Annotated in this window: 89 protein-coding genes, 2 tRNA genes and 1 pseudogene; 68 read left to right on the top strand and 24 right to left on the bottom strand. The window is 45.1% G+C overall.

Annotated features, from left to right (window positions below; translation table 11 throughout):
• Positions 1–603: 603 nt before the first annotated feature.
• Positions 604–1,042: pseudogene (locus QZ367_RS09690) on the bottom strand (EamA family transporter).
• Between the two features lie 267 nt (positions 1,043–1,309).
• On the opposite strand from QZ367_RS09690, the gene QZ367_RS09685 reads away from it, so the two are divergent.
• From QZ367_RS09685 to QZ367_RS09670, 4 genes are all read left to right on the top strand, one after another.
• On the top strand, positions 1,310–1,696 hold the full coding sequence (locus tag QZ367_RS09685; RefSeq protein ID WP_291940142.1) for a hypothetical protein: 387 nt from the start codon (positions 1,310–1,312) through the stop codon (positions 1,694–1,696).
• Positions 1,697–2,487: 791 nt separating this feature from the next.
• Positions 2,488–3,693 carry an OprD family outer membrane porin gene (locus QZ367_RS09680; protein WP_291940140.1) on the top strand — a complete coding sequence of 402 codons (1,206 nt, stop codon included), beginning with the start codon at positions 2,488–2,490 and terminating at the stop codon, positions 3,691–3,693.
• Positions 3,694–3,768: 75 nt separating this feature from the next.
• Entirely contained in the window at positions 3,769–4,350 is a 582-nt protein-coding gene (locus QZ367_RS09675; protein ID WP_291940138.1) for a cytochrome c, read from the top strand.
• 10 nt (positions 4,351–4,360) lie between these two features.
• Complete coding sequence (locus QZ367_RS09670; protein ID WP_291940136.1) at positions 4,361–4,903, top strand: DJ-1 family glyoxalase III; 543 nt, start codon at positions 4,361–4,363, stop codon at positions 4,901–4,903.
• 596 nt (positions 4,904–5,499) lie between these two features.
• Here the strand turns inward: QZ367_RS09670 and QZ367_RS09665 are convergent.
• Entirely contained in the window at positions 5,500–6,195 is a 696-nt protein-coding gene (locus QZ367_RS09665) for a hypothetical protein (protein ID WP_291940134.1), read from the bottom strand.
• A 243-nt stretch (positions 6,196–6,438) separates the two neighbouring features.
• On the opposite strand from QZ367_RS09665, the gene QZ367_RS09660 reads away from it, so the two are divergent.
• From QZ367_RS09660 to QZ367_RS09650, 3 genes are all read left to right on the top strand, one after another.
• Positions 6,439–7,185 carry an SDR family NAD(P)-dependent oxidoreductase gene (locus tag QZ367_RS09660; protein WP_291940132.1) on the top strand — a complete coding sequence of 249 codons (747 nt, stop codon included), beginning with the start codon at positions 6,439–6,441 and terminating at the stop codon, positions 7,183–7,185.
• A 16-nt stretch (positions 7,186–7,201) separates the two neighbouring features.
• Positions 7,202–8,896: a Na+/H+ antiporter NhaC family protein gene (locus QZ367_RS09655; protein ID WP_291940130.1), complete on the top strand. Its 1,695-nt coding sequence runs from the start codon at positions 7,202–7,204 to the stop codon at positions 8,894–8,896.
• Between the two features lie 309 nt (positions 8,897–9,205).
• Positions 9,206–9,568, top strand: a complete 363-nt coding sequence (locus tag QZ367_RS09650; RefSeq protein WP_291940128.1) for an EexN family lipoprotein — start codon at positions 9,206–9,208, stop codon at positions 9,566–9,568.
• 700 nt (positions 9,569–10,268) lie between these two features.
• Here QZ367_RS09650 and murI read toward each other — a convergent pair.
• A complete protein-coding gene (gene murI, locus QZ367_RS09645) occupies positions 10,269–11,471 on the bottom strand; it encodes a glutamate racemase (RefSeq protein WP_291940126.1) in 1,203 nt (400 codons plus the stop codon).
• A gap of 190 nt (positions 11,472–11,661) precedes the next feature.
• On the opposite strand from murI, the gene QZ367_RS09640 reads away from it, so the two are divergent.
• Positions 11,662–12,342, top strand: coding sequence for a tetratricopeptide repeat protein (locus QZ367_RS09640; RefSeq protein ID WP_291940124.1), 681 nt, complete (start codon positions 11,662–11,664; stop codon positions 12,340–12,342).
• Between the two features lie 773 nt (positions 12,343–13,115).
• On the opposite strand, the gene nfo is transcribed toward QZ367_RS09640, so the two are convergent.
• The gene (gene nfo, locus QZ367_RS09635) at positions 13,116–13,970 is read right to left on the bottom strand and encodes a deoxyribonuclease IV (RefSeq protein ID WP_291940122.1); all 855 of its coding nucleotides are present in this window, start codon (positions 13,968–13,970) and stop codon (positions 13,116–13,118) included.
• A gap of 363 nt (positions 13,971–14,333) precedes the next feature.
• Positions 14,334–14,828, bottom strand: a complete 495-nt coding sequence (locus QZ367_RS09630; RefSeq protein ID WP_291940120.1) for a hypothetical protein — start codon at positions 14,826–14,828, stop codon at positions 14,334–14,336.
• A 77-nt stretch (positions 14,829–14,905) separates the two neighbouring features.
• On the opposite strand from QZ367_RS09630, the gene QZ367_RS09625 reads away from it, so the two are divergent.
• The 21 genes from QZ367_RS09625 (at position 14,906) to QZ367_RS09525 (ending at position 37,305) form a co-directional block, all read left to right on the top strand.
• A tRNA-Glu gene (locus QZ367_RS09625) sits at positions 14,906–14,980 on the top strand.
• Between the two features lie 263 nt (positions 14,981–15,243).
• On the top strand, positions 15,244–15,981 hold the full coding sequence (locus tag QZ367_RS09620; RefSeq protein WP_291940118.1) for a spore coat protein: 738 nt from the start codon (positions 15,244–15,246) through the stop codon (positions 15,979–15,981).
• Positions 15,965–17,164, top strand: coding sequence for a multidrug effflux MFS transporter (locus QZ367_RS09615; RefSeq protein ID WP_291940116.1), 1,200 nt, complete (start codon positions 15,965–15,967; stop codon positions 17,162–17,164). Before QZ367_RS09620 ends, QZ367_RS09615 begins: the two co-directional genes overlap by 17 nt.
• 102 nt (positions 17,165–17,266) lie before the next feature.
• Complete coding sequence (thrS, locus tag QZ367_RS09610; RefSeq protein ID WP_291940114.1) at positions 17,267–19,090, top strand: threonine--tRNA ligase; 1,824 nt, start codon at positions 17,267–17,269, stop codon at positions 19,088–19,090.
• Positions 19,087–19,608, top strand: coding sequence for a translation initiation factor IF-3 (gene infC, locus QZ367_RS09605; protein ID WP_005871062.1), 522 nt, complete (start codon positions 19,087–19,089; stop codon positions 19,606–19,608). The genes thrS and infC overlap by 4 nt, the downstream gene beginning before the upstream one ends.
• 233 nt (positions 19,609–19,841) lie before the next feature.
• Positions 19,842–20,615 (top strand): glucose-1-phosphate cytidylyltransferase, encoded by a 774-nt coding sequence (gene rfbF, locus QZ367_RS09600; RefSeq protein WP_291940111.1) that lies wholly within the window; start codon positions 19,842–19,844, stop codon positions 20,613–20,615.
• A gap of 3 nt (positions 20,616–20,618) precedes the next feature.
• Positions 20,619–21,719: a CDP-glucose 4,6-dehydratase gene (gene rfbG / locus QZ367_RS09595; protein WP_291940108.1), complete on the top strand. Its 1,101-nt coding sequence runs from the start codon at positions 20,619–20,621 to the stop codon at positions 21,717–21,719.
• A complete protein-coding gene (locus QZ367_RS09590; RefSeq protein WP_291940107.1) occupies positions 21,716–23,506 on the top strand; it encodes a thiamine pyrophosphate-binding protein in 1,791 nt (596 codons plus the stop codon). Before rfbG ends, QZ367_RS09590 begins: the two co-directional genes overlap by 4 nt.
• 2 nt (positions 23,507–23,508) lie before the next feature.
• Complete coding sequence (locus tag QZ367_RS09585; protein ID WP_291940105.1) at positions 23,509–24,177, top strand: SDR family oxidoreductase; 669 nt, start codon at positions 23,509–23,511, stop codon at positions 24,175–24,177.
• Complete coding sequence (locus QZ367_RS09580) at positions 24,174–25,247, top strand: AroB-related putative sugar phosphate phospholyase (cyclizing) (protein ID WP_291940103.1); 1,074 nt, start codon at positions 24,174–24,176, stop codon at positions 25,245–25,247. The genes QZ367_RS09585 and QZ367_RS09580 overlap by 4 nt, the downstream gene beginning before the upstream one ends.
• Before the next feature lie 2 nt (positions 25,248–25,249).
• Positions 25,250–26,035 carry an aldolase/citrate lyase family protein gene (locus QZ367_RS09575; protein ID WP_291940100.1) on the top strand — a complete coding sequence of 262 codons (786 nt, stop codon included), beginning with the start codon at positions 25,250–25,252 and terminating at the stop codon, positions 26,033–26,035.
• Positions 26,032–26,961, top strand: a complete 930-nt coding sequence (locus QZ367_RS09570) for an NAD(P)-dependent oxidoreductase (protein WP_291940099.1) — start codon at positions 26,032–26,034, stop codon at positions 26,959–26,961. Before QZ367_RS09575 ends, QZ367_RS09570 begins: the two co-directional genes overlap by 4 nt.
• The gene (rfbH, locus tag QZ367_RS09565) at positions 26,958–28,289 is read left to right on the top strand and encodes a lipopolysaccharide biosynthesis protein RfbH (protein WP_291940097.1); all 1,332 of its coding nucleotides are present in this window, start codon (positions 26,958–26,960) and stop codon (positions 28,287–28,289) included. Before QZ367_RS09570 ends, rfbH begins: the two co-directional genes overlap by 4 nt.
• Before the next feature lie 296 nt (positions 28,290–28,585).
• Positions 28,586–30,640 carry a hypothetical protein gene (locus tag QZ367_RS09560; protein WP_291940095.1) on the top strand — a complete coding sequence of 685 codons (2,055 nt, stop codon included), beginning with the start codon at positions 28,586–28,588 and terminating at the stop codon, positions 30,638–30,640.
• Between the two features lie 144 nt (positions 30,641–30,784).
• The gene (locus tag QZ367_RS09555) at positions 30,785–31,153 is read left to right on the top strand and encodes a GtrA family protein (RefSeq protein ID WP_291940093.1); all 369 of its coding nucleotides are present in this window, start codon (positions 30,785–30,787) and stop codon (positions 31,151–31,153) included.
• A gap of 1 nt (position 31,154) precedes the next feature.
• On the top strand, positions 31,155–32,087 hold the full coding sequence (locus QZ367_RS09550) for a glycosyltransferase family 2 protein (RefSeq protein WP_291940091.1): 933 nt from the start codon (positions 31,155–31,157) through the stop codon (positions 32,085–32,087).
• Positions 32,080–33,042 carry a glycosyltransferase family 2 protein gene (locus QZ367_RS09545; protein WP_291940089.1) on the top strand — a complete coding sequence of 321 codons (963 nt, stop codon included), beginning with the start codon at positions 32,080–32,082 and terminating at the stop codon, positions 33,040–33,042. Before QZ367_RS09550 ends, QZ367_RS09545 begins: the two co-directional genes overlap by 8 nt.
• A gap of 8 nt (positions 33,043–33,050) precedes the next feature.
• Positions 33,051–34,430: a hypothetical protein gene (locus tag QZ367_RS09540; protein WP_291940087.1), complete on the top strand. Its 1,380-nt coding sequence runs from the start codon at positions 33,051–33,053 to the stop codon at positions 34,428–34,430.
• A gap of 138 nt (positions 34,431–34,568) precedes the next feature.
• Positions 34,569–34,760, top strand: coding sequence for a 50S ribosomal protein L35 (gene rpmI, locus QZ367_RS09535; protein ID WP_291940085.1), 192 nt, complete (start codon positions 34,569–34,571; stop codon positions 34,758–34,760).
• Between the two features lie 98 nt (positions 34,761–34,858).
• A complete protein-coding gene (gene rplT, locus QZ367_RS09530) occupies positions 34,859–35,215 on the top strand; it encodes a 50S ribosomal protein L20 (RefSeq protein ID WP_291940083.1) in 357 nt (118 codons plus the stop codon).
• 128 nt (positions 35,216–35,343) lie between these two features.
• Positions 35,344–37,305: an autotransporter domain-containing protein gene (locus QZ367_RS09525; protein ID WP_291940081.1), complete on the top strand. Its 1,962-nt coding sequence runs from the start codon at positions 35,344–35,346 to the stop codon at positions 37,303–37,305.
• A gap of 334 nt (positions 37,306–37,639) precedes the next feature.
• Here QZ367_RS09525 and QZ367_RS09520 read toward each other — a convergent pair whose 3' ends face one another.
• From QZ367_RS09520 to selA, 3 genes are read right to left on the bottom strand one after another with little or no spacing between them, the layout of a single operon-like run.
• The gene (locus QZ367_RS09520) at positions 37,640–38,353 is read right to left on the bottom strand and encodes a histidine kinase (protein ID WP_291940079.1); all 714 of its coding nucleotides are present in this window, start codon (positions 38,351–38,353) and stop codon (positions 37,640–37,642) included.
• A gap of 51 nt (positions 38,354–38,404) precedes the next feature.
• Positions 38,405–40,225: a selenocysteine-specific translation elongation factor gene (gene selB, locus QZ367_RS09515; RefSeq protein ID WP_291940077.1), complete on the bottom strand. Its 1,821-nt coding sequence runs from the start codon at positions 40,223–40,225 to the stop codon at positions 38,405–38,407.
• Positions 40,218–41,828, bottom strand: coding sequence for an L-seryl-tRNA(Sec) selenium transferase (gene selA, locus QZ367_RS09510; RefSeq protein WP_291940075.1), 1,611 nt, complete (start codon positions 41,826–41,828; stop codon positions 40,218–40,220). Before selA ends, selB begins: the two co-directional genes overlap by 8 nt.
• A gap of 166 nt (positions 41,829–41,994) precedes the next feature.
• Between selA and QZ367_RS09505 the strand changes: the two genes are divergently transcribed.
• The 21 genes from QZ367_RS09505 to QZ367_RS09405 all read left to right on the top strand — a co-directional run bounded on the left by QZ367_RS09505 (position 41,995) and on the right by QZ367_RS09405 (position 68,332).
• Positions 41,995–43,677, top strand: a complete 1,683-nt coding sequence (locus tag QZ367_RS09505) for a 4Fe-4S dicluster domain-containing protein (protein WP_291940073.1) — start codon at positions 41,995–41,997, stop codon at positions 43,675–43,677.
• Positions 43,677–44,546, top strand: coding sequence for a molecular chaperone TorD family protein (locus QZ367_RS09500; RefSeq protein ID WP_291940072.1), 870 nt, complete (start codon positions 43,677–43,679; stop codon positions 44,544–44,546). The genes QZ367_RS09505 and QZ367_RS09500 overlap by 1 nt, the downstream gene beginning before the upstream one ends.
• Positions 44,547–44,798: 252 nt before the next feature.
• Positions 44,799–44,996: a twin-arginine translocation signal domain-containing protein gene (locus QZ367_RS09495; RefSeq protein WP_005871103.1), complete on the top strand. Its 198-nt coding sequence runs from the start codon at positions 44,799–44,801 to the stop codon at positions 44,994–44,996.
• A 10-nt stretch (positions 44,997–45,006) separates the two neighbouring features.
• Positions 45,007–47,928: a formate dehydrogenase subunit alpha gene (locus QZ367_RS09490; RefSeq protein WP_291940069.1), complete on the top strand. Its 2,922-nt coding sequence runs from the start codon at positions 45,007–45,009 to the stop codon at positions 47,926–47,928.
• Between the two features lie 9 nt (positions 47,929–47,937).
• A complete protein-coding gene (gene fdh3B / locus QZ367_RS09485) occupies positions 47,938–48,495 on the top strand; it encodes a formate dehydrogenase FDH3 subunit beta (protein WP_005871109.1) in 558 nt (185 codons plus the stop codon).
• Positions 48,496–48,734: 239 nt separating this feature from the next.
• Positions 48,735–49,352, top strand: a complete 618-nt coding sequence (locus tag QZ367_RS09480) for a hypothetical protein (protein WP_291940066.1) — start codon at positions 48,735–48,737, stop codon at positions 49,350–49,352.
• The gene (locus tag QZ367_RS09475) at positions 49,349–50,287 is read left to right on the top strand and encodes a hypothetical protein (protein WP_291940064.1); all 939 of its coding nucleotides are present in this window, start codon (positions 49,349–49,351) and stop codon (positions 50,285–50,287) included. Before QZ367_RS09480 ends, QZ367_RS09475 begins: the two co-directional genes overlap by 4 nt.
• A 10-nt stretch (positions 50,288–50,297) precedes the next feature.
• On the top strand, positions 50,298–50,927 hold the full coding sequence (locus tag QZ367_RS09470; protein ID WP_291940062.1) for a LysE/ArgO family amino acid transporter: 630 nt from the start codon (positions 50,298–50,300) through the stop codon (positions 50,925–50,927).
• Positions 50,928–50,969: 42 nt separating this feature from the next.
• Positions 50,970–51,455 carry a hypothetical protein gene (locus tag QZ367_RS09465; RefSeq protein ID WP_291940060.1) on the top strand — a complete coding sequence of 162 codons (486 nt, stop codon included), beginning with the start codon at positions 50,970–50,972 and terminating at the stop codon, positions 51,453–51,455.
• A gap of 471 nt (positions 51,456–51,926) precedes the next feature.
• Positions 51,927–52,100, top strand: coding sequence for a DUF2892 domain-containing protein (locus QZ367_RS09460; protein ID WP_291940058.1), 174 nt, complete (start codon positions 51,927–51,929; stop codon positions 52,098–52,100).
• A gap of 370 nt (positions 52,101–52,470) precedes the next feature.
• Entirely contained in the window at positions 52,471–53,685 is a 1,215-nt protein-coding gene (locus QZ367_RS09455; protein WP_291940056.1) for a saccharopine dehydrogenase family protein, read from the top strand.
• Positions 53,686–54,214: 529 nt separating this feature from the next.
• Positions 54,215–54,862: a hypothetical protein gene (locus tag QZ367_RS09450; protein ID WP_291940054.1), complete on the top strand. Its 648-nt coding sequence runs from the start codon at positions 54,215–54,217 to the stop codon at positions 54,860–54,862.
• A 306-nt stretch (positions 54,863–55,168) separates the two neighbouring features.
• Entirely contained in the window at positions 55,169–55,543 is a 375-nt protein-coding gene (locus QZ367_RS09445) for a hypothetical protein (protein ID WP_291940053.1), read from the top strand.
• Between the two features lie 251 nt (positions 55,544–55,794).
• A complete protein-coding gene (locus tag QZ367_RS09440) occupies positions 55,795–57,975 on the top strand; it encodes an STT3 domain-containing protein (RefSeq protein WP_291940051.1) in 2,181 nt (726 codons plus the stop codon).
• Positions 57,976–58,230: 255 nt separating this feature from the next.
• Positions 58,231–58,815 (top strand): hypothetical protein, encoded by a 585-nt coding sequence (locus tag QZ367_RS09435; protein ID WP_291940050.1) that lies wholly within the window; start codon positions 58,231–58,233, stop codon positions 58,813–58,815.
• Between the two features lie 355 nt (positions 58,816–59,170).
• Entirely contained in the window at positions 59,171–61,453 is a 2,283-nt protein-coding gene (metE, locus tag QZ367_RS09430; RefSeq protein ID WP_291940048.1) for a 5-methyltetrahydropteroyltriglutamate--homocysteine S-methyltransferase, read from the top strand.
• 1,492 nt (positions 61,454–62,945) lie between these two features.
• Positions 62,946–64,478 carry an MBOAT family O-acyltransferase gene (locus QZ367_RS09425; RefSeq protein ID WP_291940046.1) on the top strand — a complete coding sequence of 511 codons (1,533 nt, stop codon included), beginning with the start codon at positions 62,946–62,948 and terminating at the stop codon, positions 64,476–64,478.
• Complete coding sequence (locus QZ367_RS09420; RefSeq protein ID WP_291940044.1) at positions 64,479–65,789, top strand: DUF459 domain-containing protein; 1,311 nt, start codon at positions 64,479–64,481, stop codon at positions 65,787–65,789.
• A complete protein-coding gene (locus tag QZ367_RS09415) occupies positions 65,782–66,804 on the top strand; it encodes a GDSL-type esterase/lipase family protein (RefSeq protein WP_291940042.1) in 1,023 nt (340 codons plus the stop codon). The genes QZ367_RS09420 and QZ367_RS09415 overlap by 8 nt, the downstream gene beginning before the upstream one ends.
• A gap of 432 nt (positions 66,805–67,236) precedes the next feature.
• A complete protein-coding gene (locus QZ367_RS09410; protein WP_291940040.1) occupies positions 67,237–67,947 on the top strand; it encodes a metallophosphoesterase in 711 nt (236 codons plus the stop codon).
• Positions 67,948–68,098: 151 nt separating this feature from the next.
• Positions 68,099–68,332 carry a SelT/SelW/SelH family (seleno)protein gene (locus tag QZ367_RS09405; RefSeq protein WP_291940039.1) on the top strand — a complete coding sequence of 78 codons (234 nt, stop codon included), beginning with the start codon at positions 68,099–68,101 and terminating at the stop codon, positions 68,330–68,332.
• Between the two features lie 283 nt (positions 68,333–68,615).
• Here the strand turns inward: QZ367_RS09405 and efp are convergent, their stop codons facing one another.
• Positions 68,616–69,182 carry an elongation factor P gene (gene efp, locus QZ367_RS09400; RefSeq protein ID WP_005871146.1) on the bottom strand — a complete coding sequence of 189 codons (567 nt, stop codon included), beginning with the start codon at positions 69,180–69,182 and terminating at the stop codon, positions 68,616–68,618.
• 88 nt (positions 69,183–69,270) lie between these two features.
• Here efp and QZ367_RS09395 point away from each other — a divergent pair, with 88 nt between their 5' ends.
• Positions 69,271–70,011, top strand: coding sequence for a hypothetical protein (locus tag QZ367_RS09395; protein ID WP_291940035.1), 741 nt, complete (start codon positions 69,271–69,273; stop codon positions 70,009–70,011).
• Positions 70,012–70,188: 177 nt separating this feature from the next.
• Here QZ367_RS09395 and QZ367_RS09390 read toward each other — a convergent pair whose 3' ends face one another.
• Complete coding sequence (locus QZ367_RS09390; RefSeq protein WP_291940033.1) at positions 70,189–71,019, bottom strand: hypothetical protein; 831 nt, start codon at positions 71,017–71,019, stop codon at positions 70,189–70,191.
• 37 nt (positions 71,020–71,056) lie between these two features.
• Positions 71,057–71,866, bottom strand: coding sequence for a DUF234 domain-containing protein (locus QZ367_RS09385; RefSeq protein WP_291940031.1), 810 nt, complete (start codon positions 71,864–71,866; stop codon positions 71,057–71,059).
• A 101-nt stretch (positions 71,867–71,967) separates the two neighbouring features.
• Here QZ367_RS09385 and QZ367_RS09380 point away from each other — a divergent pair, with 101 nt between their 5' ends.
• Positions 71,968–73,308 carry an aminotransferase class V-fold PLP-dependent enzyme gene (locus QZ367_RS09380; protein ID WP_291940029.1) on the top strand — a complete coding sequence of 447 codons (1,341 nt, stop codon included), beginning with the start codon at positions 71,968–71,970 and terminating at the stop codon, positions 73,306–73,308.
• Between the two features lie 582 nt (positions 73,309–73,890).
• On the opposite strand, the gene QZ367_RS09375 is transcribed toward QZ367_RS09380, so the two are convergent.
• Genes QZ367_RS09375 through QZ367_RS09345 form a run of 7 tightly spaced genes read right to left on the bottom strand, consistent with a single transcriptional unit; the run spans position 73,891 to position 79,838 of the window.
• A complete protein-coding gene (locus tag QZ367_RS09375) occupies positions 73,891–75,714 on the bottom strand; it encodes a phosphoethanolamine transferase (protein ID WP_291940027.1) in 1,824 nt (607 codons plus the stop codon).
• A gap of 22 nt (positions 75,715–75,736) precedes the next feature.
• Positions 75,737–76,513, bottom strand: a complete 777-nt coding sequence (locus QZ367_RS09370) for an undecaprenyl-diphosphate phosphatase (RefSeq protein ID WP_291940025.1) — start codon at positions 76,511–76,513, stop codon at positions 75,737–75,739.
• Positions 76,500–77,114, bottom strand: a complete 615-nt coding sequence (thiE, locus tag QZ367_RS09365; RefSeq protein ID WP_291940024.1) for a thiamine phosphate synthase — start codon at positions 77,112–77,114, stop codon at positions 76,500–76,502. The genes QZ367_RS09370 and thiE overlap by 14 nt, the downstream gene beginning before the upstream one ends.
• On the bottom strand, positions 77,107–77,643 hold the full coding sequence (locus QZ367_RS09360; RefSeq protein ID WP_291940022.1) for a hypothetical protein: 537 nt from the start codon (positions 77,641–77,643) through the stop codon (positions 77,107–77,109). The genes thiE and QZ367_RS09360 overlap by 8 nt, the downstream gene beginning before the upstream one ends.
• Positions 77,644–77,702: 59 nt before the next feature.
• Positions 77,703–78,443 carry a basic amino acid ABC transporter substrate-binding protein gene (locus tag QZ367_RS09355; RefSeq protein WP_291940020.1) on the bottom strand — a complete coding sequence of 247 codons (741 nt, stop codon included), beginning with the start codon at positions 78,441–78,443 and terminating at the stop codon, positions 77,703–77,705.
• Between the two features lie 11 nt (positions 78,444–78,454).
• Positions 78,455–79,183, bottom strand: coding sequence for an amino acid ABC transporter ATP-binding protein (locus tag QZ367_RS09350; RefSeq protein ID WP_291940018.1), 729 nt, complete (start codon positions 79,181–79,183; stop codon positions 78,455–78,457).
• Positions 79,176–79,838, bottom strand: coding sequence for an amino acid ABC transporter permease (locus QZ367_RS09345; protein WP_291940149.1), 663 nt, complete (start codon positions 79,836–79,838; stop codon positions 79,176–79,178). The genes QZ367_RS09350 and QZ367_RS09345 overlap by 8 nt, the downstream gene beginning before the upstream one ends.
• 169 nt (positions 79,839–80,007) lie before the next feature.
• Between QZ367_RS09345 and putP the strand changes: the two genes are divergently transcribed.
• The 8 genes from putP to dnaE all read left to right on the top strand — a co-directional run bounded on the left by putP (position 80,008) and on the right by dnaE (position 91,087).
• Positions 80,008–81,516 (top strand): sodium/proline symporter PutP, encoded by a 1,509-nt coding sequence (gene putP, locus QZ367_RS09340; RefSeq protein WP_291940016.1) that lies wholly within the window; start codon positions 80,008–80,010, stop codon positions 81,514–81,516.
• On the top strand, positions 81,509–82,852 hold the full coding sequence (locus QZ367_RS09335) for a DUF2130 domain-containing protein (protein ID WP_291940014.1): 1,344 nt from the start codon (positions 81,509–81,511) through the stop codon (positions 82,850–82,852). Before putP ends, QZ367_RS09335 begins: the two co-directional genes overlap by 8 nt.
• An 842-nt stretch (positions 82,853–83,694) precedes the next feature.
• Positions 83,695–84,141, top strand: coding sequence for a YccF domain-containing protein (locus tag QZ367_RS09330; protein ID WP_291940013.1), 447 nt, complete (start codon positions 83,695–83,697; stop codon positions 84,139–84,141).
• Positions 84,142–84,272: 131 nt separating this feature from the next.
• A tRNA-Ile gene (locus QZ367_RS09325) sits at positions 84,273–84,349 on the top strand.
• Positions 84,350–84,598: 249 nt separating this feature from the next.
• Positions 84,599–85,909, top strand: a complete 1,311-nt coding sequence (locus QZ367_RS09320; protein ID WP_291940011.1) for a dicarboxylate/amino acid:cation symporter — start codon at positions 84,599–84,601, stop codon at positions 85,907–85,909.
• A 28-nt stretch (positions 85,910–85,937) separates the two neighbouring features.
• Complete coding sequence (locus tag QZ367_RS09315; protein WP_291940009.1) at positions 85,938–86,618, top strand: amino acid racemase; 681 nt, start codon at positions 85,938–85,940, stop codon at positions 86,616–86,618.
• An 80-nt stretch (positions 86,619–86,698) separates the two neighbouring features.
• A complete protein-coding gene (locus QZ367_RS09310) occupies positions 86,699–86,845 on the top strand; it encodes a hypothetical protein (RefSeq protein WP_291940007.1) in 147 nt (48 codons plus the stop codon).
• A 96-nt stretch (positions 86,846–86,941) separates the two neighbouring features.
• On the top strand, positions 86,942–91,087 hold the full coding sequence (gene dnaE / locus QZ367_RS09305) for a DNA polymerase III subunit alpha (RefSeq protein ID WP_291940005.1): 4,146 nt from the start codon (positions 86,942–86,944) through the stop codon (positions 91,085–91,087).
• 1,031 nt (positions 91,088–92,118) lie between these two features.
• On the opposite strand, the gene QZ367_RS09300 is transcribed toward dnaE, so the two are convergent.
• From QZ367_RS09300 to QZ367_RS09275, 6 genes are all read right to left on the bottom strand, one after another.
• Complete coding sequence (locus QZ367_RS09300; RefSeq protein ID WP_291940003.1) at positions 92,119–92,277, bottom strand: hypothetical protein; 159 nt, start codon at positions 92,275–92,277, stop codon at positions 92,119–92,121.
• A 173-nt stretch (positions 92,278–92,450) separates the two neighbouring features.
• Positions 92,451–93,062: an ATP phosphoribosyltransferase gene (gene hisG, locus QZ367_RS09295; RefSeq protein WP_291940001.1), complete on the bottom strand. Its 612-nt coding sequence runs from the start codon at positions 93,060–93,062 to the stop codon at positions 92,451–92,453.
• Complete coding sequence (locus tag QZ367_RS09290) at positions 93,059–93,679, bottom strand: type III pantothenate kinase (RefSeq protein ID WP_291939999.1); 621 nt, start codon at positions 93,677–93,679, stop codon at positions 93,059–93,061. The genes hisG and QZ367_RS09290 overlap by 4 nt, the downstream gene beginning before the upstream one ends.
• Complete coding sequence (locus QZ367_RS09285) at positions 93,666–94,001, bottom strand: hypothetical protein (protein WP_291939997.1); 336 nt, start codon at positions 93,999–94,001, stop codon at positions 93,666–93,668. Before QZ367_RS09285 ends, QZ367_RS09290 begins: the two co-directional genes overlap by 14 nt.
• Positions 93,988–95,001, bottom strand: a complete 1,014-nt coding sequence (locus QZ367_RS09280; RefSeq protein ID WP_291939995.1) for an L-seryl-tRNA selenium transferase — start codon at positions 94,999–95,001, stop codon at positions 93,988–93,990. Before QZ367_RS09280 ends, QZ367_RS09285 begins: the two co-directional genes overlap by 14 nt.
• Entirely contained in the window at positions 95,001–95,552 is a 552-nt protein-coding gene (locus QZ367_RS09275; protein WP_291939993.1) for a hypothetical protein, read from the bottom strand. The genes QZ367_RS09280 and QZ367_RS09275 overlap by 1 nt, the downstream gene beginning before the upstream one ends.
• 116 nt (positions 95,553–95,668) lie before the next feature.
• On the opposite strand from QZ367_RS09275, the gene gatC reads away from it, so the two are divergent.
• The 8 genes from gatC (at position 95,669) to QZ367_RS09235 (ending at position 102,846) form a co-directional block, all read left to right on the top strand.
• Complete coding sequence (gene gatC, locus QZ367_RS09270; protein ID WP_291939991.1) at positions 95,669–95,956, top strand: Asp-tRNA(Asn)/Glu-tRNA(Gln) amidotransferase subunit GatC; 288 nt, start codon at positions 95,669–95,671, stop codon at positions 95,954–95,956.
• A gap of 10 nt (positions 95,957–95,966) precedes the next feature.
• The gene (locus QZ367_RS09265; RefSeq protein WP_005871218.1) at positions 95,967–97,049 is read left to right on the top strand and encodes a type IV pilus twitching motility protein PilT; all 1,083 of its coding nucleotides are present in this window, start codon (positions 95,967–95,969) and stop codon (positions 97,047–97,049) included.
• Positions 97,049–97,726, top strand: a complete 678-nt coding sequence (locus QZ367_RS09260) for a CvpA family protein (RefSeq protein ID WP_291939988.1) — start codon at positions 97,049–97,051, stop codon at positions 97,724–97,726. The genes QZ367_RS09265 and QZ367_RS09260 overlap by 1 nt, the downstream gene beginning before the upstream one ends.
• The gene (locus QZ367_RS09255) at positions 97,723–98,190 is read left to right on the top strand and encodes a Fur family transcriptional regulator (RefSeq protein WP_291939986.1); all 468 of its coding nucleotides are present in this window, start codon (positions 97,723–97,725) and stop codon (positions 98,188–98,190) included. The genes QZ367_RS09260 and QZ367_RS09255 overlap by 4 nt, the downstream gene beginning before the upstream one ends.
• 1 nt (position 98,191) lies before the next feature.
• Positions 98,192–99,685 carry a lysine--tRNA ligase gene (lysS, locus tag QZ367_RS09250; RefSeq protein ID WP_291939984.1) on the top strand — a complete coding sequence of 498 codons (1,494 nt, stop codon included), beginning with the start codon at positions 98,192–98,194 and terminating at the stop codon, positions 99,683–99,685.
• A 2-nt stretch (positions 99,686–99,687) separates the two neighbouring features.
• Complete coding sequence (locus QZ367_RS09245) at positions 99,688–100,935, top strand: serine hydroxymethyltransferase (protein ID WP_291939982.1); 1,248 nt, start codon at positions 99,688–99,690, stop codon at positions 100,933–100,935.
• Positions 100,936–101,029: 94 nt separating this feature from the next.
• Positions 101,030–102,061: a hypothetical protein gene (locus QZ367_RS09240; protein WP_291939980.1), complete on the top strand. Its 1,032-nt coding sequence runs from the start codon at positions 101,030–101,032 to the stop codon at positions 102,059–102,061.
• A complete protein-coding gene (locus QZ367_RS09235; protein WP_291939978.1) occupies positions 102,061–102,846 on the top strand; it encodes a shikimate dehydrogenase in 786 nt (261 codons plus the stop codon). Before QZ367_RS09240 ends, QZ367_RS09235 begins: the two co-directional genes overlap by 1 nt.
• Positions 102,847–102,859 lie beyond the last annotated feature (13 nt).

Here is a 102,859-nt window from a genome sequence, read left to right as displayed (position 1 = left end):
TGAAAGACGAAGCTAAAGAAGAGGGACCATCTAAGGCTAAAGGTAAGAGGGGTAAGAAGGGTAAGGGAGAGTAATTTCTCCCGATCTTAGCTTATTATTCTATAAGCCTAGCGCTTGCGGCGATTGCAAGGGTTAGGCAGCAAGTATATAGATTTAGGCGGAGCTATGGAAGTGTGCAAGATTTCAATTCGCATCTTGCGTAATTAGCTTGTGATCAACCATACTGTAGATTTAGAAGTTTACAGTTCGATTTAAACTTGCGGATGCGATTTTATTTTATGGTACGGCGAGTCGATATTTTTTGGAATTTTAAGGTGTAAATTCTTGATTTCTCATAAATTTTAATCTCACTGCTTTTAAGCAGAACTAAAATTACCTTAAAGACCGCCTAACTACAGCAAGGTATCGGCAAATCGATTACCGGCGCGTTTCAGATAATGCCTAGAAATCGTGTAGGCTAAAGTCAAGCCATAAGAAATCATAGCGGTTTAGGGCGGCAATTTTGCAGAAGCGGCAGTGGGTTTATCTGATCAAAGTGTATAGCGTAGTGCGAGAGTGGCGCTTAAAAAGACCACAAGAGATAGGTTTAGGGCAAATTTTACCCTATTTAAATGCTAGTATTATCACGCCTGTGCCGATGAGTGCTAGCGCAAGCCATTCGCGAAGACTCGGGCGCTCGCCTAAAAAGATCACGGCGATGATCACAACGAGTACTACGCTTAGTTTATCGATCGGTGCTACTTGATAGGCTTTGCCGATTTGTAGGGCTTTGAAATACGCTAGCCACGATGCACCCGTAGCCAGCCCGCTTAGTATCAAAAATACCCAGTTGCGAGGGGTTAGGCTCGATAACGGCTGCCAGGCTTTAGCGTAGCGCAAGAATATGGCGAGACATAGGGCGATGATGATCGTGCGGATAAAAGTTGCGAAGTGAGAGTTGATGCCTTCAAGCCCGATTTTTGCAAATATCGCAGTCAGCGCCGCAAAGAGTGCTGATGCAAGCTAGCCAGGTAAAAGAAGCTAAAGTTCTACCGTGTTTGATTTAGACGCGACTACCAAGTCTCGCTCGCGATTACTGCTAAATTCTGCCTCACTTATATAGAAAAATCGCCAAAAGCGCATTCTCGCTTCGCCTAACGCTAAGAGAGATCTGTTTAAATTCCACTTCAATGCTCCTCAAAAACAAATGCCAGCGACGCAAGCGCATCCATAGTCGTTTAAATTCCACTCCGATGCCTCTCAAAAAAGCAAACTTTAAGCCCAAACCTACTACTCTAAAAGTTCAAATTTTACGAATTAAGGAGACTGAATGAAAAATTTCATATTTTCCGCACTTTTGGCTCTTGGCATCGCAGGCTGCGCCGTAAGCACCGCTCCGACGCCTGCAGGCAACTTACGCTCGCTCAAATCCGAGATCGTAAACTACACTCGCCAAAGCTCCACAGCTTACGTATATACGTTTAAAGACCTATCCAGCGGCGAGCTATACACCGCTCGCGCAAGCAAATATTATGCGGCTGCGGGAGATACTGCCTACATAAGTACCACCTCAGGCGCTATCACCGATATGCGAATCATCTCGCGCAAGGCAGGTTCCGTTGCTCCGCGCGCTTATGATATCGGTAAAATCGAGACCAAACAAATGCATAAAAACGACGCTATTGCTGTACCGGAGAGCGAAAATATCAGCTTTTAATCCTACGCGATTTTTAGATGCTCCACCCTTTAAGGTAAGCGAGCCTGCTTTTACTTTGTGAAACGTTTTTGTGTTTGCTCTATACTCTTATGAAGGCAATAGTTTCTGTTCTTAATCATGGCGGACTTGCGCGATTTGCTTATGCTTTAAAGTCCGCTGATTCTTTACGCGATTGCCTGCATAAATTTTATATTTTATAAGTTGTGGAATTTTATATTTCACAGAATTCTGCGCTGCGCGTCTTGCTTCTATGGCTCGGTTAGCGTTTTATATCCACTTGCTTTCGCGCTTAAATTCCTTGCTGCATAGTGCCATTTTGTCCGCAAAATTCTATATTATAGAAATACAGCTAGCGCTAGAATTTTGATTGCGAAATTCTTATAAATTTTCTTTCTCGCAGTTTTTCGCGTACTGCTCGTTTTCAGTGCCGTATTCTCCGCTGATAAGATGCCGCGTAGATTTCTAAAACCCACGCTTTGCGAATTTCGTATCTTGAAATTTCATTCATAAAATTTCACATCGTAAAATTTTATGAAATTTCTCCCGCATGAAAGAGGTGTTGCCGTCTGTTTACCGCAGCCTGATATAATCCACACATCGAAATTAGAACTCCTTTCAATAATCGGCGAGGCCTGTGTGGGTCTCGCTTTTTTTATACCCGTTAAATTTGGGTTTTCGGTAAATACTCGGTAACAATTTGGTAAAATTTTAGTATTTTTCAGCCTATTTTAAGCATATAATTTGTCATTTTGTGCTACTATTGCGCTTACAAACTTTTAAAGGAGTTCAAAATGAAACTAGTTAAACTTAGTTTAGCGGCAGCAGTCGCTGCAGGTGCTCTTGCTATGAGTGCAAGTGCTGTTCCGTTAGAGGAAGCTATCAAAGATGTGGATCTAAACGGATACGCTCGTATGAGATATACCCACGATCACAGAAAGAATCAAAGAGATAGCAATAGGGGTGTTTGGCAGTTTAAATCGGAAGTAGATTTTAAAGCTAAAATCGACGATAACTTCTTTGGTGTAGTAGGGGTTAGATTTATGGATGAAGATCATGGCGAATCCGCTTCTTCTTCGAATAGCCAATATCATGGTTTATATGGCTCAAGAAGAGAAGATCTAGATTCCGATTTCGATATCGCTAAAGCTTACTTAGGATACACTGTGGGCGGTACTACAATCGCAGTCGGTCGCCAAGGCATAGGCTCGTTCTTTACTGATGATATGTATGGAGACGGTGTTAAGATTACTAGTACCGATATCGAGGGCTTGACAATTAGCGGCTTTTGGATGGATTCTTTAGAGAATGATGGAGATATTTCAAGCCTTGATTGGGGGGCAGCGGTAGATAATAAACTAACTACTGATCATAATCTATACGGTATAGGATTTATGGGCTCATACGATCCGGTATCTTTCCAGCTATGGTATAATGCTCTAGAGGACGTAACACAGCTTTTCGCTGCAGAACTAGCTCTAAACTTTGATATCTCTGATGATTTTAATCTTGGCGTAAAAGGTCAGTATGCATTCTCTGATTTTGACGGTGATTATAAAGATGCGGGTGCTAGTGATGCAGATTTCTGGGCTGCAGAAGCTAATGCTGGTTTCTTTGGCGTTGATTTAGCTGCAGGTTATTTAAAATTTGAACCTGATGATAAAGATAAAGTTTCTTTTGTATCTTTTGAAGATCAAGGCTCTTTCATCAGCCCAGGTGAAGAGTTACTAGATTATAGAAGCTTTACTGGCGAGAACCACTATTGGTATGTAGTAGCAGGCTATACTATCCCCGATACTGGTATCAGAATCGGTGCCGATTACCTAGATGGTAAAGCAGATGGTGATAATGCATACGAAGTAGTAGGTAGAATTTCTTATAAATATAATGAAAAGCTAAGCTTCAAAACTTGGTATTCTCACTATAAGATTGACGATGCTGCTGGCGGTCTTGATGAGAAAAAAGATCGCATAAGATTTGAGGCTAAATACAGCTTCTAATTATTTACCTTATACGGGTAAAATTAGGGCGAAGCTTTTGCTTCGCCCTTTTTAAATTCTAAATCAAGGTTTTCTATGAAAATTTTTAAAATTTCTTTTTTAGCATGTTTTTTTGCCTTTAATTTAAATGCTGCAGATAAAGCAGGCGATGATACGTATGTATTCGAAGCCAAAGGTGAGTTTGCCAAAGAGCTAAAATCCCTGATCGAAAAGCATTCTAAAGATGAAAATGTAACCGTAAATATCTACAAAAATACCCCTAATGCCAAAGGCAACATTATCAGCGGAGGCACAAAAATAAATCGTAACATCAACTATATCAAAGAAAAAGGTAAGGTAATCTACGATGCCAACTGTGCTTCTTGCCACGGCTCAGAAGGACAGAAGCGCGCCTATGGCAGCTCTCGTAAGCTAAAAGATCTAAGCGCGAAGGAGATTGCAATCGCGATCTCAAGCTACACCTCCGACGGGCAATATGGCAAAAAGATGAAGTATATTATGCAGCCTATCGCTGCCAAAACCACCGCTGAAGAAGTTGGCTATATCATCGGCTATCTAAAAGGCGACGATGAATTCTTATATGATAGCCCATCTCGCGCTAGTGGTAATACCGATATCTCCACTGCCCCTAGTGAGCAGGGCTCGTATCTAAAATAGGGGGTATGCTATGAAAGTGGCAGTAGTTTTAGCTAACGGATTTGAGGAGCTCGAGGCGATAAGTATCATTGATATTTTAAGACGCGCGGATATTGATGCTCTAGCCGTGGGCTTAGAGAAAAAATGCGTCCGCGGTACGCACGGCATCGAGCTTGTGGCGGATGAAATTTTGGATGATATTAAGGTGTCTGAATTTTCTATGATAGTTTTACCGGGAGGCTTGCCCGGTGCGGAGAATTTAGCCAAAAGCGCGACGCTCGGTAAGATTCTACGTGACTTTGATGCAAATAATACAAAAATTGGCGCAATATGTGCTGCTCCGTGGGCGCTAGCTACCGCGGGTGTGCTAAAAAGCTCTTACACTTGTTATCCAGGCTTTGAAAATCAGATCGCCCACCTAGGCTATACGAATTCGGCGAATGTCGTAAAAGATCAAAATATAATGACTTCGAAAGGTCCCGCTACTGCGATGGAATTCGCACTGCAAATCGTCCGCGAGCTAAAAGGCGAGCAGGTTTATTCCAAGCTAAAATCCGATTTGCTTTTTAAATAAAATTTCAAGTAGGAACCGATTCCAGCGCGCTTTATTTTGTCACTTATAAAACGAGGTATGCTGATTTTGGCGCACCTGAGAACTACAAATTTTATCTTATTCTGCACGTATAAAATAGCCACAATATTTATTCTGAGTATCTGCAAACGACAAATGAAATTCTCACAACCCAAATTCTAAATCGAAAAACGCAAAAGGTTTTATGGGCAACAGATGAAATTTTATTGGGGTAGTTGCTATCTAAACCAAGCTTTACCGTCATAGCGGTGTGGAGCGCGAGCATGAAATATTTTAGGCGTATCCTCAAGAGGGCATCGCTGAGCTGAATAAATTTTAGTGCGGCATCTTCGCGATGCACTCGCTAGCTGAAGCTGAACAGATCGCGCAAAACGTGCTAAACAAGGGTATCGGCGTGATCAAAAACGATAAGATCGCGCTGGATATAAATTTGATCAAATAGCGACGTCAATGTGTCAAGAGGCAAAACGGCGCAGTTTTTGAAGGTTTTGTCGGTAAAGCTCAGATTTATCGGGAAGAATATAAGCTTGTAGTGCGAGACAAAAGCGTTATGTAGAATTCTTAAAAAAGGATAAAATTTAGCGCTTCTTTAAAATATCGTCGTTTAAAAATGTCGCGCTGCTTTGTATTGTTTTGATAACGCGGTCTTTAGAATTTTGCGTTTTGTCGGGTACGGGTCTGTGTGCGATCAAATTTACGCGCCCGATTTTCGCCGTGAAATAAAAAATCCCCAGTATCGTCGCGTTTAGAAACACTCCAAAATATATCCGTTCTAATCCCCATATCCCTATGCTGGCGGCATGAATGGGCACAAAAATTATCGCGATTAAGACCGGATAATAATCCGAAATTTTATTTTTGGCAAGGATTACGGTCGTAACGATGGCGTATGCGATGAGCGTAAAAGGAGAGATAAGCAAGAGTGCAAAAAGCGCGTTTATGCGCTGATAATCTTCGTGCCCGATTAAGACGCAAAAGCTACAAAACGCGAGCGTTATGAGAAAAAATAAAGGTAAAATCCACCGCGTTTTCACGTCGCGCCCTTTAAGCAGCGATAAAAAGAGCAGATGAGAGCCTAGCGCAATACAATAATAATCAAATATAACCGACGAGCTTAAAAACGTGAGCGGTATGCCGAGCAGTGCACCCGGCCCGTCAAAATATATCCCACTAAACATGAGCCACGTGATAAAGAGTATAAAAGCATATTTAAGACCCGCATAAGTGGCGCAAACACAGATACCAACAAGGATAAATCGTATAAATTTGCTCATTTGCCTTTTTCCTCAATTTAGGTAATTATAGCAAACCGCGACAAACGAACGGCGCAAAATTTTAAATTTAGCCGTGTGCTCGCCGAATCCACTGCCGATCGCGAGCTCGTGCGCGCTCGAAGTACGCCCAATGTTTTCGCATTATTTCATCCTCGCCCGCGCCGCAAGATAAAATTCATAAATTCTAAATTCGTTTTGCGTTATCATTGCGCTAAATTTAAAATTTTACGCAAAGGGGATCATATGAAAAATACGGCATTCATCACGGGCGCTACGAGCGGCTTTGGCGAGGCGATCGCTAGGGCGCTTAGCGCGCAGGGCTATAAGATCATAGCACTCGGGCGGCGCAAAGAGCGGCTGCAAAAGCTAGCCGGCGAGCTAGGCAACACGCACATTATCGCCGCGGATATTCGCGATAAAGCTGCGGTGTTTGATGCCGTAAGCGCGCTGCCTGAAAATTTCAAAGATGTCGAGGTGCTCGTAAATAACGCGGGTCTTGCGCTCGGGCTTGAGGGGATCGCGCAGACGCCCGTAGAGGATTTGGAGACGATGGTCGATACGAATATCAAAGGCGTGCTGTATTCGACCAAGGCGGTGCTGCCGCTGATGATCGCGCGCGGTAGCGGCTATATCTTCAATCTCGGCTCGACTGCGGGCGCGTGGCCCTATCCGGGTAGCCACGTTTACGGCGCGAGCAAGGCGTTTATCAAGCAGTTTAGCCGCAATATCCGCAACGACCTGCGCGGCACGGGCATCCGCGTGACGGAGATCGCTCCTGGAATCTGCAAGAGCGAGTTTAGCGAGGTGCGCTTTAAAGGCGATGTAGCGCGCGCCGCGGCCGTGTATGAGGGAGTCGATGCGATCCTACCAGAGGATATCGCGCAGATCGTGCTAAACTGCCTAGCGATGCCGCACCGAGTAAATATCAACGTCGTAGAGGCGATGGCGACGCAGCAGAGCTGGGCTGGGCTTTTTATCGAAAAGCATTAAATTTTAAGGCGAGAAAATGAAAAAAATTCTATTACTAATGTTTTTATCGGTTGCCGCATTTGCGGTGGATGATGCGACCAGGCAGCATAACGCCGAGCTTTTCGGCATCTGGACGCTGGTACCGCCCGTCGTGGCGATCGCGCTTGCCTTTATCACCAAAGAGGTGATTTTATCGCTTTTCATCGGCGTTTTTAGCGGCACTTATATGCTCGCCGTCGTGGGTGATAATCCAATCTCCGCGCTTGTGGGCAGCTTTACTGATCTGGTCGCGCGCGTGGTGGGCTCGATGGCTAGCAAAGGCAACGCGGGCGTGCTTTTGCAGGTGCTTTGTATCGGCGGCGTGGTCGCGCTGATTAGCAGGACGGGCGGCACGAAAGCCGTGGCGCTTTGGATTAGCAAGCGCGCTAAAACGGGTATCTCGGCGCAAATTTCGACGTGGGTTATGGGTCTTTTCGTATTTTTCGACGACTACGCAAATGCCCTGATCGTAGGCCCCGTCATGCGGCCGATCACCGATAAATTTAGAGTTAGCCGCGAAAAGCTCGCCTTCATCATCGACGCTACCGCCGCACCGATTGCGGGTATCGCGCTAATTTCTACCTGGGTAGGTCTCGAAGTCTCTCTGATAAGAGCGGGATATGATCAGATCGGCGTGCAAAACGTAAACGCCTTCTCGATCTTCGTGCAAACCATGCCGTATCGCTTCTACAATCTTTTCATGCTCGCTTTCGTAGTTTACGTGGCGTTCATGCGCAGGGATTTCGGGCCGATGCTCTCTGCCGAAAGGCGCGCAGCGAGCGGCGAAATCCACTCTAAAAATTCTAACATCGCCGAGCTAGAAGATAAAACGCTAGAGCCCAAAGAGGGGATCAAGCCGCAGGCTTCAAACGCCGTTATCCCGCTTATAGTGCTAATCTGCGGCGCATTTGCGAGCTTTTATTTTAGCGGGCTAAGCAAGCTGCAAGGCGATGCTCTCGCAGCCGCAAAAGCCGCTCCGCTAAGCTTTGCAACGCTTCAGGCGACCTTCGGCAACGCAAACTCGTCGGTCGCGCTTTTTCAAGCGGCGCTTCTTGCTACGGTCGTGTCTATATTTATGAGCGTTTACCGCAAAATTTTTGACGTCAGAGAGGCGATCTCTACGTGGATCAAGGGGTGGAAGACGATGATCGTTACGATCGTGATCTTGCTGCTTGCCTGGTCGCTCAGCTCTGTCATCAAAGAGCTCGGCACCTCGCGCTATCTGGTCGATATGCTAAGTCAAAACACGCCGAAATTCTTGCTTCCGGTAGCGATTTTTGTGCTGGGTTCGTTCATTAGCTTTTCGACGGGCACGAGTTACGGCACGATGGGAATTTTAATGCCGCTTGCCATACCTTTGGCAAACGCCGTGGGGCTACACTACGGGCTTTCGGGCGACGCGCTTCACGCCTATATGATCGTAAATATCTCGGGCGTGCTAACCGGCGCGATTTTCGGCGATCACTGCTCGCCGATTTCGGATACCACGATCCTTTCGTCGATGGGCGCAGGCTGCGATCATATCGAGCACGTAAAGACGCAGATGCCTTACGCTCTATCCGTCGGCGCGGTCGCCGTGGTGGCGGGCTATCTGCCCGTAGCGCTAGGACTTAGCGTCTGGATCGCGCTACCGATGGGATTTGCCGTTACGTGGGCTCTCGTGCGATTTGCAGGCAAAAAGATAGAGGAGTAGCTCTGTAAATTTTTAAATTTCGCTTTTGCCTTCCGCTTCCGAATTCCGCAGCGATGCGGAATTCTGCTGGGCGAAATTCTAATCTGGCTCGCGGAATTTCACTCTGTAAAATTCCGTCGCGCAAGTAAAATTTTAAAACGAAATTTCAAAAAGCGCGGGCAAATTTTAAAAGCTAAATTTAACTAGCCGCGTTAAAACGGCGCGGCCGCACGCAATTTAAAATTTTTAAAGTAAACGGATAGTAAAATACCGATAAATTTCAAATAAGGAGAATGAAATGAAAAATCCCAAAATGTTCCTCTGGGGGGGGTGTTAGCTGCTTTATTAGTTGGTTGCGGTGACGATACCGAGGTAAAGACCAAGGAATATTACGATATTCATCTAAATGAGGCTAAAGAGGTTTACGCAAAGTGTGATTTCAATACTTTAAAAGACGGAAGCAACTCATATAAAAATTGCTTGAACGCCAAAACTGTCGTAGAGGAAAAGGGTATGGCGTATTCGGTCAAGTATTATATGGAACACTTGGACGAAGCTAAGGCTATCATAGAAAAATATAAAGAGAAAGAGCCGGCAGATAAAAATAGCGTTGAGTATAGTAATTTGATGAATGCAAAAGAGGCTAATGGCAATATGAAATTAAGGGGCTTTTTGGAAAATCAAGCACGATAAATTATTTTGGTATCAGCCTAAGATCAAAACCGCTCCTCTCTTACGGTATTAATACATTTTAATTCACTCTGCGCGGCGCTGAATTTTGCAGTATAAATCTCGCCTCCGAAATGATACGGCGCAAAATCTTGCTTTACGGATTTTGGAATTTCAAATTTAAAGCCTGCGGGCTTGGCTATCACAGAAAAGATTTATGGGCTGCGCGGCGCCTTAGAATTTAATCATTTTAAAATTTACGCCGTGCGCCTAGTCTAAATTTCTCTCGGCGGCGGTTTGCGCGGTGCACTAAATTTTAACCTCTCTCGCGCACTTTATCCGCGCTCTAGTCTAAATTTAAAATTTCAAATCTACGGCGATAATTCGTGCGGCGAGGTATCTCCTCACATACGGCAATCTCGGTTTACGCTATATAATTTAAAGGAGTAGCAATGACGGTGTCTTGCCCCGTCAAATTTTAATTTTCGCGCGCCGGGTGGTAGCGAGACACCATTGCTCGCACGCCGTTGCGAAGCCGCTTCTAAATCGCCGAGCCGAGTTAAATTTTCGCACGGCGAAATTTTAAGTCTGCGCTGCGATTTATAGCGCATCAAAATTTTAACTTTCACGGCACAATCTGCGATGCGCTAGAATTTTAATTTGCGTGGTGCGATCCGCGATGTGATAAAATTTCAATCCGCGCTGCGGCGCATAGGCGCGCTGCCTAGCTAATCCCTCGCATCGCATCAAGCCGTTTTAAAAATAGTTCCACCTTGCGCAGCTGCGCCGCATCTAGCGCCCTACCCGAGCAAAAATATTCCACGCTGTTGCCGTTTGGATAATTCACTCGCGAAATGCCCGTTCCTTCGCCTCTCGGCTTAAATTCCAAGGACAAATCCGCGCCGCCTCGAGAATAAAGCTTGAGCTGCGAATTCGCATCTACGGCGCGCGGCGACATGCGGCGTTTGTCTTCGCCGCACTGCTCTACGTCGTGCGCATCGCCTGCCGACCCTCCGCCGCTCTTGCCGCACTCTTCTGCATTATTTTTGCCGACATAGCTTTCGTTGCCCCCTCCTGCGTCCTGCTCGCTGCGAGCGCTTTTATCGACCCCCTCGTCTTGCTTGCTCTTACCCTTTATGCTCTGTCCGCCGCCCGCGCCTCGCCCTTGTGCCTCAAATTTACCGACTTGCGCCAATGAATTCGTATCGAATTCTAAGCCACCGCCTGCGTTAAATTTAGTCGCCTGCGCCGAATAATCCTCGCCGCGCGCAAGCTTTAGCCCTCCGCCCAGCTCGCTTGCAAGGCGATTTAGCGTGCCGTCGATGCCGTCGATGATGCGCACGTGCGGCGGCAAAATTTCGCGCAAAACGTCCTTGAAATAGTTAAAATGCGTGCAACCAAGCACGAGCGAACCGAGGCGCTTAAGTTCAAATTTAGCCAGTTCCTCCCGCAGATAGGTCCGAACCGTGGGCGAGTCAAACTCTAAATCCTGCGCAAACTCCACGAGGCTAGGCAGCGGTAGGTTCCACGTCTCGCACTCCAGTCGCCCCACGAGGCGAGCGAGCTTCTCACCCGCGATCGTTAGCGGCGTGGCGATGAGCAGCGTCGGGCGCGCGCCGAAGCTGTCCGCAGCGAGCTTGACGGCGGGCTCCATACCGATGACGGGCACGCTAAATGCGCCGCGAAGCTCCGAGATAGCCGCACTCGTGGCGGTATTGCAAGCAACGACGACCCCGTTCGCGCCGTGCGCGACCAAAAACCCGACCGCATCGAGGCTCAGCCGCACGATCTCGGCCCTACTTTTTGTGCCGTAGGGGACGTGATCCTCGTCGGCAAAATACAAAAACTCCGCCCCGCTAAACCGCTGCAGAGCCTCGGCGAGCACGCTCAGCCCGCCGATACCCGAGTCAAAAAACGCTATTTTCAAATCTTTGTCCAAGGTTAAATTTCGAAAAAGGGATTATAGCCCAATTCGGGTAAAATTTAAATTTTGAGCGGCTTTAGCGGCTCTGTAGCCGTTAAATTCTCGCCGCCTTTTTAAAATTCGCGATAAATTTAATTAATTTTTTAGGGGGGGGGGGTAGAATTAGCCAAATTTTACCCGGAAAGGATACTAAATGAAAAAATCGCTATTTGCGTTGGCGCTCGCCGCTTGCTTTGCGTTAGGAGCGTCCGAGCTTGAGATGCTAGAAAAAGAGTGCAATGACGGCAATATGAAATCTTGCGCCGAGGCAGGATTGCAATGTAAGGATAACGCAAAAAAGCTAAAACTATTTGAAAAAGCTTGTAACGGCGGAAATAAGCTCGGTTGTCTCGGAGCCTCGGGCGTAATGATGCAAGAAGATCCAAAAAAAGCCGTCGAGTATTTTGAAAAAAAATGCGACTCTGGAGACGCTCTTGATTGCGCATTATTAGGGGCCATGTATAAGGACGGAGACGGAGTCGAAAAAGATATATCAAAAGCGGTAATTTATTATGACAAAGCTTGCGACAGAGGAAATGGACTAGCATGCGCTATGTTGGCAGAGATGTACGGCAATGGAGATGGCGTTAAAATGGATGCGGTAAGACAGCAGGTTTATTATAAAAAAGGTTGCGACATAGCAGGCGAATTACTGAATTGCTACAATTTTGCGGTTTTTAACCATTACGTCGAAAAAGATAAAAGTAAAGCTGCGCAGTATTACAAGAAAGCTTGTGATTCAGGCAAAAATAGCTCTTATCTTGACCTTCCTAATATGACGGAATTGAAGGATACTTGGCAAAAATCCTGCGATATGTATGAGCTACTAAAATAGCGCGCCGAGTTACAACCGGTACAATATATGTCGGCCGCGCCTTAAAATTCGGCTGCATATAAAGGCGTTTAAATTTAAAATGTAAGCAAATTTAAAGCGACGATAAAATTTTAAATAGTCGGGTGATATGCGGCAGAATTTAACGTAAATTTACACGGATCCTGCACAGATTTTGGCGCGAGCAAAGCGTTAAAATAAAGAGGCAGATTTGTCATAAGCAAATGCGTGCCAAAAGCGTGGATTGGTACGCAGCAAAATTTTAAGTTAGAATTTATGAAATCTTATGCGCTTCGCCTCTGCACGGATCGGACGAAATGTAGAATTGCAAGGTTGGAATTTACGCAGTCGCGCGTATAAAGCTTCACGCCAATTTTTTGATGTGGAATTTAGAATTTTAAAATTCCTAGAGCTTCGAATCTGGCGCTGAGCCTTGAAATATCGTAGCGATAGAATTTTAAAATTTGCCGCCGCATCGCTTTAAAAATCTTGCTTGAAAATTTTAATTATGCAGCGTAAAATTTTTCATTTCTGCCGCGACACTGCGTTTTTCTATAAAAATTTTGCTCTTTTGCTCTGGTGCTGTGTTTTCGTCGTAGAATTTCGCGACTTTTTACGGCGCAGAATTTTTAGCGCGAAGTTCCTCATTATTTTTGCTTGTTAAAATTTAAGCGATAAATCCCACGATGTTAAATTTGCACGGCATAAGGCTCTTATCGCTGGCGCCACTTTAAAGCGAAATGAGATAAATTCTACATGGCGCAAAAGGCGCCCGATTAGGCTTTGCGGCGTCCTTGCATACTGCGCAAAAGTGCGATCTCCTCCGCCCAGAGGCTATCGTCGATCGTTTCTAAAATCAGCGGGATCTCGTCGATGTTCGGGTCGTTCATGATGTTTTCAAACGCCGCGAGCCCCAAAAATCCGCGCCCGAGGCTCTCGTGCCGATCTTTGCGCACGCCAAGCTCGTTTTTCGTGTCGTTTAGGTGCATGCCGCTTAAAAATTTATAGCCGATCGCGCGGTCAAACTCGCTCATCGTGCGCTCATAGGCCTGTGGGCTGCGGAGGTCGTATCCTGCGGCGAACGCGTGACAGGTATCGATACAGACGCCGATGCGATCTTTGTTTGAAATTTTGCCGATCACGTAAGCGAGCTGAGCGAAATCATAGCCGAGATTGGAGCCCTGGCCCGCGGTATTTTCGAGCACGAGCTTGACGCCACTGGTGTTTGCGATGGCGAAATTTAGCGCCCCTGCGATATTATCCAGGCACACTTGAGCTGAAATTTCATTTAGATGCGAGCCCGGATGAAAGTTCAAAAGCTTAAGCCCGAGCGCCTCGCAGCGGCGGATCTCGTCCATGAAGGCGTTTAGGGACTTCTCGCGCTCCGCCTCGCGCGGATGGCCCAAATTTATGAGGTAGCTGTCGTGCACCAAGACATGCTCCGCGCGGATGCCGCTTTGCCTCAGCGCGTCCTTAAATGCGGCGATCTCCTCTGCACTAAGCGGCGGCGCATCCCATCTGCGTTGATTTTTGACGAACATCGCAAACGCGTCCGCCCCGATCTTTGCGGCGTTTAACGGCGCGTTAGAAGCCCCGCCGCTAGCGCTCACGTGCGCTCCGATCCGCTTCATTTTACCTCCTAAATTTTATTTTACGCCGCGTACGGCAAAATTTCATAAACCCGAGCCGTGCGCGGATTTTTTAAATTTAAATGCGCGCTTTTTCTTTCGCACATACGCGCTGCTTAGTAAATTTCGCCGCGAAGAGCCTGTGCAGAACATCAATAAAACCGCGCCGTTTGCACAAGCTGAAAACTACCCCACCGAGTAATGGAATTTTGACCGCTCGCGCCGTGTTTTGAAGCGGCGACCGAAGCGCATTATTTCCGCGCACTTACAGACATCTCACCGCGCGTTTTATTCGTTCGCGATTTGCTCGCGCCGCCCTGCGGAGTAATATATCTTGCGTGCTGTAAATGCCTGCCGCGTGAAATTTTACTGCAGCTCGCGGATTTTGATCTTTACGCCGCGTTTTGCGTCGGCGAAGCTTATTGATCTTCCGCCGCCGTCCTTGCCGCGGCAAACTTTATAATCGATAGAGCCATCTTGCAGGCTTTGCGCGAGGCAATGGCGCTCGCCCGTGTCGCTACCGCCAAAGATCGGTTTGCCGTCTAGGATTTCGCCCAGAAGTCCGCGGTAGTGCTCGGCACCGAAGAATTTTTTATTGAAAACGAGCTCGTCGTCGCACGCGCCGTTCATGCAAATTTTATCGCCTTTTAAAACCAGGCTCAGCACGCTGATGCCGCTTGCGTAAATTTGAACCTCGGTTTGGTTCTTAAATTTACGCATAAAGCCCGCGTCGCTGGTGCGAGTAAGCGGCGAAATGACGGTGAAATTTACAGCTTGCGTGGAAGCGGGCTTGAGTGCGGTGGTAGCGCAGCCTGCGAGCAGAAGCGAAAGTGCAAGCGGCGCCAGAAAAGAGCATTTCATAAATAATCCTTAATTTAAGTTGGGTTTAAGTGCGTCTTGAGTAGAATACCGCCTTTAATCTTAATATCAGATTAAGTGGCCCCTTCGTCTAACGGTTAGGACATCGCCCTTTCACGGCGGTAAAACGAGTTCGAATCTCGTAGGGGTCACCACTTCTAGTTTTAAAATTTTTTGACACAAATCTTAGTTTTTGTAAAATTCTAAAATTTTATCTAACTGCTAAATTTCAAAATTATGCGCTTTTGCTGCCTCCTGCGCTACAAAATTCCAAGACTGCAATAAAAATTCTACCTGATAATTTTAAAATTTATCCCCGCCGAATTTACGTAATAAATTTTATGCGGACATATGGAACTTAATGAAATAAAACTCGCAAATTTAGCTCTTTCTAAAAAAAATTCGCTAAATTTATTGAATGCAAAATTTTAAAGAATATGTAAATGAAATTCTAAAAAATCATCCTGGCGAGCGCGTCACGAGCTTTAGTTTCGAGGGTGAGAAATACTGGCTAAAGCAGCCGGAGTTGCGCATCCGCGGTGGATTGCTTACGAAAATATTCAAAGCAAATCCGAAAGCCGCTTTCGATTACGAAGCGCTAAAATGCGAGAGCCTGTACGCAGCCGGCGCGCCTGTGCCGCAGCCGGTGCTGCGAAACGAGAACTTTTTCGTACTCAAAGACGGCGGCACGCCGGTGGACGAGGTGCTAAAAAGCTCGGATGAGGCGGCTTGCGTGGCGCTCATTCAGGGCTACGCTGCGGCGTTAGCACAGCTGCATTCGCGCGGCTTCATACACGGTAGGCCCGCGCTGCGCGACGTTTTAGTAAAAAACGGCGAGATGAAATTTATAGATTTTGAAAATCGCGGCGAGCGCGGTGATCTGCAAAAAGCCAAAATGCGAGATTTTTTGCTGTTTGTCTATGATCTTTGTCGCGAAGGTCTGAGCGAAGGTTTGGTGCGCGTAGGCATCCACGCCTACGCCTCAAGCGGCGAGCAGGACGTAGTGCGAAGTGCGTGGGCTACGGTACTTGCACTGCGTCCGATATATTTTATCGCCAGGCTCTTGCCGCAAAAATTTAAAGATCTAAACGCGCTCGTGCGCACGTTTGAGCTCTGCCTAAAAATAATTGAGGAAAACGATGGTCAAACAAAGTAAATTCGCCAAATTTAAGCTGGTGATTATACTCGCCTATATGTCCGCTCTGGCGCCACTTTCGACCGATATGTATCTGCCCGCGCTGGAAAAGGTAAAGGCAAGCTTTGCTACGAGCGAGTTTTACACTCAGCTATCGGTTGCGAGTTTTTTCATCGCTTTTGCGCTAGGACAGCTCGTTTATGGGCCGCTAAGCGATAAATTTGGTCGTAAAAAGCCGTTATATGCGGGCATTTTGCTTTTTATATGTGCGTCGCTTGCTTGCGTGAGCTTTGATAGCGTTTACGCGTTTATATTTTTTAGATTTTTGCAAGCTTTGGGTGGGTGCGCTGGAGTGGTACTTGCGCGAGCCGTAATTAATGATAAATTCGAACTGCACGAGGCTGCGGCGATGTTTGCGCTGATGATGGTCGTAGGCTCGCTAGCGCCGATGCTAGCACCAACTCTAGGTGGATTTGTGCTAGATTTTTTCTCATGGCAAGCGATTTTTGCGATTTTGTTTGCGCTTGGAATTTTGCTTTTTGCATTTATATTTTTCGGACTCGACGAGAGCGCTCAGATAGACAGGACTGCTACACTTAGCGTAAAAGGCGTGCTTGGCGAATACGGCATAATCTTGCGAAATAAAGAATTTATGCGCTATACGCTAGGATTTGCGGTTGCGATGAGCGCACTTTTTGCTTATATCACGGGCTCTAGCTTCATATTTTTGGGCTATTATGGGCTGGGCGAGCATGCCTTTGGCGTAATATTTGGCATAAACGCTCTTGGAATGACTCTTGTTTCGGCACTAAATGCCAAACTCGTGCAAAATCGCGAACCCGCCGCTTTATTAAATTTCGGTCTAATAGCGATGCTCGTGATGAGCCTGATTCTGCTCGCATGCTCTATGCTTGGCCTTCCCTTCATCTGCTTTGAGGCTTCGCTTTTCGTATTGCTTTCATCGCTCGGCTTTGTCGCGCCTAACGCCACGACGCTTGCGATGGCGCTGTATAAGGACGGCAACTCTGGCGCAGCTTCGGCGGTACTGGGGACTGCGCAGTTTGCTATTGCCGGGGCTATTTCGTTTATCGTGGGTGCAGTGGGAGCGAATAAGCCGTTTTTGCTCGCAAGTGTGATGGCGATTTGTGCTCTTTGTGCGAACGCCGTGTATTTTTTATTGCGAGAAAAGAATCAAAAATTTTAATTTTAATATTTTTTAAATTTATCGTTAAGGATTGATTAGCTAAAATTAGCTCTCGTTCTTTCAGTGTAAGAAAGACAATTCGGTAAAAAAGGAAACAAGCCAATGAGCGATATTATCGCATATAAACTTAACGGTGAAATTTACGATACTCAAAGTATCGGCGAGCGCGCAAGTGAGGCGCAGCCGATATATTTCGATAACTCCGAGGACGCGCTAAAGGTGATCCGCCACTCCTGTGCGCACCTTTTGGCGCAGGCGGTGCGCGAGCTCTATCCGAGCGCTAAATTTTTCGTAGGACCGGCGATTGAGGATGGGTTTTACTATGATATGCGCGTTAGCAAAAATGGCGGCGAGAAGCTCGGCGAAGAGGATTTAAAGGTGATCGAAAAAAAGATGCGCGCGCTTGCCGAGGCAAATTTAGAGATTAAAAAGATAGCTTCCACTAAAGAGGCGGTCGCAAAAAAATATGCAAACGACGATCTTAAGCAGGAAGTTTTAAAGCGCATCCCCGACGGCCCGGTTAGCCTGTACGCACAGGGCGAGTTTGAGGACATCTGCCGCGGCCCGCACGTGCAAAATACGAAATTTTTGAAAAATTTTGCCCTTACGCGCATTGCGGGAGCGTATCTCGGCGGCGATGAAAAGCGCGAGATGTTAACTCGCATCTACGGCGTCGTATTTGCCGACAAAGATAGCCTTAAAAAGCACCTTACGATGTTAGAAGAAGCCAAGAAGCGCGATCACCGAAAGCTCGGAGCCGAGATGAAATTTTTCACCTTTGACGAGCAGATCGGCGCGGGACTTCCGATCTGGCTTCCTGCGGGCACGAGGATGCGCATAAAGCTCGAGGAGCGCCTTTATAGGCAGCTTCGCAAGCGCGGCTACGAGCCGGTGCGCGGTCCTGAAATTTTAAAATCCGACGCGTGGAAGATCAGCGGGCATTACAGCAACTACAAAGAAAATATGTATTTTACGACGATCGAGGAGCAAGAATACGGCATCAAGCCGATGAACTGCGTCGGTCACATCAAGGTTTATCAAAGCGAGATCCGCTCATATCGCGATCTGCCGCTTAAATTTTGCGAGTACGGCGTCGTGCACCGCCATGAAAAAAGCGGCGTATTGCACGGACTTTTCCGCGTGCGCGAGTTTACGCAGGACGACGCGCATCTGTTTGTGATGCCGAGCCAGATCAAAGAAAACGTCTATGAAATTTTAGATTTCGTCGAGCTTTTAATGAAAGCTTTCGGCTTTGAATACGAGCTTGAAATTTCGACCAAACCGCAAAAGGCGGTCGGCGACGACGAGGTTTGGGATATCGCGACGAAAGCCTTAAAAGACGCGCTTGACGAAAAAGGCTTAAAATACGGCTTAGACGAGGGCGGCGGCGCTTTTTACGGACCTAAGATCGATATCAAAATCACCGACGCGCTCGGTCGAAAATGGCAGTGCGGCACGGTGCAGGTCGATTTTAACCTGCCTGCGCGCTTCGAGCTTGGCTACATCGACGAAAATAATGAAAAAAAGCAGCCCGTGATGCTGCATCGCGCGATTTTGGGAAGTTTCGAGCGCTTCGTGGGGATTTTGCTCGAGCACACCGCGGGCGAACTTCCGTTTTGGATCTGTCCTACGCAGGTATCGATCGTGCCGATCGGCGAGGCGCACGCAGACTACGCGAAAGAAATTTTAAATTTGCTGCGCGAAGCAGACATTGACGGCGAAATTTTAGATAAAAACGAGACGTTAAATAAACGAATCAGAACGGCTGAAAAGCAGAAGGTGCCGCTCATCATCGTCCTAGGCGATAATGAAGTTTCGGCTCGCAGCGTGGCCTTGCGCGATCGCAGGGCGCGCGAACAGCGAAATTTAAGACTGGATGAGTTTTTAAATTTCGTAAAAGCTAAATTAAACGAGGTGAATTTTTGAGCAGAGAAAAAGAGGTTTTTCTAAACGAGGACATTCCGGCTAGCGAAGTCAGGTGCATAGGCGACAACGGCGAGGTTTACGGCATAATTTCAAAGGCGCAGGCGCTGCAAATCGCCGAGCGAGAGGGTGTGGATCTGGTTTTGATAGCGCCCGATGCAAAGCCGCCCGTTTGCAAGGTCATGAACTACAGCAAATTTCGCTATCAGCAGGAAAAAAAGCTCAAAGAGGCGAAAAAAAAGCAAAAAATCATCGAGGTCAAAGAGATCAAGCTGTCCGCCAAAATCGCTCAAAACGACATTAATTACAAAGTAAAACACGCGAAAGAATTCCTTAGTAGCGGCAAGCACGTCAAGCTTCGCGTATTTTTAAAAGGGCGCGAGATGTCGAGCCCGGAAATCGGCGTAAATTTGCTCAATAAAATTTGGGACGAATTTTTTGCAGAAGTTGCCGACCGCGATAAGGCGCCTGCGCTGGAGGGCCGCTACGTAAATATGCTGATCACGCCGAAAAAGGCGTAGCGTAAATTCAGCTATGCTATAAAAATCGCAGCGATAAAATAGTGGAATTTAAAATTCCACTATTTTAAGTTTGCTCCTGGTTAAAGAATATTACATTAGAAATAAAAGGTGAGGGAGTTTAAAATTTATCTAATCGTTATTCTTATCTAAGTTTTATTTTGATAAAATTAAAGACAAATAAATTCTCTCTACGACGACTTGCTATAAAGGAAGTAAACAAAGGAAATGAATATATGAAGGTTTTAATTTTAGCTGGCGGCTTTGGCACTAGGCTTGCCGAAGAAACTAGCATCAGACCTAAGCCAATGGTTGAGATTGGTGGCAGACCGATATTATGGCATATTATGAAAATTTATAGCCACTATGGCTTTAATGAATTTGTGGTGCTTCTTGGGTATAAAGGCTATTATATAAAAGAATATTTTGCAAACTATTTCCTGCATAGAAGCGACGTAACGATTGATATCAAAAATAATAATATGAAGATTCATAAAACTTTAAGCGAAGATTGGAAAGTTACTTTGATTGACACCGGGCTAGATACTATGACTGGCGGTAGAATCAAGCGCGCGCAGGAGTATGTGGGGGATGAGAGTTTTATGCTTACTTACGGTGACGGCGTTAGCGATGTGAACATAGATGAATTGGTAAAATTTCATAAGTCTCATGGTAAATCTGCCACCATGACGGCGGTTCAGCCGGAAGGTAGATTCGGTGCTTTAGATATTAATAATTCAAGCTTAATTACATCTTTTTTTGAAAAACCTAAAGGTGACGGAAATTGGATAAATGCCGGTTTTTTTGTGTGTGAGCCTAAAGTTTTTGATTATATTGCTGATGGTGATGCGATGGTGTTTGAACAGGCTCCACTTTCAAATTTAGCTAAAGACGGCGAGCTTTGCGCCTTCAAACACTGTGGCTTTTGGAAGCCGATGGACGCTTTGCGCGATAAGCAAGTGCTAGAAAAGCTATGGGATAGTGGCAATGCCCCTTGGAAAAAGTGGTAGTTTATGAACAGTGTGGTAGCAACACAAGAAGTACAAAATTTATATTCCGGGATTTATAAGGGCAAAACCATTTTGCTTACCGGACATACCGGCTTTAAGGGCTCGTGGCTTAGTCTGTGGCTGGAGCGCATGGGTGCGAAAGTGATAGGCTATTCGCTTCCGGCGCCTACAGAGCCAAATCATATAGGACTTTTAAATTTAAATATCGTCCAGATAATGGGCGACATACGGGATCTTGCTAAATTAAACGAAGTCTTTGCAGCTTATAAACCAGACATTGTATTTCACTTTGCCGCTCAGGCGCTCGTACGCCCATCTTATGCCGATCCTATCACAACCTACGAAACCAATGTCATCGGCACATTAAAAGTCCTTGAAGCTTGTAGAAAAGCAGGCGTTCGCGCGATCGTAAATATCACAAGTGATAAGGCTTATGAAAATAAAGAATGGGTTTGGGGATATCGCGAGAGCGATCCTATGGGCGGATATGATCCATATAGTTCGTCGAAAGGCTGCGCGGATCTTCTGGCTAGTTCATATCGAAACTCCTTTTTTAATGAAAAAGATTACGGCGCAAAGCATCAAACGCTGCTTGCTACGTGTCGCGCAGGTAACGTTATAGGCGGTGGAGACTGGGCGCAAGACAGATTGATTTGCGATGTTATGCGCGCAGCAGCTAAAAATGAAGCGGTAACGATCCGCAATCCGCATGCGACACGCCCTTGGCAGCACGTGCTCGAGCCGCTTGGCGGATATTTGCTCGTGGGGCAAAAGTTGCTTGAAGGGCGAAAGGAGTTCGGCAGCGCATGGAATTTCGGACCTAGTGACGATGGTGCGATTAGAGTGCTTGATGTATTGAAAAGCGCCAAGCGATATTGGGATAAGATAGAATTTGAAATCAGCTCCGACGCGGATCAGCCGCATGAGGCAAATTTATTGAAGCTTGATTGCTCTAAAGCGCGTGCGCTGCTTGGCTGGAAGCCCGTTTGGGACAGCGAAACGGCATTTGAAAAAACTGTAAAATGGTATAAAAATTTCTACGAAAACGGCACAATCGATACCGAGCAAAATTTAAACGACTACGTAAAAGAGATGATGCGATGATAAAAGTTAGCGATTTTATAGCAAAATTTATAGCCGAACACGAAGATACCGCAAAGACCGTATTTATGGTCTCGGGTGGCGGCAATATGCACCTGATAGATTCGCTTGGCAAAAATGAAAATTTAGAGTATGTCTGCAATCATCATGAACAGGCTTGCGCGATAGCTGCAGAGGGCTATGCACGCGTCTCAAATAAGATCGGTATCGCGTATGTTACCACAGGCCCTGGCGGGACGAACGCGATTACTGGCGTTTACGGTGCCTGGGTGGATTCGATCCCTACTATGATCATATCGGGGCAGGTGAAATTTCAAACGACCATTGCTTCGCAACCCAAGCTAAATTTGCGTCAGCTCGGCGATCAAGAGGTTAATATCATTGATATTGTAAGACCTATCACAAAATACGCCGTAATGATAACGGATAAAAATAGCATAAAATTTCATCTGCAAAAAGCTATTTATGAGGCTAAGCACGGCAGACCCGGACCCGTATGGCTGGATGTGCCGCTAGACATACAAGGCGCGATGGTGGACGAAGCAGATCTGATAGAATTTGAAATCCCCGAAGCGCCGAAGTTTGACACAAAAATCCCGCAGGTTTTAGATGCGTTAAAAGCTGCTAAACGCCCCGTTATCATTGTAGGTAACGGCGTAACGCTTGCCGACGCTAACGAAGAATTTCTAAAACTAATCGAAATTTTAAAAATCCCCGTTATCGGTACTTTCGCTAGATACGATATCGTTAGAAATGACCACGAGCTGTTTTTTGGCAGATATGGCACTATCGGCAATAGGGCGGCAAATTTTGTCGTGCAAAATTCCGATCTCATCATCGCCGTAGGCGCTAGATTAAATATCCGTGCAGTTAGCTATAACTGGGAATTCTTCGGCAGAGAAGCAAAAAAAATTTTGGTCGATATCGACGAAAACGAACTAAACAAAAAAACAATTGCTGCAGATATTAAGATTAAATCCGATGCGAAGGCCTTTGTATCGGATTTACGATCTGCACTGAAAAACAAACCGGATTTTGAATCTTGGCTTGAAATTTGCAAAAATTATAGAAAAAATTATCCTACGATCGAGCCTTTTAGGCAGGTGGTGCAGGGTTGTGTAGATTCGTATAATTTTTTTGATATTCTATCAAGCGATAAGCCCGATTTAGTTTATGTTTTTGGCAACGGCACGGCGTGTGTTTCGTCATATCAGAGCTTGAAACTATATAAAAATCAAAAAGTCGTAGTCAATTCCGGCTGCGCTTCGATGGGATATGATCTACCTGCCGCAATCGGTGCGTGTTTTGCAAACGGCAAGGGCAATACTATATGCGTCACTGGAGAGGGCAGCTTGCAGATGAATATTCAAGAGCTTCAGACCATAATTCATCATAGGCTTCCAATCAAAATTTTTGTGCTGAATAATGCAGGTTATATTTCTATTAGAAATACTCAAAATAACTTTTTCAAAGGACACAAGGTAGGCTCGGATAAAGACAGCGGCGTGAGCTTTCCCGATATCGTAAAATTAGCAGAGGTCTATGGCTTTGAAGCTTGCAGGATAGAAAATCAACTAAATTTAAAAAGGGAGTTGGAGAAAATTCTATCCAAACCCGGTGCGGTAGTTTGCGAAATAATGCTCTCGCCTACTGAAAAAATGGAGCCAAAATTATCATCTGAGATAAAGCCTGATGGCAAAATGATCTCAAAGCCGCTTGAAGATATGTTTCCGTTTTTGCCGCGAGAGGAATTTTATAAAAATATGATAGTAAGGCCGGTGGAGGAATAATTTTGGAAAAACAAAATATTTTAATAACGGGCGCTAGTAGAGGGATTGGCAAGGCTATAGCCGACGAATTAACTAGCGTTGGATTTAATTGTATAACCCCAAGCTCAAAGGAACTAAATTTAAATGATAAAAATAGCGTAGTGCGTTATATAGCTAAAAATTCCGATTTAGACATATACGGTTTGGTTAATTGCGCAGGGATAAACATACTGGCATCTTTAGATGAGATTGATGATGAAAAATTTGATGATATGATAAACGTTAACTTAAGGTCTGTTATATCGTTGGCAAAATTTGCCTCTGTGTCTATGAGGCGCAATGAAGGCGGAAAGATCGTAAATATCAGCTCCATTTGGGGGGTGAGATCAAAGGCCCGCAGGACTCTTTATTCAATCACCAAATTCGGTATAAATGGAATTACGAAAGCGCTTGCTAGAGAACTTGGAGAATTTAATATCTTAGTAAATTCCGTAGCCCCGGGGTATGTCGATACGGATCTAACGAGGCAAAATGTTCCACTTGCCGAACAAGTCAAAATCAAACAAGAAATTCCGCTCGGTAGATTTGCGCAGACTTCCGAGATAGCAAAACTGGTAGCATTCTTGATCGGCAAGGAAAACTCCTATATAAGCGGACAAGTGATAGTAATAGACGGAGGATTTTTGGCATGAGCTTAAAGATCGAATCAAATATCAGAGACTATGATGTCTATTTTGAAGGGGTATGGGAATTTTTAGATGAATTAGCTAGAGGGCAAAATTTTACTTTAGTAATAGATAAGAATGTTTTTAAAATTTATGAGGCTAAATTTAAATCTTTTGATTCAAAGGATATTTTTATTTTTGACGCGATCGAAGAAAACAAAACCTATAAATCTGTTTGTGAAATTTATGATTTTTTAATTGGCAAGGCCGCCAAGAGGAATTTGACATTTGTATCCATAGGCGGCGGTATAACGCAGGACGTAAGTGGATTTGTCGCGTCTACGTTGTATAGGGGGTTGAAGTGGATTTTTATACCGACTACTTTTTTAGCGATAACAGATAGTTGTATCGGTAGTAAAACCTCATTAAATTATGGTAGTTACAAAAATTTGATAGGCACATTCTATCCGCCACAAAAAATTTATATTAATACCGATTTTTTAGATACTTTGACTGAGCTGGATTTTTATAGTGGACTTGGTGAGTGTATAAAATTTCAATTAATGCAGGAAGTTTATCCAAAAAATTTTGATCTTATCTCAGAGACAATAAGAAATTTAGCTACTAAAAAAGAATGTCGTGTCTCTGTTATAAAGGAAAATATGAAAATAAAACTTGGTTATATGTTGGGGGACGAATTCGATCTTGGCAGAAGAAATATGCTGAATTATGGCCATTGTTTTGGCCATGCGCTTGAGACTTCATCGAAATATTTCGTTCCGCACGGTATTGCTGTAACGATAGGTGTTATTTTTGCTAACGCTATAGCTTTAATGCGAAAGTTGATTAATAGCAATCTATTTGATTACATAAATAAAAATATCTTATTGCCGTACATTCCTTTAAAATTGTGCGAGGCACATATGGATGCGAAAATTTTACTACAAGCTATGAAAAACGATAAAAAACGGATAGGTGATTTTCTAACCGTGATAATTCCAGATAGCGAGTTTAAGATGACGAAAGTTGCAGACGTAACGGATGAAGAATTTTTTACGGCGCTTAATATGACAAAGTCTATTTTGATAAAGGAGTAGTTATGAATACTTTAGAGTACGAGATGATCGAAATTTTAAAAAGGCTCAAGAATGATTATGGCGTTTTTGAAATTAAGGCGGAATATGAAAATGAAGGTAGTAGGCAGGAGGAACTTTGTAGACTAAAAGATATTACTTCTAAAGTTGGGCTTCCTATTATTATGAAAATCGGAGGCGTCGAAGCGGTAACCGATATATATAACGCTATTACTCTAGGTGTAAATGGTATCATAGCGCCGATGGCAGAAACAAAATTTGCCGTTAGTAAATTTTTGGGAGCTATAAACACTTTTGTTGCTGAGGATAATCGCAATGACATAGAATTTGCGATTAATGTAGAAACTATAACCTGCTATGATAATTTTGATGATATTCTATCCTTGCCTAATATAAATACTCTTTCTGGCGTAACAATCGGAAGAGTCGATTTTACAAGTTCGATGGGTAAAGATAGAAGCTTTGCAGATAGCGATGAAATGCTAAAACATTGTGAAAATATTTTTACTAAAGCGAGAGCTAAGGGATTAAAATGCGGTTTAGGTGGAGCCATATCCGCGAAGTCATGCGATTTTATTAAATATCTCATTTCCAAAGGACTACTTGATAAATACGAAACGCGAAAGATCGTATATTGCAAAGATGCTGTAAACAATATGGAAGCCGGAATTTTAGCTGGCGTTGAATTTGAATTAGCTTGGCTTAAGAGCAAGCGTAGGTATTATCACAGAATCAAGTCCGAGGATGAGAAAAGAATCGAAATGCTTGAAAAAAGGCTAAGCGCTAGATGAATCTTTTCATCACGGGCGGTGGCGGTTTTATTGGATCGCATCTAAAAAAGCGTCTTGCACTAAATGGTAATTTTAATGTTTTCGCTCCAAAAAGTAGCGAGTTAAATTTGACTGACGAAATCGCAGTTGACGATTTTGTCCGTGCGCATAAAATCGATACTATCGTTCATCTAGCTAATCGCGGCGGCGGTCGCGATACGCTGGATATGATAAATGTGACCGAATATAATTTGCGGATTTTTTTCAATATTGCTAAGCAAAAAAATAAGGTTGCAAAGATTATATCGTTTGGAAGCGGTGCAGAGTACGGCAAGCACAAGCCGATAATAAATGCTCGCGAGGATGATTATAAAGAGGCGCTTCCGCTTGATGAATACGGTTTTTACAAAGCTATCACGTCGCATTACATTGAGGATTGCGCGGATAATATTATCCAGCTTCGTTTATTTGGAATTTACGGCGAGATGGAGAATTACCGCTATAAATTTATCACAAATGCCGTAGTAAAAAACCTACTGCACCTACCCATCACGATAAATCAAAACGTATTTTTTGATTATATGTATGTTGAGGATCTACTAAACGTAGTGGAATTTTATATAGAAAATGATGCACGACATAAAATTTACAATGCAAGCAGCGGTACGAAAATCGATCTGCTTAGCCTGGCTGCGCTGGTAAATGAGGCGAGCGATTTTAAATCCGAGATAAGCGTGCTAAATGAAGGGCTAAATAACGAATACACTTCCGACAATAGCCTATTAAAATCCGAAATGAAAGATAAATTCAAGCTTACGCCGCATTCGGAAGCGATCGGTAAAATTCACAGATATTTTAAACAAAATTTTGCTAGCTTAGACTTAGATACCATAAAAAAAGATCCATATTTGGGAAAAATCAATGAAATTTGGAAAGGCAAAAAATGACCCCGCAAGAATTAAAAGCTGAAATTTTAGAAAAGACGAAAGAGTATTATAGGCTGGTTCATGAGCCGGTGCAGAGAGCTAAATTTGAGCCTGGCAAAAGTCGCGTAAATTACGCAGGCAGAGTCTTTGATGAGCACGAAATAGTAAATTTAGTAGATAGTTCACTTGATTTTTGGCTCACATATGGCGCATATTCTAAAAAATTTGAAAAAGAATTTGCCAAAATGCTTGGCGTAAAATGGGCATTTTTGGTAAATAGCGGAAGCAGCGCAAATCTACTTGCATTTTTTGCACTTACCTCGCCACTTCTAAAAGAGCGCCGCATAAAAAAGGGCGACGAAGTCATAACAGTAGCGGCAGGCTTTCCTACGACGGTTGCGCCTATCGTGCAATATGGTGCCGTTCCCGTTTTTGTCGATATGGAGCTTGAATATTTTAATATAGACCATACGAAACTTGAACTTGCGCTTAGTCAAAAAACAAAAGCCGTCATGGTAGCTCATACCCTGGGAAATCCTTTTAATATAAAAGCCGTGAAGGAATTTTGTGATAAGCATGATTTGTGGCTTATCGAGGATAACTGCGACGCGCTGGGTTCTCTGTATGACGGTAAGCCTACCGGCACATGGGGGGATATAGGCACAAGCAGCTTCTACCCGCCTCATCATATGACGATGGGTGAGGGCGGCGCCACATACACAAACAATCCGCTGCTTAAAAAAATTATGCTAAGTATGCGTGATTGGGGACGCGATTGCTGGTGTGAGAGCGGCGTAGATAATACCTGTGGCAGGCGCTTTTCGCAAAAATTTGGTGAGCTACCGCTCGGGTACGATCATAAATACGTTTATTCGCACTTCGGATTTAATTTAAAAGCCTCCGATATGCAAGCTGCCGTAGGTTGTGCGCAGATAGAGAAATTCCCTAGCTTCGTGCAGCGCCGTAGGCAAAATTTTAAAAAGCTTTATGACGGGCTGAAAGCTATAAGGGAGCTTATTTTAGTTAAAGCTCAGCCGCATTCCGAGCCTAGTTGGTTCGGCTTTATGATGACGGTTGCGGACGGGGCAAAATTTAGTAGAAATGAGCTTAGCGAGCATCTAGAGAAGGCGGGTGTGCAAACAAGAAATTTATTTGCGGGCAATATGATCAAGCATCCGCTATTTGCAGAGCTAAAACTCGGAGTAGATTATAAAATTTCAGGCGAGTTAAAAAATACCGATAAGATAATGAATGATAGCTTCTGGGTCGGTGTATATCCCGGAATGAGCGACGAGAAGATAGAATACATCATAAAAGTAATTAAAGAATTTATATCAGCAAAAAGCTAAAATATAATTCAATTCAGTAGTAGAATTTAGAAAGAGAAAATATATGTCAAATAAAGCCGTCTTAAAACTATCTTTGTTATTTTGCATTGCTATATGTTTGATTTACAAAATAGGAAAAAAGATTTTTATTGCTTACGTTGATCCTACTGAAGATAAATACAATTATTTTAAATGGGTTTACTATTTTATGAATCACGAAAAGATATTTATATTTAATTTTTATCTATTTTATATCTTTATTATCTCTGCTTTTTTTTCCTTAGTTCTATGGTATAAAATTTATAAAGATAACGTCGATGAATAGCGTCTTGCTTAAAATAAAAGATTTTAATTTTTATCCTTATGCTAAATTAGCCATAGCGGTTTTAATCATTATACAAATTTCATTTTACTTTTATGGTATTTTTTCGGATTTTAAGCTTGCAAACGAATTTAGATATATAGATGAGCAGACGATATTGGATGGTAATAAAATAGTTTCAAATGATCAATATATTACAGAAAACCTGTGCTTTGACCCCAATAATATAAATTATAAATTCAATTCATACGACAATGTCTTTTTATCTGGTAAAAATGGATTTAGTTTTCATAATAACCCAAGGTTTTTGATTTTTGATCCTTATTATAGGCATATTAGCGCAGATACTTTTAAAAAATTTAAAACCCATATAAAAAATATAGGCTATAATAAAGACTTTAATCTTACTTATTATGTAGCTAGAGAGACAAATAGCACAAATAGATACGGTTTAGATGTATTTTCGAATTCTTATCCTATGTTCGGCGCAGATACTCTAAGTAAGCTTAAAGAAAAAACCGACTTTATAGCATATAATATTTTTGAACAAAATATACAGATTCTTAGTAGGTATTATTGGGAAGAAACCCCATTTATGTTAAATCCTATAAATGAGCTAGATCTAGATAGAGATAAATCGGAAATTTTTTCTCAATATGGATTTTTAAGTCTATATCCTATTAAATTTATAATGGAACAGCTTGGAGGCATAAGCGTTAATAATTTTGAAAAGACGAAAAATATAGTATGTATGATCTATTATGTCATAGCGGTTGGTTTTGTATTTCTATTTTTTAAAAATGACTTGATAAGGCTTATTTTTATTTTATTGTTAGGCATTAAATTTTTTTCGGTTACATACTATTCCTATCATTACGCACCTACGTTTTTCGATACAAGACATTTTTTTGACTTAATTATAGTTCTATTTTTATTTTATGCTACGAAATTTCAGAATTTAAGTGCTATATTTAAAACAATATGTATATTTCTAGCGTTGCTTTCAATTTTTATGGCTAATGATTTTGGGCTCTATATTTTTATAGCACTTTTAGGTGCACTTATTGTAGAATATGGAATAATTGCTGTAAAAAATAGAAAACTCGTAAATGCCGAAAAAATATTTTTTATACTCATTTATACCATTTTAGGGGCAATAATATATATAAAATATCCATTTATGAAAAATCCATCAATAAAATACTTTTTAGATGGTTTTTATTCTTTTAATATTCCTGCTGCTTTATTGCTCGCGGTATTGTCGGTAATATTTATTCAATGGTTGTTATTTATATTTTTTTATAAGAAATTGCAAGATAGTAAATATTTATTAAGCTATTCATTTTTGCTATTTTATACAGGATTTTTTTATACTTATACAGTTTGGAGAGTGGACTTGTCTACTGTTAATTTTTTCATTGCTGCCCTTCCTTTTATTATAATTTTGAATTTATTTCCGGATAGGGCTAGAAAGGTGATCTCTATATTATGCATATTTATATGCATAATAATATATGCTAAATTTTCAATGTCTTATATTAAGGAAATTTTCAATTATGAAAAGATATTTGAAACGCATAAAATCTATAAATGGAACCATGAAAGAGCCGGAGGGATAATTACTACATATCCTTTTGATAAATTTCAAAGCTCTATTAATCTTATAAATAAGTATTCGCCCGATACCAAAGAGATATATATGATATCAAAATATGATAATATATTGCAGTTTTTTAGCAAAAAGTATAGTGGACTAAAGTATTTCGAGTTGCGTTCCTTTTTAGTATCAGATATAGAGTATAATGAAGTCTTAAATTTGATAAAAAATAAAGCCGATATTTTATATGTAGATGCCGATATAGACAGAGACTACAAGGCAGAAATGCGAGAAAGGCGATTTTTTGACCTATATGATGAATATTGGTATAATGAAAATGTTAAACAGAGAATACCGAAACTAGAGACCTTGAGTAAATTATTTAATGAAGTTAAAGAAAATTATGAACTTATTGATAGCGGAGGACTTCTTAATGTATATAAGAAAAAATAATTTATTTATAGTACTATTATTTTGTCTAGTAACAGCTCGATATAGGTTTAAATTTATTTATAGGGTTATGCTTTTGTCTATTTTTTGGGCTTTGGTCATATGTATTTATAGAAAAGCCAGTATCTTTATATAAGAAAGATATCAATGACAATTAAACGCCAGCTATTCTCTTTTCTTTTAGTAGGCATCCTAAATACCGTCTTTGGATATGGGCTTTTTGCCCTTTTTATCTATCTGGGTCTATATTATCCCCTTGCCGTGTTGCTTTCTACGATACTTGGCGTATTGTTTAACTTTAAAACCATAGGCGGACTGGTATTCGGCAGCAACGATAATAAACTTATTTTTAAATTTATTTTAGTGTATGTTATAATATATCTTTTAAACATATTCTTTTTATGGCTTTTTAAGCGGCTTGGATTTGAAAATATGTATCTAAACGGCTTTGTGCTTTTGATCCCGCTGGCTGCGGTATCATTTTTGTTAAATAAATTTTTCGTCTTTAGGAGATGATATGAAAAAGATCAGTATAGTTACCGCCTGCTTTAACGAGGAGGAGAATGTAGAGGAGGTATATTCGCGCGTAAAAAAGGTTATGAGCGGATTTCCCAAATATGCCTACGAGCACATATTTATCGATAACGCCTCGACTGATAAGACGGTTGAAATTTTAAAACGCCTTGCAAAGGATGATAAAAATTTAAAAATCATCGTAAATTCTAGAAATTTCGGTCATATAAAATCTCCTACCTATGCGCTTTTGGGCGCAGACGGAGATGCGGTGATCTCTATCGTAGCCGATCTGCAAGATCCGCCCGAGATGATCGCACAGTTCATAGAAAAATGGCAAGAGGGCAACGACTTGGTTTTGGCGATTAAGCGCGACAGCGAGGAGCGCGGCGTGATGTTTAAAATCAGAGAGTGCTATTATGAGCTCTTATCAAAGCTATCTGAGATCGAAATTTTTAAGAATTTTACCGGCTTTGGACTTTTTGATAAAAAAGTCATCATTGCGCTTAGGCAGATGCATGATCCATATCCGTTTTTTCGCGGAATGCTAGCGGAGGCAGGTTATAGAGTAGCTAAAATTCCTTACGATCAACCAGTGAGAATTAAAGGAGTTACCAAAAATAACTTCTACACGCTTTATGATATGGGGATACTTGGCATAATCTGCAATTCCAAAGTACCGCTTAGGCTTGCAACCTTTATAGGCATTATAACCGGTATTTTAAGCATAATAGTGGGGCTTGTGTATTTCATCCTAAAGCTAATTTATTGGAATGAGATGAATGTGGGTATCGCGCCTCTCATAATACTTTTTTCATTTGTCTCATCGGGAATTTTATTTTTTATCGGTATAATAGGCGAATACATAGGTGCGATATATACTCAAGTATTAAATCGTCCGTTGGTATTTGAAAAGGAAAGAATAAATTTTGGCTGAGGATATTTTTTTAAGCATTGCAGTACCGACTTATAATAGAGCAAAATTCTTAGATAAAAGTCTAAATAGTCTATGCAAAAGCGTGTATAAAAGCGAGCGAAAAGATATTGAAATTTTAATTTTAGATAATGCTTCCAGTGATAAAACTTCGGATATTGCAAAAAAATATATTGATTTCGGACTTGTAAAATATATAAAAAATAGTGAAAATACTGGTCCAGATAATAATTTCAAAAAAGCGATTTCTTTGTCGCGCGGAAAATATATATGGATATTCGGCGATGATGATTTAGTGTTTGATGATACGATTAAATATTTAATGCGGGTACTAGATTCTTCTTCGAAATTCGGTATCATTCATTTAAAGGCACAAAATTTCATAGACAAAATTAAGCCGGTAGAATTTAAAGAATTTAATAATTTTAAAATTTATGATGATAGTAAAGCGGAGTTTATAAAAGAAGCCCATACTAATTTAACTTTTATAACTTCTAATATAGTAAATAAAAGTTTATTTAATAGAATCGATTTAGACGCGATAGCAAATAACAATCTCGTGCAGCTTTATTGGAATATCGCCTGCGCGATTTTGTCTGATAAGCAAGTCGTGGTATTTGATAAAATTTATGCAGCAAGGCAGTTTAATAGTGGAAGATATAATTTTTCAGAAGTATTTGGTGCAAATCTAAATGATACCTTAATCACTATTGAAAAGAATTTTGACGTAGATTTCGTGCTTGAAATTTTTAGAAAAAGGCTTTTAATATATTATTATCCCGCCAATATAATTAGGATACGAAACGGTCTTTCTGCAGTTAGGAACGAAAACTGCTTTCGCAATTTATATAAAATTTATAAGAAATTCCCTTCTTTTTGGATATTTACGGTTAGCGCGATGTGGATACCAAAAAAGCTAGGTCTTTTAATAGTTAAATTTATGCAAAAGACGATTTAGGATGGAATTTGCTATCTAAAATTTCATATATGGCGCTAGCGCAGATATTTTTTGCGTTTGTATCCGCAGTATCGATCTTAGTTCTACCGAAGCTTTTATCTTTAGAAGGCTTTGGATACTATCAATTATTTATATTTTTTGCCAATTATGTAGAATTTTTACATTTTGGACTATCTGATGGTATATATCTAAGATACGGCGGTAGGCGATATGAATTTATTTCTAAAAGAACTCTAAAATCTCAAATTTGTACGATGGAGATTTTATATATTATAGAATGCCTAATTATATTTTTTACGGTTTGTGCGCTTTCGTTCGATAAAAGGTTATTTTTATATATTGCTATTTCGGGCGCTATCACAGTACCAAGATCATTTCTATATAATCTTTTGCAAAGTGTAAATGAGATAAAAAAGTCAATACTCGTTTTGTTTATAGAAAGAATTTTTGTCTTATCATCTATAGCAGCAGTTTATTTCGTGGATTTCGATAAAGCTAAATTTTTAATATTTTCATTTATTTTTGCCAGATTTATATCGCTTGTTTATATTTATTTTTTATGCAGGGATCTTTTTAAAGTAAAAATGGCTTCTTTTACAGATAGCTTATTTTATATATATAAAAATATGCGAATAGGTATAAAATTAACAATCTCTGCGCTTTGCAATATATTTTTGATATTTATTGCAAGATCTATGATTGCATGGAAATTTAGCATCGTCTTATTTGGTAAAATTTCACTTATATTGTCGTTACTAAATTTTGCTCTATTTTTTATCAATGCATTCTCGGCGATCTTATTCCCGATATTACGAACTAAAAAAACTTGCGAACAAAACGAAATTTTTAAAATTTTAGATGATGGACTATCAATCATATTTGTATTTTTATTTCTATTTGCATATCCTGTAGAAATTCTACTGAGCGCTTGGTTACCTAAATATGCGGACGTTTTAAATTATATGCCAATAATTTTTGCGATATTGCTATGCGAAGGTAAGACGCTCCTTCTTACTAATTCATATTTTAAGGCATTACGCAAAGAAGGACAAATGCTTCGTATAAATTTAATTTCTTTGATTATATTTTCAGTATTTATTGGATTTATTGTATATTTTTGCAATGATATATTTATCATAATGTTTTGCCTGTTTTTATCTCTTTTTGCCAAATATATCGCATTGAGTTATGGTCTGAAAAAATTTATAAAAAGTGTAAATTTTTGCAATATTGGTGTAGATTTTTTTTGTGGTGTTTGCTTTATTGCTATATCTCATATATTGCCCGGCGTCTACGCGTTTTGCTTAATAATAGTAAGTTTTATAGTTTTAATTGTATTAAAAAGGAAAACTTTTATCCAATTGCTTAAATTTATAAAAACGATATAAATCTGAAAATATTGCTATGAGTAATAATTATATCAATTTCGATGTAGTATTTTGTATTTTCATAAATTTCGCTAAAATTCAAATTTTTCAAAGAAACTTTATTATATACTTCCCGTTCACTTTAAAAAAAGGACGACCATGCCAAAGATGAAAAGCGTGCGCGGTGCCGTCAAGCGTTTTAAAGCGGGCAAAAACAAGATCAAAAGAGGCTCGGCGTTTCGCAGCCATATTTTGACGAAGATGTCTCAAAAACGCAAGAGGAATTTGCGCGAGGCCCAATACGTCGATTCGACGAACGTATCTGCGGTTAAAAGAATGCTTTGCAAATAGTGCGAAGTTAGTTTTTGACGAAAGTCATTCAAACTCCCCTAAATTTATGGATTTTAGGGCAAGATCCCCAAAGGGACGCCGATTAAGAAAGGATTAATATGGCAAGAGTAAAAACGGGCATCGTTAGACGCTGCCGTCACAACAAGGTGCTAAAGCTTGCGCGCGGATTTTATAGTGCAAGACGCAAACATTTCAGAAAGGCTAAAGAGCAGCTAGAAAGAAGCCTCGTTTACGCCTTCCGTGACAGACGCGCGAAAAAACGCGATTTCCGCAGACTTTGGATAGTGCGCATCAATGCAGCTTGCAGGCTAAACGACATCAGCTATTCTAAATTTATAAACGGACTTAGAAAAGCGGGCATCGAGCTTGATAGAAAAATTTTAGCAAATATGGCTATGAACGATGCCGAAGCTTTTGCAACCGTCGCAAAGAAGGCAAAAGCAGCATTAAAATAAGCTTTAAAATTTGGCCGTCTTAAGGCGGTCAAATTTTTAAATTTCGACAAAGCTTTTAATTTTAAAAGCGCGTCTACAAATTTGTCGAAATTTAAGAATTTGGATAATTTTATTTGAGGCGGTGCAGAATGCTAAAGTCTTTGAAAAAAATCGTATCTCTTGCGCTTATCGGTGCAGCAGGGTTTGGCTATGCGAGCGAGCAGAATTCCTGGGGCTATGCAAACGCGCAAAAATCTCCTTCTAACAACACTTCCCGTTCTGATGTAATGAGCGCTGCGGATAGCTTGGGCGCGAAATTAAGCAGGCGCGACGCGGCTAGCGATAGCTCCGCGAGCGACGAGTATGAAAACTCATTTCGTATCAAGCTTGAGTACGCAAGGGGCTTTGCCAAAAAGGGCTCATATTCGGGCAGGCTTAATAATCAGCGCGTTATGATGCCTGCATTTCGCTGGACGGGCAATAGCGGCGTAAATGCCGAGTTTTGGAACGGCATTACCAATATAGGCGGCGCGCTGGTTCCTTATGTAGCTTTCGGCTCTTACGAGGCGGCGACGCCGGGCAATCAAGCTACGCAATATCTGGTCAGAAGGGACGAAGATGCCGTTCAGATGAAGCGAAATATCGCGGCGGGCATAGCAAATTTAGGCTATACCTATACCAAAAATTCTACTAGAAATCTAAATTTAGTCTATGCCGATATCGATAATTTCGTAAATTTCTACGGCAGAGAAAATATCGCAGGATACTTCATCGACGAAGTTAATACCGAAAACAATCCCGCAACTATCTCTTATATGCAGAGTATCTACAATTATATCAAGACTAAATATCCGGGAATGCTAGTTTTAGCAAATAACGGCTGGGGCGTGCGCGACGCCATAGCCCCTTATGCGGACGTTTGGATGCTGCAAGAGGTGAGCGCGGATGAGTATATAAACCACTATCGTCCTAGAACCTCGGAATTTGAAAAAGATCCCGCAAACTCCTCTAAAATTTTGCACGTGATATACAACGCAAGACCCGATCAATACGACGAGATCATAAGATTATCTCGCGAGCGCAATGCGGCGAATTTATTCATCACTTCCGATACGAACCGCTATCCTGGCGGATACGACGATCTGCCGAGCTATTTTGAGGCGCTGATGCTAGCGATCAATAACTTCACGCCTAAAAACGGCAGCCTGTTTTCGCAGGTCGCAAGAGGCGGTAACCGGGTAGGCATCGAGATGCCGCGCTCGAAGGTCGATCTGGATCTTACCAAGCTTGCAAGAAATTCCGCTTATAAAAATTTAACCGACACCGACGGGCAGGAGTTTAACGTAAATGTAAGCGCGATTGGAAACTACGGCGGGGATTACAAAGACCGCTCGGGCGGCGTCAAATACGATCACAAGAGCGACGGAATTTTACTCGGAGCCTCCAAGAGAGTGGATGATCTTACGCTGGGCGTGATCTTTGGGTACCAAAAATCGGACGCTTGGTATGAGGGTAAATTCGACGGCGTGAAAGAAAACATCAAATCCTACGAGCTCGGTCTGGCGGGCAGATACGATTTTAGCGAGAACGTGGATCTGGCGGTAGGCTTAACCTATTCGACGAACGATCATAAATTTGAAACCAACAATGGATTCGGCGCTATCCACGGCGCGAAATACAAGTCGCAAATTTGGGATTTCAGCACGAGAGCCGGGTATAAATTCTTATTTGAAAACGGCTATATTAAGCCATATTTGGGACTTGGAGCGATTAGAGTGGGCGAGGATGCGATCTCCAGGCTTAGATTTAGCTCCGCTTCAAAAACCGCGCCAAACGGCACCGCGGGAATTTACGCGATCAAAGCTTTCGGCGATCTGCAGATATTCGCAAATGCGGAGTACGAGCATCGATTTAGCGGCGATTCGTATCACGCGAGCAGAAAGTATTCGGACAGATACGACGTGGAGGGGCTTGATTATTCTAACGGCGTGTTTAACGGCGCGATCGGACTGAAATATAAGATCCTTCAAAGCGTCGGGCTTAGCGCATCGTACGAGCTAAGCGAGAGCAAAAATAGCCTGGCAAGAGCCGCTTTCGACGTGGAATTTTGATTTTAATCGGACGTAGCCCAAGATAGGTAGCCTGAAGCACGACTGTAAATTCCTCTTTGCCGCAAAGCGAGAATTTTATAAAATTTGCGGCTAAATTTTACCCGGGCTTTGCCGCGAAATTTTAAAATTTCGGCCGTGGATTTGCTTGCATATTTTCTCGCTTTTAAATTTCATACACTATCGCTTTTATGCTACTTTCAATATAAGGAACAATGCAGAATTTTGCTGGAATTTTGCACGTGTAAAATTTCATAAAATCCGGATTAATTAAAATCGCTAAGACTAAGACGATGGGGTAGAATTTTGCGGATCGCTCCGCAAAATTTAAGAGAGATTATTTTAGCTTGTCTAGTTCGATGATGTAGGGCACCGAGTTTACTCCCGCACCGAAGTATTTGGCAGCTAGGGCTTTTGCAGCGTTTAGCTCAGCAGCGCTTACGTCTTTGGCGCCTGCTTTGTTATCTTCAGCGTAGTATTTTCTAAAAACCGCTATCTTTTGCTCGTCGGTTTTAGCATTTTTGATCTCTTTGTAGATGAGCGCGGATTTTGCGTGGCCGTCGTCGCCGTGAACGGAGGTCATGATTATATCGACATTGTTATTTTTTAACGTTTCCTCGATCCTTGCCATCTCTTTGCGGCAGAATGGACACAAGGCGTCCGTCAGCATCAAAATCGTAGGCTTTTTAGGATCGTTTCCTAGCTTGATGATATTGTCTTTGCTCTCTGCTTTGAAGACCTTACTTAGCTGTCCTGCGATGCGGTCTTGTTTGATCTGCTCCTTATAGACTACGCGTTTTTTAGGATCGATGATATCGGTAAAGATCAGATCGCCTTGGGTGAAGATGATCTCCTCTTGCGACATATTGCCTTGAGAAATCTTTAAAACGACCGCCTCGACGCCTTTTGGCTCGCTAAGTGGGATGCGCTCGGCGACCTTTATTTCGATGCCTTGAGGCGTGCCGCCGTAGATGGATAGAATTTCGCTGTCGCTTAAAGCCGCGTTTAGGCTCGCTGCGAGCGCAACTGAAGTTAAAATAGCTTTTTTCATTTTTTTCCTTTGCAAAAAATTCCGCGCATTGTAGTGCAAAATTTTAAATTTTTACTTTTTCAAATAGCGTTTATTGTCGATCGTCACGATATTTCCCATTTTATCTAGGTATTCGAGGTAGCAGATGACGAATTTTCTGCTAAGCCCAAGCTCCTCTTTGGCGTTCGTGACGTTTACGAAGCCCTCTTTTTCGATGATCGCGTAAAGGCGCTTGATCGCTAGGGCTAAATTTTCGGCTTCGACGAAGAGATTGTGCGCGAGACGGACGACCTTTTTGGCGTAGGTCAGCTTCTTTAGCGCGTCATCGCCGCTACTGCGGTCGATCTCCAGCTCGTCGTAAATGTTATACGGCGCGAGAGGCGCGATGCCGCCCTTTTTGATGAGATCAAAAATTTTACTCTCCAGGCTCTGTTTGAGCGCGTCAAAATCCACTCCCGATTTTACGTAAACTCCGCCCTTTTTAGAGACGATGCCGCCCCGTTCAAGCTCGCTAAGCGCGCGCGCGGCGAGCTCTTCGCTAGCCCACGAGAGCTTTAGAGCGATCGAGGCGGGCGAAAAGATCGCGTAGTCGTTTTTTGAGACGATAAATTTTATAAGGCTTTTTACGTCCTCGATCGCGCTTAGATCGTAAACGCATAAATTTGCTTCGTCAAAATACGTCCCCTCTAAGCCGCGCGCGATCTTTACCGCTTCGTCGTATTCCATCCCGAAGCGCTGATATGCCGAAAATAGCCCGAATCCATGCTTGTGAAAGAGGCTTAAAATTTTAAACGCTTCGGTGAAATTTCGCTTCAAAAGTGCGGTGAGAAGCACGGCTTTGCTCTGCTTTTTTAGCGGCTCGACTACGGCGTTTAGCACGCGCCCGCCGCCGATTACGCGCGAGTTTGCTAGGCAGACGAAGGGCTCGTCAAATTTCAAAAACATCGTTTTGTCAAATTTAAAGCTCACGAGCTTCTCGCCGCTAGGAAGTTCTTTTAAAATGAGCGCTTTTGCCGCGCTTTGCTTACTTCCGACGCAAAACAGCACGTCTTGATTATGCGAAATTTCGCCGCTAAAGGTGCAGTCCGCTTCATTAAAGCCGCGGAAAAACCCCTTTTTGCTTAGGATTTGCCCCTTTTCAAGCTCGCTCGTCTTGGCGTCCAAGCTCAGCGCGACGCGGTTTGGAGCCTGCGCCAGCGGCGTGTCCTCGTCGTGGATCTGCACGCTTTTGACATTAAAAATTTTACCCAGATCGCAGTTATAAAGCTTCTCGCCCTTTGAAATCGCGCCGTTAATGAGGCTGCCCGTTACGATGGTGCCAAGCCCCTTAAGCGAAAAAACTCGGTCGATGTAGTAGTGCACCACGCCGCCTCCTTGACGCTGCGCAGGCTTGATATTAAAGAGATAGTTTTTCAGCTCGGCGATGCTTGCGGGATCTTTGATACTGATAAAAAAGGTGTTTAAAATTTGCAAATTTTTAAATTTGCAGATGTATTCCCTGCACTGTGCCGCGACCTCGGATCTGCGCGCGTCGTCAGCAAGATCGCACTTGCTGATACACAAGATCACGCTTTTTACCCCAAGCAGCGATAAAATTTGAATATGCTCTTTGCTTTGCGGCATCAGCCCGTCGTCCGCGGCGACTACTAGCATCGCAGCGTCGAAGGCATACGCGCCGCTAATCATCGTCTTTACTAGGTTTTCGTGCCCCGGCACGTCGATAAATGCGACGTTAGTGCTCCCAGAGCGCAGATGCGAAAAGCTAAGATCGATCGTGATACCACGCTGCTTTTCGCTCGGCATTCGGTCCCCCTCAAAGCCGTTTAGCGCCTTGATTAACGCGGTCTTTCCGTGATCGATATGGCCTGCGGTGCCGATGATTACGCTATTCATAAATTTCTCCGATCTTTTTTATTAAATCTTGCAAGTCGCTTTTTAAAATCGATCTGAAATCGAGCAAAAATTTATCATCCTCGATCCGCCCGATTATACCCGCAGCGCGAAATTTTGCCTGCGTGCTCTGCGGGTCGGCGCCGTCAAGTATCGCAAGCGCGACGCTAGGATAGGAGGCGCTCGGCATCGTGCCGCCGCCTACGAAGGTGGTTGTCGGCACGATCTGCGATTTTACGCCGATGCGCGATCGCACTAGCTCCGCTCGCTCACGCAGTTTGTCCAGGCTTAGATGGATCTGATCTATCGTCGTGATGAGGTGAAATTCTTTATTTATATACGCCTTGATCGTCTCGGCAAGCAGGCTCAGCGTAATCTTGTCCACGCGCAGCATTCGCAGTAGCTGGTTTTTACGCAGGCGCGCGATGAGCTCGCGATCTCCTAGGATGATGCCGCACTGCACGGAGCCGAAGAGCTTGTCGCCGCTAAAGCTAAGCAGCCGCACGCCGCTTTTTAAAAGCTCAAAAATAGAGGGCTCGCTTTTGCCTAGCCCAAATCCCAGCTCGCTCGCGTAGCCGCTTCCAAGATCGTAGTAATCGATGATCTCGTTAAAGCTTTCCGCTTTTTTCATGCTAAATTTTGTAGGAGCAATTTTAGAAGCTTTAGCGGGAATTTCGCTCTCTCCCTCTTCATGAAAGCACTCGCTCCTTTTGGACGGCTCGCCGCTATTTAAATTTAGAGCATTCGCAGAACTATCCGCTAAGTTTAAACTATTCGGCGCGGAATTTAAAATTTCGCCCGTCGTATCCGACGAGCCGCCGCAAAGATCCGCTAAATTTTTAAAGCTTGCCGCTCTAAGCGCTAAAAATTCCTTCTTTGCCTGCGAGGCACGGCGTGCCAAAGCTGCAACTTCCGCAGCGCTTACGCTAGAGCTGAAGCCTGAAATTTTAAAATTTGAGCGGTGCACCTTCATCAAGATCGCCGTATTTTCATTGATCGCTTCTTCGTAATCGTCCAGCTTGGTTTTGTTCGTAGTGCCGATCTCTACGAGCTTTGCGCCCGAGTTTGACATCACTTCGCTTACTCGAAAGCTTCCGCCGATCTCGACTAGCTCGCCGCGGCTTACCACGACTTCGCGTCCGCGCGCGAAGGTATTTAGCACCAAAAATACCGCCGCAGCGTTGTTGTTGACCACGAGTGCGTCCTGCGCGCCGAAGAGCTCGCTGCACAAAAGCGCTATGTAGTCGTATCTGTTGCCGCGCGCGCCCTCGGATAAGTCGTATTCTAAATTTGAATACGAGGTGATGATCTTTTGCGCGCGGGCTAAAATTTCGGCGCTGATGACGCTGCGGCCGAGGTTTGTGTGCAGCACGACGCCGGTTGCGTTGATGAGCGGCTTAAGGCTTAGATTTTGAAATTTTTCGTAGCGCGATTTGATGCGCGCGATGATCTCGCTTTCGTTTGCGACCGCGCCTCCTTGCAGCGCCTTCCTACGTGCTTCTTCGATGAGCTCTTGCGCGATTTTGATGATTTGCGGGCGGAGGCAGTTTTGAAACTCCTGCGCGTTTGCGATTTTATCGATTTTTGGTAGTTTGATTTGTTGCATTGCGACCCCGATGCCTTAAAATTTAGACGATTTTATCATTTAAAGCTTTGATTTTGCTTTATCTATAGAATTATTAATTTAAATTCGATTTACTTTAAGTGCAGAATTTAAAAGCTGTTTAGAAAATAAGAGTAAAACCCGCCTAATTATCAATTTAGGATAGATTATGAAAGAACATGGATTTTACGCCGCGGGGCTAAAGGATGTAGTCTTAAGCGACGATATCGAAATTTGCGGCGATGAAGAGGAGGCGAAAAATGAGGAATTTATCGTCGCTAATTCGCCGAAATTAAAAGCGCAAATTTATGCGCCCGAGATAAATTTTTATATAGAAAATTCCGCAGATGAGCCGCTGCAAATTGCTAAAAACGTAGATATTTTGTATCGCGCCAAAGATATCGCCTTTGACGGTGCCCTAGATAGCGACTATCAAAAGCCCGTCGGCAAAAACGTAATTCTCGCCTGTGATGAGCCGCGAGAGGGGCTTGTGGGGCTACTTAGGCAGCACGGATTTAAGGTGATTGCGTTAAGCAGGGCCGAGATTAAGTTCGTCTATGGCGAGATTGGCGATCTTGCGGTTACGATTTTAAGCGAGCAGGATGAGGTTGAGACCGAGGCGGATTTTTTCTTGATTAGCGGCGCGGCGCCCTATCAATTGCGACAAAGCGGCTGCTACGAGATCTCGGGGCTAAAAGACGATGAAATTTTAGAAATTTTAAATTCCAAAAGCCCGGTTTATCATTATAAGAATTCCACGATCTTCGATCCTGCGATCTGCCAGTATCAGGGCAGGCGAAATGAGCTGCGCGCGCCATGCGTGGAGGTTTGCCCCACAGTGGCGATTTTGAAAAACGACGAAAAACGCGAGCTCGTATTTTCGCACATCGACTGTATAGGCTGTGGCGCGTGCGTGAGCGTCTGTCCTAGCGGCGCGCTGAAATTTGCCAAGTTGCCCCAAAGCGTATTTGGGGAGATCGCAAAGCTCTATGCAGGCAAAATTCCGCTTCTCATCGCAGAGAGCGAAATCGTGTCCGCACCCGCAGTGCAGCTTCCGTGCGGCGTGCTACCGTTTGGAATTTTCGGAAGCAAGCAAATAGATGAGGTAAATTTGCTAAGCGCTATGCAGGAAAGCGGCTCGAGTGTGATCATTTACGGCACGGACGTGGGCGAGGGCACGCGTGAAGCGGCGGAGCTTGTCAATGGAATTTCGCGCGCGATCTACGGCAAGGACGCGGTATTTTTAGCGCGAAATTTAACCGAGCTGCAAGAGGCGCTAAAGTGGGCGCAAAGCTCTCAGCCCTGGGCGTTTAGCTTAAACGAGCAGGGCCTTAGCAAGAAAGAAATTTTTTCCAAACGCGTAAGCGCAATGGTCGGCGAGGGCAGCTTTGGCGCCGTAAAAAGCGGAGAGTTGCTAAAATTTGGCAAAGTAAGCATAAACGAAGCAAGCTGCACGCTCTGCCTTAGCTGCGTGGGCGCCTGTAATACCGGCGCGCTGTATGCCGATAACAGCGACAATTCGATTAAGCTCAACGCTTCGCTTTGCACATCGTGCAACTACTGCGTGCTAAGCTGCGCCGAAAAGGATACGATCGAGCTTGAGCCTTGCGGCGTGGAGCTTGAGCCGGGATTTTTTAATTACAAAATGCTAGCTAAAGATGAGCTTTTTAAGTGCATTGAATGCGGTAAGGAATTTGCGACGAGCAAAGCCGTGATGAAGATCGCGGATATGATGGGTGCGCATTTTGCAAACGAGCCTGAAAAGATGAAGACTCTTTTTTGCTGCGGCGATTGCAAGGCGAAAATAATGATAAAAAAGCAGATAGAAGATGCTAGAAAAGGGGCAATGTAATGGATGCGAATCTACTTCAAGCAAGAAGCTACTACTACGAATTTTTTGCAATTCCGTTTTTTTTCTATGAAACGGATGCGAAATTTAAGCGTTGGAAGGAGCAGCTGGAGTTTTTACGCAGCTCGCCCATTGTGCCTAGCGATGAGGCGGAATTTCAAAATTTGGAGAAATTCGACTTTTCTGCGTTTAAAAGCGAGCAAAATTCCGTACTTTTTGATTTTTCATACGCCAATGTGCCGATGAGTGCGAGCTTCTACGACGAAGGACGTGACGACGGGCGTATGCGTGTCGCGGTAATCGACGTGCTAAAAAAGAGTAAATTTCGCCGCAATATGGAGCTTTGCAAGGAGTGCGAGGACTATGTGGGATTTATTTTTTACCTGCATTCGACTCTGCTGCGCGACGCGGCTGCAAAACACAGCGCAGTTTTAAACGGACAAAATTCCGTGGCAAACGAGCAAAATTTTACGAATAGCGCGAGCTTGACGGCGCAAGACAGAAAAAATTCTGTAGATTCGCATGACAGTAAAAATTTTACAGGCCCGCAGGATGGTAAAAATACTGCGAATTCGCAATACGCTAAAAATTTCGTCGGCGCGCAAGACGGCGAAACGCTGGCGTTAGAGCTTTTTACGAATGTCACCAACAGCTTTGTGGATGAGTTTAGCGAGCTTTTGTGCGGGCATGTGCGGGCGGATTTTTTCAAATCATTAGGCGCACTAATGAGAAGCTTTTTTGCGCTTGAACGCTCGCTTTTAGCGCTTGCCGCTCCGCAAAAGAAAGATCGCAGCGTCGTTAAAGAAGCGATCAAAAAAGGTGGCTATCAAAATAAATTTACCAATCCGGAAGATATTTTTGATCTGGATTGATAAATAAAATTTTTAACCAAAATCTTAACGTAAAAGCAGAATTTCGGTTAAATTTTAGACTCGCAAACTCTAGTTTTGCGAGTAGTTTTTTAGTTAGAACTTTATATTTTGAATTTTAAATAAAATTTAAAAAGTAACTTAAAATTTAATTTCCATCTCACTGCCTTTTCGTTATAATTCATTAGACTTAAATCCTGTAACAGGCGTTACTACAATAAAAGATTTAAAGCGATTTCTTCACAAAGGAAAACCATGGAGAACAAACGCAGAGATTTTCTTAAAAAATCTCTAAAAATCGGCGCGGTAGGCGCTGTGGGCGTTGCCGCGTCTCAGGCGCTAGCAAAAAGCGAGCAGGACTATGGCGATACCGTTCGTGGCAAATCACCGAAAAAAGAGGTGCTTTACTGGGAGAGTGAAGCGTGGAAAAAATACTATAAAGTAGCTTACTAGGAGAATTTTCATGAGTGAGAATGCGATCGGAAGGAGATCGTTTTTGAAACTCGCCGCTTTAGGAGCGAGTAGCGTAGCTGCGTTTGGCGAAAATAATACGCTAAGAGCCGCTACTGAGCAAGAGATCAAAAACCCATTTCCAGGTTCCGTTATGAAGCGAACGATATGTTCGATCTGTTCCGTAGGCTGCGGTATCGAGGCTCAAGTGGATGAGAGCACCAATACCTGGATTCGCCAAGATATGGCAGTAGATCACCCGATCTCGCAGGGCAGTCACTGCTGTAAGGGAATCGATCAGATCGATCTAACCAAATCTAAAATGCGTCTTAAATATCCGCTCAAAAAGGTTGGCGGCAAGTGGGAGCGCATCAGTTGGGAGCAAGCCGTAAACGAAATCGGCGATAAAATGCTTCAAGTCCGTAAAGAGGACGGTCCAGATAGTGTGGTATTTCTGGGTTCGGCTAAATTTTGCAACGAGCAGGCATATTATTTTAGAAAATTTGCAGCCTTTTGGGGTACGAACAGCAACGACCACGTAGCCAGAATTTGACATAGCGCAACAGTCGCCGGTGTGGCGAATACTTGGGGTTATGGAGCTATGACAAATCACGTAGGCGATATGGCGAAAAATTCTAAAATGATCCTTTTTATAGGTGCGAATTCCGCGGTTGCAAATCCCGTGGGGGCTATGAAGCATGCTCTTCAAGCTCGCGATAGAAACGGCGCGAAAATCGTCGTCGTCGATCCAAATTTTACTAGAACTGCGGCTAAGGCCGATATGTATATTAGAATTCGTCCGGGAACTGATATAGCGTTTGTGTACGGAATGCTGCATCTAATCTTCAAAAACGGCTGGGAGGACAAAGAGCTAATAAAAACCAGAACCTACGCTGTAGATGAGATCAAGGCGGAAGCTGAGAAGTGGGATCCTAAAGAGGTAGCCAATGTCACCGGCTGCAAGGAAGAGGAACTGATAGAATTTACGAGGATGTTCGCTACCACAAAGCCCGCTACTTTATGCTGGGCGCTAGGTATCACGCAGCACTCGATCGGAAGTTCAAATACTAGAATTTTGGCTCTTTTGCAGCTCATACTAGGCAATATGGGCAAGCCAGGCGGCGGCTGCAACATCCTTCGAGGTCACGATAATGTTCAGGGTGCTACCGATATGTGCAATCTCTCCGATAGCTTACCTGCGTATTACGGGCTAGCCGATAACGCTTGGAAGCACTTCTGCAAGGGCTGGGGCGTAGATTACGAGCAGTTTATTAAAAGATTTGCCGTCTCTACTAAGCAGCCGCACGAAAAGCAGGGTGAAAAAGTGCCTGGCACGAATTTTACCGAGTATTTTCACTACGATCCGAGCATAGAGCAAGATGTGATAAACTGGCGCAACGAAAAGGGCTTTTCGCTATCTAAATGGTGGCAGGGTGTTTTGAAAAACGAGCCCGTTTTAAGTAGTGGCAATGTCCGCGTTCTTTGGGTGCAAGGCACAGGAATTACTTCTATGGCTCACGTTCGCGAGACTCAAGAAGCATTAGGTAAGATTGATATGCTGGTAGTCGCCGAGCCGTTCTTAAACGAAGTAGCGATTCTAAACGATAGACCGGATGGAATTTATGTTTTGCCGGTAGCTACGCAGTTTGAGAGCGAAGGTCATCTAAGCGCTACAAACCGCAGCGGTCAGTGGAGAACCCAGATCGTTAAGCCTCTATTTGAGAGCAAAGAGGATCAAGAGGTAATGTTTTTATTCGCGAAAAAATTCGGCTTTTACGACGAATACGTTCGCGGTATGAAGATGGGCATCGTTGATGGCGAGCTTAAGCAGGTTAAAGACGATTTTGTTTGGCCGGACGATGCTACCGATGAGATCGCACGCAATACTCAAAGCATTGGCAATAATGGTCGTACCGCAGCTAGATTTCGTAGACAGCAGAAAAACTGGCATCTATTTGATCCAGATACCCTGCGCGGCATAGGTGGCGAGGTAGAGGGCGAATACTATGGGCTTCCATGGCCTTGCTGGGATACGCAACACCCGGGCACGCCGATTCTTTACGACGTAACTAAGCCTTATGCTGACGGCGGTATGGGATTTAGAAACCGCTTCGGCTTAGAACACGACGGCGTTTCGCAGCTAGCCGACGAGAGCATTACACTTCCGGGATCAAAAATTCAAGGCGGTCATGCAGAAATTACTAAGGCAAATATCGAACAGGTTTTAGGCATTACGCTAAGTGAGGAAGAGAAAGCCAAGATGGGGCCTACATGGAGTACCGATTATAGCGGTATCATTGCTAAAAAATGCCGAGAGTTCGGAATTTGTCCTTGCGGAAACGCAAGAGCCAGAGCCAAGGTTTGGCAGTTTGCGGATCAAATTCCAAAGCATCGCGAACCGATCCACTCGCCTAGATGGGATTTGGTAGAGAAATATCCGACCTTTGCGGATCAAAAACGAAATTTCCGCGTCTTTACGAGATTTATCTCCGAGCAGAAAAAGCAGGATTGGAGCAAGGACTTCCCTACTATCGTAAGCTCGTTAAGGCTTGTAAATTTAAGCGGTGCGGGCATGATTGAGCGCACGAGCAAGTATCTTTCAGCGATTACTCCGGAGATGTTTGCGCACGTAAATCCTAAGCTTGCCGCTGATAAAGGTATCAAAGATGGTGAGATGATGTGGATTCATTCGCCGCAAGGCACGAAGATCAAAGTCAAGTGCATCTATTCGCACGCCGTAACGCCTGATCGTATTGTTATGCCGTATAACTTCGCGGGAATTTTCCAGGGCGAGGATCTAAGCGAGCGCTATCCTGAGGGCACTAAGCCATATATCAGAGGCGAGAGCTCAAATACGATTACCAACTACGGCTTTGATATAAATACGCAAATTTCGGAATTCAACGCCGGTCTTTGCAGACTAGAAAGAGCATAAGGAGATAAAATGCCGGCAAGATTAAAATTTTACGTCGACGTCGAGCGTTGCATCGCTTGCTATGGTTGCCAGGTAGCCTGCAGCTCGGCGCACGAGGTTCCCGTGCAGATAAATAGGCGCAAGGTTATCACTTTAAACGAGGGCATAGAGGGGCAGGAGGTTTCAAGCTCTATCGCTTGCCAGCACTGCACCGATGCGCCTTGTGCGCAGGTTTGCCCGGTTCAATGCTTCTATATCAGAACCGACGGCGTCGTTTTGCACGACAAAGATAAATGTATCGGCTGCGGATATTGCCTCTACGCGTGTCCGTTCGGCGCTCCGCAATTCCCTAGAGACGGAGCTTTCGGTATTAAAGGCGCGATGGATAAATGCACTATGTGCGCGGGTGGACCGGAGCCTACGTTTTCGCACGAAGAGCTACATAAATATGGTCAAAACCGCATCGCAGAGGGTAAGGTTCCGATGTGTGCGGCGATCTGCTGCACGAACGCTCTAATCGTGGGCGACGCGAGCAGAGTTTCGGAGGTTTATCGCAAGCGCGTACTTACGCGCGGCGTGAGCCTATAAGATTGTGGAATTTTAAACGCCTCCGGTTTAAAATCCCGATTCTTTTCGTAGAAATTTCAACCGAGCGACGGCTTTAAATTTAGCGGTCGCTCGGCGCAAAATTTTATTTAATAATTCCACTCTTGCCCTTTCGCCACTAGATTATTTCAAAAAATCGCTTCTTGCTGACATTAAAATTTTAAATTTATGCTACAATCACTCAAATTTAAGATTTGAAATCTTAAGCGAAAGGATCCGTCTTGAAAAATAAAATTTCACTTTTTTTGGTCATTTCGGCGTTTTTGATTTTTACGGGCTGCTCTAAAAATGTGCCCGTAAATAGCGGTATCGTGCGCACTTCCGAGCCGCTTCACATTATGGAATTTCCGCAGGATAAGCTCATAAGCGTAAATTTTACCAACACCTCGACGACGGATTCAAATTTAACCCAAGTAATGATCCAACATCTGCGTGCGGATGGATTTAAGGTCGTAAATAAAAGTGCGGCGAACGTCCAAATCGGTGGCAATCTCAACTACTTCCGCAAGGCGGATTTTTCGCGCAGATCGTGGGATAATCCGAGATTTAGCTTCGGTATGGGATTTGGCAGATATTACAGATATACTGGCTGGGGCGTAGGCTGGGGGATGCCGTTCGGATACGATCCTTGGGACGACGACGATTATTACAGAGACTACTTCTACGACTCGCAGATTAGCCTCTACATAAGCGTTAAAAACAAGGGCGCGTGGAAGGATTACGTAACGAACCTCAACTACCAAAGCATCAAAAATCCGGGTTCCAAAGATGCGGTAATGGATGCGCTAAATTTTAAAATTTACGAGTATATAAGACAGATGATTAAGCAGGGAAGATGATAGTAAAAGAGAATAAAAAGCCCGTAGCGATGACGCTGGCGGGATCGACGATTTTGGCGCTCGCTAGCGGATATTGCTACCACGCGGGCTTTGGCGGTGCGGCGCTTTTTGCTTCCGTAGTGGCGGCATTTTGCGCGTTTTTTTGCGCGCTTAGACTCGGCGCGAAAAATTATTTGCAGATCGGTGAGGATGCTTTTACGATCGTGCGCGGGGCAAATTCCGAGAGCTTCGAATACAAAGATATAGCAAATTTAGGCACAAAAACCTTCGTCGCGGGCAGAAACAAAACGGAGCTTTTAAATTTTGTATTCAAAAAAACGCCGCAGGCACAGGACCGCTTTAACTTTTTGCGATTTTACAGCGACACGGAGGCCACGCTACCGGGCTCTTTTGAAATTTCGATCTACGAGCTGAGCAAAATTTTGCGCGAAAAAGCGGGTCTTTCGCAAAGCTCTGAGGAAGAACAAGCCGCTCCAAAGATTCGCAAAGGCGCTAAGGGCTGTAAAAAAAACGCGAGTGGCGCTAAAAATTTTAAAGCTAAAAATTTTCGCGATGAGAATTCCGCTTCGCAAAATTTCGATGCGCAAAGTTCCTGCGGCGCACAAAATTTAGGTGAAAATTTAGGCACCGAGAATTTCGGCGTGGCGCAGGACTTTGCCGCGCAAAATTCTAATGGCGCCGCTGATTCAAACGGCGCGCAGAATTTAAAGGGCGCTTCAAATTTAAACGAACAAAGCTCCGCCGCGCCGAATAATACAGTTTCTTCAAATAATGCCGCTGCGGGTGAAAATTTCACAGGCGCCGAGGATTTCGCGTCTAAAATTTCCGCGGGCGATAATGAGCCTGACGCTGCGCCCGAAAGTGCGGCGGTAGACGGCTCCGATACCGCCGATGCCGCGATGCAAAGCTCCGCCTGCGAAAGTAAAAATAAGTAGAGGCGCGGTCTTGAACTCCTTGCCGATCGGAATTTTCTTGCAAGGAGCCGCGCTGATGCTCTCGCTCATCGTCGCGATCGGCGCGCAGAATATCTTCGTCATCTCCCAAGGCCTTGCGAAAAACCATGTCGCGGCTGTTTGCATGGTTTGCGCGCTAAGCGATGCCGTATTTACGGCCGTAGGGATATTTTTAATCGGCGGCGCCCTTAAGCAAGGCTCGCTTCTTACCCAAATTTTAGGCATAGGCGGGATCATATTTCTGCTCTGCTACGCGCTAAGCTCGTTTTTTAGCGCCTATAAGGGCTCGCATTTTGCCAAAATCCAAAACTCGGCAAATAGCCCGCTGGCGCCCGTCGTAGCCAAAGCCCTTGCGGTGACGCTTCTAAATCCGCACGTGTATTTAGACACCGTCGTGGTCGTGGGCTCGCTCGGCGCTACGATTGCGGATGCCCAAAAGCCGTGGTTTTACGCGGGAGTTATGTTCGTATCGTTTGCGTGGTTTTTCGGCTTAGGATATGGCTCGGGGACGCTTTCGAAGCTTTTTGCAAGCAGTAGGGCATGGCGTATAATCGACGTGCTCGTGGGAGTTTTGATGCTTTATATGGCGTATCTGATCGCGAAGTTTGTCTTTAAAATTTAAAATTTCACGCTAAAATTCCGCATTCTTGATAAAGGATCTATGATGAAAATTGAAATTGAAAGCGGGCTCGAGCTAAAAGAGGCCTTGTGGCGCGTAGAGAAAGCTCTGCGACTAGTGACCGACAAGGACGGCAAAATCACATCGAGCGCGACGCTTTACGTGGGCAAACATTCACTTTTAAATTTACTCGATACCGATCAGATCGAAAATATCCAAAACGCCTATGCGCGCGCCAGGACGGAATTTCGCGCCGAGATGCTGGGCGTGCTGGAGGGCTTTTTATCCCAAGAGGATGCCGAGAAAGATCCGGAATATGCGCTATTTAATCAGCTCTACCAAATGGCGATGACTGCGGGTAGAAAGAGCGATATTTTTATCCACGTCCAAGGCATCAGCGAAAACGAGGTCGTGCTGCGCGTGTATCAGCGCTTCGAGCTGGAGAGTGGCGAGACAATCTATTACGCAGGCGGTGAGTTTAGCTACACTCTGGATGAAAATTTCGGCAAAATTTATCGCTACGAAATTTGATTTTAGCGGTACGGCGCGAGATCGATGCCGCTTTGATCGTAAATATTGCACTACGCTTCTTTACCGCAGCGTCTGAATTTAAACCCTAAAACACGCAGCGAGCTAAATTTAGACAAACTTTCTGTGACGATAGAATTTCGCTCGATTAAGATTTATCGTAATTCCAAATTTAAAGCCGCATGTAAATTTCGCCGCATTAGCGTCAGCCTTCGAGTTCTCCTTGCTTTACATTCGTCAAAATTTTAAATTGAGCTTGCATAAATTTTTGCTCCTTAGGCACATAAATTTTGTCGGATCGCACTTTTACGCACAAGAAAAGATAATTAAACGAAGCCGAATTTAACCAAGGCGCGTATATAGGAGGGCGGGCTCAAAGATGATACGCTAGGTGGCGGTTTGCTGCCATTGCTTACTTTAAAAATTTTAAGCATTAATACGTGTAAAATGTAAAAACAAAGAAGTGAAAACGCAATGCTAAGCAGAAAAACTAGGATAATAAGAGCGCTGATCGGGCTAGCGATAATGATCGCGGGAGTCGCGTTTGGCAGCTGGTGGGGGCTAGTGGGACTCGTGCCCTTTATCGTGGGCGTCACAGGATTTTGCCCCGCTTGCTACTTTTTAAACCGCTGTTCGCTAAAGCGTTAAATTTAGCCGCGGTATGCGGTTTGCTGCGCGCCGAGGCAAGAAGCGCGATAAATTTTATGGCGAAGCGAATGAACTTTAAATTTTAATTATCCGCGCTTCGCTGCGGGATGTTAAATTTAAACTAGCCTTTTAAAGCTTAAAATTTTATCGCACGATGCAAGGCAGTAAATTTAATCTCGTGCCGCCGTCAATCGGCATGCCGCTATCCGCGTAAATTTTAGCGCTAGCCGCTTTCGGCGCTCTTGTTATAGCGAGCTTGCGCTCCGCGCCCGGCTACAACCAAACTCTATGATTAATTACACCTAGCCTCTTAAAATTCATCTTAAATTTGCTAAAATTGCAGCAAAATTTAAAATTTAAAGGAGCCCAAATGTCAAATATCTTAATCATAGGCGCGGGTGGCGTGAGCCAAGTCGCGACCGTAAAATGCGCGATGAACGCGGACGTTTTTACAAAAATCACCCTTGCAAGCCGCACCAAAAGCAAGTGCGACGCGATCGCTAAGTTTATAAAAGACCGCCTAGGCGTGCAGATCGATACCGCCCAGATCGACGCGGACGACGCCGATGCGGTCGTAAATTTAATCAAAAAAACGGGTGCCGAGCTGTTACTAAACGTCGCGCTACCGTACCAGGACCTAACACTGATGGACGCGTGCTCTCGCGCCGGCATCCCATACATCGACACCGCAAACTACGAGCACCCCGATACCGCCAAATTTGAATACAAACTACAATGGGCGAAGGACGGCGAGTTTAAAGCCGCAAACACGATGGCGCTGCTGGGAAGCGGCTTTGACCCGGGCGTGACCAACGTATTTTGCGCCTACGCACAGCAAAATCTCTTTGACGAGATCCACGAGATCGACATTCTAGACTGCAACGCGGGCGATCACGGATATCCGTTTGCGACGAATTTCAACCCTGAAATCAACCTGCGCGAAGTAAGTGCAAAGGGCCGTTACTGGGAGCGCGGCGAGTGGAAAGAGACCGAGCCGATGCAGATAATGTTCAAATGGGACTACCCCAAAGTGGGCGTCAAAGACAGCTACCTGCTCTACCACGAGGAGCTAGAAAGCCTTGTAAAAAACATCAAGGGGCTGAAGCGAATCCGCTTTTTTATGACATTCGGACAGAGCTACCTCACGCATATGAAGTGCTTAGAAAACGTCGGTATGCTACGCATCGACGAGGTTGAGCACAACGGCGTAAAAATAATTCCGATCCAATTTTTAAAGACCTTGTTGCCTGATCCTGCGAGCCTCGGTCCTCGCACGAAGGGCAAAACAAACATCGGCTGCGTGATACGTGGCTTAAAAGATGGCAAAGAGCGCCAGGTCTATATCTATAACGTCTGCGACCACGAGGCTTGCTACGCCGAGACGGGCGCGCAGGCGGTGAGCTACACGACGGGCGTGCCTGCGATGATCGGCTCGATGATGGTCGCAAAGGGCATTTGGAGCGGAAAAGGCGTCTTTAACATGGAGAATTTCGACGCCAAGCCTTTCATGGACGAGCTAAATAAGCAGGGCTTGCCGTGGGAGATGATAGAGATGAAACCGGGCGAGAGGTATGAAGTAAAATAGTAAGGCTTGTCTTTTTGCCTTACTCTGCGTTGTATTTAAATTTTACTCGGTCACGTATTTCATATACGCTCCCGTCGTAAAATTTAAATCCGCCTTGATTAAGGCAAAAATACTTCACCTTGTCTGGTGGGTATATTTAAATAGATTTGAAATTTTCGCTCTACGACAGATTGCATGTCTAGTTTTGGGACGAAATTTACTTCTTCTATTCAGCTACGAGCATAGCGACGTAGAAAACATTTAAAATCATCTCACGATACTTCGCCCTATCTTTAATCGCATTCAAATTTAATTCAGCTAAGCAGTTTACCTGCCTAGCTTACTTTTAAAAATCAAATTTCATCTCAGCTAGGCAAAAAATACTGCGCCTTATTCTGCTACGTTTAAATTCTAATTAAATTCACTCAGTCATGTATTTCATATACGCTCTCGTCCTCAAATTTTAATTCGTCTCAATCGGGGACAATACCGTGCGTCGAATGCTGCTTTAAATTTAGCTATAATCGCATAAAATTTTATCGGAGTAGATATGAAACGAATTTTAAAAGCGCTGATTTTTAGCATGGCATTTTTATTTCTCATTGTGGGTTGTGCTAGTAAAACCGCGCCCGTAGAGCTTGAAGGCAAGGAGCAAATTCGCGCGATCCAAATAGAGGCAAATCGTACGGTAATGATCGGTGACGCTTACGACTACGAATTTAGCAGTGATTATCGCGCGGCGAAAGCGGAATTTGAGCACCTAAAATCGCTCTATCCACACGCAGTGGAGGTAAATAGAATTTCGATCGCTACGGATGCATTTAATGAACCTCACGCAAGCGCGCTACTTTTTGAGTTATGGCTTGATCGCGAGAGCCTGCCGCTAGCAGATCAGCTTGTGCTTTACAAGCATCCAAATTTTACGGGCTTTAAAGATCGCGAAATTTTACAATTTAGCTTCAAAATTTTAGGCGTTCCTACGCGCGTAAAAGATCGCGATCGGATCCTAAAAAAATATGCGCTTGCTAAGCCGTTAAGTTTAAACGCGGTAGTATTTATTGATAGCGGCAGGCTGAGCGAGGAAAGTGTGCGTAAAAACGGTGAGACGCAAGACGCAGTTTTAACTATGTTTAGCCCCGTCTGGATGCCCGTCGCTGCCGTAATGCAAAGTCTCGGCGCGCTATTTGATAACGAGTAAATTCTGTCAGTAAAAATTTTGATGCTCGCTTGCTCTTACGTTGCAATATGAGGGCTGCGTTTTGGGCGGGTACGCCGCGAGTGATGTCTTGGATCATAGCGCTGTTTGTTTGGCTAAGCGTGCTCGCGGCGTATTTTAATAAGTAAATTTTAAATTACGGCGAAATTTTATAATTTGCCATCGAGTTCAGCTCTGTTTTAAACAGACGGGCGGTTTCTTAAATTTAAACTCTAGCTAAATTTAGACCGAAATTTTTAAGTAAACTTTGCTATAATCGCCGCAATTTTGAAAAACCGAGGAGAAAATATGAAACTAATTTACGCCGTTTGCGTGCTGGTCGCGTTTGCTTCGGCTCAGACCGAGACTTTGCAGATGCCGGACTTTGCCAAAAGCTCGATGAAGACGCATGAGCAGGCCGAAGAAAAACTAATCGCAAATGCCCTAAAAGGCGATCTAAACCAGATCGCAAGCGACCTGAAGATCGATAAAACTCTAAAAGGTGGCGAGTCGCTTGTCATTAACGGCGCGCATTACAGGACGATCGAGGGCGACAGCACGCAGTGGAAAGAGGGCGATGCCGTGCGCCTGCTAAGCGGCAACAAGGACGGCAGATGCCTAAGCTCGATCATGCTCAATCTGCGCACGAAAACCGTCTGTAAATTTATGTGCGACGCGTATTAAATCGCGTAAATTTTGATACTTTATAGCGCGAGCGAAATAGATTAAATTTCGGTTTGCTCGCGCCATCCGCAGTAATTTGTCGTATAAATTTCTACATCTCGCATCGCAAATCAGGTAAATTTTGCTATAATAAACGGAAATTAAACAATGCCGTTAAAAACATAGTGCGGGCGCGATAAAGCGAGTAAAATTTGTAGAGGCAAATTTTAACCCTACCGCTCGGTACTTCAAACGGCAAATCAAGGAAAAAGATGCAAAAATTTAGAATTACAAACGGCGAATGCTCACGCATGGATATCCTTTTGATCATGACGCTGGTTTATATATTCGGCATGGCGTGCAGGTTTTTTTGGATATATTGGGCTAGCGGGATTGAGCAGTTTTCTTTCGATGACGAGCTCATCATGACTACAAACGACGCCTTTGCGAACGCCGAGGGTGCGCGCGATATGATAGCGGGCTTTCACCAGCAGGGCGATCTTAGCCCGTACGGCGCGTCGATCCCTACTTTGGCATTTTTACTTAGTAAAATTTTACCCGTCAGCCTAAATAGCATTACGATCTATATGAGCGTGTTTTTAGCGCCGCTGGTGGCCGTGCCGATTATTTTGATAGCAAAAGAGTATAAGATCCTGGGCGCAGGCATCATCGCGGCACTACTTGCTTGCGTGCTGCCGGGGTATTATGTCAGGACCTTGGGCGGGTATTTTGATAGCGATATGTTAAATGCTACTCTGCCGCTGCTAACGCTATGGGCTTTGATTAGGCTCATAGGGCGAAGCGAGCAGAGCGGCTTTGCTTTACCTGCCATTTTTACGGTGATTTATGATTGGTGGTATCCTAGCTCGTATTCTCTAAATATGGCGATTATAGTGATATTTTTAATCTATACTTTGATTTTTAATAGACGCAATGAGGAAAATTACAAAGCGATTATTCTTATGGTTGCAGCGATCATAAAATTTGACGCGTATTACGAAGGTGAGACAATAATCGTAAACTATATTTTATTGCTTAAGATTGCACTAATTGCGTTTTTATATTTTTTAATGATTAAAATTCCAAGCCATAAAAGCAAAAAAGCTCTTTGGATTTTGGGTACGATCGCCGTAATTACGTTCGTCATATTCGGCGGACTTGTGCCTATAGCAATGCAGCTTAAAGCATACATCTTAAAGGATGTAAGCAAAGAGGAAATTTTCTACTTCTACGGCGTTAGAAATACGGTTAATGAGGTAGAAAACGCTAATTTCATAAAATTTGTGCTTGAATCTAGTGGGCATCTATTTATATTTATATGCGCTGTAGGAGGGCTGGCTCTATTGCTGATAAAATTCCGTTCGTTTATCTTAACCTTGCCGATGATAGCGCTTGGAGTTTTAGCACTTTTCGGTGGAACTCGCTTTACAATGTACGCTACACCGATGATAGCGCTTGGATTTGCTTATTTTATATATTTCACGCTGAATTACTTTGAAATACGCACCTGGCTTAGAAGTACTTTGTTGGCTATTTTAACCTGTTTAGCGCTAATGCCTAGCATAGATTTTATTTATAAATTCCGAGTTGCGCCTACGCTTACGAAAGACTCCATAATGCCTCTTGCGGAGCTAAAAAATAAGGCTAGCAGGGAGGATTATGTGCTATCGTGGTGGGATTACGGATATTTAATCAGATATTACTCCGATGTAAAAGTAGTAGCTGATCCCGGAGGTAGACAGGCAGGAGAATATACTTTTATGAGTGCGTTTTCCTTTAATAAAGATGAGGTAGGCTCTGCTAATATGGCAAGGCTTAACGTAGAATATATACAAAAGTTGCAAGGTAAAAAATTTGATCCTAAACTGGAAGATAAATTTAAACTAAATCTATATCAAATTCAAAAAGATTATGGCGAAGCCGATATCAATAAATTCTTAAGTTCTTTGAGTGATAAGAATTTCAATCTTCCACAGAAAACTAGGGATATATATTATTATTTTGTACCGCACATGATAGATATATTGCCTAATATCTTAAAATTTTCTACTGTAGATATAGAAACAGGTAAAGAGTCTTGGACACCATTTATTCATGTGGGTTATGATATTAGAATGGGTAAAGATGGAGAGAGCATCATAATAAATGATGAATGCACGCTGCCTAGCGTCGATCCTGAATACCTAATCTATGACGGTAAAAGAATGCCTATTAATTCATATTATCAAGTGGGCGAAGTAAACGGCAAGCTCGTCAAATTATCTAAGCAGATAGATAAAAATTCTAATCTTTACGTGATATTTTTACCGGATTACCAAAGAATTTTAATCTTAGATAAAAAGGTATTTGAGTCAGCCTTCATCCAACTTTTTGTGCTGGAAAACTATGATAAAGATCTGTTTGAGCCCGTTTATTTAAGTAATTATGCGCGGATTTACAAGTTATTAAGATAAATTTATATTCAGAGGAATATTGCGTAAATTCTTATTGCATTATGCTTTTACAAAGCGTATGTTACTAAGCGATAAAATTTATAATGCAAGCTATATGCTGAGATTTAGAATTTATACTAGTTATAAATAAATTACGAAAATACTTCAAAATTTTATCAATAAAAATCGTAAATGTTATGTATTTACTTTAAATTTAGCCTAGGTTTCGAAGCGTGTCGCTATCATTAAGATGAAATTTCACCGAAAGGAGTAAAAATGAGAAATTTTGTTGCAAAAGCATTGTTGCTTAGTTCTTTAGCTGCAGTAAGCGCGATGGCGGAGGGACTTTTCATAGGCGGCGAGGGCGGATACAATTTCAAAAACCAAGCTGCAGGTTTTGATGACGGACAACCGCAAATCGGCGTTAAAGCCGGATATGACTTCGGCACGTTTAGAGCTTACGGCGGGTATTTTTACGGATTTAAGGGCGAGGATTCCAGCTCGAATGCCAATTCGAAAAGAAAGGTTAAATGGAGCACGCACGATTTCGTAGCCGGTGCGGATTTTACGCCGGAGCTTTTCGGTAGATTTAAGCTTGTCCTAGGCGCTTACGCTGGGCTTTCGGTGTTAGATACTGAAGTTAAAATAGACTATAGCAATGGCGGCTGGGTTAGAGCGGACGATACGCTGGGTGGCTTTATTTTGGGCGGCAAGATAGGTACCGCGTATGAGTTTGGCTCCAATAGCGAGATTGAAATGGGCTTTAAAGCAAGCAAGGCGTGGTATAAAGACGGCGATTATATCGAAGATAACGACGGTAAAAAATACGGCGTTTACGCAGGATATAATTATAAATTTTAAGAATTTTCATATTTTGAGGCATTGCACTGCTTTCATAGAGCCTTGATGCTCAGTGGCTTTGCAGAGTGTCAGGTAAGGCTAGCTTCGTCGCAAGGCTTTACTAAGTTTTAGTAGAATCTTGCGACGAGGTTTAAATTATGATGAATTTAACGTCTTTAAATTCCATCATCAAATTTTAACTCATAGAATTTCGTCAATAAAATTCCATCTCGAGCTTTGTCGGCGAAATTCCACTCCTGTGCTTTTGGATAAAATTTCGTTCATTTTAGAGATTAGGTTAAAATTTTAATGACGTCAAAAGAAATTTTAGATAAAATCAACACTTTCATACCAAAATTTTACTCAAAGGATAGAGATGAAGAGTTACGTTACGGGCTTTCCGCGTATCGGAGAGCAGCGCGAGTTAAAGAAGGCTTTGGAGAGCTATTGGGCGGGCAAGTGCGATTATGACGCGCTAGAGCGGGTTGCCTCAGAGCTAAAAGATCGTAACATCAAATATCAGCTGGATGCTTGGAGCGGCTTAATTAGCGTAAACGACTTTTCATACTACGATCTGATGCTCGATACCAGTGTTCTTTTCGGCGTGATTCCGCAGCGCTTTGCGGCTCTTTCGGCGCATGAGCAGTATTTTGCGATGGCGCGCGGCAGTAAAGACGCAGTCGCGATGGAGATGACGAAGTGGTTTAACACAAACTACCACTATATCGTGCCCGAGATCTCGGCGTATACGGAATTTAGCCTAAATCCTAGTAAAATTTTAAGCGAGTACAAGGCCGCGAAAAATAATGATTTTAAGGATTCCTGCGCGCTAAAGATAAATTTAATCGGACCTATTACTTACTTGGCGCTTAGCAAATCAAGCGACAAAAGTGATCCGCTCGCGCATTTAGATGCCCTTGCCGCGAAATACGAGGAATTGCTAAAGCTTCTTAGCGAGCTTGATAACGAGGTCGTAATTCAGATCGATGAGCCGATCTTCGTAACGGATCGCGCAGCGGAGCTAGCGCCAAAGATCGAGCCTGTTTATCAGCGCCTAAGCAAGGCTGCAAGCAACGTAAAAATCATCTTTATGACTTATTTTGAGCATGCGACCGAGGCCGTGCGCGAGATAGTAAAGACCGATGTTTGGGCGATCGGACTCGATTTTGTCTACGCAAGCGAGGAGAATATCAAAAAAGAGCTTCAAGCTTTAAAAGACGCTAAGACCGTGCTCTTTGCGGGCGTGATCGACGGGCGCAATATCTGGAAGAGCGACATCGACAAAAAGCTAGCCCAACTCAAAGCTATCGAGGCCTACGTGCCTAAGGAGCGTATCTATGTGGGCACCTCCTGCTCGCTTTTGCACGTGCCTTTCACGCTAAAATACGAGGACAAGCTAAGCGCCGAGATCATATCCTGGCTAAGTTTCGCGGTTGAAAAATTAAGCGAAATTTCGATTTTGACCCATCTCTTCTTTGAAATTCCGATGTGCGAACACGGCATGAAAGCTTACAAAGAAAATCAAAAATCCGCTAAAACTCGCGCTAGCTCGCCTCTAATTCACGACGAGCGAGTGCAAAGCCGCGCCGCAAATTTAAATAAATTCGAGCGCGCCGATCGCTACGAGGATCGCATCAAGGTGCAGAAAAAAGAGCTAGGATATGGAATTTTACCTACCACTACGATCGGTTCCTTCCCGCAGACTGCTGAGCTTCGCCAGGTTCGCAACGCCTATAAAAAGGGCTTAATTGGCCGCGAAGCCTACGAGCGCGACATCAAAGCCTATATCGACGACTGCGTCAAATTTCAAGATGAGATTGGCCTAGACGTACTGGTTCACGGCGAGCCGGAGCGTAACGATATGGTCGAGTATTTCGGCGAACAGATGAGCGGATACGCGTTTAGCGCCAACGGCTGGGTGCAGAGCTACGGCAGCCGCTGCGTGAAACCGCCGCTACTTTTCGGTGATGTGAGCCGTCCAAAACCGATGACCGTGGAGTGGATCAAATACGCTCAAAGCCGCACTAAAAAGATTATGAAGGGCATGCTAACGGGACCTGTTACGATGATGAACTGGAGCTTCGTACGCGACGATAAGCCTCGCGATCAGATCGTAAAACAGCTTGCGCTCGCGATTTTCGATGAAATTTCGGATCTGCAAGACGCAGGTATCAAGATCGTTCAGGTGGATGAAGCGGCGTTTAAAGAGGGCTATCCGCTTAGATCTGAAAACGTCCCTGCATACGAAAAATTTGCCGTTAGTGCCTTTAAGCTCGCCGTCAGCGCCGCAAGCGCTCACACGCAGATCCATACACATATGTGCTATTCGGAGTTTAACGACATAATCAAAACGATAGAGGCGATGGATGCCGACGTCATAAGCATCGAGACTGCTCGCAGTGGCAACGAGCTGCTTCGAGTTTTCAAATCGGTCGGTTATAAGCAAGAGGTCGGTCCGGGCGTTTACGACATCCATAGCCCGCGAATTCCTAGTGTGCAGGAGCTCGTAAGCCAGATCCGCGCGCTGCTTGAGGTGCTTCCTAAAGAGCAGCTGTGGATCAACCCGGACTGCGGTCTAAAAACCCGCAAATGGGAAGAAGTTCGCCCTAGCTTAAAAAATATGGTCGAAGCGGTAAGGATCATCCGCGCAGGGGAGTAAATCTAGCGCAAAAGAGACTTTGCTGCCGAGCAGAATCCCGTCCGGCAGCCGTTTTGCGATAGAATTATGTGAAACGTTTATTTCGAATATGGACCGTTAAAACATCTGCGCGAAATTTTACTTCGAACGAGCATTAAAGGGCAGTGCGAAATTTCACTGCGTCCGCTTGGCAAGCATATTTGATAGCCGCTAAGTAATGCAGCAATATGAAATTTCGCGCAAGATTTACTGATTTCGCAGTTAGGCAAGTTCGGGATTTTTTTAAAATTCGGCGTAAAATTTCATCTCGACTGATAGCTTAGAATTTCATTGCAACTGCTTGCTTGCTTGAGACGAGGAGCGTAAATTTTATCGCGATTGCCTTGAAGGCGGGCTGGGGCAAGAGATAAAATTTTAAATTCTTGCAAATTGATCCCTTGTGCACACAAACCTAGCCAGCCGAATAAAAAATGCTGAAATTTGCAATTTTACGCGGCGTTTTATGAACTGTTTGTGCCGCTAGATTAGAATTGCAAAACGCGAGCCAAAGCCGGTATCGTTGCGCTAGAAATTTTAAATTGCAAATTAAAATTTACATTATCTCGTTAGAATGGCTGGATTGCGAAGCGAGATTTGGCTCTGCTAGGTTAAATTTCAGCCAAGTCAAAATCTATGTAGCCGCATTAAATTTACGACTAATTTTGCCTAGCTAGCCTGAAGTTGCGTTGTCGCGCTAAATCCGAGTCTAGAGCCAAAATTTTACGATGCGAAGCTCATTGATTTTAACTTGCGTTTTGTTCGAAAGAGCGAGGCTGACGCAAGGCGCGTTTGCGTTACCATAAAATTAAAAGAGCCTTTATGGAGGCGCAGATCTGCAATTTGCAGTAAAAATTAAAAGCCATGACTTTGGCTTATAAGGCGCAGCTTTTAGATGATTTCTATTGCGCCTTAAAGTGAGATTTTGCTTAATAATTTTGCGCGACAGATTTTAACGGGCGGAATTCTATTATCGCTGCAAAATTTTTGGCTTTTAAAATTTTGCTTTGTAGAATTTCAGCCCTCATAGTTGTGATGAAGTGTGGCTCATCTCATTTCGTAGGATTTTAGCGGCATCGCGCGTCTAATTTATATAACATGATTTCAAAAGGCGCTTATTTTTAAATCCTGCGGGTAGAACCTGCGAGACTGCGTTTGCGAGGTTTTGTAAGAATTTGATGCAAACCGCTCGGCGCGTTTAAAAATTTTATTTGTGCGTCGAGCCCTCATTTGCGTTTAAAATTTTGCCATTGTGGTGGAATTTTGCTCACGTGGCAAGGGCTCGCATGCAAGCTGTCCATGAATCTAAAGATTTGGATGCTAAATTTATTCGCGCATTTAACGGCGTAATGCCGCACCTGTGCATAAAATCTCGCGTTGCAAGCGATTTAAAAAAGCTTTTTCGCTTCGTATAAATCTTGCGCCGCGAGCGTTTAAAAGCCGCAAGAGCTTTAAAAATTTAAATTGGAAAGATTGAATGACATTTTTTTCGCCCGAGTTTGTCCTCGCTTTTTTAGCGTTTTTAATCGTTTATTGGACGCTCAAAAATCATATTTTCGCGCAAAAAATCCTGATCCTGCTGGCAAGCTACGGCTTTATGTGCTCCATAAATCCGCGTTTTGCGCTGGTGCTTGCAGCCTATAGTGCCTTCGTATATTTTGCAGGGATGTGTATCGCGCGCGCTAATCGCGTAGTTGCGAAAGCCATCCCGCCCGCAAAGCAGTCTTCGCACAAGAAAAAGCTCTCGCGTAAAGCGGCAGCCAAGCAGATGAGCGCAGCAAAACAAGCTGGCATAGCAAAGCAGCTCCCACTACCCACTGCGAAGGCGCGTGCAGTGATGCTTGCGGCAGTTGCTGGCGGCTTATTTTTTCTCGCATTTTTTAAATATTACGGCTACGTCAGGGAGTTTTTCAATGCCGCGCTTGCCGCGCTGCACCTAGGTGCCGTCGATAGCGTGGCGTTTCCGCTTGGAATTTCATATTATGTTTTCATGTCGATCACCTATTTCGTCTCGGTTTATAGGCGCGAATGCGGTGAGCAGGGCTTTTTGAGCTTGGCGTGCTTTTTAGCGTTTTTCCCTAGCGTCGTAATGGGCCCTATCGGGCGCGCTAGCGCTGCCAAGGGCGTAGAGCCAGTACTGCCACAGTTTGATCGCTTCAAGCACTTTGGCAATGCCGATGAAATTTATGTGCTTATAATTTTTGCCTTAGTTAAGCTGCTGCTTATTAGCGGCTATTTGGGCGCGTATTATAGCGATGTGATTTCAGGCGTTTACGGCGACGAGCCTGAGTCCTCCGCGGCGCAAATTCTAGCTGCACTGCTACTTTATGGCGTGGTGCTTTATACGAATTTTAGCGGCTTTATCGATATGGCGCGGGCGCTTGGGCTTGCGATGGGCTTTAAGCTGCCGCAGAATTTTAATATGCCCTATGCGGCTAAGAATTTAGGCGAGTTTTGGGATCGCTGGCATATCAGCTTATCCACATTTATACGCGATTATATTTATATCCCGCTCGGCGGCTCGCGCAATGGCTTTGCGCGCACCTGCGTAAATTTGCTAATCGCGTTTGCGCTATCAGGCATCTGGCACGGCGCGGGATTAAATTTTTTGATTTGGGGGCTTTTGCACGGAGCAGCACTTGTATTTTTAAAATGTCTTGCCAAAGTAGGCGTAAAGTCGCTAAATCCGCATTTAGCGCTTTTTTGCACCTATATTTTTGTAAGTTTCGCTTGGATTTTTTTCGCCAATTCCCTGCCAGATGCGGCGGCGATTTTGAGCGCTTTTACCCGCGCACGAGCTTTCGGAGATATTGGTGAGCTAGCGGTGCTTGCGGTGATTTTAGCAGGGATTTTTGTTTATCCTAAAATCTCAGCTCTTAAAGATACTTTGATCGTGCTTTTTGCCGAGCTGCCGTTTTTACCTAAAGCTCTCGTGCTCGGCATGATCTTCACGCTGATTTTCGCGCTGATGCCAAGCGGAATTCCAAATTTCATCTACGCAGGATTTTAGATGCTTAGGTTTGTTTCGACTTTGTTTTTTGCGCTGCTTTTCTCGGCATTTTTTATGCAAGGCTCGCTGCTTTATTATTTGGAGCAGCGATTTCACGATGACTTTGGGCTAGAAGAATGGCTGCGCCGCTCGCCGTTTCGCGTAGGTAGAGAGATCTACGAAAAGATTGCAAATGGCGCAGATAAGCTAGAGCAGCGTATCAAAGGCGAGGACATTAGCAAGGATGAGGACGCAAGTCCGCATAGCGGAAGCAAAAATTTTAAAAAACCTGCGCAAGATCGTATGGCGGAAAATCAAGCTTTGCAAAGTATGGGGGCGCGAGATCACGATGCTTCGCAAAGCGTTAAGTCGCAAGGTAGCAAGCCGCAAGCCCATGCCGCGAAGAATTCTGCCTTAAATAATTCTACGCATCATTTAAAAACGCGCGATTCTGCGCAGGAGCCTTACGCACAAAATTCCATCCCTCAAAATTCTACTTCGCAAAATTCCGTGTCACAAAGCCAGACTACAACAAGCTCTGTGCCGCACAGCTCCTCTGCGTCGCAAAATTCCGTCACGGCAAGCGCAACCTTGCAAAGCGGCGAGAATTCCGATTCTCAACTTCCCGCTCCGCAGGCCTTGGAGCAGAATTTAACGACGCAAGGCTCCGTGGAGGTTGATGCTAAAATTTCGCTTAGCGACGATGGCAAAATCCGCCTAAATGCAGGCGATGAGGTGCTTTTTATGGGTGATAGTCTGATGCAATACGTGGGGATGAATGCTAAGAAATTTTTCCCGAAGCGAAGCCTGAGGGTGATCGATCTTAGCAAGCAATCTACGGGGCTTGCGAGCAAGAAATCTTTCGACTGGCAAAAGACGCTCGATACTGCGCTTAGAGAGAATGGCGGCGTTAAGCTCGTAGTCGTGCTGCTGGGCGCCAATGACGTCTGGGAGTACCGCGCGGGAGGTAAAACTTATGGCATTAAAACGCCGCGCTGGCGGGAGTTTTACGCCTCAAGGGTGCGCGAGATCTACGATACGGCGCACTCGCACGGTGCGGGAGTGCTGTGGCTTGCGATGCCGTGTATGCAAAAGCCAGACTTTGAGGAGAAAACGCAGCTGCTAAATCAAATATATGCCGACGCGAGTATGGCGCTTGGCGGGTATTTTATGCAAACAACCCCGCTGGTGTGCGAAAAAGGCGCCTATAAAACCTATCTGCAAAGTGGCTCGAAGCTCGTGCGCGTGCGTCAAGACGACGGCATTCATATGAGCAAAGAGGGTTGCGAAGCGGTAGCAAAAGAAATTTTATCAAGGATTGAAGTTGAGTAAGTTTATAGTGATTTTATTTGCCGCATTATTAGGCGGATGCGCGGCAAACGCAAAAAGCTCTGCGGGCTTTGGAGTGAAATTTTTTGGCGATTCGCATTTAGGAAGCGATGCGCTGATAGATGCTTTCAGGCACGGCTTTTTCGTGCAAAATAGCGTCGGCTTCGTGCCTGCAATGATGCCTAAATACCACAAAAGTGAAAATATAGAATTTAAGCAAAGCGGCTTTAATATAATCTCATCCCGCACCGAGCAAGATCCCGATTTCCCGTTATGCGGAGTGATCGCTACCGGCAAAAAGGGCGCTAATGTGCGACTGGAGCTAAAGCAGCTTAGCGGCGATTTTTACGTCGAAATTTTACATAAATCGGATCAGAGCGGCGAGATTTTTCGCGTACGCGATGCAAGCGGGCTAAGCGCGTATATTTCGCAAGAAGTGCCGCAGAAATGGGAGTATTCTAAGCTGCGACTTAGATTTCCGATCGAAATTCGATCGCTACGTGATGGAGCAGAGCTTGGAGGATATAAAATTTACCGCAAAAACGCGCGCTTTGCAGACTCTTGTGCGAGCAACGGCGCGTTTAGCAACCTCTACGAAAAATGGGGTGCAGATGCCTTTGGTAGGGATTTTTCGGGACTTAGATACGATCTCGTAGTCATCGCTTACGGCACAAACGATGCGATGGATCCGAAATTTGACGAGCAAAAATTCTACCAAAGCGTCCGTGGGCTGCTTCGCTCCGTCCGCTCCGCAGCTCCTGGTGCAAAAATCCTGCTCGTAGCACCGCCGCGAAGCCCTAAAGTGCCAAACGCCTCACGCGCTGCGGAGGTGCTAGCGCATCTAGCGCGAGACGAAGGGGCGATGTTTTACGACATAGCCGGTCTTATGGACGAGGATGGCGGCTGGCGCGGCTGGCGTGAGCGTGGGCTGATCCGTCCCGACGAAATCCACTTGCAAAAAGAGGGCTACGAAAAAATTGGCGCAGCACTGGCGACGAAATTGCGCGGCAGGCTTTAAATTTAATCTTTAAATTTAGGTGGCTAGCTGCGAAATTTACAAAGTTCGCTGTGAAAATTTACAAAGCTCTTTGTGGAAATTGCACAATCCGCCGCTAAATTCACGTGGTTCGCTATAAATTTACAAAGTCCGTTGCTAAATTTAAAATTTAGCGGCAGCAAGCAAAGCTACGCTTGCTCGGATTTCGCTGCTTAGATCCGCGCCGCGAAATTTAAATCAGAAGCTGCGGCTTTAAATTTACGCGTCGATAGGCTTGATACCTGTGCTTTTAAAATATGTCGCCCAAATTTACGCTTTTAATTTGGATTAAATTTATGTGGTTACGGCTAGGGGCAAAAGGTCTGTGCGGTGTGTGCCGCGTAAATTTAGCGCTTCAAATTTCATTCGCACGGGCTGCGGCAAAGCGCGGCAGCCAGATTAAAGGAGAGGAACATGATATATCTTTGCGGCGATACGCACGGAATAAACGAGATCGGTAAAATAACAAACAAAGCCTTTGCGGGCGGACTTAGCGCCGATGATTTCGTCATCGTGCTCGGAGATTTCGGGCTGTTTTGGAGCGAGCGGATAGATGAGTTTATGGCGCGCAAAAATATAGAAAGATATTTTCCCGCCACGCTTCTTTTCATAGACGGCAACCACGAAAATTTCGATATGCTGGATGAGCTGCCACGCGAGCGGAAATTTGGCGGCACCGTGGGCGTGGGCGGCGAGAATATTTTTTGGCTACGGCGCGGCGAAATTTACGAGATCGCGGGGCGGCACTTTTTATGCTTCGGCGGCGCGCTTAGCGTCGATAAGGCGCATCGGATACCGGGGCTTAGCTGGTGGGCGCGCGAAATTCCGAGCGAGGAGGAGTTTGCTTGTGCGATACGAAATGCGCGCGATTTCATCGCCGTGGGCGGACGGATCGATGCGGTACTGAGCCACACGGCGCCGGGGTTTGCGATGAAATTTTTAAAAGAGTACCTTTGGTGCGGCAAAAGCACTCCCGATAAAACGTCTGAATATTTAGAGCAGATCTTTGAGCTCGTAAGGCCTGAGCGGTGGTATTTCGGGCACTTTCACGGCGATAAGAAATTCCATGCGCACGGCTGCGATTTTTATCTCTGCTACGATGAAATTTTAAAATTTGAGGACTAGTCTTGGGCTCACAGCAGCGAAATTTAGGGCTTTGCAAACTGCGAAATTTCGCTCATAAATTTTAAATGCTGAGGCGCATGAAATTGAGCCTTTATATTAAAATTTAAGCTAGTTTGGCTACAATGTGGCACTTTTTTAGAAAGGAATAAAGATGAAGGTTGTAATTACTTATTGTAATTCTTGATCTTATAGACCGCAAGCTCTCCGTGTGAGAGATGAAATAACAAGCGTCTATAAGGATGCAGTTGTCGAGTTGGTCCCTGGTGGCAGCGGAGACTTTCTAGTAGAAGTTGACGGCAGAAAGCTTTTCTTCAATAAAGATTTTGCTAAGCCTCGTTTCCCAAGTGAAGGTGAAATTTTAAATCTAATTAAAGTTGCAGCCTAGCTCAAAGCCCGAAAGTGGGTCGCAAGGTTTGCTTTCGGGCGTTTTTTATACTCAAATTTCATATCCGTAAATTTAATCGTAAAGCTATTTTAAATTTTGCCAAAATCAGCGCTGCGTAAAATTTGAACTAAATTATCCCGCATTTTGGCGAATTTGAAAAGCTATTTTAATCAAAATTTACGCGACGATCGCGGTTTAAATTTTATCGCTCGGAGTTTATAAATTTCAAAAGAAAGAGGAAATTTTTGCGAAATCAAAATTTCGCAAAAACAGGGGGGGGGGATTATTTATTTGCGCGCTCGATATACTCGCCGCGGACGGTGTCAACGCGGATGACCTCACCTTCGAGCACGTGAAATGGGATCTGTACCACGGCGCCGGTCTCAAGCGTGGCGGGCTTTTTGTTACTGCCCTGCGTATCGCCGCGGAAATTTGGCGCAGTTTCTACGATCTTAAGCTCCACCACCTGCGGTACATCCACGCCGATCGCTTTACCGTTGTAAAACATTATATTTACCATCATGCCATCTAGCATCCATTTTTTCGCCTCGCCCACGTCCTCGTCGCTGATCGCGATCTGTTCGTAGCTATCGGTATCCATGAACTGACACGCCTCGCCGTCGTCGTAGAGATACTGCATCTCTTTTTCCTCAAGATTCGGCGCCTCGCATTTATCGCCTGCGTGGAAGGTCTTTTCAAGCACCTTGCCATCAATGAAAGATTTTATTTTAACGCGCACGAAAGCAGGTCCTTTTCCCGGTTTTACGTGTTGGTATTCTATGATTTTAAACGGAATTCCGTCCACCTCGATTTTTAGACCTTTTTTTAGATCGCCCATTGAATAAGCCATAAATTTCTCCTTAAATTAATGAGGCGCGATTATAACAAATTTTATTTTAAATTGATATAATTGGCGAAATTTTAAGGGGAGAGAAGCTATGAAAAAAATCATCTACGTTTTGGCTGCGTGTGCGGCTTTTGCGCTTGGCGCGAATGCGAACGAAGCGGAGTTTGTAAAAAACCTAAAGCAAAGTCTAAATGATAAAAACGCTCAGCTCATCTCGATCGACAAGCTAAACTCGCTAAATGGGCTAAATTTGCTGATCGTCCGCTCGGGCGATAAAAAAGAGGCGTTTTTGGCTAGCGACGACGGCAAAAGTCTAGTGGCGGTAACGGAGGATCCTAAGCTTGCAGACGGGGCGGATGCGGCGCTGTTTAAGATGAGAACTCAAATTTTAAAGGACGCCAGAGATGCCGCCGCACTTGAGCTACTAAAAAGCATAAATCCGGCGAGATTTGCTTATATCGAGTCTTTTGATAAAAATAATCCCTACGTGACCTACATCGTGGGCGATCCGGAGTGTCCGTATTGCGCCGAGGAGATGAAGAGGATCACGAAGTATCTTCGCAACAGCAACGTAAAATTGATCTTTGCGCCGGTGCACGGCAAGAGCGCGTTTATCAAATCGGCGCTGGTTTTAAAGCAGCTAAAAGCCCTCTCGCCGAGCGATCAAAAGGGTGCGATCGACGTGATCGAGAAATACTACGACAAGGATGTGCAGGTAAGCGATGCGGACGTCTCAAAAGCCGAGCTTGACGCCGTATACGCGGACACCAAGACGCTCTTTTCCAAAGGCGTGATCAAATCAGTCCCATACGTGATTAAGGTGAAAAAATAGTCTGAATTTACGGAATTTAGGGCGCGGGGTTTGTGCGCGGACAGCGCGAGTTTGCTTGCGGTAGTGCAAGTCGCGCGCAGCGCAGTCGTCCGCGCAAGCTGAAATTTCACAAAATTCCGCCGCTTTAAAATTAAGCCTTTAAGGCTTTGTAATGGAATTTGAAAATATAAAATTTTGCTATCTAAGCTTAATAACGCCGCCGTTTTCATTTAGAATTTTTGTGACTTCGGGCAATTTATATGTTTGCATGCAGAATTCATAATTTTGGCTTGCGCCTTTTCGTATCTCCAAACTAGCGTTTTTGCCCGTATCGATTGCGGTTATAGTAAAGCAACTGACATAGCTCGTCGTGCCTAAGCTAATTGAATTCGGAGCTATCTGCTCGACCGTCATGCTTGTCATCTTGTCTGGATTTTCGTCGAATCTACCTTGCGATACGTAAAAATCAATATAGTCTTTTATCACGATTTGCAATTTTTTCGATAATGCCTCGTAGACCTCTTCTTTACTCATTCTGGGGGCTTTAGTGAAAAATTCTATCTCCTTTTTTAAAAGCCTACATTTTGGGCTAACTGCATCGCCTCTACATTCCTCCAGTAGATAAATCAGCCTATTTTTGGGTCTTGTAGAGTTTATCGGCAAATTTGTGGTAGCTAAAGACAGAAAGCATTCCACGTCGAATTCCGTATTTCGCACCTCTTTGCGCTCGCACATAGCTTTGTATTTTTCATCTTGCGCCTTTACCTCTTGCCTTGATGCTGCTTGCATCACGCTATTATAATAGATTTTAAAATACGCCATGACGGCTCGTTCGCAGTTGTCGTAAATCTCTGCCGATTCTTTGGATAGATCGGCTAGGGCGCACGCCTCGGAGACGCTTTTTGCTTTATCCGGATTGGCGGCATAAAAATCCTCCGTTTGAATATCCTCTATTTCTCCCCTATCGCATCCAGCCAAGCTTAAGCTCAAAAGCACGCCTAACGATACTGCCAAGACCCTATTTTTCATGATAATTCCCTTATAATCATTTATTTTACGTCCGTATTCAAAGTAAAATTTTAAAATCCTCGAGCGAAAAGAGTAAAATTTTATCGCTTTTTAGGTTTTGTAGCTCGCCGCTAAAGCCGCTTTTGGAAAACAGCGCGAGCAGATCGGGCGCGAGACGTGCTTTTTCGCATTTGAGTATGAGCTCGTTTAGCACGTTTTTTGAAATTTTTCGCTCCTTGTATTTGCACTCGCCCGCGACGCAAAAGCTCTCAAATTTCGCGTAGATATCGATCTCGACCTCTTTGTTCCAGAAGCTTGAAATTTGCGAAATCTCTAAATTTAAATACTTCGCGAGCAGCTCTTTGCTTAAAATTTCAAACCCGAGCCCCGCGTAGGCGTTGAAATCCGCTTTGATTAGGCTTAGCACGCGCCCTATCTCGCCCAGACGTAGCGCGGGCAGATTCGGCTCGATAAATCTAAACCAAAACCTCGCAAAGTTGCTGCTAAAATGGACTTTGTCAGTGATATGGTAGCGGCGTAGCGCGCGCGGGAGGCGGTCATTTTTGCGCTCTTTTTGCGCCCTTTGCTCGCTTGATTTTTCGGTGATTAGAAACTTCGCGTTTATGAGATCTGCGGTGATTTTTTGCGCCGTAAACCGCGGCAAGATTTTTGAAATTCCTATTTTTTTGCGGTCGCTTCTAGCGAATTTCATCAGCGCCTTTTTGATCTGCTCTTCGTACTCGCCACCGAATTTAAAGCGCTCGCCGAGACGTTCAAAGCAGAGCAAAATTTCATTTTCGATCGCTTCGAAAACGTCTGCGTAGCCGCTTATACAGCCGATCTCGTCAAATACGAAATGAAACTGCAAAATCGCGTCGATACCAACATCGCCTAAATTTCGCGCCGTGTCTTTTAACTCGTAAATTTCGCCCTCCTTGCGGGCGTAATTTTAGCGAGTTTGGATATAATTTGCAAAAATTTTGGAGCCGCGCTTTGGATTTTGAAACGATCAAAGGAAATATCATCTTAAAAGAGGGGGTCAAATACTTCGATTGCGCCGCCTCGGGCCTTGCGTATCGTCCTATAGAAGCGGAGATCGAGCGCGTGCTTGCAACATATGCCAACGTCCACTCCGCAGGCGGAGCGAGCGCCGAGATTACAAGCGATTACTACGAAAACGCAAGGGCCAAAATCAAAGAGCTTCTAGGCTGCGAAGAGCGCTACTATTTGATCTCGTGCGGATTTGGCGCGACCGCGGCGATTAAGAAGCTTTGGGAAATTTTAGGCATCTACCTGCCGCCAGCAACGCGAGATAGGCTCAGTTTGCGGCGCGAGAGCTTAAAAGAGCTGCCGCTTTTCATCATCTCGCCTTTTGAGCATCACTCCGTGGAAATCAGCTTAAGACAGGGGCTTTGCGAGGTCGTGCGCGTGCCGCTGGATCCAAGCGGGCTGATGGATTTTGCTCGGCTGAGTGAAATTCTATCCGCAAACAAAGGGCGCGAAATTTACGGTGTACTTACCGCGGCATCGAACGCAAGCGGGCTAAAGCTTGATTACAAGCGCGCTTACTTGATGTTAAAAGCGCACGGCGGGCGGCTGTTTGTGGACGCTAGCGCGCTCATCGCGCACGAAAACGTAGATCTTGGCTTTTGCGACGGTATGTTTTTCGGCGCGCACAAGCTTTTGGGCGGCGTGGGCGCTAGCGGGATTTTGGCGGTGCGAAAGGAGCTTTTGTGCGGCGAGGAGCCGACATTCGCGGGAGGCGGCACGATCAAATACGCAGACGCCCTAACGCAGCGCTTTATAATCGACAAGGAACGCTTGGAGGAGGCGGGCACGCCGGGCATCATCGCGCTGGTGCGAGCTTATCTTGCCCTAAAGCTTCGCAAAAGCGCGGGGCTAGAGGCGATCAAGACGCGTGAAGAAGCGATTTGCAGGCGCTTCATAAGCGAAATTTCAAAAATCCCCGAGATTGAAATTTACGGCAATCTCACCGCGCCGCGCGTGCCGATCTTTGCTTTTAATATGCAAGGGCTTGGCGCGGACGCGCTAGCCGGAGTGCTCGGGCAGAAATTTGAGATCCAGACTCGCGCAGGATGCGACTGCGCCGCGCCTTACGGCTTTGATCTGCTCGGCTTGCAACCCGATACCGAAATGTCGCGCAAACCCGCTTGGGTGCGGGCTAGTTTCTCGTTCATCCATGACGAAAGCGACGTGGATTTCTTAGCGGAGGCGCTAAGACAGATCGCTAAAATTCGCGATAAAATCACCTTCGTAGCGGGCAAATATCGCTGCGGCAGTATAAATTGAGCTCGCGAAATTTTATAGCAAGAGCCGCTTTTAAATTGCACGGCGTGGGATTTTGCGACATAAAATTTTATCGGTGGAATTTTGTAGCGTAAAATTTTATGCGCGGCTCAGGCAGCAGATACTCCGCGCCGATTGGGGCGTGAAATTCTTCGGCATAAAATTTCGCGGCTTAGAATTTTGAAATTTTAAATTACGAGCTGAATTCTGGCGGTAAATTTTGTGCTGAGGAGCTTTGCGCCGTGAAATTTTAGCGGCAAAATTCCGTGCCGCGCGGATAAATTTTAACGCCGCCAAATTCCGAAATTTCAAAATTTCGCTATTCGAATGAGCTTCGCAATTTTTGTATTTCGTGAACGCATGGAAAATTCTGCGCCGTGAAATTTAGCCGCAAATTTTGAAATTTTACAAAGCCGAGTTTTGCTGGCAAATTTCCGCGGCGAGAAATTTTACCGCAGAGCCCGTGGCGGTGAAAATTGGCGCGCTCGTCTGAAAGCTAAATTAAGACGCGAGCGCTTGCGATAAGAGCGCAAATTTTAAGAAGCGAAATTCTGCGCAGCCAAAAGGCGCAAAATTTCACTAAATTTACTCGCCAAATTCCTTTTGCAGCTTGTAAACTTTATCGTAATCGACCCCCTCGATGATGCGCGGACGCGAGGCGTTGAAATCGGCGTTTATCACCGAGCGAGCGGGATCGTACTCGGGCAGCTCGGTCATCTCTAAAATTTCCGCGATCGCGTGGATAAGATCGTCGTTTAAAAACGGCCTGTCTTTGGCTGCCGCGATGCGCGTCCAAAGATCAGCGTTTTGCTCTTTAAATTTATCCGACGCCATGAAAATCAGCGGAATTTCGAGCGTGAAGCGGTTGATGCCGCCATGGATCAGCTTGCCGCGGTACTGATAAAGGCTCTGGGCGTGGTCGCTGAAATAGACTATCAGCGTGTTGTCGCTCGCAAAAATTTTATAAATTTCGCTTACGATAAAATCGTTGTAGGCCACGGTGTTTAGGTAGTGCGCAAGCTCTTTTTTCTGCCCCTCATCAAGCGGCTCGCGCGAGATATCCGCGGCGCTAAATTTAGCAAAGCTTTTCGGATAGCGAAACTCGTAGCTTGGGTGCGAGCCCATTAGATGAAGGATGAAAAATTTATCCTTTTTCTGCGTACCATTTACCTCTGCGGCGGAGCTTTCGTCCTTGCGCGCAAGGGGCGATTTTCTCGCGCCCGATTTGAAATTTTTTATGCTAGGAAGCATAACTTCGTCGAGCGAGTAGGCGTATTTGTAAACCGGGATTTGATTCGTAAAGTCCGAGTGATCCGTCATCTGCGCGCTCGCGCCGCTTGCGACCGCCCACTGCCCGTAGCGCTCCTGGTTGCTGATCCAAAAGGTCTCGTAGTTTGCCAGCCGTGCGAGATTTACGATGTCGAGGTTGGCGCTCCACGGGCGCTGCTTTTCGCTCTCGTAATTTCCGAAATTTAGCACGTATTTTAACACGTCGTTGGTCTTGGCGCCCGGCGAGACGACGTCGCTAAAGGCGATTAAATTTCCACTTTGCTCAAGCGCTTGCAGATTCGGTGTGGTGGGCAGATAGTAGCCGTATAGGCTCATGAAATTTCGCTGCAGGCTCTCTCCGATAATAAAAACGACGTTTGAGATGCGGTTTGGCGCGGTTTTATGCGAATGCGAGGCGTAAATGCTTTGGTATCCCGCTTGTAGCTCGCGCACGCTTTTAAAATCGGCGCCGAAATAATCCTTCGTAACGAAAGCAAAGTTGTAAATCGGAATTTTATTTAGCGCGATTATGATGCTGGCGCGCATTTTCGAGCTTTTGGCTACGTAGCTTTTAAACGCCGCATGTGCGATAAAAACAAGCAAGCTAAGCAGAAAGGCTAGCTTTATCGCGCGACATAGCTTCATCCGTGCTCGCTGGCTCACTCTAAGTCTAAGGGCAGCGAAGACGAAAATTAAAAGCGCCAAAAAAGCCGCGATAAGCTTAAAATTTAAAAACGCGTGCGCGAACTCAAAGGCTTCCTTGGGCGTCGTTTGCACTAGCGCGTCCAGCGTGCCGTGCGAGTAGGTAAGCTCCAGGCTAAAGATCAAAAAAATCTGAGCGATCGCAAAGATTACGTTTATCGCCAGAAGCGCAAAGGCGAGAATTTTATATAGCCTGGCGCTGTAAAAGCTAAGCGCGTAAAGCGCGAAAAAAAGTATCGTCACGCCGCAGATCGCAGATGCCGCAAAAAACAGCGCCTGCGCAGAGAGCAGCTCGCCGCTGCGCGCGATAAGAAGCAGCCCGAGCGCTAAATTTAATACCAAAACTAGCGTGTATGCGTTTAGCACCGCGCCGCCGAATACCGATAGGAGGCTGAATCTGTCTTTTAAAAATGCGCCGATATTTTTTGCTAGGCTCATGAAATTCCTTTGATGATTGCGTTTAAAAAACGAAGATGAAAAAGATGGCGCCGATTAGAATTCTATAAATTCCAAACGGGATGAAATCGAACTTCGAGACGAAGCTTAGAAATAGCTTGATCGCCGCAAGCGCCACTACGAACGCCACTACGCCGCCTACGAGAAAGGTTGTGATATTAGCGGAGTTTTGCGCGAAGGTGTCTAAATTTTTATAGGTGTCGTAAAAAGTCGCCGCAAACATCGTAGGGATCGCGAGTAGGAAGCTAAAGCGCGCGGCTAGGTTTCTGCTTAGCCCGCACAAAAGCCCTGCGATGATGGTAGCGCCGCTGCGCGAAGTACCCGGCACCATCGCAAAACATTGCGAAAGCCCGATGATGAAGGCCTGAACGTATGAGATTTGATCCAGATGTTCTAGCTCGTCCTCTCTCGGGCGCACCTTGCGAAAGAGCTCGACCGCGATAAAAATAACGCCCCAGCCGATCAGCGCGTAGGCGACGGTCTGTGGCGCGAATAGAGATTTGATGCTTTTATAGAGCAAAAAGCCGATCGCTGCAGTGGGGATGAAGCCCACGATAAGTTTGCACCAGAGCTTAAAATCGACCAAAAGCCGCTTGTAAAACATCGCGACGACCGCTAGGATCGAGCCTAGCTGGATAACGACCTCGAAGCATTTAAGCGTGTCGGTCTGCTGCAAACCCATCAGTTTTGCGGCCAGGATCATGTGCCCGGTCGAGCTTACGGGCAGAAACTCCGTCAGCCCCTCGACGATGCCTAAAATCACGGCGTCAAATATATTCATCCATTTTTTCCTTTAAATTTGCTAAATTCTGCGTAATTGAAGCGGGTCTGTAGATCGCCTCTACCATAGCGATATAATCGGGCTTGAGGACTAAAATTTCATCTAAATTTTCTAAGCTTATCCCGCCGATTACGGCGATTGGGAGATTTAAAAATTTTCGCGCCTCTTGCACGAGCGCATCGGGGCAAAGCAGCGCATTAGGTTTTGTCTTGCTGCGCCTTAGCGAGCCGAAGGCTACGTAGCTAGCGCCCTGCGCTTCGGCCTTTTGCGCGCGAGCAAGACCAGCGTAGCAGCTAACGCCGATGATCTTATCCGCACCTAAAAACTCGCGCACCTGCGCCGTCTCGCCGTCGTCCTTGCCGATATGCACGCCGTGCGCGCCAAGCTTTTTGGCAAGCGTCGCATCGTCGTTGATGATGAGTTTGGCGCCGTAATCCTCACAAAGACCGATGAGAGAGCGGATTAAAGCTTCATCCTGCGCGGCGAGCTTGCTGCGGTACTGCACGAGCTTTACGCCGCAGCGTAAAATCTCATCTATCTGCGAAAAGATAGTTTGCGGCGGCGTTAAGGCATCGTCGCTAAGCGCGTAAATTTCACTCATCTATCTTTTTCGGCATCGGCACGCCGTTTAGGATGCAGTTGGTAACATCCCAAAATTTTGCGCTATACATTCCGCGCTTAGCCTCTTTGGCCTCCTCGGCGGCTTTTAAAAGTAGTTCGCTATCGTCGGTTGTCGGAACGGCAAACCCTGCTGCCACTAGATCCAATCGCAGATTGCTTTTAGGATCGCTTGCGTCGCAAACATAGGCGTCATTGCCGCGATCGATTAAATTTACGTAGTAGCGCTTGCCGGGTTTTATCACAGACTCGAGAGCTTTTTTATATTCTTTGTCGAATTTCTTTAGCTCCTTAGCGTCCGTTATGCACCTAGAAGCACCCGCGGCGATTATGTTTAAATTTTTTAAGTCGCAGGGAAAGAAACGATCTTTTTGAGCCTTTCTGAAAGTAAAAACGAAGCTTCTGCCGTCATTGCCAAGACCTGCAAACGCAGCGATGCCGTATCTGTCTTTTTGCTCCGCAAAGCTTTGCGTGCAGAGCAAAATCGCAAGTGCTAAAAATATCTTTTTCATAGGATTCCTCTTAGGCGGCGCAAATTCTGCAAGAGGAATTTGCGCCTAAATTTTGCGGATTATTTTAAATTATACTTTTCCAAAAGCTTTTCGTAGCTTCCGTCTTTTTTCATCTCCTCAAGAGCTGTATTAAATTTAGCGAGTAGCTCGGGATATTTGCCCTTATCAAATGCGATAGAAAAGCCCTCGCTGCCGTCGGATTCTTTAAAAAATGCGGTTAGATCGTCGTTTTTCTTAAGATATTCGTAGCCTACGGATGAATCCACGCAAAGCGCATCGATCTTTTTGTTTTTAAGCGACATGACGGCTACAAAAACGTTCTCCGTAGCGCTAACCTCGGCACCTTTGATATCTCTGATCGCAAGCTCTTGAATGGTACCTAGCTGCGCGGCAAGGCGCTTACCCTGCAGATCCGCCTTAGAATTTAACGAGCTATCGTCCTTGCGCTTGATATATAAATTTTCGACCTTGTAGTAAGGATTGGTGAAATCGATCGCCTTTTTGCGATCCGGCGTCGCGCTCATACCCGAGGCGATCATATCGATCTTGCCGCTTTTAATCGCAGGGATTAGCCCGTCAAAGCTCATATTTAAAATTTCATATTTCACGCCCGCTCGCTTTGCAAGCTCGGCTACCAGATCCATATCAAAGCCCGTGACTTTGGAGTTTTCATCCACGAACTCAAACGGCGGATACTCGGCGTTCGTGCCTACGATGAGCGTATCTTTGGTGATGTCTTTAGCGACTAGCGAACCGCAAAGCAAAGCGCTCGCAACTAAAAATCTCATAAATTTTTTCATTTCCCTCTCCTTTAGTGGTTTAAAATTTTATTTAAAAATTCTTTCAATCTCGGATTTTGCGGATTTTCAAATACGTTTTTAGGCGTATCGTCCACAGCGATATTGCCGCCCTCCATAAAAAAAATCCTATTCGCGACATTGCGTGCAAAGCCCATCTCGTGCGTTACCACAAGCATCGTAATGCCCTCTTTAGCGACCTCTTTCATTATGCCTAATACCTCGCCGATCATCTCGGGATCTAACGCCGAAGTGGGCTCGTCGAATAAAATCACATCCGGATTTACCGCCAAACTTCTAGCGATTGCGATGCGTTGCTTTTGCCCACCGCTAAGCTTGTGCGGATAAGTATAGGCCTTATCGCTAAGACCGACCTTTTGCAGTAGCTCCTCTGCTTTTGCGTAGGCTTGTTCTTTAGTATAAATGCCCGCTTTTATGGGCGCTAGAGTTAAATTTTCCAGCACGTTTTTATTTGCAAAGAGGTTGAAATGCTGAAACACCATACTAACTTTGCGGCGAATTTTATTAATATCAGTGTGCTTATCGGTAATATCCTCGCCGTCTATTTTAATAGTGCCGCCGCTTGGAATTTCAAGCAAATTTAAGCAGCGCAAAAAGGTCGATTTACCGCCGCCACTTGGACCGATGATCGCTACGATATCGCCTTTATTTATGCTCTTTGAAATTCCTTTTAACACCGATAAATTGCCGTAGGATTTGGTTAAATTTGATATTTCAATCATTGCGGTTTAACCTACTTTCTAGCATTTTTACTAAAAACGAGAAAAATTTCACGCTTGCATAGTAAAGCACTGCGGCAAAAAGTATCGGCTGGACGGTATAAAGTGCCGCCTGCATGCTTTTTGAAAAAAACGTAAGATCGGTAATTGCTACGAGACCCACGACCGAGGTTTCTTTAAAAAGGCTAATAAACTCATTCGCAAGCGCGGGCAAAATGTTTTTTATCGCCTGCGGAAAGACGATCTCTTTCATCGCCGTGCCGTAGCCTAGCCCCATCGCGCGCGCAGCTTCCATCTGGCCGCGATCGACGCTGTTTATGCCGCTGCGTACGATCTCCGCGACGTAGGCTGAGCTATTAAGCCCCAGCGCAAAGATTGCAGCTGCGATATTATTGCTCCACGTAGCAAAGATAATAAACACGAACACCATAAGCTGGATAACGATTGGAGTTCCGCGGATGATATCTACGTATTCGTCGATAATGAAGCTTAGAAATTTATTGTTTAGAAATTTTAAAAATGCCAGCATAAATCCTAATGCGATACCGATCACAATGCCGCCGGAGGTCAAAATAAGAGTGATGCCGTAACTTTTGGCGTATGAAATTTTTTGCGCTTCGCTCAGTTCGGGATAAGTGAAATAAAGCCCCACGGCGATTACAGTCAAAACAAATACGACCTTTAAAATTTTCTCGTTCAACCAAGGCGCCTTTTTCTTAAAATTTAAACGGCAAGAATACTAAAATTTCGTTAAAATCTGGCTAAATTCCGAAAGTAAAATTTTATTTGAAATAGAGTAAAATTAGCTTTTTTAAAAGGAGGCAACGATGAGCTTTTGGACCTATTGCGCAATCGCGATATATTTCGGCGCGCTTATTTTTATAGGTAGGTATTATTATGACAAGAATGCGAGCTTAAGCGAGTATCTGCTCGATAATCGCCGCTTGGGCCCATTCGTAACGGCGCTTAGCGCGGGCGCTAGCGATATGAGCGGCTGGATGCTTTTGGGGGTGCCGGGCGCGATGTTCGCAACGGGGATTTGCAATATCTGGATCGCCCTAGGACTTTGCGTGGGCGCGTGGTGCAATTATAAATTTCTTGCAAAAAGGCTTAGAATTTACACCGAGGTAGCAAGCGACAGCGTCACGATCCCTGATTTTTTAGAAAACCGCTTCAAAGACCGCACCAAGACGCTTCGCATCATCTCCGGGCTTTTGATCATCATATTTTTTACGCTCTACGTTAGCAGCGGCATCATCGCGGGCGGCAAGACCTTTGAGAGCTTTTTCGGGCTAAATTTTACATACGGTGCGGTCGCTACGATCTTAATCGTCGTGTTTTATACCTTTTTCGGCGGATTTAAGGCCGTCGCGATCACCGACGCATTTCAGGGCGCACTGATGTTTGCGGTGCTTATTTTGATCCCTCTATTTTCTTACCGCGCGCTGCAGATCCCTGCGGACAGCTCCTTTTTTGCGCAGGTGCGGCTATACGGCGCGAGTCACCTCGATCTATTTTACAATCAAAGCTTCTTGGGCGTTTTGGGTCTGCTTGCTTGGGGGCTCGGATACTTCGGACAGCCGCATATCATAGTGCGCTTTATGGCGATTAGAAGCTCGCGCGAGCTTGATAGCGCGCGCCGCATCGGAATTTCGTGGATGGTGCTAGGACTAGTAGGCGCGATGCTTAGCGGCCTGATCGGCTTTGTGTGTTTTTCGCAAAAAGGTCTTAGCATAGACGATCCCGAAAAAATTTTCCTAGAGCTCGGTAAAATTTTCTTTCACCCATTTATCTTAGGCGTCATAATCTCTGCGGTGCTGGCGGCGATTATGAGCACCATCTCAAGCCAGCTTTTGGTAAGCGCGAGCGCCGTTACGAAGGATTTTATCTTCGCGTTTTATAAAAAAGAGGTGAGCGAGCGCACACAGACGCTAAGTAGCCGTATCGCCGTCGTGATCATCGCCGCGCTCGCCGCGATCTTGGCGTTCGGCTCAAACGATACGGTGCTAAACGTCGTGGGTAACGCTTGGGCGGGATTTGGCGCGAGCTTTGGAGCGGTGCTGCTTTTCAGCCTGTATTCTAAAAAGATGAGCGCGCTCTCTGCTTTGGTGGGTATGCTCGTGGGCGGTATTACGGTCATTTGCTGGATCTTATCGGGGCTTTCGGCGATCGTTTATGAGCTACTGCCGGGCTTTTGCTTTTCGGCGCTTGCGATATTGCTCGTAAATCGCTACAACTCCGTGCTCGATAAGATGGCGGATGAGCCTAATGCCGCGCAAATTTCTCAGGAATTTGAAAAGATGAAAGAGCAGAGTTTGGGAAGTAAAAATGGCTAACGTAAAGTGCCCGCACTGCGGCTTTCAGATCGATATAGACGAGGCGCTGCAGCGCGATATCAAGGCTAAATTTGAAGATGAAATTTTGCAGCAGAAGCGAAAGTGGCAGCAGCAGCAAAACGAAGCCACGCTTAAATTTGAAGCCGAGATCGCCGCTAAGCGCGAGGAGTACGCGAAGCATCTGGCGCAGCTGCAAGCGAAGGAAAACGCCTTCGAGCAGCGCGTAAAAGCGGCGACCGATTCTGCGCTAAACAGCGAGCGGGAGAAAATTTTAGCGCTCGCAAAATCTCAGATCGAGAGCGAAAACGCGGCGAAATTTGAAATTTTACAAAAGGAACTGCAAGAAAAATCACAAAGAATTTCCGAGCTAAATTTAATAAAGGCTGAAATGGAGGCGCAAAAGCGTAAATTTAGCGAGCTTGAGGCCGAGAATAAAGCCAAATCCGAGATCGAGCTAACCAACCGCGTAAACCAAGAGCGTGAGCGGCTTTCGAAGCAAATTTCGCAGGAAAACGAGCTGAAATTCCGCCAAAAAGATGAGCAGATCCAAAGCCTAATCGGCCAAATAAACGAGCTTAAGCGTCGCTCGGAAGTGGGCTCGCAGCAGCTTCAGGGCGAGGTGCAGGAGCTTGCGCTGCAGGAGTATCTGCGGCTAAACTTTCCTTTGGACGAGATAGATGAGGTCAAAAAGGGCGCGCGCGGCGCAGACTGCGTGCAGATGGTGCATACGAGGGAGTTTGCGGGCTGCGGTAAAATTTTATATGAGAGCAAGCGCACGAAAAGCTTCGAGCCCAAATGGATCGACAAACTCAAAGATGATATGATAGGCGAGGGCGCGCAGATCGGCGTTATCGTCACCGAGCAGATGCCGCCTCACAGCCCTAGGCTGCACCAGGCGCCGAGCGATCCTAGCATCTGGATCTGCTCGTTTGAGGAATTTAAGGGGCTTTGCGCCGTTTTGCGCGAACACGTCGTGGCGCTTGCGTTTGCCAAAAGATCGGGGCAAAATCAAGATAGCAAAACGGCGATGCTCTACGACTATCTGACCTCGCCCGAGTTTGCCAACCAGATAAAGACGATCGTCTCGGCATTCGTCAGCATGCAAGAGAGCCTAAATAAGGAGCGCAACGCGATGGAGCGCATCTGGAAACAGCGCGAAAAACAGATAGCGCGTGCGCGAGATGGAGCGATCGCGATGCACGCAAGCATCAGAAGCATCGCAGGAAGCGGCGTAGCCCAGCTGGAGGATGTCGATGAAATTTTAAGCCTCGAGGCGATTGCGACGGAGGGCGAAGCGGACGCGCTTCAAGACCAAGACGGCGACGAGACGCCATAGCGGCATGCGGACAGATCGCGGCTATGGCGAGAGCACGAAGCGAGTTTGCAGTGCGAGGAGCTTGCGTCGTGAGGCCGAAATTTCATAAAGTAACGCGATATTTGTCTACGGGCAAGCGGTGCTGAAATTTCAAGAAATAATTGTTGTATGCTTTTGGGTTTGCGAGGTTGGAATTTTGCTTGCGAATTTTATCTCGGCAGAAATATGCCGTACTGTGTAGCGTGGAAATTTCAAGTGTAAAATTTTAAATTCATAATTAAGGAAGCGCTTCACGTCGCGAAAATTTGATTTGGAATTTCTATCTTGTATCCCAATTAGGAAGATTTTACACTAAAAGCTATAGCAAAATTTTAAGAATTCACTTTGTTGTACCGTAAAAATTTTAAAATTTTGGTTCGCAAAATTCATAAAAATTTATAAAATTTTTCAAAATCCTAGCGTTAAAATTTTAAAATTCCTAACTTTTTCAAAATAAATTTTAAATTTTGCAAACTCCCTTGCCATAGCCATTTGCGTGGCAAAATTTTATCGCGCAAAAGTGCTTGTTACCAATCGTTAACTGCCCCCCCTATCATTCCGCAGTTGTTTTGCGTACGGTGGTTTGCATGCATAAGGCTCGTTTTGCACGCCATAGCCGCAGGCGTGGGCGCGTCGCACTAAAGGGGGTGCGCCTTAGTATCTCTTAGCGTTTCGGCACGTTTTAGCGTTTTGCTGCGCCATAGCGCTTCGGCGCGCCTTTTCGCGCGAGCTGCGAAAACACCCATAAAACGAATGAGAGGCTGTGCTAGCCACTCGAGGCAGGCGGTTTGCTTGATTTACATAAATTTATAAAGAGGTAAGATATGCGTATTCTAGGCAACATTATTTGGTTTTTTCTAGGTGGTTGGATTTTAGCTATCTTAGCTTATCTATCGGGTTTGATCCTTACCATTTTAGTCGTGACCGCTCCCGTGGGGTTAGGTCTTATGGAATACGGCAAATTCCTGTTTTTGCCCTTCAGTTACTATATGGTGCGTAAAAAGAATAATCCATCCGGCGGAGCTCTGCGTAAGAGCTATCATGCTTACGCGACTATCGTTAAGGTCGTTTATATCCTGCTTTTCGGTATTTGGCTATATATCGTAGGACTTGTTGCTGTTATTGTCCAGTTCGTCACTATCATCGGAATTCCAGGCGCTATCGTGCTTGCTAAATCTTTACATACAATCTTTAATCCCGTGGATAAGATCTGCATCCGTCGCAATAAGGAACCGGACGTAGAATTACCATGGAAAAATTTATATGGGTAAGCGTTTTATAGCAAGGCACCGAAGCTTAGTCACGATTTGGGCAGAGCTAGGCGTCATAAAATTACGCGGCTAAAATTTAACGCCGTTTTAAGATTATTTTTGTAAAATCACATTTCTTTTTTACCGCTGGCGGGCTCATAGCTCAGTTGGTTAGAGCATCCGGCTCATAACCGGATGGTCCTAGGTTCAAGTCCTAGTGAGCCCACCACCACAAAATTTTTTGCTTTTCACTACATCAAAATCCGCAAAATTCTATAAATTTCATGCGTCGTTTTTCCTTTGAAATTTCGCTTCATAACTTCAAAAGACAAAGCTTGCCGCATAATTTCAGCTTTAAAATGCGGCAAGCTCGCGATTGAATTTTCAAATTTAACTTTCATTTGGCGACCGATTAAATTTTATTTTATGGCAAGTTGCGGTAGAATTCCGTTAAAATTCTTAGTGCAGGGAGATGTCCATGTCAGAAAATCAAACGAAAAAAGGCGGAATTTTAGCCTTTTATTTTAACTCAAGCTTGCTTTGGCGCATCATTATCGCTTTAGTGTTGGGCTCTGCGATTGGTATGTTACTACCTAAAAATATGCCGGTGGGTGATACCACGTGGGTGGCGATTTTAACGCCTTTGGGAGATCTTTTCGTGAGACTTTTAAAGATGATTATGGTGCCGATCATCATCTGCTCGCTCATCGTGGGCACGAGCAGCATCTCGCCCGCGCACCTGGGCAAAGTAGGCGTTAAGGCGATCATATTTTACGCTATAACTACGCTTTTTGCGATCGTCATCGGCCTAGCGTGTGCGTTTATATTTTCTCCAGGTAGCGGGCTTGATCTAAGCGATGCGTCCAAGGCTGTCGAAAAGGCAGCGAACGCGCCTAGTATGAGTAAAATTTTGCTTAATATAATTCCTACGAATCCTTTTGATTCCATAGCCAAGGGCGAAATTTTGCCGATCATCGCGTTTTGCTTATTTTTCGGCGTGGGGCTTGCGTTTTGCCGCGATAGTAGCGACGCGCGTATCAAAAGCTCCGCCGATACGGTTTATAATTTTTTCGACGGAATGAGCGAGATTATGTTTAAGGTCGTGCACTGGGTGATGCAATACGCACCAATCGGCGTTTTTGCGCTAATGTTTGTAGTGTTTAATAAAAGCGGTATCGAGGCTTTTAGTTCGCTACTAAACGTCACGATTACCCTATACGTGGGACTTGCGATCCAAGTATTTGCGGTTTATTGCGTTATTTGTATGCTTATCGGAGTTAGCCCGATTAAATTTCTTAAAAAAGTGCGCCCGCCGATGCTTACGGCTTTTGTTACCCGCAGCTCCAACGGCACGCTTCCTATTACGATGCAAACCGCCGAAGATATGGGCATTCCAAAGGCAATCTACGGCTTTGTTTTGCCTGTGGGCGCTACGGTGAATATGAACGGTACGACCGTATATTTGGGCGTGTGCACACTTTTTATCGCTAATGCTTGCGGTATTGATCTAAACAGCAGCCATTATCTCACGATCATCATCACTTCGATGCTTGCGGCGATTGGAACTGCTGGAGTTCCGGGAGCTGGTGCGCTGATGCTGCTTTTAGTGCTCGAATCTATCGGCGTCAAGGTAAGTGGTAACGTAGCGATCGCTTACGGAATGATTTTGGGCATTGATGCGATTTTGGATATGGGGCGAACCTCGATGAACGTAACGGGCGATGTTGTCGCGTCGATCTACGTCGCAAAGAGCGAAAACGAAATGGATATGAGTAAGTGGGAGAATTAACCCAATTAAAATTTAGAAAGGACGAGCTATGAAAAGAGTTGGGATTATCGGTGGAATGGGACCTTTGGCGAGTGCGGATCTGTATATGAAGATCATAGAAGAGACTGCGGCGAGCAGCGATCAAGAAAATATTCCGCTTGTAATTGATAGCTATCCGCAGATTGAAGATCGCACGGCATTTATCTTAGGCAAAGGTGAAAATCCGCTTCCGCGCCTAAGCGAGAGCGCCGTTAGGCTCAAAAATGCAGGCTGCAAGGCGTTTGCGATGGCGTGCAACACGGCGCATTTTTTCGCAGACGATGTAGAAGCTGCGGCGGAAATCCCGCTAATTCATATCGCTGAGGTCACCGTAAAAGCGATCCGCAAAAATTATCCAAACGCCCATGAAATCGCTGTGCTAGCCACTATTGGTACAAAAAAAGCTAAAATTTACGACGATCCGCTCAAAGAAGCGGGGCTAATCAGCGTGGAGCTTGGTGAAGAAAATCAAGCGGTTTTGATGGATTGCATCTACAAAGGCGTTAAGGCGGGCAAGACTGCCGAATACGTGGGGGCTTTTGAGAATTTGCTAGGCAAAATCGATGCTGATATTTACGTCGTTGCCTGCACCGAGCTGCCGATATTTTTGCCATTAATCAAAAGCGATAAGATTTTCGTCGATCCTACTAGAGAGCTTGCCAAAGCGATCGTGGAATTCTCAAGATCGTAGAGCCGCAAGGCTTTGCAAGCTCGAATTTTAAACCGCAAAATTTTACGATGATTTAAGTCGTGAAATTTTGCGGAACTATATTGAACCAAAATTCCATCGAGGCGGAATTTTACGATAGCAAAATTTCATCACAGGATTTTAAGCTTAAAATTTTGTCAAAATTTAATCCGCAAGATCCAGAATGTAAAACCTCCGAAGTAAAATTCCGTAACAAAATTTGCTCGTAAAATTTCGCGCTGAAATTTAAGCTAAAATTCCATTAAATTTGACCGTTTCTAAAGCCCGAATTTAATATAATCGCTCCAACAGAAAAAAGGATTAAAATGAGCGACTACACCCACCTGCACCTTCACACCGAGTATTCGCTGCTAGACGGCGCGAATAAAGTAAGCGAGCTCGCCGAGCTTTTACAGAGCCGCGGCACCAAGGCATGCGCGATCACCGACCACGGCAATATGTTCGGCGCGATAGACTTTTATCAGACGATGAAAAAGCACGGCATCAAGCCGATCATCGGCATCGAGACCTACCTGCACAACCACGATGACATCGGCGATAAAAGCGACCGCCAGCGCTACCACTTGATACTGCTTGCCAAAAACGAGACGGGCTATAAAAATTTAATGTATCTTAGCTCGCGCGCGTTTTTAGACGGCTTCTACTACTACCCGAGGATCAACAAAAAAATTTTAAAAGAGCGCAGCGAGGGACTCATCTGCTCCTCGGCGTGCCTAGCGGGCGAGGTGGAATTTCATCTAAATAGAAGCGAGCGAAATTTAAAGCGAGGCGCGGGCGGCTATGAAGCGGCGAAAAAAGCGGCGCTCGAGTATAAAGAAATTTTCGGCGAGGATTTTTATCTCGAGATAATGCGCCACGGCATCGGCGAGCAATTAAACGTCGATAAAGACCTCATCCGCCTCTCGCGCGAAATCGGCGTCAAGATCATCGCCACTAACGACGCTCACTACTCGCGCAAGGATCGCGCCAAGGCCCACGACGTCTATCAGTGCATCTCGATGGGCAAGACGATCAACGACGGCGACCGCTTAAAACACGTCGTTTCGGAATTTTACGTAAAAAGCGACGAGGAGATGAGGCGGCTTTTCGCGGACATCCCCGAAGTGATCGAAAATACCGCCGAGATCGTGCAAAAGTGCAATCTCAAATTTGCCTTCGATGAGAAGGACTACGCGCCGACGCCGCCGAATTTTAAATTTACGATCGAATACGCCGATAGGCTCGGGCTTTCGCTGCCGCAGCCCTCGGAGCGATATAGCTTTGCAAACGATGATTTTTTATTCGATCATCTGTGCCGCGAGGGGCTTAAAGAGCGTCTTAAATTTATCGATCCCGCCAAGCACGAAATTTATCGCGAGCGCCTGGAAAAGGAGCTTGCCATTATCAAAAACATGCATTTTTCGGGCTATATGGTAATCGTGCAGGATTTCATCAACTGGGCGAAGGATCACGACATCCCGGTTGGCCCAGGTCGCGGCTCTGCGGCGGGCAGCATCTGCGCGTATGCGCTTCGCATTACCGACCTCGATCCGATCCCGTATAATCTGCTTTTCGAGCGATTTTTAAACCCGTCGCGTATCTCGATGCCCGACATCGACGTGGATTTTTGCCAGGCGCGCAGGGGCGAGGTGATCGACTACGTCATCGATCAGTACGGCAAATTTAACGTCGCGCAGGTCGCGACCTTCGGTAAGCTGCTCGCGCGCGGCGTCATCCGCGACGTGGCTCGCGTCTGCGATATGCCACTTTCGCAGGCCGATAAGATGGCGAAGCTGATCCCCGACAAGCTCGGCATCACGCTTACGCAGGCTTACGACGCCGAGCCGAAGCTGAAGGAATTTATCGACGCAGATCCGATCGCACAGCAGGTTTGGGAGTTTGCGCTGGGCCTTGAAGGGCTCAATCGCAACGCGGGCATGCACGCTGCGGGAGTGGTGATCTCAAACGAGCCGCTGTGGAACAAGGCGCCGCTATTTAAGCAGGATAAAGGCGAGGATGCGCGCCTGGTCACGCAATATACCAAAAACTATCTCGAGGACGTCGATCTGATAAAATTTGACTTCCTGGGTCTAAAAAACCTCGATGTGATCGATAATGCGGCTAAGCTCGTCAAGCGCCGCTACGGTCGCGATATCGTCTGGGAGGAGATCGATTTCAACGACCACAAGACCTACGAGACGATTCAAAGCGGCAACACGCTGGGGATTTTCCAAATCGAGGGTGCGGGCATGCAGGATCTGGCTATGAACCTGCGCCCCGACCGCTTCGAGGATATCATCGCGATGATCTCGCTATACCGCCCGGGACCGATGGATCTAATCCCTGATTTTATCAGGATCAAACACGGAGAGCTAAAAGCAAGCTATATCTTCCCCGAGATAAAAGAAATTTTAGAGCCAACATATGGCATCATCGTCTATCAAGAGCAGGTCATGCAGATCGTGCAGAAGGTGGGCGGTTTTAGCTTGGGCGATGCCGATCTGGTGCGTCGCGCGATGGGTAAGAAGGATGAGAAGAAGCTCGCTCACATGCGCGAGCAGTATCTAAACGGCGCCAAAGAGCTGGGCTTTGACGTAGCTAAGGCGGATGAGTTATTTGATCTGATTATGAAATTTGCCTCCTACGGCTTTAACAAATCCCACGCCGCGGCGTATTCGATGATCACCTTTCAAACAGCCTATCTTAAGACCTACTATCCGGCGGAGTTTATGGCGGCACTGCTTACTTCGGAGGAGGGCAATACCGATAAAATTTCAAAATATATCGACGAGGCAAGCCGCCTTGGTATCGGGCTTTTGCCGCCGTCGATCAATCAAAGCTTAAGAGGCTTTAGCGTCGTGGACGACGAAAATTCCAAATCGGGCACCTCGATCATCTACGGCCTAGGAGCGATTAAGGGCGTAGGCGGCGCTGCAATCGAGAATATCTTAGAGCTTCAAAGCGAGGCTAAATTTCAAAGCATCGACGATTTTGCTTCGCGCGTGGACAATTTCCGCGTCAATAAAAAGGTCATCGAGTCGCTGATCTACGCAGGCGCGATGGATTGTCTGGGTAAGAGTCGCTTGGCGATGATTCAAAACATGGAAAATATCCTAGACGTGATGAAAAAGATCACCGAGATTAAAAAGGACGCCGCAAGCTCGCTTTTTGGCGAGGATGAGGATATGACGAGCGGCATGAGCGTAAGCTTCGTCGATACCGATAAGGAATTTCCGCAGGGCGAAATTTTAAAATTTGAGCAGCAGACCGTGGGCGTGTATCTCTCGGGGCATCCGCTGGATGATTACAAAGAGGAGATGGAGGGGATCGATTATGCCCTATCCTCGGCGTTTAGCGAGATCGACGGAGATAGCGCAGAGGTACTTAGCGTAGGGCGGATCGAGGATCTGTCCACGCGCATGACAAAAACGGGCAAAAAAATGGGGATTTTAAACGTGCTTGATCTGCACGGCAGCTTCGAGCTTGCGGTGTTTGATAACGCGCTAAAGGCGATCGAAAGCTTAAGCCCGCAGGAGCGGGAGCGCCCGTACGCCTTTATGATCAAAATTTCAAAAAGCGCGGTCGGCGGCGCGGCGTATCAGCTGTCGTTTCTTTCGATGATGAGCCTACAAAACGCTCGAGATGCGAGCTTTCGTCCGCGCGCGGGAGTATTTTTGGGCGAGAATCCACTCAAAGCCTACGCCGCGCAGCTTGGAGCGATTACACATACTAAATCGAACGAATTCGACGAACTGGTGGGCGAAGAGGATGCGAGCGTTAAAATTTTGTGCGTCGGTAAGATCGAAAATGTTCACACCCGCACGACCAAATCGGGTAAGCAGATGGCAAACGTCACGGTGCTCGATCTTTCGGGAAGCTTCGAGATGAGTGCGTTCGGCGATATTTGTGATGCGGTCACTGCGCTAACGGACGCGGAGCTGGAGCGCCCGATGGCATTTTGGGTGCGGCTTAGCAAAAACACGAGCCCTTACGGCGGCAAATATCAAATTTATCTGGATGAAATTTTAACTCTAGATGCCGCGCAAAATATCGACGGCTACGTACCTAGCAAGGTGCGAGGCTCCGGTGGTAGGGAGCGCGGGGGCTTTAACGGCAGCAATTTCGGCTCCAGCAGAAACTTTGGTAGCGAACGAGGCGGCGGCTACGGCAGCGGGAATTTCGCGGAGCGAAAGGGCGGGTTTGCTGCGGAGGATCCCGTTCTTAAGGCGCGCAAAGAGCGCGAGACGCAGCGCAAAAACGCGCAGGATTTCGAGTTTGAGCTAAGCTTAGGCGAGCTTAGCCGCGAGAAAATTTATAAAATTTACCATCTCGCCTTTTGCGACACGGCGCTAAAAAACACCAAGCGGCTGATTCTGCGGATCCGCAACGGCAGCGAGGTGCTCGTTTATCCGACCGAATACATCGTGAGCGATAGCTTTACCGAAAAGGTACGTGAAATCATAGCGGCGTAGGTGCGGCTCTTTCGTCGCGCTGGATCGGTTAAATTTTATTCTTGCCTGTCGCCGCACGTAAGCGGTTTTTGGCGCCGCAGAGAGCCTAAACTTTGGCGCGGTTGTGATAAGAGACGACAATATTTTTGGCTCAAAGCTTGCCGCATGTAAAATTTACTGTGCGACGCACAGAAATCAAAACCGCACGGATCGCTCTCGATATCTAAATTTATTGTGTTTATCGCGGTGGAATTTTATCTGTCAAAATTTACAAAAACGCAGACCGCCTCTGCTTTATTGCGTCGGTGAGGCTTGGTGGCATGCCGTTTGAGTTACCGCAATAACAGCTCGCCATACCTCGACAGAGCATGAATTATATTGTCGCACTTAGCCTACCTTCGGTACAATAAATGGCGCGGACACTTTTAAATTTCTAGCTAAATTTTTGCGAAGTTTTACTTTGGCGGTTCTCTACGCAGCTTTAAAATTTTAAACTTTAGCGGATTTGAAATTTTAGGCATAGTTTTACTACGTAAAATTTCGCCGAGCAAATTTAGTAAAGCACGCAAAAACGGACTCAAGACGTGCAGAAAAAATCCGAAACAAAAGCTGGTCCGAGCAAACAGTGCCCTAAAATCGAGCTAGCGCGGACTAGGCTCGAGCCGAGCCGCGCGCTGGGATGCAACCTGTCTTAAATCCAAAATTTATCAAAATTGTTACACGATTGTATTTGGCATTTTTCGCGCTATATATATTGATCGTGCTAAGCGTGTTTGTCCTGCCCGAAAATGTAGGAGATAATGCCGCCTGTGCGGGCTTTTTAAGTCTTATAAAGCAGTTTTTCAAATATCGCCGTAACAGGGATTGATCCGTACGCGCGGCTAGCATCTTTGATTTTGGCGCAGGCTACTTTCTATACTTAAAGAATGGCGCTAATTAAATTTCGCGCGATTTTTAGTGGCGAAATTTAGCGAGTTGAAATTCAGAAATTCTGCCGTTTCCAAGCCGCTGGAATTTGAGCTCAAATTTAGAGTTCGCGAGAATTTTAAATTTTACGACGTGAAATTGTGAAGCGGGATTTTAGAATTTTGAAATTCTGCGCCGCGGAGGTTTGTGCTTTGAAATTTTGCGAGCTGTAAATTTAGGGCTAAATTTAGAATTTCGTAACGACGAATTTTAAAATTTTCGCTGCGCGGTTCGGCAAAGTGCATCCACCTCTTGATAAATCAAATTCGCAGGATTTCTAAATTTAAGCAGTGCGGTTGCTTCCAAAAAAATTCTATCTGTAGCGGCAGTTTTTAAACGACAGCGGCAAGGCAAGCAATGATGATTTACGGAAGTGCGCCGCGCCGGTCGCAAATACTGTGCGGCGAGCAAGCGAGCGTTAGGCGATCGTGCGGGCTAGTTTATCTCGCAGGTTTAAAATTTCATCGCGTTTTAGTACGAAGCTGTTTTTGTTGGCGATGAGGTGCGCGGAGCTTTGCATTATGGTTTCTGCGGGCTGCAGCCCGTTTTGTTTCATCGTAGCGCCGGTCTCTACGACATCGACGATAGCGTCGGCAAGCCCTATGAGCGGGGCGAGCTCTATCGAGCCGTAGAGTTTGATGATATTTACGGCGACCGCTTTCGAGGCGAAGTATTCGCGAGTGATGTTGGGCATTTTCGTAGCGATTTTTAGGCTCGGAGCGCCGTAGTTTAGCTGAGTGCCCGCATGTACGCCCACGCAGACGCGGCATTTTCCGATTTTAAGATCGAGCAGCGTAAGTACGTCTGGGCGGTGCTCCTCAAGCACGTCAAGCCCCACTACGCCGATATCCGCCGCACCGCCCATAACGTAAGTAGGGATATCTTGGTTGCGGACGTAGAGGAATTTAAAATCGCCCTCTTGCATTATGAGTTTGCGATCCTCAAAGGCGAAATCAAGCCCGAAGATGGTTTTGAAAATTTTGAGCGTATCGTCGGCTATGCGGCTTTTCGGTAGCGCTATGGTTATCATGCGAGCCCCTTTTTTGCGATCAAGCTTACCATCGATTTAAAGATCAGATCCTTTTCGTAGATCGAGTTGCGAAAATACCGCATTAGATAGGCTCCGTCGCCGCCCGTGAAGTAAATTTTATTATTGCCCGCGATGTTTTCGATCGTAAGCACTATCGGCTTTAAAATCCCGTAGTTTACGGCGCTTGCGGTCTTTTGCGGCAGCGGATCCAGATCGATATTGGTTGAAAGCGTCACGTCCAGCACCGGCGCGATGCTCGCGAAAGATTTTAAAAGCGTGCCGATACCAGGCATTATAAATCCGCCTAGGTGTGAGCTTTTAAACATCAAATCTACGGTGATCGCGCTGCCCGCATCGACGACGACGCCCGTCGTCACCGCCGAGCACGCCGCTATGCGGTCGATCCCAAGTCCGCGGTAGGCGGTTTTTAGCTCAAAGTGCGGGGCCAGATCAACAAACAGAGGGTTTTTCAGCTTTTTTTTCACGCTATCATTGACGCTAATGAAAAAAATTCGCTCCTTCGGCTCGTACCGCATAAACTCCGCTACGGGCATACTTTGCGTTACGCCGCCTTTATAAAATTTAACCCTGGAATTTCCTACGTCACACAAAAGCATAGAGGCTAAATCCGTTTTCTTTTAAAAATTTCGCGCTTTTAGAGCACATCTGCGAGTTGTAAAACAGCACGCGTTTTTTCACGACCTTGCCTAGGCTTGCGCTAATGTCGCTTGCGAGCGATAGCAGAAATTCCGCGTCGCGCATTACAAAGCGAGATTTTGCGTCGCGCATAAACAAAAGGACGTTGTAGCTTTTCAGATCCACGCCAAAATACGCGCCGTATGATCGCGAGCGCGTGAAGCTAGCGATATCTAGCGTTTGGAATTTTTGAAGCAAAAGGTCTTCGCGAACGCAGAGTTTTGAAATTTTATCTAGCATCAAAATTTAAAATTTTATCGTCGTAGTAAAACGAGCTGCCTGCGATAAAGGACTTATCCTCGAACTCGCCATTTAGCTCGTAGATCGCCTGGCCTTCTAAATTTTCGTCCACGCGGATGACGTAGCCATTACGCTCGATGATATACAAATAGCCGCCGCTAAGTAGCGCGCCGCTAAACTGTGCGAAGGTGAATTTGCGCGATTTGATCAAATTTAGCCCGCGATCGAGTAGCTCGACTCTGCCGTCTTTTAAGAAAAGATAAATTCTATCGCCGCTAAAAATCACGTCTTTGATGTCTACGTTATGGTTTTTATTGCCCGTAGGACTTACCAGCATTAGCCTAGTGGCAGTTACGGCATAAAGGTTATCGCCCTTGTTTTCTAAGGCGATAATGTTGTTAAAAAACGGCTGGTTGCTCACGACGAAATCGCGTGCCGAGCGCCCGCCTACGTTTTCTGCGATGCTGACTAGTCCGTCTAACGCAGGATAAGCGATAAGTTGGTTGATAAATAGCGGTGACGCCACGCGCGAATCGATTGCGAATGCATCGCCTACTTTATGATCGAGTACCACTGCGCTCGAGCTTAGCTTGATAAGCATAATCGAGTCATCACTCATTACTAAAGCCAAATCATCGCCGCGTATATTTGCACTGAGCGCTTGTCTGCCGAGGGCTTTTTCAAATTTTACGGCGCCTGTGCCACTAACTACTTTAAGCGTACCATTGATGTCAGTTACGACGAAATTTCCGTCATATTCACCTAAAAATTTTTCACTTTTTAGGACTTTGAAATTTTTCACCAATCCGTTTTTAGAGATGACTTCGCCGTCTTTTAGCGTAGCGCCATCTTTACTAACCGCTACGATTTCCGACGGCAGCGAGCCGTTAAATTTCATATCGCCTGTGATGTTTTCGTCGCTAGGTTCGAAATACTGGCGCTTCGTCGAGCAGCCTAAAAATAAAAACGATAGCAAAAGCGTAAATATCAGCGTTTTTTTCATTATTTATTGCCTCCATAGTGTTTCAAAGCAAGTGCGATTTGACGAACTGGCGAGTTGAGTGGAATTTTATCTAGCTCTGCGTGAGCTTGTTCGATTTTGCCCTCTTTTAGTAGGTCGTAGCCCTTGAGCAAAGAATCGTAATCGGCGAGTAGCACTCCGCCTTGTTTGCCGTTTTGTAGATTTATTATCTCTTTTAGCATAACATCGATGCCTTGGGTATTTTCTAGCGCCGCTCGCTCGTCTGCAGAGCCGTTTTGCAAAATATAAAGAGCGTATAGATTTATATCTTTTTGCTTAAGCTCGGCTAGCTTAGCGTCATCGCGCTTGTTAAGCAGCTCGTCATAGATCGCATTAGCACTTGCTATGCGGCGATCGCTTAAAAATTCATTTGTGTAATATCCGATAAATGCTACGATCAAAACCGCAGCCAAAAATATCAGCGGCTTTTTATATTTTTTTACGAAAATTTCACTTTTTATGACGCTTTCTAGAAACTGCTCTTCTGTGCCGATCTCTTTTTTCACGCCTTCGATGTCGTCTTTTAAAGCCAAAATTCAGTCCTTTGTTTGAGAAAATCGGCGTAATTGTAGCATAAAAAATTTTAAATACCGCCTAAGATAAAGAATTTTTATGATATAATGTCGCATTTATCAGAAAAAGGAAAGTTATGATAATAGACGACGCCTTGCTAAGTAAGCTGGAAAGGCTATCCGCTCTTAAAATTCCAGATGCTAAGCGAGAAGAATTTAAAGGTCAATTAAATAATATCGTAGATTTTGTAGAAATTCTAAATGAGCTGGATTTACAAAGCGGCGAGGCGGCTATCACTACGCTGAAAGGCGGTACTCCGTTTCGCAAAGATATTCCACGCAAAAGCGACGTCGCAGAAAGCGTCTTAAAGCATGCTCCGCAGTCCGAAGGTGGCTACTTCGTAGTACCGAAAATCATAGATTGAAAGGAATTTTATGGAAGAAGTTCAAAGAAATTTAGTAGATATCGAAACCCTACTAAAAACCGTCGTTTTTAACAAAGCGAGCGACCTTCACTTAGTTTCGCGCTCGGCGCCTCAAATACGTATCGACGGAACATTGCGCCCACTTGCTATGGATCCGCTTAAGGGCACGGATATCGAGTATATCTGCTACGCGCTCATTACCGATGCCCAAAAAAGTGCGCTCGAGGAAAATAAAGAGCTCGACTTTGCGATCGAGCTTCCTAATATCGGACGCTTCCGTGGAAATTACTACTACACTATGAACGGCGATTTGGCTGCCGCATTTCGTATTATTCCTATCGATATTCCTAGCCTGGATGATTTAAAAGCCCCTACGATTTTTAAAGAGGTAGTCAAGCACGAAAAAGGCATGATTTTGGTTACCGGACCTACCGGTAGTGGTAAATCAACTACTCTTGCCGCGATGCTAAACGAGATTAACGAAAAAGAGCGCAAGCACATCATCACCGTTGAAGATCCGGTTGAGTTCGTCCATACCAATAAAAAAGCGCTTTTCTCTCACAGAAATATCGGCACTGATACCCATTCCTACGCTAATGCATTAAAATTTGCCTTGCGTGAGGACCCGGACATTATCCTAGTTGGTGAGATGCGTGATAGAGAGACTATCTCGATCGCCATTACCGCGGCTGAGACCGGTCACTTGGTATTTGGTACGCTACACACCAACTCCGCGATGCAAACGATCAACCGTATTATCGATAGCTTTGATGGCGGCGAGCAGCTCCAAGTGCGAAATATGCTCTCCGTGTCACTTACCGCGGTCATCTCGCAATCACTTTTGCCAAAGCTTGGCGGCGGACGTATCGCGATCCATGAAATTTTGCTCAATAACAATGCCGTAGCAAATCTAATCCGCGAAAACAAGGTGCATCAAATTTACTCTCAAATGCAGCTAAATCAGCAATCTACTGGTATGATAACTCAAACTCAAGCGATGGTTAAAGCGATCCGTGCAAATCAAATTTCAAAAGACACGGCATTTAGGTATTCGACTAACCTACAAGAGCTAATAGGCGTGGTGGGTGCTTGATGGAAGGTATTAATTGGTTCGACGTCGGCTGTTTAGTACTCGTAGTGCTCTTTGGACTGCGCGGCATCACCAACGGCATCGTTAAAGAAATTTTTGGAATTTTGGGTCTCATCGGCGGTCTTTTTGCCGCGATGCGTTATAAAACTATGGCAGGCGAGTGGATTGCGGCCAAAATTCCAGCTTTGCAGAATGCAAACGGCGTGCTTTCGGGCGACACGACGCAAGTTCTCATCGGCTTTATCGCTGTGCTTTTTGGCGTATGGATCTCGTGTCTGATTATAGGTGAAATCATTTCAAAATTCTTTAAATGGAGCGGACTCGGATTTGTCGATAAGATCGGCGGCTTTGTGTTTAGCGTAAGTAAAATTTTCTTGATTTTTGCCGTTATTGTTACACTTGCAAGCGGTCCTATGTCGATGAATGAACAGACTAAAAAGTATTTTGAAAGCAGCAAAACTGCGCCGATTTTCTTAAAAATCGGAAATTGGATTTTAAATCTCAAAGATGATCCGAAGATCAAACAAAGCTTGGATTCTATCGGTTCTAAGATGGATGATAAGCTCTTAAAAGATCAAAATTCTACCACCCGTATGAACTCGGATCAAAATCAAAGCACTGAACCTAGCGATTTTAACGCCAGTTCAGAAGTAAATTCTACAGAAAGGACAAAATTATGAATGCAAAAATCGAAAATTTAGAGTTTGACGCTCTAATTGTTGAGTTTAAAAAGGCGCTTGCCGCTAGCGGTTTAAAATATACTAAGCAGCGCGAGGTTTTGCTCCGCACGCTTTATAACAATAACAAACACTTCACACCTGAGGCGCTTCACAACGAGATCAAAGCGAAATTTCCGGAGCTGAACGTAGGCATAGCGACGGTGTATCGTACCTTAAATTTGCTTGAGGATTCAGGTATGGCAACGTCGATCTCATTTGGCGCACAGGGTAAGAAATTTGAGCTTGCCAACAAGCCTCACCACGACCATCTAATCTGCAAAAGCTGCAATAAGATCATAGAATTTCAAGACGCCACTATCGAGCGCAAACAGCTTGCCGTCGCCAAAGAGCACGGATTTACGCTCACGGGACATATGATGCAGCTGTATGGAATTTGCCCTGAATGCGCGGTAAAAAGGAAGTAGATTGTTTGATAGCCAGTTAGAAATCCAAAGGATAGACAAGGCGTCGGAACTTCGGAATTTAGGGGCTAATCCCTATCCGCACTTTCTAAAAAAAGATATGAGCATAGCCGAGTTTAAAGAGAAATTCGGCTACATAAAAGATACCGAGGATAAAAAAGCGAGCGAGGAGGTAAGCCTTGCCGGAAGGTTAAAGCTAAAGCGCGTCGCGGGCAAATCCACCTTCGCAAACATAGAAGATCAAAGCGGCAATATTCAAATTTATTACTCTCGCGATAGCATAGGTGAGGAGGATTACGCTAAATTTAAGAAAAATCTCGAAGTAGGCGATATAATTTTGGTGCGCGGATACGCTTTCGTCACCCAAACGGGCGAGTTTTCGATCCATGCTAGTAAAATAACGCTTGCATCCAAAGCGATCTGCCCGCTTCCGGAGAAATTTCACGGCCTTGTCGATATCGAGATGCGCTACCGCCAAAGATATCTTGATATGATAATGAACCCCGAGGTCCGCGAGGATTTTATCAAGCGCTCGATCATCGTTAGCGAGATCCGCAGCTTTTTTGAAAAGCATGGATTTTTAGAGGTCGAAACGCCGATGATGCACCCAATCGCAGGCGGCGCGAACGCTAAGCCATTTATCACGCACCACAACGCCCTCGACGTCGATCGTTATCTGCGTATCGCGCCGGAGCTGTATCTCAAGCGTCTCGTCGTAGGCGGCATGGAGGCGGTCTTTGAGATCAACCGAAACTTCCGCAACGAGGGTATGGACCTGACGCACAATCCGGAATTTACAAGCATAGAATTCTACTGGGCGTGGCATGATTATAACGACGCGATGAACCTAACCGAGGAGCTATTTAAAGCGCTATTTAAGAGGCTCGGGCTAGGCGAAATTTTAACCTACGATGAGCGCGAGATCGATTTTTCAAAGCCTTTTGCGCGCATAAAGTATCTCGATGCGCTTACTCAGATAGGCGGCATCGAGCCGCAGATCGTAAATGATCGCGAAAAGATCATCGCTAAACTCAAAGAGGATAGGTTTGAAGTCAATGAAAAGCTCGATCTAGGCCACCTGCAGAGCGAACTTTTTGATAATTACGTAGAAGCTAAGCTCATAAATCCGACCTTCATCGTGGATTTTCCGATCTCGATCAGCCCGCTTTCGCGCAGAAGCGACGAAAATCCGCAGATAGCCGAAAGATTTGAGCTTTACATCGCAGGCAAGGAGCTAGCCAACGCCTTTAACGAGCTGAACGATCCGCTCGATCAATACGCCAGATTTAAGGCGCAAATCGACGCTAAAAACGCGGGCGACGACGAAGCTCACGAGATGGACGAGGATTACGTCCGCGCGCTTAGCTACGCGATGCCACCGACTACCGGCTGGGGGCTTGGAATCGATCGCTTGGCGATGATTTTGCTGAATAAAAAGTCGATCCGCGACGTGATTTTGTTCCCTGCGATGAGGCCGCTAAATTTAGAGAAGGAGTGAACGTGTCAAATTTAGAAAAATTCGATAATGAAATTTTTAGTTTAACCAACAAAGAGCTTGCGCGCCAGTGCGATTATTTGGAGATGATCGCGAGCGAAAATTTCACCTATCCCGAGGTGATGGAGGCTATGGGCTCGGTGCTAACGAACAAATACGCCGAGGGCTATCCAGGCAAGCGCTACTACGGCGGTTGCGAGTTCGTAGATGAGATCGAGCAGATCGCGATCGATCGCTGCAAAAAGCTCTTCGGCTGTGAGTTCGCAAACGTCCAGCCAAATAGCGGCAGCCAAGCCAACCAAGGCGTCTATGCCGCATTTTTGAAACCGGGCGATAAAATTTTAGGCATGGCGCTTAGCCACGGCGGACATTTGACGCACGGCGCGAAGGTTTCAAGCAGCGGAAAGATGTATGAGAGCTTCGAATACGGCGTAGAGCTCGACGGCCGCATAAACTATGATAAGGTGCTTGAGATCGCTCAAATCGTAAAGCCGAAGATGATCGTTTGCGGTGCGAGCGCCTATACGCGCGAGATAGATTTTGCTAAATTTAGACAGATCGCAGATAGCGTGGGCGCTTTTCTTTTCGCCGACGTAGCGCATGTCGCAGGGCTAGTCGTCGCAGGCGAACATACTAATCCGTTTCCGCACTGCCACGTCGTAAGCTCGACCACGCATAAAACGCTTCGCGGTCCGCGCGGCGGCATCATAATGACTAACGACGAAGAATTTGCTAAAAAGATTAACTCGGCGATCTTCCCGGGTATCCAGGGCGGCCCGCTAATGCACGTCATCGCCGCTAAGGCGGTGGGCTTTAAACACAATCTAAGCCCCGAGTGGAAGGTCTACGCCAAGCAGGTCAAGGCAAACGCTAGAGTTTTGGGCGAGACGCTGGTTGGGCGCGGCTTTGATCTAGTAAGCGGCGGCACCGATAATCATCTGATTTTAATGAGCTTTTTAAATAGAGATTTTAGCGGCAAGGACGCTAGTGCCGCGCTTGAAAATGCAGGTATTACGACGAATAAAAACACCGTACCGGGCGAGACGCGCAGCCCGTTCGTCACCAGTGGTATCCGCGTCGGCAGCCCCGCACTTACCGCGCGCGGAATGAAGGAGAAAGAATTTGAGTTTATCGGAAATAAAATCGCCGACGTACTAAGCGATATCTCAAATTCCAAGCTTCAGGCGCAGGTCAAAGAGGAAGTGCGGGATTTGGCGCACCGCTTTATCATCTACGACCGCGCGATGTATTAAATTTAATAAATTCGGGTAAGCTTACCCGAATTATTTATTTCGTAAATTTTGCGTGGTAGAATTTACGAAGTAAATAATAATCTTAGGAGAGAGTATGAACGATAAAAATTTCGATATGAGCAGCATAGACGATATAGTGATAAATAGCGGCAATGTCGATAAGAACGCGAATTTGAAAAAGGGTCTTACCGTCGCAGCCGGCGTCGTAGTTTTATTCTTAATCATTTTAATCATAATGAAGGCTATTAATAAAGACGATATTGATACTAACGCAGGTCTTACTATGCCTAGTGAAGAAGAGCTTGCCAAAGCGGAGCAAAAACCTGCCGTACAAGTTCAAAAACCTGAGCCTTCGCAGCCTGAGCCTGTAGAGGTGAAATCAGAACCCAATACAGCATCTGCAGCTCCAACCAAAGTAGAGATAAAAACCCAAGAGCCTAATTCCGAAAGCAAGGTCGTCGCAAGCGCTCAGCCTGAAGCACAGAAAGTAGAAATCCAAAAGCCCGAAATCAAAGAAGAGCCAAAAAAATCCGAAGTTAAAATAGAAAGTAAAAAGATTGAGCCTAAAGACGAAGCTAAAAAACCTGAAAAAACTGACGTAAAAAAGTCCGAGCCTAAAAAAGAGTCTGCAAAAGACGAGATAAAAAAAGAACCTTCTAAAACCGAAATTAGAAAAGTCGAGCAGAAAGTAGAGCCTAAAAAAGAACCTGAAAAACAAGCAAAAACAGAAGTTAAAAAAGAGCCTTCAAAAACGGAAGCTAAAAAGGAACATGCTAAATCTGAGGCCAAAAAAGAGCCAGCAAAACCTGAGTCTAAAAAAGAAGCTAGCAAACCAGAGTCTAAAAGCGAGAGCGTAAAGGCTGGCGTTGCAGCAAAGAGCACCAGCACCAGCGTGGCAAACGGCAGTTATGTGCAGGTTTTCGCATCCAATGCCTACGATCCAAACGGGTCTGATACCAAAAAAATCACCAAAAAAGGCTACAGCCCAATTGCGCTGCAAACTCACGTCGGCAGTAAGAGTGTGACTAAAATTTTAGTTGGACCTTTTGAGGGCGAGGCGCTACAAAAGGCGCTTAGCGATATGCGCAGCATCAATAGCGGAGCGTATATCTACCGAGTGAAATAGTGGACAGATTCGCGGTTTTCGGCAACCCGATCGCCCACTCCCTCTCGCCGCTACTTCATAATTACACTATAAAATTTCTAGCCCTAAACGCCTACTATGGGCGAGTTTTGCTGCAGCGCGGCGAGGAACTGCGAGCTAAATTTGAAGCTTTAAGGCTTACGGGTGCGAACGTGACCGTGCCTTTTAAGCTCGACGCGCTCAAAGCCTGCGATGTCCTAAGCGAGGCGGCGCAAAGGATCGGCTCGGTAAATACGCTGGTGCTAAAAGGCAGTGCGCTGCACGGCTTTAACACCGACGCCCAGGGGTTTTTCTGCGCGATCTTGGATTTTGGCGAGATTCGCAACGCGCTTATTTTAGGCGCAGGCGGCACGACGCGAGCGATCGGCTACGCACTAGGCAAAAACGGCGTGAAATTTGACATCCTAAATCGCAGCACAAAGGATTTTAACTTCGGCTGCGAGGAATTTTTTACCTATGAAAATTTCAAATCCAAAGACTACGATCTTATCGTCAATGCCACCGGCGCGGGTCTCAAAGATGACGCGCTACCAGCGCCCGAGGGAGTAATAGATGAAATTTTATCCCGCGCGAAATTTGCTTTTGACGCTATCTACGGCAAGCAGACTCCGTTTTTGCAAGCCGCGCGTGCAAAAAATCTGCCCGCAAAAGACGGCAAGGAGATGCTTGTAAATCAGGGCGCACTTGCTTTCAATCTCTTTTTCGGTGGTAAATTCGACTTAGCGGAGATTGTAGCGCTGATGAGCCGTGCTGCAAATTTACGCTAAATCGGCTCTTAGG

This window comes from Campylobacter sp. (assembly GCF_019423325.1).
In the GTDB taxonomy this organism is placed as follows: domain Bacteria; phylum Campylobacterota; class Campylobacteria; order Campylobacterales; family Campylobacteraceae; genus Campylobacter_B.
Note: the sequence above shows the minus strand (reverse complement) of the source record. Positions and strands in the feature narration are given on the sequence as shown.

Excerpts from the sequence above, each read along its gene's own strand:
- QZ367_RS09280 (WP_291939995.1), bottom strand. The coding sequence starts at position 95,001 with ATGAAAAAAACGCTGATATTTACGCTTTTGCTATCGTTTTTATTTTTA.
- QZ367_RS09620 (WP_291940118.1), top strand. The coding sequence starts at position 15,244 with ATGCAAAATTTTAAAGAATATGTAAATGAAATTCTAAAAAATCATCCT.
- QZ367_RS09675 (WP_291940138.1), top strand. The coding sequence starts at position 3,769 with ATGAAAATTTTTAAAATTTCTTTTTTAGCATGTTTTTTTGCCTTTAAT.
- QZ367_RS09640 (WP_291940124.1), top strand. The coding sequence starts at position 11,662 with ATGAAAAAATCGCTATTTGCGTTGGCGCTCGCCGCTTGCTTTGCGTTA.
- QZ367_RS09575 (WP_291940100.1), top strand. The coding sequence starts at position 25,250 with ATGAATACTTTAGAGTACGAGATGATCGAAATTTTAAAAAGGCTCAAG.
- metE (WP_291940048.1), top strand. The coding sequence starts at position 59,171 with ATGAAGAGTTACGTTACGGGCTTTCCGCGTATCGGAGAGCAGCGCGAG.
- QZ367_RS09450 (WP_291940054.1), top strand. The coding sequence starts at position 54,215 with ATGAAACGAATTTTAAAAGCGCTGATTTTTAGCATGGCATTTTTATTT.
- rpmI (WP_291940085.1), top strand. The coding sequence starts at position 34,569 with ATGCCAAAGATGAAAAGCGTGCGCGGTGCCGTCAAGCGTTTTAAAGCG.
- QZ367_RS09550 (WP_291940091.1), top strand. The coding sequence starts at position 31,155 with ATGAAAAAGATCAGTATAGTTACCGCCTGCTTTAACGAGGAGGAGAAT.
- QZ367_RS09555 (WP_291940093.1), top strand. The coding sequence starts at position 30,785 with ATGACAATTAAACGCCAGCTATTCTCTTTTCTTTTAGTAGGCATCCTA.
- QZ367_RS09570 (WP_291940099.1), top strand. The coding sequence starts at position 26,032 with ATGAATCTTTTCATCACGGGCGGTGGCGGTTTTATTGGATCGCATCTA.
- QZ367_RS09460 (WP_291940058.1), top strand. The coding sequence starts at position 51,927 with ATGCTAAGCAGAAAAACTAGGATAATAAGAGCGCTGATCGGGCTAGCG.
- thrS (WP_291940114.1), top strand. The coding sequence starts at position 17,267 with ATGAGCGATATTATCGCATATAAACTTAACGGTGAAATTTACGATACT.
- QZ367_RS09300 (WP_291940003.1), bottom strand. The coding sequence starts at position 92,277 with ATGCACTTTGCCGAACCGCGCAGCGAAAATTTTAAAATTCGTCGTTAC.
- QZ367_RS09660 (WP_291940132.1), top strand. The coding sequence starts at position 6,439 with ATGAAAAATACGGCATTCATCACGGGCGCTACGAGCGGCTTTGGCGAG.
- QZ367_RS09410 (WP_291940040.1), top strand. The coding sequence starts at position 67,237 with ATGATATATCTTTGCGGCGATACGCACGGAATAAACGAGATCGGTAAA.
- QZ367_RS09455 (WP_291940056.1), top strand. The coding sequence starts at position 52,471 with ATGTCAAATATCTTAATCATAGGCGCGGGTGGCGTGAGCCAAGTCGCG.
- QZ367_RS09440 (WP_291940051.1), top strand. The coding sequence starts at position 55,795 with ATGCAAAAATTTAGAATTACAAACGGCGAATGCTCACGCATGGATATC.
- QZ367_RS09500 (WP_291940072.1), top strand. The coding sequence starts at position 43,677 with ATGGATGCGAATCTACTTCAAGCAAGAAGCTACTACTACGAATTTTTT.
- selB (WP_291940077.1), bottom strand. The coding sequence starts at position 40,225 with ATGAATAGCGTAATCATCGGCACCGCAGGCCATATCGATCACGGAAAG.
- QZ367_RS09670 (WP_291940136.1), top strand. The coding sequence starts at position 4,361 with ATGAAAGTGGCAGTAGTTTTAGCTAACGGATTTGAGGAGCTCGAGGCG.
- gatC (WP_291939991.1), top strand. The coding sequence starts at position 95,669 with ATGATAATAGACGACGCCTTGCTAAGTAAGCTGGAAAGGCTATCCGCT.
- QZ367_RS09505 (WP_291940073.1), top strand. The coding sequence starts at position 41,995 with ATGAAAGAACATGGATTTTACGCCGCGGGGCTAAAGGATGTAGTCTTA.
- QZ367_RS09665 (WP_291940134.1), bottom strand. The coding sequence starts at position 6,195 with ATGAGCAAATTTATACGATTTATCCTTGTTGGTATCTGTGTTTGCGCC.
- rfbG (WP_291940108.1), top strand. The coding sequence starts at position 20,619 with ATGAACAGTGTGGTAGCAACACAAGAAGTACAAAATTTATATTCCGGG.
- QZ367_RS09475 (WP_291940064.1), top strand. The coding sequence starts at position 49,349 with ATGATAGTAAAAGAGAATAAAAAGCCCGTAGCGATGACGCTGGCGGGA.
- QZ367_RS09435 (WP_291940050.1), top strand. The coding sequence starts at position 58,231 with ATGAGAAATTTTGTTGCAAAAGCATTGTTGCTTAGTTCTTTAGCTGCA.
- dnaE (WP_291940005.1), top strand. The coding sequence starts at position 86,942 with ATGAGCGACTACACCCACCTGCACCTTCACACCGAGTATTCGCTGCTA.
- hisG (WP_291940001.1), bottom strand. The coding sequence starts at position 93,062 with ATGATAACCATAGCGCTACCGAAAAGCCGCATAGCCGACGATACGCTC.
- QZ367_RS09375 (WP_291940027.1), bottom strand. The coding sequence starts at position 75,714 with ATGAGCCTAGCAAAAAATATCGGCGCATTTTTAAAAGACAGATTCAGC.
- QZ367_RS09390 (WP_291940033.1), bottom strand. The coding sequence starts at position 71,019 with ATGAAAAATAGGGTCTTGGCAGTATCGTTAGGCGTGCTTTTGAGCTTA.
- QZ367_RS09685 (WP_291940142.1), top strand. The coding sequence starts at position 1,310 with ATGAAAAATTTCATATTTTCCGCACTTTTGGCTCTTGGCATCGCAGGC.
- QZ367_RS09315 (WP_291940009.1), top strand. The coding sequence starts at position 85,938 with ATGAAAAGAGTTGGGATTATCGGTGGAATGGGACCTTTGGCGAGTGCG.
- QZ367_RS09395 (WP_291940035.1), top strand. The coding sequence starts at position 69,271 with ATGAAAAAAATCATCTACGTTTTGGCTGCGTGTGCGGCTTTTGCGCTT.
- QZ367_RS09330 (WP_291940013.1), top strand. The coding sequence starts at position 83,695 with ATGCGTATTCTAGGCAACATTATTTGGTTTTTTCTAGGTGGTTGGATT.
- QZ367_RS09290 (WP_291939999.1), bottom strand. The coding sequence starts at position 93,679 with ATGCTTTTGTGTGACGTAGGAAATTCCAGGGTTAAATTTTATAAAGGC.
- QZ367_RS09495 (WP_005871103.1), top strand. The coding sequence starts at position 44,799 with ATGGAGAACAAACGCAGAGATTTTCTTAAAAAATCTCTAAAAATCGGC.
- QZ367_RS09445 (WP_291940053.1), top strand. The coding sequence starts at position 55,169 with ATGAAACTAATTTACGCCGTTTGCGTGCTGGTCGCGTTTGCTTCGGCT.
- QZ367_RS09425 (WP_291940046.1), top strand. The coding sequence starts at position 62,946 with ATGACATTTTTTTCGCCCGAGTTTGTCCTCGCTTTTTTAGCGTTTTTA.
- selA (WP_291940075.1), bottom strand. The coding sequence starts at position 41,828 with ATGCAACAAATCAAACTACCAAAAATCGATAAAATCGCAAACGCGCAG.
- QZ367_RS09355 (WP_291940020.1), bottom strand. The coding sequence starts at position 78,443 with ATGAAAAAATTTATGAGATTTTTAGTTGCGAGCGCTTTGCTTTGCGGT.
- QZ367_RS09240 (WP_291939980.1), top strand. The coding sequence starts at position 101,030 with ATGAACGATAAAAATTTCGATATGAGCAGCATAGACGATATAGTGATA.
- QZ367_RS09350 (WP_291940018.1), bottom strand. The coding sequence starts at position 79,183 with ATGATTGAAATATCAAATTTAACCAAATCCTACGGCAATTTATCGGTG.
- QZ367_RS09525 (WP_291940081.1), top strand. The coding sequence starts at position 35,344 with ATGCTAAAGTCTTTGAAAAAAATCGTATCTCTTGCGCTTATCGGTGCA.
- QZ367_RS09630 (WP_291940120.1), bottom strand. The coding sequence starts at position 14,828 with ATGAAATGCTCTTTTCTGGCGCCGCTTGCACTTTCGCTTCTGCTCGCA.
- QZ367_RS09255 (WP_291939986.1), top strand. The coding sequence starts at position 97,723 with ATGAATGCAAAAATCGAAAATTTAGAGTTTGACGCTCTAATTGTTGAG.
- QZ367_RS09615 (WP_291940116.1), top strand. The coding sequence starts at position 15,965 with ATGGTCAAACAAAGTAAATTCGCCAAATTTAAGCTGGTGATTATACTC.
- QZ367_RS09590 (WP_291940107.1), top strand. The coding sequence starts at position 21,716 with ATGATAAAAGTTAGCGATTTTATAGCAAAATTTATAGCCGAACACGAA.
- QZ367_RS09265 (WP_005871218.1), top strand. The coding sequence starts at position 95,967 with ATGGAAGAAGTTCAAAGAAATTTAGTAGATATCGAAACCCTACTAAAA.
- QZ367_RS09655 (WP_291940130.1), top strand. The coding sequence starts at position 7,202 with ATGAAAAAAATTCTATTACTAATGTTTTTATCGGTTGCCGCATTTGCG.
- QZ367_RS09520 (WP_291940079.1), bottom strand. The coding sequence starts at position 38,353 with ATGAAAAAAGCTATTTTAACTTCAGTTGCGCTCGCAGCGAGCCTAAAC.
- thiE (WP_291940024.1), bottom strand. The coding sequence starts at position 77,114 with ATGAGTGAAATTTACGCGCTTAGCGACGATGCCTTAACGCCGCCGCAA.
- nfo (WP_291940122.1), bottom strand. The coding sequence starts at position 13,970 with ATGAAGCGGATCGGAGCGCACGTGAGCGCTAGCGGCGGGGCTTCTAAC.
- QZ367_RS09360 (WP_291940022.1), bottom strand. The coding sequence starts at position 77,643 with ATGAAAAAGATATTTTTAGCACTTGCGATTTTGCTCTGCACGCAAAGC.
- rfbH (WP_291940097.1), top strand. The coding sequence starts at position 26,958 with ATGACCCCGCAAGAATTAAAAGCTGAAATTTTAGAAAAGACGAAAGAG.
- fdh3B (WP_005871109.1), top strand. The coding sequence starts at position 47,938 with ATGCCGGCAAGATTAAAATTTTACGTCGACGTCGAGCGTTGCATCGCT.
- QZ367_RS09420 (WP_291940044.1), top strand. The coding sequence starts at position 64,479 with ATGCTTAGGTTTGTTTCGACTTTGTTTTTTGCGCTGCTTTTCTCGGCA.
- QZ367_RS09580 (WP_291940103.1), top strand. The coding sequence starts at position 24,174 with ATGAGCTTAAAGATCGAATCAAATATCAGAGACTATGATGTCTATTTT.
- QZ367_RS09465 (WP_291940060.1), top strand. The coding sequence starts at position 50,970 with ATGAAAATTGAAATTGAAAGCGGGCTCGAGCTAAAAGAGGCCTTGTGG.
- QZ367_RS09260 (WP_291939988.1), top strand. The coding sequence starts at position 97,049 with ATGGAAGGTATTAATTGGTTCGACGTCGGCTGTTTAGTACTCGTAGTG.
- QZ367_RS09680 (WP_291940140.1), top strand. The coding sequence starts at position 2,488 with ATGAAACTAGTTAAACTTAGTTTAGCGGCAGCAGTCGCTGCAGGTGCT.
- putP (WP_291940016.1), top strand. The coding sequence starts at position 80,008 with ATGAGCTTTTGGACCTATTGCGCAATCGCGATATATTTCGGCGCGCTT.
- rfbF (WP_291940111.1), top strand. The coding sequence starts at position 19,842 with ATGAAGGTTTTAATTTTAGCTGGCGGCTTTGGCACTAGGCTTGCCGAA.
- QZ367_RS09335 (WP_291940014.1), top strand. The coding sequence starts at position 81,509 with ATGGCTAACGTAAAGTGCCCGCACTGCGGCTTTCAGATCGATATAGAC.
- QZ367_RS09370 (WP_291940025.1), bottom strand. The coding sequence starts at position 76,513 with ATGAATATATTTGACGCCGTGATTTTAGGCATCGTCGAGGGGCTGACG.
- efp (WP_005871146.1), bottom strand. The coding sequence starts at position 69,182 with ATGGCTTATTCAATGGGCGATCTAAAAAAAGGTCTAAAAATCGAGGTG.
- rplT (WP_291940083.1), top strand. The coding sequence starts at position 34,859 with ATGGCAAGAGTAAAAACGGGCATCGTTAGACGCTGCCGTCACAACAAG.
- QZ367_RS09560 (WP_291940095.1), top strand. The coding sequence starts at position 28,586 with ATGAATAGCGTCTTGCTTAAAATAAAAGATTTTAATTTTTATCCTTAT.
- QZ367_RS09320 (WP_291940011.1), top strand. The coding sequence starts at position 84,599 with ATGTCAGAAAATCAAACGAAAAAAGGCGGAATTTTAGCCTTTTATTTT.